This is a genomic window from Lysinibacillus sp. FJAT-14222 (genome assembly GCF_001278875.1).
Taxonomy (GTDB): Bacteria; Bacillota; Bacilli; order Bacillales_A; family Planococcaceae; genus Lysinibacillus; species Lysinibacillus agricola.
This window is the reverse complement of sequence record NZ_LIYL01000050.1, coordinates 169,403-284,745: the sequence shown is the minus strand read 5'-3', so window position 1 is coordinate 284,745 and position 115,343 is coordinate 169,403. Positions and strand designations below refer to the sequence as shown.

Genomic DNA, 115,343 nt, shown 5'->3' with positions numbered 1-115,343 from the left:
TGGCGATTCAATTTTATCAAAATCTGATGAAGATCGTTTTGCGTTCTTCCGTCAGCATGGTTTAGCGTTAGAATTAGACAAGTTAAAAACAGACCTTGCAAACTTCCGCGTAAACTTTGATGTGTGGTATTCTGAAACGTCACTATATGAAAACGGCAAAATTGAAGTAGCATTAGATAAACTAAAAGCGAATGGTCATGTATTTGAAGAAGATGGTGCTACTTGGTTCCGTTCGACAACATTTGGCGACGATAAAGACCGCGTGTTAATTAAAAATGATGGTTCATTCACATACCTGACTCCGGATATCGCATACCATGAGGACAAAATTGTACGTGGCTTCGATAAATTAATTAATATTTGGGGAGCTGATCACCACGGCTATATCCCACGTATGAAAGCTGCTATTCAGGCGCTTGGTTACGACCGTGATACGCTTGAAGTAGAGATTATCCAAATGGTTCAGCTTTATAAAAACGGTGAAAAATTCAAAATGTCTAAACGTACAGGCAACGCTGTTACAATGCGTGAGCTTGTAGAAGAGGTTGGCTTAGATGCAGTACGTTATTTCTTCGTGAAAACTGCAGGCGATTCTCACATGGACTTTGACCTTGACCTTGCCGTATCTCAATCAAATGAAAACCCAGTGTATTATGCACAATATGCGCATGCACGTATTTCTTCTATTTTACGTTCAGCGAATGAGCAAGGCTTTGCTGCTACAACAGATCATTTAACTCTGTTAACAGCTGAAAAAGAAATTGATTTACTGAAAAAAGTGGGCGACTTCCCGAAAGTGGTAGCAGATGCTGCGAAGCACCGTACACCACACCGTATCGCTAACTATATCCAAGAAACAGCAGCTACATTCCACAGCTTCTATAACGCTGAAAAAGTGTTAGACCCTTCAAATAAAGAGCTAACAGAGGCTCGTTTAGCGCTTATTACGGCTGTGCGTACAACAATTGCCAACGCACTACGCTTAATCGGCGTATCTGCACCAGAAAAAATGTAATAATAGTCTTTCCAGCCCCCGGCACGACAATGTGCCGGGGGTTTTTTGTGTTGACATGGCTTAGATGGATAGAGCTGTTGAAGTGGCAGATAGAATCAAAGCGACGGAAAGAACCGCCAGAGTGACGGAAAGAATTCGAAGCGACGGAAAGAACCGCCAGAGCGACGGATAGAATTCGAAGCGACGGATAAGAACCAGCAAAGCGGCGGAAAGAACCGCCAGAGCGACGGAAAGAACCAGCAAAGCGGCGGAAAAAACCGCCAGAGCGACGGAAAGGATTCGAAGCGACGGAAAGAACCAGCAAAGCGACGGAAAGAACCGCCAGAGCGACGGATAGAATCATCGAAGTGCCGGATAAAATCCCTGAACTGATCAATTCATCTTCTTTAAACAATATTTTTCTGTAAACTTCAAATATTTCGTTGCAGTTTACGTTAACGTCAATGATATACTGATGGAAAATGGGAAGGGGGAGATGCTGTTGAAGACGATTCAAGAAGTGGCTAAGCAGTTTAATGTTTCGACACGGACAATTCGTTATTACGAGGAGCTTGGGCTGCTTAATCCTAATCGTTCATCTACTAATCAACGAACCTTTTCAAAAAAAGAGTTGGCGAAGCTTAAGCTTATTTTCCGAGGAAAGCGTTACGGTTTTTCACTTGAGGAGATCAAGGAGATGGTATTGCTGTTTGATTTTGATCGCACGGGCATTCAGCAGTTGGAGCGTACGGTTGAATATGGGGAGCAAAAAATTCAAGAAATTGATAGCAAAATAGCAGAGCTTACGCAAATGAAAAATGAGTTGCAGCAATTACAAGGCGTGTTTACTGAAAAATTATTAACTTTAAAGGGAGAGATGCATGATGAATAGTTCGAGTTTGTTAGCACGTAATGCCCGAAAGTACTCTATGATTGAAGCGGTTGTTTGTCAAGGCAGACGAGTGACCTATCATGATTTAGATGAGCAAGTGACACGTTTTGGTCATGCTTTATTAGAGCAAGGTGTGCGGCAGGGCGATAAAGTTATCATTTTTATGCCGAATGTTGTAGAGTTTGTCGTTAGTTATTTTGCTATTCAGCGCATTGGAGCTATAGTCGTTCCAGTAAATGCGAAATTTACGCTGCAAGAGGTTGAGTATGTAGCGCAGCATGCGGATGCTAAAGCTATTCTAGTACATGAAGTCATTTTTGCAGCAGTCGAAAACATCACGATAGTCCCTTTAAAAATTAAAACAGGTCAAGAGCAGGCTGGTTGGCTAAACTATGAAACGCTTATTCAACAGGCGAGCACTCAAACTATTGATTGCCAGCTTAATGAAGATGATGTCTCAACGATTTTATATACCTCGGGTACAACGGGAAAACCAAAGGGTGTGTTGTTCAGCTATCGCAATATTTTAACTGTAGCGCAAATGATTGCAGTTGAAATGGAAGTAAAGCCTGAAAGCCGAATCCTTCTCATGATGCCGTTGACTCATTCGGCTCCATTACATTTATTTTTAATGGCAGGCGTACTTATAGGCTCAACAAATGTGCTAACACCAACGTTTACACCTGATTTGTTTATTGATTCGATTGAGCAGGAAAGGACAACACATTTCTTTGGTGCACCTGTCGCTTATTTATTAACTGCCCAAATGCCAAGATTGCAAACGGCTGATTTATCATCGATGAAATGGTGGGTTTATGGTGGAGCGCCTTTATCACAAAACGAAGTCCAGCATCTACAAAAAGCTTTCCGCACAGATAATTTAACTTGCGTTTATGGCTTAACAGAGGCTGGTCCGAATGGTTCGTTATTGTTTGGCAGAGAACATGCAACGAAGGCGGGAAGTATTGGCCGGCGTGCACCACTTGGAGCGGAGCTGCGCATTATTAACGACAATGGAGAAGATGTCAGTGTTGGTGAAGTGGGAGAAATTGTGTTACTTGGTGAAGGTAATATGCTGGGCTATTACAAGGATGATATCGCAACAAAGGCTGCATTTATAGATGGCTGGCTGAAAACGGGTGATTTGGCTCGCGTGGATGAGGATGGATATATTTGGATTGTTGATCGTAAAAAGGATGTCATTTTTTCTGGCGGTGTGAATATTTATCCGAAAGAAATTGAAGATCGTATGTTGAGCTATGAGGGAATATTTGAGGTTGCTGTCATAGGTGTACCACATCCAGAGTGGGGAGAAACGGTGAAGGCCGTTTATGCTTCTAAAATAGAAATTAACGAGGACGAACTTAAAGCTTATTTGGAGGAGCATCTTGCTAAATATAAAATTCCACGCATCTTTGAACGTGTAGAAGCGCTACCACGGAATGCATCGGGCAAAATACTAAAACAAACTTTGAAGGGACAAGAGGTGAGATAGCATGAAGGTTTTACAGCAGGAAGAAATGAAAACAACGAATTTTTTTAAGGATAATGATACACTTCATAAAGTTTTAGAAATGATGCTAGATAAAGAGTTTGTGGAATATGCAACACGCGAGTTAACAGATTTTGGTGAGCTTTGTGCTGGAGATATTGATGTGAGAGCCAAACATACGGATAGAGAGGGTGAACCTCGATTACAAAGGTATAATGCCTATGGTGAAGAAGTGTCAGAGATTTGGGTTAATGATGGCTATAAAAAGACAATTGAAGAGACGTACAATACTGGCATTGTTGGCTATGTGCATAAAGATATTCCGCAATTAGGTAGAAAGGGCAACTATGTGTATAGCTTTGCTCAAGGTTATATACTGTCCCATACTGAGCCAGGCTTTTACTGTCCTGTTACTTTAACAATGGCAACTGCTTATCTCCTTGACCATTATGCGAGTGATGAGGTGAAGGAGCGCTTTTTACCACATGTTTGTGCAACAGGAGATACCGAGCTATATGAGGGAGCGACATTTTTAACGGAGCGTCAAGGTGGCTCTGATGTTGGTGCGAATGTTGTAGAGGCAAAACAGGACGGCAATCAGTATCGTTTATATGGTGAGAAATATTTCGCATCAAACGCAGGAATGTGTGGAGTAGCCATGGTATTGGCACGTATGGAAGGGGCTCAGGCAGGCTCAAAGGGCTTAACATTATTTGCGGTTCCATGGCGGAAAGAGGATGGAACAGTTAATAACCTCCGCATTCGACGTTTGAAGGATAAACTTGGCGTTAGAGCCGTACCTTCGGGTGAGGTGGAATTTGATGGTGCACTAGCTTATGTCGTAGGTGAGCCGAATAAAGGAATATATTATATGCTGGAGGCGCTTAATTTATCAAGAATTTGCAATGCTGTTGCATCTATAGGCATTATGCGCCGTGGTTATTTAGAGGCGAAGCACTATGTGACAAATCGTCAGGCATTTGGTAAGCCTTTAACGCAATATCCTATGATTCAGGATACGCTAGGGAAATTCGCTGCCAAGCTTCATGTGGAGGTTGCGACAGTTTTTGATCTTATTCATCAGTACGATAAAGTTACAAGTGGACAGGGGAATGAAGAGGACATCATTTTGAATCGCTTGTATATTGCTATCATGAAAAAAGAAACGGCAGAGCAAGCGGTACATTATGCGAGTGAAGCGATTGAATTACATGGTGGAAATGGCTATATTGAAGACTTTGTAACACCTCGCTTATTAAGAGATGCACAGGTGCTTACTGTGTGGGAGGGAACTGCCAATATTTTAGCTTTAGAGCTCATTCGTTTAGTTGATAAGTTTCATGTCCATGAATTGTTTGTTCGTGTCATGGAGGAACGTCTAGAAAAACTAGCTGACAGTCCATTAGTGGAAATTGTAGTGGAGCAATTAGCAAAATTAGACTCGACTTTGCAAACATTTAGCGGTTTAGATGAAGCGACGAAAACGTTTGAAGCAAAAAAGGTCGCAGAAAAAATGGCACATTTATATGAAAGTGTTGTAGCGGTCGAATGGGCACAAAAATTCGGCGGCAAATATGAAAAGCTAGCAGATATTTATTTAGAGAGCACATGGGCATTGCGAGAAATGGGTGCACCAATGAAAACGGTCCAGTATTTTTCAGATATAGTTTAACTTCTTTCAGCAAATGTTTTGTGTGGCGAAAGTGAAACGTCAGCTACAAATGTTTTGTGTAGCGAAAGTGAAACGTCAGCTACAGGTGTTTTTTGTAGCGAAAGCAAAGTGTCAGCTACAAATGTTTTTGTAACATAAGTGCAACTTTAATTATAGAAGTCTCCCACCTCTATAGGTTGTGAGATGAATGCGGGTTATGTTACTTTTCAGTAGGTGTCCAAATAGAAGTCGTCTCGAATGGAGGCGACTTCTTTTGTTTTCATGTATAATAAAAATCAACTGAATATTATAAAGGTTCTTTACTTATGTAAAGTGAAAAGGGAAATCGGTGTAATTCCGATGCGGTCCCGCCACTGTATGTGTGAGTTTTTTCAATTTGCGCCACTGAAAATTTCGGGAAGGCATGAAAAAGCGAATGGAGCACGAGCCAGGAGACCTGCCTTTATAGAAAACACGTTGCAGCCTACGAGGATAGGGTGGTGGATTTTGTATGCGTATTTTTTGTGCAAATTTGACCCCCTCATCTTTTTGTGATGAGGGGTATTTGTTTTGTAAGATTGATGTCGATAAATTTGAAAAAATGAGCGATAAATCCACAATGTTGAACGATAAACCTGATGTTGGGTGATAAAACAACAAAGTTAGGCGATAAACTCATAATGTTGGGTGATAAACCTAAAATGTTGGGCGATAAATCCACAATGTTGAGCGATAAACCCGATGTTGAGTGATAAAACAACAATGTTAGGCGATAAACTCATAATGTTGGGTGATAAACCCAATGTCGGCTGATAAACCCACAACCTTGTGCGATAAAAGCTAAAATATATCGATAAATCAGAAAAACAAGTCGTTAAAATATACGCACAGATAAACTAAGGAGGATTTTCACATGAAGAAATTTTGGAAAATAGGATTATCAGCATTTTTAGCTATTGGCTTGGTTGCTGGATGTAATGCAAAAGAGGAAACAAATGAAAAGTCACCATCTTCTGAACAGCAGAAGCAACAAGAGACATCAAAAGTTGACGAAGCAGCATTCCCGATGACGATAACGGATGCGACTGGCAAGGATATTACGCTAGAAGCACCACCTGAAAAAATTGTCTCGCTCATTCCAAGTAACACTGAGATTTTATTCGGCCTTGGCTTAAATGATGAAATAATTGGTGTAACAGATAATGATGATTACCCAGCGGAGGCTACTGAAAAAGAAAAGGTTGGGGGCATGGAGTATAATATTGAGCAAATTATTGCTTTAACGCCAGATATCGTTTTTGCGCATGCATCGAGTATGACTTTTTCAGAAGGAGCAATTGAACAGCTTGAGGCTGCAGGCGTGAAGGTATTTGTTGTTGCAAATGCTAAAGACTTTAATGACACATACACATCAATTGAACAGCTAGGTCGTGCAACAGGGAAGCTAGAAGAGGCTCAAAAAATTGTCGCAAATATGAAGGCGAAAGTTGAAGAAGTTCAAACAAAACTTGAGGGTGTTAAACCAAAGAAAGTCTTTGTAGAAACGTCTGATGAGCCAGAAATTTATACAGCTGGTAAAGGTACATTTATGAATGAAATGCTAAATATGATTCATGCCGAAAATGTAGCAGCAGATGCAGATAACTGGTATAAAATTGATGCTGAACAAATTATCGCGAAAAATCCAGATGTCATTGTAGTGACATATAATTATGTACCTGATATTTTAACGAAAATTCCACAACGTGCAGGCTTTGAGACAATTACTGCCGTGAAAAACAAGGACATTGTACAAGTAGATGAAAATACGACGAGTCGTCAAGGTCCGCGTTTAGCAGATGGTCTTGAAGAATTAGCGAAAGCTATCTACCCTGAGGCGTTTCAGTGAGTAGAATATTAATAGCCTATGTAACAGCAATTACGCTTCTGATCATTAGCATCTGGTGTGGCGTAGCGATAGGCTCGGTTCATGTTCCACTAGAAGTATTGTGGAATAAGGCGGCTGATGAAACAGCTGCCAATATTTTATGGAAAATTCGTTTACCTCGAGTCCTGCTGGCAGGGCTTGTCGGGGCGTCTCTTGCCATTGCAGGGGCAGCTTTTCAAGGTTTATTAAAAAATCCATTGGCAGATCCTTATACGTTAGGGGTTTCCTCGGGTGCATCTGTTGGCGCAGTGATGACGATTTTCTTTAGTGTATCAATACCGGTAGTTGGCCATTATACATTGCCAACCTTCAGTATGATAGGTGCAATATTAACGATGGTAGCTGTCATGGGCTTTGCTAGAATAATAGATCGCTCACTGAAAATGGAAACCCTTATTTTAACAGGAGTCATATTTAGTTCGTTTTTAGGCTCCTTAATTTCTTTAATGATTGCATTATCCGGTGAGGAGCTACGGCAAGTTATTGGCTGGCTGCTCGGATCAGTATCGATGCGTGGTTGGCCATACGTTCAAATGATTATTCCGTTTGTAATAATTGGTTCGATCATGCTCTGGACACAAAGACGTGAGTTAAATGTTCTGTTATATGGAGAAGAACGTGCGAAGCATTTAGGTGTCAATGTTAAGCGCAGTAAATATTTAATTTTAGTAGGTGGATCAATGTTGACTGGAGCGGCGGTAGCTGTTTCTGGCACGATTGGCTTTGTTGGCTTAGTTGTACCCCATATGACGCGGATGCTTTGGGGTTCTGATCATCGTCATTTATTGCCATTATCATTTTTAAATGGGGCAACTTTGCTCATTATTTGCGATTTAATAGCACGAACAATTATTATGCCTAGAGAGCTACCGATTGGCGTAATTACTGCCTTTATTGGGGCGCCCGTCTTTTCCTATATTTTTTATAAGCAACGTAGAAGTAAGGGGGTACGGGCATGATTGTTGTTAAACATCTTTCTGGCGGCTATGAAGATGTGCCGATCGTCCATGATATTAGTTTTTCCGTTGAAAAAGGGAAAGTACTTGGGATTTTAGGGCCGAATGGTAGCGGAAAATCGACGCTGTTAAAAGTAATGAGTGGCATATTACCAGCAACTGCAGGCACTATATTAGTAGATGGTAAAAATATCAACTCTTACAATGCCCGTGCATTGGCCAAAAAAATGGCGGTACTACCACAATTACATGCCAATGCCTTTTCCAACAGTGTACGTGAGGCAGTATCACTTGGACGTTATCCACATCAAACTGGCTTCTTTTCAAGCTGGACTGAACGCGATGAACAAGCAGTCCAACATGCAATGATGCAAACCGGTGTGAAACGCTATGAACAGACATCGATGGAATTTTTGTCGGGCGGTGAACAGCAAAGAGTTTTTGTAGCCCAAGCTCTTGCACAAACAGCGGAAATATTACTGTTAGATGAACCAACGAACCATCTAGATATTGCCCATCAACGTCAAATTTTAGATATGGTGCGAAAGGAAGCAATAGAATGTGGTTTAACCGTTATTATGGTGCTACATGATATGAATTTAGCTGCCCTCTATTGTGATGAATTATTACTAATGGAAGGGGGGCGGATGCGAGCATTTGGGGCACCACATGAAGTATTAATTGCCTCGCAAATCGAAGACGTCTATCATGCGCGCGTAGCGACATATGCACATCCTGAAATTCCAAAACCTCAAATTACAATGATGCCAGCTTCAGTTGAACATCAGCAACGTGCTGTCATTCAAAAAGTAAATTTCACTGTTACGGATCATTACATTCAGCTTAAGTCAGAGTTTCCTTTAAAAACGGTTTCCTCAGCTGTCCATAATCCGGGTATCGGTTGGTATGATTGCCTGTTAAATCGCTCTGTACCAATAGATTATGTGATTAGTGATGTAAAGGGAGAGGTCGCTGAATTTTTACAAAAGGAGCTTTTCTCATCTACAAGCACAGTCGTCATGTTAACGGCTGTCCCGACAGAACTTGTAGCTATTAATGAATTTAAAGCTTCCTTTGGTAGCGTCCTTGTTGCTGTAACTGCTGGTATTGGCAATGCTGTTGATGTGTCACGCACACATGAAAGACAGGATGAACCATATATTGGTACTATAAATACGTGGGTCATTGTTAATGGTTGTTTATCAGAAGAAGCGTTTTTCCAAGCGATGATGACAGCTAATGAGGCAAAGACAAAGGCATTGCAATCAGAAGATATTCGTGATGAGCTTAGTGGTACGATTGCAACAGGCACTGCTACAGATAGTTTATTGATTGCGGCGACACAAAAAGGGGAAGAAATGCTGTATGGGGGCCCAATTACTGATGTAGGTAAGATAATCGGTAAAGGTGTTTTTGAAACAACTGTACAGGCAATAAAAAATTATAAAAACAATTTTAGGAGATGAGAGAAATGAAGCTTTACACGAAAACAGGCGATACAGGGAAAACAAGTCTTATCGGAGGTCGCGTTGACAAAGATAGCTTACGCGTAGAGACTTATGGGGCAATCGATGAATTAAATTCTTTTATTGGCAAGGCCGTAAGTGAATTAGATCGTGAGCTATTCAAGGATATTCTAATTGATTTAGAAACGATTCAGCACGAGCTTTTCGATGCAGGTGGCGACCTTGCTAACGTTATGAAGGAGCGTCATTATAAGCTTACAGAGCAGCCAATTGAAGTGTTGGAATCTCGTATTGATGCATTGTCAGATGAAGCACCACCATTACAGCGCTTTATTTTACCAGGTGGTGCACCAGCAGCCGCAACCTTACACATTGCTCGTACAGTAGCGCGTCGAGCAGAACGTCAAATGGTAACGCTTATGAAGGAAATGGATGATGTACCGACGATTGTGCAAAAGTATTTAAATCGTCTATCTGATTATTTATTTGCAGTTGCACGTGTTGTTAATTTCCGTCTGAATGTCGCGGATGTTGAATATATTCGAAGTGGCAATGTTTTTAAAAAATAACAGGTGTGTTGATTAACCATTTTTATACATTCGAATTAATTCGAAGACGCTGATTTCCGCTACGGGCTCATCGGACGCCCCCAGGAAAGCGCCCAGTCGGAACGGAAATCAACTCCACGTTATTGTGATGAATTCATTTTTAGATGAAAACTTTGAAGATTTATCGGAACAAAATCTCATTTTATCGGAACAATTTTAGCATTTATCGGAACAAAATCTCATTTTATCGGAATAATTTCAGTTTTTATCAACTAAGGACGCCCCCAGGAAAATCAATCCTACGTTATGGTGAAAGCTCATATTAGTTTTGAAAAGAAATAGTTATTTTGAATTTTAGGGCACTGAAAAAGTCGGTTTGTCATCAAAAACATGATGCAAGTCGGCTTTTTTGAGTATCTAAATACAGTTAAAGATAGATTTGTAATATAATTGAATGAAAATTTCTTTTGTGTTTTAGTGCCCTCTTTAAATTCAGGGTGGCTTTTTCGCTTGTAAAATGTAAGAATATAAAATTATCAGAAATATTTCCGTTTTATGTTGACTGAATGCTCACTCATTTATTAGAATAGGAATATAATGATGGAATGACGTACATTTACGTATGAACTAGCAAATTTATCACAAAGAGAGAAACTTACGACAAACTAAAGGGGGGACCAACCATGAGTCCATTAGTAATTGCAAACATTGTTCTAACAGTCGTGGTTGTGCTTTATGCAGTAGGATTGTTCTTCTATCTGTTAAAAACACGCTATAAGTTTGTGCAATTGGGGAAAAAGGTTGAGTTTGATGAAAGTGTTAAAGAACGTATAGGTTATCTTATGGTCAATGTACTTGGCCAAAACAAGCTATTAAAAGATCCAAAGAGTGGTTTAATTCACGTCATGTTCTTCTATGGATTTTTGATGGTGCAGCTAGGGGCCATTGATTTAATTTGGAAGGGGTTAGTACCTGGATCACATTTGCCACTTGGCATTTTCTACAGTGTGTTTACATTCTTCCAAGAGCTTGTAGTATTAATGATTTTAGTGGCGGTTGTGTGGGCATTTTACCGTCGTTATGTAGAAAAGCTAGTACGTCTAAAACGAGGCTGGAAAAATGGTCTTGTCTTAATTTTCATTGGTGGGTTAATGGTTTCAACATTACTTGCAAATGGTATGGGATTAATTTGGCATGGTGAAGAACTAAGTTATACAGAGCCAGTTGCATCTGGCATTGCAGCTATTTTTAGCTTCCTACCAGCATCAGCAGCTGCTGTTGTTTTCTATGTGATGTGGTGGGCGCACTTACTAATTCTATTGACATTCTTAGTGTATGTACCACAATCGAAGCATTTCCACTTGATTGTAAGTCCGATTAATGTGTACATGAACCGTTTAGATCGTACAGGTACACTAACACCAATCGATTTTGAAGCATTAGAAAATGCTGAAGATGAAGAGGATATTCCAGCAATTGGTGTCGGACGTATTGAAGACTTCACACAAAAACAAATGCTAGATTTATATTCTTGTGTAGAGTGCGGACGCTGTACAAATATGTGTCCAGCATCAGGAACAGGGAAAATGCTATCACCGATGGATTTAATCGTGAAGCTTCGTGATCATTTAACATTTACAGGTGCTGTTGTGACAAAGCAAAAACCTTGGGTACCTTATCAATTCTTTGCTAATACAAAGGGGAATCAGCTCGCGTTGGCAGCTGGTGCTGAGGGTGCAGTCATTGAAGATATCTATAGCCCTTCTTTAATCGGTGATGTCATTACAGAAGAAGAGATTTGGGCATGTACGACTTGCCGTAACTGTGAGGATCAATGTCCTGTTATGAATGAGCATGTCGATAAAATTATTGACTTGCGCCGTTATTTAACAATGACTGAAGGAAAAGTAAACCCTGATGCACAACGCGCGATGACAAATATCGAGCGTCAAGGCAATCCTTGGGGCTTAAACCGTAAAGAAAAAGAAAATTGGCGTGACCTAGATCCAACCATTCATATTCCAACAGTGAAAGAGCTGAAAAAATCTGGCGAGGAAATGGAATATTTATTATGGGTTGGCTCAATGGGTGCATTTGATAACCGCTCGCAAAAAATTGCATTAGCTTTCTGTCGTTTATTAAACGAGGCAGGCGTGAAGTTTGCGATTTTAGGAAATAAAGAGAAAAACTCAGGGGATACTCCTCGTCGTTTAGGAAATGAGTTTTTATTCCAAGAGCTCGCAACAGCAAATATTGATGAGTTTGAGAAAAACGATGTGAAGAAAATCGTTACGATTGATCCGCATGCCTACAATATCTTTAAAAATGAGTACCAAGACTTTGGCTGGAAGGGCGAGGTCTACCACCATACTGAACTATTGAATCAATTGATTGATGAAAATCGTCTAGCGTTAAATTACGAAGTTCATGAAACGATTGTTTTCCACGATTCTTGTTATTTAGGTCGTTATAACGATGTTTATGATGCACCACGTGAGATTTTACGAGGTATTCCAGGTATTAAGCTTGTGGAAATGGAGCGTAATCGTGAGGAAGCAATGTGCTGTGGCGCAGGTGGCGGCTTAATGTGGATGGAAGAGCATGTCGGCAACCGAATTAACGTAGCAAGAACAGAGCAAGCTTTAGCAACGAATGCTTCAGTTATTTCTTCTGGATGTCCTTACTGCTTAACAATGCTTGAGGATGGCACAAAGGCAAAAGAGGTTGAGGATTCAATCGGTACATTCGATGTTGCAGAACTATTAGAGCGTTCTGTGTTTGGTGAAAAAGTAAAAGCTGTTGAGAATTCTGTTGAAGAAGAAGCAGCAGATGTGATGGTTGAAGAAGTAGTAGCTTCTGTAGAAAATGTCGAACAAGAAAAGAATGCAGAGACTAACGCAGAAAAATGATGGTTATTGCAGAAATATTTTCGTTATCTGAAAAATATAAATTGCACAATAAATAATTGTTTTGTAGAATAAGATTAAATGGAAATGGGAGTTAACTTTAAACTCCCATTTTTCATAGCAAGAGGTCGAGCGAGCGTTCAGTCAACGCAAGTGCTCTGATACTTCTTCTAGAACGTAAAACAAAAGGGGTGTTTTACTTGAATAGAGCTGTAATTTTAGCAGGAACAAGAACTGCATTTGGTAAGTTTGGAGGTTCACTATCAGCATTAAACGCAAGTGATTTAGGGGCAATCGCCATAAAAGGGGCACTTGAGAAAGCGAATATTTCGCCTAATGAAGTGGATGAAGTAATTTTAGGCTCCGTTTTACAAGGGGGACAGGGCCAACTTCCTTCAAGGCAGGCTGCGATCAAAGCTAATTTACCAGTAGTAGTGAAAACAGAAACGATTAACAAAGTTTGTGCGTCAGGGATGCGTGCTGTAACACTAGCGAATCAGCTAATTCGATTAGGGGACGAAGAAGTAATTATCGCTGGTGGTATGGAGTCCATGTCCAATGCACCGTATTATCTTCAAAATGGTCGAACAGGCTTACGCATGGGCGATTCAACAATGGTGGATGGCATGCTATATGATGGCTTAACATGTGCCTTTAATAAGGCAAGGCCGCCTATGGGAAGCTACGGTAATGCAACAGCGAAAGAATATTCGTTAAGCCGTGAGGAGCAGGATGCTTGGTCTGTTCGCAGTCAAGAACGTGCACTTGCAGCAATTGAGAAAGGTTACTTTGCTGAAGAGATCGTGCCTGTGGAAATTCCGCAACGTAAGGGAGAACCGCTTCAAGTCGATACAGATGAGGCACCTAGAGCTGGTACGTCAATGGAGGTACTTGCAAAACTCAAGCCAGCCTTTGACAAGGACGGAACGATTACAGCAGGTAACGCACCTGGCGTTAATGATGGTGCATGTGCCTTAGTAGTTATGAGTGAGGAACGTGCAGCACGTGAAGGTAGAGAGCCACTTGCAGTTATTATTGGCCATGAAGAGCTTGCTATTGAACCGGAGAACTTCCCACAAACACCAGGGCTTGTTATTAACAAATTACTGAAAAAGACAGGGAAAGCATTAGCTGACATTGATTTGATCGAAATCAATGAAGCCTTTGCAGCAGTAGCTCTTGTCAGCAAGCAGCTAGCAGATTTAGACGCTGAAAAGGTCAATGTTAACGGTGGTGCAGTTGCACTAGGTCATCCAATTGGAGCGTCTGGAGCACGCATTATTTTAACACTTGCACATGAATTAAAACGTCGTGGCGGTGGTATCGGAATTGCTGCAATCTGCTCAGGTGGAGGGCAAGGCGATGCGATTATGATTGAAGTACCGAAAACAGGGGGACACGAATGATGGGAATTCAAAAAGTGATGGTTATTGGTGCTGGACAAATGGGCTCCGGCATTGCACAAGTTTGTGCACAAGCTGGTTTTGATGTCAAACTGAACGACATGAAGCAAGAATTTTTCGAACGCGGTTTAGGAGTCATTACGAAAAACCTGACACGTGATGTCGAAAAGGGTCGTAAAACTGAAGATGAGAAGGCGGCTATTTTAGGTCGTATTAGTATGTCACTAGATTTACAGGATGCTAGTGACGTAGATATTATCATCGAGGCAGCTGTGGAAAATATGGAAGTGAAGCAATCCATCTTTAAGCAAATTGATCAGATTGCACCGGCACATGCCATTTTAGCTACGAATACATCATCTTTACCAATTACGGAAATTGCAGCTGTAACAAATCGTCCAGAGCAAGTGATTGGTATGCACTTTATGAATCCTGTACCTGTTATGAAGCTTGTAGAAATTATTAGAGGGTTAGCAACAAGTGATGAAGTCTACAAATCGGTTGAAGACATGACAGTAAAATTATCGAAAACTCCAGTGGAAGTAAATGACTTCCCAGGCTTTATTTCGAATCGTATTTTATTACCAATGATTAATGAAGCGATCTACGCATTGTATGAGGGTGTAGCATCGAAAGAAGCTATTGATGATGTGATGAAGCTCGGAATGAATCATCCGATGGGTCCGTTGACATTAGCAGACTTTATTGGTCTTGATACATGTCTATCCATCATGGAGATCTTACACGAGGGCTTAGGTGATAGTAAATATAGACCTTGTCCATTGCTTCGTAAATATGTGGCGGCGGGCTGGCTAGGTAAAAAATCTGGAAGAGGCTTTTACGTTTATGAATAATCCTATGGGGATGGGGCGATTCAAACGAAATGGGATGCTACGGGACAACATTTAGGGGTGACATTATAGATGCATTTACAATTTACAGATGAACAAATAATGATGCGTGATATGGTTCGGAATTTTGCTCAGGATAAAATTGAACCGTGGGTAGAACGTATGGAGGCAGGAGAGTTTCCACGCGAACTCCTTGCACAAATGGGAGAATTAGGTTTAATGGGGATCACGACGCCTGAGGAATTAGGCGGCTCAGCGATGGATTTTACATCGTACATAATTGCTATCAATGAACTATCGAAGGTTAGTGCAGTAATGGGTGTTATTTTATCTGTGCATACATCGGTTGGAACAAATCCCATTATTTATTTCGGTAACGATGAACAGAAGAAACGTTATGTTCCGAAGCTTGCTGCTGGAGAATATTTAGGGGCATTTTGTTTAACAGAGCCTAGCGCTGGTTCTGATGCTGGCTCTCTACAATCAAAAGCAGTACGAGATGGAGATGAATATGTCATCAACGGCTCCAAGGTGTTTATTACAAACGGTGGAGAAGCAGATGTTTATATTGTCTTTGCATCAACGAATCCTGCGGCAAAAACACGTGGTATTTCAGCATTTATTGTTGAAAAAGGAACACCAGGCTTAATCATAGGGAAAGATGAACATAAAATGGGCTTACACGGTTCACGTACAGTTCAACTAACATTCGACAACTGCCGTATTCCAGCTACAAACCTTCTTGGGGAAGAGGGAGAAGGCTTTAAAATTGCAATGGCCAACTTAGATGTTGGACGTATTGGTATTGCTGCACAAGCTTTAGGCATTGCGGAAGCGGCGTTAGAAGCAGCTACTGCTTATGCCAAAGAGCGTGTTCAATTCGGAAAACCTATTGCAGCACAACAAGGGGTTGGCTTCAAGCTTGCTGATATGGCGACTGCTGTAGAAGCAGCAAAATTATTAGTCTATCGCGCAGCAGATTTACGCTCAAAAGGTTTGCCATGTGGAGCTGAGGCCTCGATGGCGAAACTCTTTGCCTCTCGTACAGCGGTGCAAACAGCGATCGATGCTGTACAAATTTTTGGTGGCTACGGCTATACAACAGACTATCCCGTAGAGCGTTATTTCCGTGATGCAAAGGTAACAGAAATATACGAGGGTACAAGTGAAATTCAAAAACTAGTCATTAGTAAACATTTACTTAAATAAGGTCTGATGTTATGTTGCAAAGTTGATTTTTAACGGATGATGTTGATTGCTAAAAAATCGCTCGGGTAATCTGAATAAATGATCAGGTCGAGCAATAAAACGCTCGGGTTATCCGGAGAACTGCTCAGGTAACCAAGAGATTTGCTCAGTTTCCCGAGGCATACCGCAGAAACATGATCAAATATAGAAATCAACAATATAGCACTAACAGAGTCTAACGAAAAAGGGGAAATGGACAATGAACTTTCAATTAACAGAAGAGCATGAGCAATTACGTGAAATGATTCGTGATTTTGCTATTAATGAAGTGGCACCAACAGCGGCGGAACGTGACGAGAATGAAGAGTTTGATCGTGCAATTTTCGATAAAATGGCGGAGCTAGGTTTAACAGGTATTCCATGGCCAGAAGAATACGGTGGTGCAGGCTTTGATTATCTTGCGTATGTCATTGCAGTGGAAGAATTATCACGTGTATGTGCGTCAACAGGGGTAACTTTATCAGCACATACTTCGCTTGCTGGTTGGCCGATCTTTAAATTCGGTAATGAAGAACAAAAACAAAAATATCTTCGTCCAATGGCAGAAGGTAAACATATCGGTGCATATGGCTTAACAGAGGCAGGCTCAGGTTCTGATGCTGGTGGTATGAAAACATATGCAAAACGTGATGGCGATGATTATATTTTAAACGGCTCGAAGATTTTCATTACGAATGGTGGAGTAGCAGATACATATGTTGTATTTGCAGTAACAGATCCAGAAGCTAAACATGGCACAACTGCTTTTATCGTTGAAGCTGGATTTGAAGGTTTCTCGGTAGGTAAGAAGGAGAAAAAATTAGGGATTCGTTCATCTCCTACAACTGAAATTATTTTTGAAAATTGTCGCGTTCCGAAAGAAAACATGCTTGGAGCTGAGGGAGAAGGCTTCAAAATTGCGATGACAACACTTGATGGAGGACGTAATGGTATTGCAGCTCAAGCTGTAGGGATTGCACAGGGAGCATTAGATGCAGCGGTTGAATATGGAAAAGAACGTGTGCAATTTGGTAAACCGATTACTGCCAACCAAGGTGTTTCCTTTAAATTAGCGGATATGGCAACTCAAATTGAAGCATCTCGACTGCTCACATATCAAGCAGCTTGGTTGGAATCAAATAGTCTATCTTATGGTAAGGCATCTGCAATGGCGAAATTAATGGCTGGCGATACTGCGATGAATGTAACGACTGAGGCGGTTCAAATCTTTGGTGGATATGGTTATACGAAAGATTATCCAGTTGAGCGCTTCATGCGTGATGCGAAAATTACACAAATTTACGAAGGTACACAAGAGATTCAACGTCTTGTTATCTCTCGTATGTTGACAAAATAACATATGACAGAAAGAGATAAAAGACCCCAAGTACAGTCAACGGTAAAAGATGAAAATCTTATCGCCATTCGTCGAGAACAAATGATAGAGGGAGCCATTAAATTATTTAAAGAAAAAGGTTTTCATCGTGCCACAACGAGAGAAATCGCAAAAGCTGCAGGCTTTAGTATCGGTACATTATATGAGTATATACGTACTAAAGAAGATGTCCTTTACCTTGTATGTGATAGTATTTATCACCATGCAATGGAGCGACTTTCAAGTTATGAGATTAAGGCAGGAACTATAGAAGAGTTAAAGGAAATGATTCGAGAGTATTTCTTGCAAATTGATAGTATGGTTGATGAGCTGACAATCATGTATCAAGAAACTAAATCATTGTCAAAAGAAGCACAACGTTATGTATTTAGTAAGGAGTTTGAAATGGTTGGTACTTTTGAGCGATTACTAAAACGCTGTGTGCAGTCAGGTGAGATAACGATGACGGATCAACAAATCCATTTGGCAGCAAATAACTTAGTCGTTTCTGGACAAAGCTGGGCATTCCGTAAATGGGCGCTCCATCGTCAACATTCTATTGATGAATTTATTGAAATGCAAATAACATTGTTTATTTCAGGCATAAAGGGGTTCTAATAAGTTCCGTTAAGGGGTTGTCGGTAATTGCATAAAGCGACATTGCAATTACCGACTTTTTTTATAAATGAAAAGGCTCATCACCAAAAGTAGGGGATAGTATTTGTTAAAAACGTATGCCATGTAAATAAGTTGATTGGAGTGGAGACTGGGCGACTCCTCGGGGATCAGCGTCACAGATGAGACCCTGGAGCGAGCAAAGCGAGTGAAGCGGCTCATCGGACGCCCCCAGGAAAGCGCACAGTCGGAACGGAAATCAACCCCACGTTATGATGATGAGTCGATAAAGAACATTAAGGGGAGAAAGTGGGGATTTCATATGACAAAGGTAGAAGTGTATCGTCCAAAAAATCACGTACGTTTTGTTACAGCATCAAGTCTTTTTGATGGGCATGATGCTTCGGTCAATATTATGCGACGTATTTTACAATCAAGCGGTGTAGAGGTAATCCATTTAGGACATAATCGCTCCGTGGAAGAAGTCGTAAATGCTGCGATTCAAGAGGATGCTCAAGGTATTGCTGTATCTTCTTATCAAGGTGGACATATGGAATACTTTAAATATATGTATGATTTACTGCGTGAAAAGGGAGCGCCGCATATTAAAATTTATGGTGGCGGTGGTGGTGTTATTTTACCACGTGAAATTAAAGAGTTACATGCTTATGGGGTTGCAGGGATTTTCTCACCAGAGGATGGACGTGTCTTAGGATTACAAGGGATGATTAATGAGAAAATTAAGGGGACCGATTTCCAAACGGCAACAGGTAACTATCAAGAAAAGCTTGATGCTCTAACGACAGAAACACCAGAAATTTTAGCGAATTTAATAACTGCTGCAGAGTCGAATGACGATGAAGAAACGAAAAATATGCTAGTAGAAGCTCGCAAACGCTCGAAAGGGACAGCTATATTAGGTATTACAGGAACTGGTGGTGCGGGTAAGTCTTCCTTAACGGATGAATTAATTCGTCGTTTCCTGAAAGAATTCCCAGATAAACGCGTAGCGATTCTTTCTGTCGATCCGACAAAGCAAAAAACAGGTGGGGCTTTACTTGGTGACCGAATTCGTATGAATGCGATTTTCAATAATCGAGTATATATGCGTAGTTTAGCAACCCGTGGATCTCGTACAGAGCTTTCTGCTTCGATTGGGGACGTGCTAGATGTAGTGAAAGTAGCAGGCTATGATTTAATCATTGTAGAAACAAGTGGTATTGGTCAAGGTGATGCGGAAATTACAAACTATACGAATCTATCCATGTACGTTATGACAAGTGAGTTTGGTGCTCCAACGCAGCTTGAGAAAATTGACATGATTGATTTTGCGGATGTTATCGCCATCAATAAATTTGAACGCAAAGGCTCTGAGGATGCATTACGCCAAGTGCAGAAGCAATACCAACGTTCGCGAGAGCTTTGGGATGAATCACTTGATAATATGCCTGTTTACGGTACGATTGCAAGTCAATTTAATGATAAAGGAACGAATGCTTTATTTGCTGCATTAGTAAATATCATTAATAAGAATACAGGAAGTAATTGGGAAACAGGCTATGAGCAATTTGCGAAAACTCAAAAGCAGGATATTATTATTCCAAACGATCGTCGTTATTATTTACGAGAAATTACAGATACTGTGCGTGGCTATCACAAAAAATCAGAGCAACAGGTGGAATTTGCTCGCCGTCTATTCCAATTAGAGGGAGCTATTGCAGCGGTTAAGGAAAAAGCACCAAATGATGCACTTGTTGCTTCTCTTGCTTCTTTAGCGGAAGGTGTCAGAGATGAATTAACGGCTGAATCTAAGCGCATTTTAGATAATTGGCAGACTTTAAAAGAAGCGTATGCTGGGGACGAATTTGTAACGAAAGTTCGTGATAAGGAAATTCGCACGATTTTAAAGACAACAAGCCTTTCTGGTACAAAAATTCCTAAAGTTGCCTTGCCGAAATTTGTAGATTACGGTGAAATTTTACGTTGGGTTTATAGAGAAAATGTACCTGGTGAATTCCCTTATACTGCGGGGGTATTCCAATTTAAACGTGAAGGTGAAGATCCGAAGCGACAATTTGCTGGTGAGGGTACGCCTGAGCGTACAAATAAACGATTCCATTATTTATCGAAGGATGATGATGCAAAACGTTTATCAACAGCATTTGATTCGGTAACGCTATACGGTGAAGATCCAGATTACCGACCAGATATTTATGGCAAGGTTGGAGAGTCGGGTGTATCCATTTGTACGTTAGAGGATATGAAAAAGCTTTATGCAGGCTTTGATTTATGTGCACCATCAACTTCAGTATCGATGACCATTAACGGTCCTGCACCGATTATTTTGGCGATGTTCATGAATACGGCTATTGATCAGCAAGTGAAACTACATGAGAAAGAACTTGGTCGCCCTTTGACAGTTGAAGAATTTACGGAGACACGAGAGAAAACATTACAGGTCGTGCGTGGAACGGTGCAAGCAGATATTTTAAAAGAAGATCAAGGGCAAAATACATGTATTTTCTCAACAGAGTTTGCATTACGTATGATGGGAGATATTCAGCAATACTTTATCGATTATAAAGTTCGTAATTACTACTCAGTATCTATTTCTGGTTATCATATTGCCGAAGCTGGAGCGAACCCAATTTCACAGTTGGCTTTTACATTAGCAAATGGCTTTACGTATGTGGAATATTATTTAAGTCGTGGAATGAATATTAACGATTTTGCACCAAATCTATCATTCTTCTTCTCTAACGGACTTGATCCAGAGTACACAGTTATTGGACGCGTAGCTCGTCGTATTTGGGCAGTTGTGATGCGTGATAAGTACAACGCCAATGAACGTGCGCAAAAGCTTAAATATCATATCCAAACATCTGGACGTAGTTTGCATGCACAGGAGATTGATTTTAATGATATCCGCACAACATTACAGGCATTAATGGCTTTACAGGATAATTGTAATTCATTGCATACAAATGCATATGATGAGGCCATTACAACGCCTACGGAAGAATCTGTACGTCGTGCGATGGCCATTCAAATGATTATTACGAAGGAACATGGCTTAGCGAAAAACGAAAACCCATTACAAGGTGCATTTATTGTGGAAGAATTAACGGACCTTGTAGAAGAAGCGGTATTAGAAGAATTTGATCGTATCAATGATCGTGGTGGCGTGCTAGGTGCAATGGAAACACAATATCAGCGCGGTAAGATCCAAGAGGAATCCATGTACTACGAAATGCTAAAACATTCGGGTGAGTTACCAATCATTGGTGTGAACACATACTTAAATCCGAATCCACCTTCAGCGGATGAAATTGACAATATGGAAATTGCGCGTGCATCGACGGAAGAAAAAGAGACGCAAATTCATAATTTACATGCCTTCTGGAAGCAACATGGAGAAGGGACTGAAGCGGCTATTGCTCGTTTACAACAAGTAGCTGTAAACAATGGCAATATTTTCGCGGAGTTAATGGAAACCGTAAAAGTAGCTAGCTTAGGGCAAATCACGAAGGCTTTATACGAAGTAGGCGGACAATATCGTCGTAATATGTAAATCGTAAACGTGCATAACTTCTTCCTTTTTGGCATTTATTCTATTTGATACAAAATGCTGCTGTATTTTTAAGTGTCTAGTCTTAGGATTAGGCACTTCTTTTTATTTCCGTTATAATAGAATTGTAAAAAAAAGGGGAGGCGCAGTAGAGGATGAAATCAGTTATTCACTACATCATTATTTTAGCTTTAGTGTTAGGAGTTATTTTCCTGTATGATAAGCAGATTGGCGCTGTTCCTTTATTATTATTATCTGTCTATTTGTTTTACTGTGGGATAAAAAAAATGCGTGATATAAAAAACAGTAATTGAAGCTAGCAATGAGGATAAAACTTTGTATATAATGGGTATTATGCTTATGATATGGAAAGTTACTTTTGTGCGGCTTTTTTTGCTGCGCTCCGAAAATAAAGCAATATATAATTTTAAAACGTCCATTGTGATGAGGGAAAGGAAGTGCACGAATGAATTTTCGTGAAATGACAAAGGAACAATTAACGGAAGAATCGTTAATTAACTTAACGTATGCAATTTTAAATGAAAAACGTACCTCAATGTCTTATAATGACTTATTAACAATAATTCAAGAGCTTGTGGGCTATAGTGATGAAGAAATGAAGCCTCGCCTACTACAATTTTACACAGATTTAAATGTAGATGGCCGCTTCTTATTTAATCAGGAGACTGGCTGGGGCTTACGTGAATGGTATAAAGTTGAACAAATTGAAGAAGAAACAGCTCCTTCTGTTAAAACTCATAAGAAAAAATCTAAAGCTACCATTGATGAAGATGATTTGGAAGAAGATTTAGAAGAAGAGATTGACTTTGATGAAGATTATGAAGAATTCGTTGAAGAAGATGAGCTAGACGAGGAAGAAGAAGATAAAGAAGAGATTGATTTTGAAGAAGAAGAAGAAGATATAGAAGAAATCGATGAGGAAATCGACGAAGACTTTGTTGAAGATGAAGATTTTGAAGAAGAAGAAGAAGAGGAAGAAATCTAACTTATTTCAGCAAAGATCCGCTGAAATAAGTTAGAAGCCTCCGGCGGATGTCACGGAAATCGGAAAGGAGTTCACAGAGGATGTTAGCCTAAAATCATCGCATCCATGCGATAACACTGACCTGCATCGGTAAAAACGCCACGTCCTGTGGCATTACCGAAATGACCGACATCGTGTCGGCCCTCGTGCAGGCCTAAGCACAAAGCCGATTCCGGACGCAATTATGCCGAGGCATAATTGATGAAAATTACTCTTTGAATTTTTTTTCTTTTATCCTTGTAGTAAAAAATCTTGACTTCTATCGCGGTTACGTTTAATCTTTTACTTGGGCTCCTTAATTAAAGGAGAAAGACCGTGTATATAATACGCTCCCCCTGCAAACCTATGCAGGAGGAGCGTTTTTTTATTTTTTAACTTTATTCAGTCAAGTTCTCCCATGTTTATAACTACGGAATGAATAGTAATGCTCTTAATTATTTATGATGTATAGTAAGCGGTGATTGAGTATATGTTAAAACATTTTAAAAGGAAAGTAGAAAAGAGATAGAAACGATTACAGCTTCGAATCGACTACATGTGTGTAGGCATTCTCGGCTTTTCTTATTTTAGGGGTGAGAAATACTTATTTTCTTAGCCTGCCGAAACATTTGCATCAATGCTTAGAATCAGCATGTGTCGTGAATGTACTTTTCTTACTAGCAATTTTTAGAACAACATAAGGAGGATTTTTTCATGACAAAGTATATTTTTGTAACAGGTGGGGTTGTGTCTTCACTTGGAAAAGGGATTGTAGCAGCATCTCTAGGTCGTTTATTAAAAAATCGCGGATTAGAAGTAACGATTCAAAAATTTGATCCATATATCAATATTGATCCAGGTACAATGAGTCCTTATCAACATGGCGAGGTTTTCGTAACAGATGATGGCGCAGAAGCTGACTTAGACTTAGGTCACTACGAACGTTTCATTGATATTAACCTAGGAAAACATTCCACTGTAACATCAGGTCGTGTTTATCAGTCTGTATTACAAAAAGAACGCCGTGGTGATTACAACGGTGGAACAGTACAAGTAATTCCTCACATTACAAATGAAATCAAGGATCGTATTCAACGAGCTGGTCGTGAAACGAATGCAGACGTTGTTATTACAGAAGTAGGCGGAACGGTTGGAGATATTGAATCACTGCCATTCCTTGAAGCAATTCGCCAAATGAAAACAAATTTAGGTCATAACAATGTGATGTATGTTCATTGTACGCTTATTCCTTATATTAAAGCTGCGGGCGAGCTAAAAACAAAGCCAACTCAGCATTCTGTAAAAGAATTGCGCTCTTTAGGTATTCAACCAAATATTATCGTTGTGCGCACCGAGCAAGAAGTGCCTGAGGATATGAAAGAAAAATTAGCTTTATTCTGTGATGTTCAGCCACACGAAATTATTGAATCTCGCGATGCAGAACATTTATATGAAGTACCTCTAAACCTTCATGCACAAGATATTGATGATATCGTACTTGACCATTTTGGCATTGATGCACCAGAGGCGGATATGGAAGAATGGCGTGAGCTTGTAGCGAAAGTGAAGAGCTTACCAAATAAACGAAAAATAGCATTAGTAGGTAAGTATGTAGAGCTACAAGATGCTTACATTTCTGTTGTAGAGGCATTAAAGCATGCGGGCTATGCATTTAATTCTGATATTGAGATTGACTGGATTAATGCAGAACATGTAGATGCTGACAATGTTGCTACGCTATTAAAAGGGGCTGACGCAATTTTAGTTCCAGGTGGCTTCGGTGATCGTGGAGTTGAAGGTAAAATTTTAGCGACACAATATGCTCGTGAAAATAATGTACCATTCTTAGGTATTTGTCTAGGTATGCAACTTGCGACAGTGGAATTTGCTCGAAACGTACTTGGTTTACAAGGCGCACATTCTACAGAACTTGATGCAAATACAGAATATCCTATTATTGACTTCTTACCAGATCAAAACGATACTGTAGATATTGGTGGTACATTACGTTTAGGCTTATATCCATGTAAGTTAAAAGATGGTTCAAAGGCAAGCAAAGCCTATGCTCAAGAGCTTGTTTATGAACGCCACCGTCACCGCTATGAATTTAACAATGAATATCGTGAATCAATGGAAGCTGCAGGTCTTGTCTTCTCAGGTACAAGTCCTGACGGTAAATTAGTAGAAATTATCGAGTTACCAGAAAATGATTTCTTCGTAGCATGCCAATTCCACCCTGAGTTAGTATCACGTCCAAATCGTCCACAGCCATTGTTCCGTGATTTTATCGGAGCAACATTCAAATAATGAAAAAAGAGTTGTCTCAAGCGCTGAGACAACTCTTTTTATAGCTCTTCGGCAAAACGAGGGGTTGATTTTTTTGATAAAATGAGCTTGCGATAACAGCNAATGAGATTTTGTTTCGATAAAAGCTCAAATAGTTTCGATAAAGAGCGATTTTGTTTCGATAAATCTTCAAAGTATTCCTATAAAACGAACAAAAGGAGCTTTATAGATTCTTTATAGCTCTTCATCATCAAGAGCAAGCATTTCATCATAAGCAATTTTTACTGCTTCATAAACAAAAAGGGCAGCAATAGAATGTGGCACAACTATGCGCTCTCCTAAATCATTCGGTAATAATCCACCGCGTATGCGTGTAGAAATATACGTATACGCCAAATCTGCCAGTGGGTTTTCAGAATCTGCTACTTCGCTAGCAACCGCTGCAAATGGAATAAAATGATTATTTAATTGATGCGCTAAGGCTAATGCCTCCTCATCATGTGCGCCACGGGTAAAAATACATACACGATCAGCTTCAGTAATAACGGTATCTTTTGTCCAAGGAACTAGCTTAGCAAAACGTTCCACAGCTTGACATGCATTTAATTCGACAACTTGCATTTCACCAAAGCATGCGAAATAAACGTTACCTTCACCAATGCCTGCTTGTGCAAGTAATCGTGCTGTTTCTTCAATAGCTTCCTCTTCATTTTGTGTTATTCTTTGTAATAATCCACTCAGTTGTGTTGTTAGAATTTTTGACATGGTCCCACCTCAATCAATATTATATGTTTGAAAAGAGCATAAAGCAAAATAGATAATTTATAATACTAGAAGGTATTAAGCTGTTGAAGGAGAATAATACATAATATAGGAAGTTTTGGTGCAAGAATAATAACTCAAAAAGGGCGGAATGAAATGTGAAACGATTACTAATTGTCGATGATCAACCAGGAATTCGTTTGCTTTTGAATGAAGTGTTGAAAAAGGAAGGTTATGTTACATATTTAGCTGCAAATGGTACTGAAGCACTACGATATGCAGAGGAGGAGGAAATGGATTGCGTCCTATTAGACATGAAAATCCCAGGAATGGATGGCATAGAAATTTTAAAGCGCTTAAAAGAAAAGTGGCCACAACTTCCGGTATTCATGATGACTGCATATGGTGAACTGGATGTTGTACAGGAAGCATTAGATTTAGGAGCAATCCGATATTTTACTAAGCCTTTTGATATTTTTGAAGTGCGTGATGAGGTTAATAATACGTTAAAAGTTTAGATGAACAGGCAGTGGTCAACACCGCCTGTTTTTTATGGTTATTATTCGATTTGAAGTAATGTTCTATCGTTTCATATTCATTTTGCTTCCGAAATATAAGGCTCATCATAACGTGAGGTTTGATTTCCGCTCCTACTCGGCGCTTTGCTGTCGCTACGCTTTCGCATTGAGGAGGCGTCCGATGAGCTGCAGTTTTGAGATTTATCGAGAACTTTTGATTGTTTATTGACCAACTTTCTCGATTTATCGACCAACTTTTTTAATTTATCGACCAACTTTCTCGATTTATCACCCAACTTTCGAAAAATATCGACATCTACCTTCATGCACCACTATCTGACCGCACTGATAATTTGCGCCTCTTATGACATAAGCATATTTTTTTACGCAAAATTTAACTTCAAAAAAGCACAAGAAATAAACGTTTCTAAATTGATTTTTCGCGCTTTTAAAGGTTTTGACCAGTTTTGTCCCAGCCACTAGAACTTCGTTGGGTTTCACTACACTACGGTTGGCACTGCCGCTCCGTTGCACTGCGCTTTCGTGTAGAAAATAACAGCCCCTGCTTTTCAGGGGCTAACCTTCGTTTCGTTGCACTACACTACGGTTGGGCACTGCCGCTCCGTTGCACTCCGCTTTCGTGCAGAAAAGAAGACGCTGCCGCTGCGTTGCACTCCGCTTTCGCGTAACCTTCGTTCCGTTAACACTACACTACGGTTGGCACTGCCGCTCCGTTACACTTCGCTTACGTGCAGAAAAGAAGACGCTGTCGCTGCGTTGCACTCCGCTTTCGCGTAACCTTCGTTCCGTTAACACTGCACTACGGTTGGCACTGTCGCTTCGTTACACTGCGCTTTCGTGCAGAAAATAACAGCCCCTGCTTTTCAGGGGCTGTTATTTTTGCTATGATTAAATAGCATATCTATGTAGAAAGAATAGTCCTATAGAGGAGGATTTTTAGTATGGCATTAGTATCTATGAAAGAGATGTTAATTAAAGCAAAAGCAGAAGGTTATGCGGTTGGGCAGTTCAACATCAACAACCTTGAGTGGACTCAAGCAATTTTACAAGCAGCAGAAGAAGAAAAATCTCCAGTTATTCTAGGCGTTTCTGAAGGCGCAGGTAAATATATGGGCGGATTCATCTCCGTTGTACACATGGTAAAAGGTTTAATGGAATCTTATGGAACTACAGTACCAGTAGCTATTCATCTTGACCATGGTTCAAGCTTTGAAAAATGTAAAGAGGCAATTGATGCAGGCTTCACTTCTGTTATGATTGATGCATCTCACCACCCATTCGAGGAAAATATTGCAATTACTTCAAAAGTAGTTGAATACGCTCATGCGAAAGGTATTTCTGTTGAAGCTGAGCTTGGCACAGTAGGTGGTGACGAGGATGGCGTAATCGGTGGTATTATGTACGCTGATCCAGAAGAATGCCGTAAAATGGTTGAGCTAACAGATATCGACTGCTTAGCACCAGCACTTGGCTCTGTACATGGTCCTTACAAAGGAGAACCAAACTTAGGCTTTAAAGAAATGGAAGAAATCTCAAACTTAGCAGACCTTCCATTAGTATTACATGGTGGAACTGGTATCCCTACAAAAGATATCCAACGTTCAATTTCATTAGGTACAGCAAAAATTAACGTTAATACTGAAAATCAAATTGCTGCTACAAAAGTAATCCGTGAAGTTCTTGATAATGATAAAGTTGTTTATGATCCTCGTAAATTCCTTGCTCCGGCACGTGAAGCGATTAAAGCAACAGTTATTGGGAAAATCCGCGAATTTGGCAGTGCACAAAAAGCATAAATTCTGCATCTAACATGCTACAAAAGCACAGATGAATACACATAATAAGAGAAGTGTTGATGCAGTTATCGACCTTCTCTTGTTTTTGAAATAAAAAATTTTTGGCAAATATTCAATTATAAGGCTCAGCACCAAGAGTTTGGGATAATATTTGTTAAACGTATGTATAAGTTGATTTCCGTTCCAACTGAATGGCCCTAGGAAAGCGCACAGTCGGAACGGAAATCAACCTCAATTATGGTGATGAACCAAAATAGTGATCAGGAGGAAATATTATGAAATTTTTCATTGATACAGCAAACTTTGAAGAGATTAAAGAAGCACATGCATGGGGTATTTTATCAGGAGTTACAACAAACCCATCATTAGTGGCTAAAGAAGAGAACGTTTCTTTCTATGATCGACTTCGTGAAATTTCAGAGCTTGTAGACGGCTCTGTGAGTGGGGAAGTAATTGCTCTAGATGCAGAAGGTATGATTAAAGAAGGCTTAGAATTAGCTGCTATTGCTCCGAATATTACAGTTAAATTACCAATGACTCCTGCTGGCTTAGAGGCGTGTCGCTTCTTTGCAGACAAAGGTATTAAAACGAACGTAACATTAATTTTTAGTGCAAACCAAGCATTAATGGCTGCTCGTGCGGGTGCTACATATGTATCACCATTTATCGGCCGTTTAGATGATATGGGGCAAAATGGTGTAGAGCTAATTGAAACAATTGCAGATATTTTCACAATTCATAATATCGACACGCAAATTATCGCTGCATCTATCCGTCATCCACAGCATGTAACGGCTGCAGCACTTGCTGGTGCACACATTGCAACTACTCCTTTTAAAGTATTAAAACAACTTTTCAACCATCCATTAACGGAAAAAGGAATTGAAGGATTTTTAGCGGATTGGAATAAGAGAAAAGGCGAATAATAAGATTATATAGTGAGCCAATCGCAAAAAATTACTTTCCAATCATGAGGGAGAACGCAAAATGGATGTTTATAAAATTACAGGCGAAAATCGTCTAAAGGGTACAATTAAAGTTAGTGGTGCAAAAAATAGTGCAGTCGCCTTAATTCCAGCATCAATTTTGGCGAACTCTCCAGTGACAATTGGAGGGATTCCTGAAATTTCTGATGCATGGACATTACAAGCTTTATTAGAGGAAATCGGTGGGGAAGTTTCTTTTGAGGATGGCAAGATGACAATTGACCCAACGAACATGATTGCTTTGCCACTACCAAACGGCAACGTGAAAAAGCTTCGTGCCTCCTATTACTTAATGGGCGCTATGCTTGGTCGCTTTAAAAAAGCTGTGATTGGTTTACCTGGAGGCTGCTTCTTAGGGCCACGTCCTATTGACCAACATATAAAAGGCTTTGAGGCATTAGGTGCGAAAATCACTAATGAGCATGGAGCGATTTATTTACGTGCTGATGAATTAATTGGCGCAAAAATATATTTAGACGTTGCCAGTGTTGGAGCTACAATTAATATTATGTTAGCTGCTGTCCTTGCAAAGGGACGTACGGTTATTGAAAATGCAGCGAAAGAACCAGAAATTATTGATGTGGCAACTCTTCTAACTAACATGGGTGCTAATATTAAAGGTGCAGGTACGAGTGTTATTCGTATTGAAGGTGTTGAAGAGCTTCATGGTACGGAGCATACGATTATTCCAGATCGTATTGAAGCTGCCACGTTTATGATTATGGCTGCCGCTTTAGGTGAAGGCGTTACAATTGATAATGTTATTCCATTACATTTAGAGGCGATTATTGCAAAGCTTCGTGAAATGGGTGTGAAGATTGACATCGGTGAAGAAAGTATTTTTGTGCCAAAAACGGACCTATCCACATTGCATGCAGTTGATGTTAAAACATTAGTGTATCCGGGGTTCCCAACGGATATACAGCAGCCACTTGCTGTATTAATGTCTCAGGCATTTGGTTCCTCAAGGGTAACAGATACAATCTATACAGCTCGGTTTAAGCATATTGATGAACTTCGTCGTATGAATTCCAATGCACGTGTTGAAGGAAATACAGCTATTATTACAGGCCCTAGTAAATTACAGGGTTCAACTGTAACAGCTACTGACCTTCGTGCTGGTGCCGCATTAGTATTAGCAGGCCTTTTAGCTGAAGGTGAAACAGAAATTCATGATATTTATCATATTGAGCGCGGCTATAGCTCACTTATTGAGAAATTACGTGATTTAGGCGCTGATATTCGACGTGAAACAATAATAGCACGCGTAGCAGAGGCAAAGGAATAATGAGAGCTAAAAGTTTTGAACTAACTATGTTACAATAGAGGTAATTTGAATGTTTCGGTGAAGAAGTATGCCGATAACGGGAGGCAAAAAGAACAATGGAACGTAGTTTATCGATGGAAGTAGTACGAGTAACAGAGGCAGCAGCAATCGCATCCGGGAAATGGATGGGTCGCGGTTTGAAAATTGAGGCAGATGATGCAGCAACGACAGCGATGCGCGTAATGTTCGATACAATTCCAATGCATGCTACAGTAGTAATTGGTGAAGGCGAAATGGATGAAGCGCCAATGCTTTATATTGGTGAAGAGCTTGGCTTACGTAATGGAGGTCCTAAAGTAGATATTGCAGTTGACCCTCTAGAAGGTACAAATATTGTGGCGAAGGGTACGAATGGTGCGATGACAGTTCTTGCCATTGCAGATAAGGGGAATCTGTTAAATGCGCCCGATATGTACATGGAGAAAATTGCAGTAGGACCGGAAGCGGCTGGTAAGGTCGATATTAATGCTTCTGTTACGTATAATTTATTACAGGTAGCGAAGGCTAAAAATAAAGATATTTCAGACGTGGTAGCTACTCTTTTAGATCGACCACGTCACCAAGCAATTGTTGATGAAATTCGAGAAGCTGGCGCACGTATTAAATTTATTCAAGATGGCGACGTTGGAGCAGCTATCAATACTGCTTTTGATGAAACCGGCATTGATATTATGTTTGGTACAGGTGGTGCTCCAGAAGGTGTTATTTCGGCAGTTGCATTAAAATGTCTAGGTGGAGACTTCCAAGCGAAACTAGTGCCAGAAGATGAGGAACAGCTAGAGCGCTGCAAAAAAATGGGCGTAGATGTAGAAAAAGTTCTTTATTTAGATGATCTAGTTAAAGGTGACGATGCTATTTTTGCAGCGACAGCTGTAACAGATTGCGAGCTATTAAAAGGTGTTCAGTATAAAGGAGCCTATGCATTAACACATTCAGTTGTAATGCGAGCGAAATCTGGAACTGTGCGTTTTGTAGAAGGTCGCCACGCTCTTGATAAAAAACCTAGCTATTAATTAAATTTTCTTCTAAACTATACCTAGTGCATCTTTTTGCGCTAGGTACCTTCTTCTAAATTTAAACCATCCCATAGTTTTATATGGCTATGTTATACTTCAATGTTTTTGTATGGTTGACTGAAGTACCTATAGCTCTGCTTCACACTGCTAATTTCTGACTTAAAAAAGAAAACGCTAACAGGTACGGAAAGAACAACTTAAAACAGAGCCAATCGTAAAAAAAACTTCTATGATAACCCCAATTTAATTGCATTATATTTTGAAAAAGACTGGAGTTGTGCATATGTCTGCATTGACAATCGCTCAATTAGAAAACATGACGTTAAAAGAGCTTTACGCCCTTGCACGCCAATATAAAATTTCATATTATAGCAAGCTAACGAAAAAAGAATTAATATTTGCTATTTTGAAAACACGTTCAGAGCAAGAGGGCTATTTCTTTATGGAAGGCGTACTAGAAATTGTTTCGCAAGAGGGCTTTGGCTTCCTTCGACCAATTAACTATTCACCAAGTAAAGAGGATATTTATATTTCTGCTTCTCAGATTCGTCGCTTTGACCTACGAAATGGGGACAAGGTGTCTGGTAAAGTACGTCCACCTAAAGAAAACGAACGCTATTATGGACTACTACAAGTGGATGCTGTTAACGGCGAAGACCCAGAAGTGGCAAAGGAACGTGTGCATTTTCCTGCATTAACGCCTTTATACCCTGATCGACAAATTAAGCTTGAAACATCACAACGCAATTTATCGACTCGTATTATGGATTTAGTGGCACCTGTGGGCTTTGGTCAGCGTGGATTGATCGTTGCACCACCAAAGGCAGGGAAAACATCGTTATTAAAAGAAATAGCGAATGCCATTACAACAAATTATCCTGATGCAGAGTTAATTGTCTTACTTATTGATGAACGCCCTGAGGAAGTAACTGATATTGAACGATCTGTGAATGCAGATGTAGTGAGCTCAACTTTCGATGAGGTCCCAGAAAATCATGTGAAAGTGGCAGAGATTGTGTTAGAACGTGCACGTCGCTTAGTTGAGCATAAGCGTGACGTTATTATTTTAATGGACTCTATTACACGTTTAGCACGCGCTTATAACTTAGTTATTCCACCAAGCGGTCGTACGCTTTCAGGTGGTATTGATCCAGCTGCTTTCCATAGACCAAAACGATTCTTCGGTTCTGCACGGAATATTGAAGAAGGTGGTAGCTTAACAATTTTAGCGACAGCTTTAGTGGATACAGGGTCTCGTATGGATGAGGTCATTTATGAGGAATTTAAAGGGACAGGTAATTTAGAGCTGCATCTTGATCGTCAATTAGCAGAGCGTCGTATTTTCCCTGCGCTTGATATCCGTCGTTCAGGTACACGTAAGGAAGAGCTTCTGCTTGAGCCTGAGCAACTTGAAAAGCTGTGGGCGATTCGTAAAACATTCTCGGACGCACCGGATTTCGCGGAGCGCTTCCTGAAAAAAATACGTACGACAAAATCAAATGAAGAATTCTTTGAAAAGTTAAATGAAGATATGAAAAAAGCTACTAAAGGTAAGGGCCTACTATAAACATGAATCACCATTGACTAGTAATAGTTGATGGTGATTTTTTTCATTAAAAAGAGATTGTTCCGATAAAACGAGATAATGTTCCGATAAATGCTGAGATTGTTCCGATAAAACGAGATAATGTTCCGATAAATGCTGAGATTGTTCCGATAAAATGAGGTAATATTCCGATAAAAATGAAATTAGGTGGAGAATAAGCTTGGAAGCGGCTCGTCGTGGAAATCAGAGCCTTCTAATTAATGGAAATGGATAAAAATAGTTAATCGACACATCTGTTTTCTAATACTATTTTCCTGTTGGCGTATATATAAAATTACATGACTTAAATGTATAAAAAATGAAAAAACATGAATAAATCGTAGTAAAACAATCTATTAATTTACAATTTTTTATTGTATAATTTTGTTATAATATATAGGGAATGGTGATTATTAATGGAATTTTGCACAACTTGTGGGGAGCAAAATAGTGAAGAAGCATTGTTTTGTACAAACTGTGGTAAAAGCCTTCAGAATGCTCAACAAAAAACATCTGAGAAAAATGAACCAAAATTAAGTACTCAAGAAATAGCCCCCCGCAAAAAAATGACTAACAAACAGAAATGGATATATTCTATCTCAGGTAGCGTGTTGTTAGTGCTTATTATTGTACATTTTGTTCTAAGCAGTATATACGATCCTACAAAGCAAATTAGTGCAATGAATGAAGCATACAACAATCAAGATAAAGAAGTTTTCTTTCAAGAGTTTTATGTAAAAGAAGGTACTGAAGCTAATGCCAAAAACTTTTACGCAATTGTTAAAGATTATGGTTGGACAAACTTACGAGATCAACTTACAAATGAGGTTGAACGAATAAAGAAAAATGAAAACCCTGACATTATATACAATAATGGTGAGTTTATTTCTGCTAATAGTAAACCTATTTTATTTGGACTATATAACAAAGTTGAATTCACAGTTATTCCAACAGAGGTATATATTCATGCTCCTTTTAAAAATATGACGATAAAATTTGGTGATAAGGAAGTTGTTAGTAAAAGTGAAGGGGAAAAATTAAACCTCGGTAAATATATTCCAGGTGAGTATGCTTGGTCTTATAGCTATGAAGAAGGTTATATGCCTTTAGCAAACAAAGGTAATGTAATACTTAAAGCACAATCTGAAAATATTGCTGAAATTGATATGGATTGGAATTTCCAGACAGTATCTGTGGATTCGGATTTAGAGGATGCCATAGTATATGTAAATGGTAAATCAACTGAAAAAAAAGTAAGTGAATTAAGCGAGCTTTATCCAGCGCAACTAAATAGCAAAATTGAAATTTATGCGCAAAGTCAAGATAAAAATGGTAACGCAGTGAAGTCAGAGGTATTACCATTAGAGAATGATTCAATCTATTTAGCCTTTGAGCATATTCGTACGGAGCAAAAAATGGCCGAACATGAAGATTTAATTAAAAATATTTATAAAAATTACCGTTCAGACTACGCATCAGCTATTCGATATACAAATTTTGATTACATTGAGGAATATTTTAAAGAAGGAAGCAAAATAAAAAAAGATTATGCAAAATTTGTAACAGATCATGATAACATTCCTGGCTACAACTATGATTTTTTATTAAATGATATTACTGCATTTAAAACGTTATCAGATAAGCAATTTGAGTTACAGTCATTCGAAACGTTTAATTATTCTTCAGATAAAGAAGGCTCTACTAATTATGAACGTAAAAAGAAGTATGTCTTTTCGTATGAAAATGGAGAATACTTTATTGATGAAATTGTTGATTTAGATACGAAAAAGACAAAATTTTAACGAGGTGTATTTATGAAAAACTGTTTAACATGTGGCCATACACAGGATGATGGGAAATTCTGTGGAAAATGTGGAACTCCATTTGAAAATGCTGCACTTGAGCAAGCTGCAACAATAAATAGCATGAGTGATGAACAACCACAGTCACAATATGCACAGACTGATCAGGGGACTACGCAAAGTAGTGAGCAAATGGAATTAATTAAAAAGCAATCTAAGTTATACTTTAATTATTTTCTAGAACAAATTAAAATGCCGTCTACCAATTTTAATGTAGAAGCAGCTTGGAAAAATAGTGTTACCAGTATAATTCTCTATGTTTTATTAACAGCGTTATCAGTATTTGTGTTAATAAAAAAATTCCTTTCTGGAGGATTTGGATTCTTTGAAAGCTATGGACCATCCTTCATTCAAGTATTTTTCTATATGTCTTTATTTATTTCTTTACTAATAGCAATAAATGTATTAGCTATATTTTTAACCTCAAAACTATTTTCTGAAAATCTTAGTTTTACAAATGTTATTAGTAAAATAGGAAATTATTACACACTACCCGTTGCCATTACAGTTTTAAGTATTTTATTAGGCTTATTGGGATCATACAAGTATTCAATCATGATGTTATACATTGGATTTGTGTTAGTTCTTGGTTGTATCCCTATTTTTGTAATGATTAAGTTGTTAAGTAATAAATCTAAAAGCATTGATAGTTTTTACGGTTTTATTTTCTATTTAGTAGTAACAGGTATTTTATCTGCAATTATCTTCTCATTTATTATAGATTCAACTATAGGAAACTTTTTAGATTTCCTCTTATAAATACCTAATCGTTAATACATTCAAAACTATTGTCAAATGTATATTTTATATGGTATTATTGCTAAGTATGCAACGTGTACATATGTAGCCGACATATTCGGGCTATGTAAGGTACAGTTCGATTATACTCTGTTCCAGATGGTTCAGGGCGAGAGGAGAAAACGAATATGAAACAAGGAATTCATCCAGATTACAAAGAAGCAACAGTAACTTGCTCTTGTGGTAATACTTTCAAAACTGGTTCAGTAAAAGAAAACATCGTTGTCGAGTTCTGCAACGACTGTCACCCATTCTATACTGGCCGTCAAAAATTCGCGTCTGCTGATGGTCGCGTGGATCGTTTCAACAAAAAATACGGTCTTAAAAACTAATGTTAGTTTAATACCTGCCAAGCATGTGCTTGGCAGGTATTTTTTTCAGTATAACCAATATAAATGAACGTTGATGCGAGTCTTTTCGGTATCCAGATCGACATGAAGAAAGGGAGAAGACAAAATGGCACAGCTATATTTTAAACACGGTGCGATGAATAGTGGTAAATCCATAGAAATTTTAAAAGTTGCGCATAACTATGAAGAACAACAAAAACCTGTAATGATGTTTACACCAGGCATAGATACGCGAGATGAAGTAGGCTTTATCTCAAGTCGAGTAGGCTTACGTCAACAAGCCATTCCTGTTAATGATGATACAAATATTTTTGAGCTAGTAAAAAACAATGCTGTAAAACCATACTGTGTACTCGTTGATGAAGTACAATTTCTAAAAAAAGAACATGTTTTGCAGTTAGCATATATCGTAGATGAGTTAGATATTCCAGTTATGGGCTTCGGTCTAAAAAACGATTTCCAAAATGAGTTATTTGAAGGCAGTCAGTACATGCTTACATATGCAGATAAAATTGAGGAAATGAAAACAATTTGCTGGTTCTGTCATAAAAAGGCGACAATGAATTTGCGTGTTGATGAAAGTGGAAATCCTGTTTATACAGGTGATCAAATTCAAATTGGAGGGAATGATTCCTATTATCCAGTTTGTCGAAAGTGTCATGCGCATCCGCCGCTATAACGCAAAACGGCTCAGAAAAAGTAGCATACATGCGAAAATTTCCTTATACTAAGTAGTGGAAATAAAGAATGTTCATAAAAGTCATTACGCCTTAGCGTAATTCTCAGTAATACAAAAGAGCAAATGTCTTAAAAAATTAAATAGAGGTGAAATCCATGTTCGATCGATTACAAGCAGTGGAGGATCGTTACGAAAGGCTAACAGAGCTTTTAAGTGATCCTGATATTGTGAATGACAGTAAAAAATTACGTGAATATTCCAAGGAACAATCAGATATCCAGGAAACTGTAGATGCTTATCGTGAATATAAAAGTGTAAAAGAGCAATTAGCTGATACACGTGAGATGCTAGATAATGAAAAAGATTCTGAGATGCATGAGATGGTGAAAGAAGAATTCAACCTTCTAAAAGAACAGCAAGAAGAGTTAGAAGAACGTTTACGTATTTTATTAATTCCAAAAGATCCTAATGATAATAAAAACGTTATTATGGAGATTCGTGGTGCGGCTGGTGGAGACGAGGCGAATATTTTTGCGGGAGATTTATTCCGTATGTACTCTCGTTATGCTGAGACACAAGGCTGGAAAATTGACGTGATGGAAGCGACGCCAAATCCAATGGGCGGCTATAAAGAAGTTATTTTTATGATTAACGGTCAAGGCGCATATTCAAAGTTCAAATTTGAAAATGGCGCACACCGTGTACAACGTGTACCTGCAACAGAATCTCAAGGGCGTATTCATACATCGACAGCGACAGTAGCTTGCTTACCTGAAGTTGAAGAAGTAGATGTTGACATCCATGAGAAAGATATCCGAGTGGATACATTTGCATCATCTGGTGCCGGTGGTCAATCCGTAAATACAACGATGTCAGCTGTGCGTATGACTCACTTACCGACAGGTGTTGTTGTATCGATGCAGGATGAACGATCACAAATTAAAAACCGTGAAAAGGCAATGAAAATTCTGCGTGCTCGTGTTGCTGATAAGTATATGCAAGAAGCACAAAAGGAAATCGACGCCACACGTAAATCAGCTGTAGGTTCAGGCGATCGCTCTGAGCGTATTCGCACATACAATTATCCACAAAACCGTGTAACAGACCACCGTATTGGTTTAACGATTCAAAAATTAGACCAAATCGTCGAAGGTAGATTAGACGAAATCATTGATACGCTCATTTTAGAAGAGCAAGCATCAAAGTTAGAGCGATTAAATGATGACCTATAATAATGTAATGGGGGCCCTTCAATGGGCTTCTTCTTTTTTAGTGGATAATGGTCATGAGGAAACAGCAGCACGTATTGTCATGCAGCATATACTTGGCACTAGTTATTCAGAAGTAATGTTACATCTGCAGGACGTATTAACAGCTGAACAAAAAGAGGAATTTAAAGAACTTATCGAAGAGCATGTGAGTGGACGACCTGTACAGTATTGTGTTGGCAGTGAAGAATTTTATGGTCGTTCATTTATTGTCGATGAGTCAGTGCTTATCCCCAGACCTGAGACGGAGGAATTAGTGCTTGGAACAATCAATCGCATGAATAAAATGTTTAATGATCAAGCATTGAAGCTTGCGGATATCGGAACTGGTAGTGGTGCAATTGCTATTTCTATGAAGCTAGAATGTCCAGAGCTAACAGTCATAGCTACTGATTTATCCGAAGCTGCTTTAGCTACAGCACAAAAAAATGCACAAAAGTTAGCGGCGGATATTGATTTTCGTCTAGGGGATTTAACGAAGCCTTTGTCAGGTGAGAAATTTGATATCGTTTTATCGAATCCACCTTATATCGCTTTTGATGAAGCGAAAGAGATGTCAAATACCGTGCTAGAGCATGAACCACATAATGCTCTTTTTGCAGAAGAAGACGGACTTATTTTATATAGAAAATTGGCTGAACAGCTACCAGCCCTTATGAATAAGCCAGCCCTTATTGGTCTTGAAATCGGTTATACACAAGGAGAGCAGGTGGCTCAATTCTTTAAAAATAGTTTTCCACAGGCTACCATTTCAATAGAAAAAGATATTAATGGTAAGCCCCGAATGATTTTTTGTGAAATTCATGTATAAAGTATCTTCTTCTTGCCCACAATGTTGAGCAAGGAGGGGTTTTTATGTTAAATGAATACAAGTTTATTAGATTACCAAAACAAAATGTCTTTCTAGCTTTTGCAAGATTAGTATTAATTGCGATCGCTTTACAATTATGTATTTTATATATTCCATCATTAGTAGGTTTTGCGAAAGAAGCTACGAATTATGAGCAAGAAAATGATTTTCGTATACGCGTTATTGCCAATAGCAATACGACACAGGATCAGCTTGAAAAGGAGCAGCTTGTCAAAGATTTAAAGCCGTATTTTAAGCAAGTAGTAGCTAGTGCTGGAGCAGGAATTATGGATAATGAGCAAATTACTTCATTAAAACAAGAAATTGAAGCAGAAATAAAAGAAAATTATCCACAGCTTGATACACAAATTATACTTGGGGATAACTTATTTCCACCAAAGACACAGAACGCTGTGCTTTATCCACAAAATATGTATCAATCTATTGTCGTGAAAATCGGTGATGCACGTGGTGATAACTGGTGGTGTAGCATATTCCCATCAATTTGTGAACCCGATAAAGAAGAACAAAAAGAAGAAGAGAAGGAACAGGTTACATTCTTTTTATGGGAATGGATTAAAGGTTTTTTTGCATGAATTGTGCACAAATTCAGATAACTTATACACAATTTTTAATAAGTTATAAACATTATGTGGATAATTCAGTGAAAACGAATAATCGAAGGAAGGTATTTATCATGGAAACCGTTTGCAAGAATGTGGATAGTAATGTGAATAGTCAGACAAATTATACACAGGCTGTGGATATCTTAAATGCAGGTGAGGTTGTGGCATTTCCAACAGAAACGGTTTATGGCTTAGGAGCTGTAGCAACAAATGACACAGCAGTCAAAAAGATTTTTGAAGCAAAAGGTCGTCCTTCAGACAATCCGCTAATTGTCCACATTGGCACGAAAGAAGAAGTTGAACTCTATATAGAGCATATTTCAGAAGTAGCCAAAAAATGCATAGATTTATTTTGGCCAGGTCCACTTACGCTTGTTATGCCTGTAAAACCAAATGTGCTAGCAAACAGTGTGACAGCTGGACTAGCTACTGTAGGCATTCGTATGCCAGATCATCCAGTTGCACTCGCATTACTTCGACAATTAAAAAAGCCACTTGCTGCGCCGAGTGCGAATCGTAGTGGGAAGCCAAGTCCTACAGAGGCAATACATGTTCAGGATGATTTGGGAGGGTACATACCTTATATTTTAGATGGAGGTTCTACTGGAATTGGGCTAGAATCCACAGTGTTAGATGTTACACACGAACCTCCAGTTATTTTACGTCCAGGTGGCATCACAAGGGAAATGTTAGAGGCTAAAATTGGTCCAGTTATTCAGCCGACAAAAATAGAGCAAAAATTAGAGGCTACCCCAAAAGCCCCTGGTATGAAATATACGCACTATGCTCCAAACGCTCCTGTGCTATTAATTGAATGTGATTTAGAGAAAGTTCATGAGGCTGTACATCAATTACAAAAACAAGGGCATAAAGTAGCACTACTTGCTCCGGCTAGCTTTGAAGACATCGAGGCAGATTTTTATTTCTCAATTGGAGAAGTTGGAAGTAAAGAAGAAATGGGTGCGACATTGTACCATGCATTAAGGGCCTGCGATAAAACAGCAGCTACAATTATCCTAGCGACTACTACATCAACTGAAGGAGTAGGAGCTGCGATTATGAATCGACTTGAAAAAGCTGCTGGTGGAAAATGGTATACTCCCTAAATAAAATATTAAATGAAAATAGTATGCTAGAAGTTACTTCTGGCATGCTATTTTTTTAATCAGTGGGGATTTTCATCATTCCCACTGATTAATCATGCCTTCTCCCACCTAACTTCTTTGCTGTTGCTGAATTTTGAGGTGGGAGTGACGCTTCGCTTTCGGTACAGATAAATTGCTGCCCGTTAATAAACGGGATAAAAATCTGCTTAGATTCATGTATTCGCGCTATGGTTTGGAAAGCGTAGCGAATTTTTACCATAACATAAGGTAATTGTTATGGTGGGGGGGACTTTTAACATCTTTTTTGTAAGGAAATTGTATTATGATAATACTGTATTTTCGAGCATAAAATGATAAAATATTAGGGAGCGAAGGAGTGCTTTCTTGCAGGGGATTCTTGCAGGTATTATAACGTCTGTTGATGTGATTGGTTTATATGTATTAATACCTAATGTTAGATATCGATTATTTTTGTCGGTGTGGACGGCTGCTTTGCATATGCTTTTCCCGTTACTAGGTTTCGAATTAGGAAACTATTTAGTTCGTTTCTTGTTAGAATGGGGACAATGGATTTCAAGTATTTTATTATTTTGTATCGGCTTGCATTTACTGTTATTCTCGCAAAAAGATGAGAAGGTAACAATTTCACCCATACTTTTAGCTGTGACCGCAAGCCTAGATACCTTTTCAGTAAGTGTTTCTTTTGGTATGCTAAACTTAGAGAAAACAGTATTTATTATTAGTGCAGGTGTGAGTGCTCTTATTTGCTCTTATGGGTCATTAGTCATTGCACGTAGAAGTCAAGTCTTACTGGGTAATAAATTCCAAATAATTACAGGGGCTTTTTTAATCATTATGAGTTTTCTAGCTATTTGGCAATAGAGAAAACAGAGGAGGGTGATAAGTGTGAAAATACTATTTGTTTGTACCGGGAATACTTGTCGCAGTCCGATGGCAGAGGTTATTTTAAAACATAAACAAATTGACAATATTGAGGTCCGTTCAGCGGGTATTTATGCCATGCCTAATGCTGAAATGTCTGCACATGCACAACAAGTATTAAATGAAGCAAATATGACACATCAGCATTCAGCAACACAATTATCAATGACTGAAATAGAGTGGGCTGATTTAATTTTAACTATGACAACAGCCCATAAAGATACCATCATCGCCAATTGTCCAAATGCAGAACAAAAAGTTTTTACTTTTAAAGAATATACAAGCGAAGGTAGCGTAGGAAATGTTGTAGATCCTTACGGTGGTAGTAAAGAAATTTATGAAGTAACTTTTGCAGAATTGAAGGAACTGGTAGAAAGCTTAGTAAAAAAACTTGAAGAGAATTGAGGGGCGCTATGAAAAAACAGTTTGGCTTACGACTTAAACTAGTATTATTTGTCAGTATTCTTGCACTAATTACGTACAGTATTAGTTTTATATTCATCGAATATTTACAACCTACCTTCTTCCCAGAGACCAATCGTAAACTGTTTGAAATTTTTACTTATGTGTCAGGGATTGCGTGGTCAGGCATTTTGGCTGGGATTTTCAGTGTAATCTTAATTAAACCTTTACAGCAGCTTGAAAATTCAGCTTCCCGTGTAGCAGAAGGTAAAATTGGACAGGATGTAGAAATGCCGAAAACAAGTGATGAGATTCGTTCTGTTGCAGAGGCATTCCAACAAATGGTGTTAAATTTACGACAAATGGTGGAAAGTATAGATCATAACTTCCAACAAACAAATCAAACGATAATTCATCTATCTGATGAAGCAGCTGTTGCAACAAAAAAAGCGGAAGGTATTGCCTCTACAGTAAAGCATATTTCTACAGGCGCAGAGGCATCTGCTACGGCAGTACAAGATACAGCTGAAGCAATTGAAGATGTACGAGCTCTTGCTACAGAAGTAAATAGTAGAGCCGAGGCATCAGCAACGCAATCCAAAGAGATTCTACATAATTTAACGACAACAACAAAAGCTATCGAAACGTTAGTGAATAGTATTCAACAAATTGCGACAGGTAATAATGAAGCATTAGAAAGCATTCGTGTATTAGAGGATAATGCTGGACAAGTAGAGCGCATCATTAGCTTAGTTGGCGATATTGCAGCCCAAACAAATTTACTAGCTTTAAATGCTTCGATTGAGGCAGCACGTGCTGGAGAACATGGAAAAGGCTTTGCTGTTGTAGCTGAAGAAGTTCGTGGTTTGGCTGATGAAAGTGCGAAAGCGGTACAAGGCATTACATCTCTTATTCAATCGATGCAACAAAACGTTGAAATTGTTGTAAAACAAATGAATCAGCAAGTAGCATTTGCGACAAAAGAAGCTGCACGTGTATCAGAAACTACGACAGCTGTAGAAGGTATGTCGTCAAGTGTGCATGAAATGGCAACATCAATTGTGGAAATTTCTTCACTGATCGAACAACAAATGCATAATATTGAAACAACTGCTCGTCAATCTCAAGAAGTTGCAGCCATTGCTCAAGAGACATCAGCGGGTGCACAAGAGGTTCGTAGTGCAGCAGAAGAACAAGCATATGCAATTGAGCAAGTTGAGCAACTAACAGAAGGCTTAAAGAAACAATCAGACGAGCTGCATAAAATGATTCAACAATTTGATAGACAAGCATAGATGTAATTTTAGACTGTAGACAAACTCGGGTGGTTAATCGAGTTTGCTACAGTTTTTTTATTTGTCTTATTAAGGCTTCGCGTAGTGCCTGTAGAGATGGAAGTGTCGATAGAAAGAAGTGGCAAAGCGGCGGATAGAACTGTCAAAGCGACGGATAGAATCAAGGAAGTGAAGGATAGAAGAGCTGAAGTGGCGGATAGAACTGTCAAAGCGGCGGATAGAAAACGAAGCGCCGGATAAAAGAGTTAAAGCGATGGATAGAATCAAGGAAACGACGGATAGAAGAGCCAAAGCGAAGGATAGAAAACGAAGCGCCGGATAAAAGAGCCAAAGTGAAGGAAAGAATCAAGGAAGTGACGGATAAAACAGCCAAAGAGAAGGATAGAATCACCGAAACGCTGAATAGAATCACCAAAACCCCGGAAAGAACCATCAAAACCAAGGAGGCCCACCTTGTGCCATACCTAACATTTTGATATAGAACCGTTCTACTGGTAATACCTAGAAAAAATATTGATATAGTATGTCCACTGTAGTTGAAAAACTAAAAAAACTTCAGAAGATGGAATAATACAACAAAAGACCGTTATCCGAATTTATCAACATGATATTCATAGTATCCACAGGTAAACAGGTTTAAAAGTGAATGATTTTGTATGACATTACAAGAAATGTTCGTCTTTTAGGGAAAATCAGCAAAAAAACGCAAGAAAAATCATGTTATTCTTGAGATAGAAGTGGTACACTAGTGTTGACTATAATTTCGAAATGAGGGAACCCAGTGAGAATAGCAATTTCTTCTGATCACGGAGGCAATAACTTACGTCGTGAGATTATGCAGCTGTTAGATGAGCTAAATATTAGCTACGAAGATTTTGGTCCACAATCTGCGGATTCAGTAGACTATCCTGATTATGCAAAACCAGTTTCTGAAGGTGTTGCTAGCGGGGAATTTGATAAAGGTATTTTAATTTGTGGCACAGGTATTGGTATGTCCATTGCTGCAAATAAAGTTAAAGGGATTCGTTGTGCTTTAGTGCATGATGTATTCAGCGCAAAGGCAACGCGTTGCCACAATGATTCAAATGTTTTAGCGATGGGTGAGCGTGTTATTGGGCCAGGCCTTGCATGTGAAATCGTTAAAGTATGGCTTGAAACGGATTTTGAAGGTGGTCGTCATACACGTCGCATTGAAAAAATCGCTGAACTAGAGCAATAAGTAAAGTAATTATGTTTGTTAGCACATGACAAAAGCATGACGGTTTCATCCAGAAAATCTGAGTGCTTTTTAGTGTGTGACATAAATAGATATAAAATTAAAGGGGCTGAGCATAGTGGCTGTACAACAAATACGAGCACATTTGACTCAGTTACTCAGTGAATTTGAAGAGCAGGTAACTTTACGACCAAATACAATTTTTGTCGTAGGCTGCTCGACATCTGAAGTGATTGGTCAGAAAATTGGCACAGCAGGCGCGCTTGAAACCGCAGAGGCGATTTTTGAGCCGTTGCAGGCATTTGCAAAGAAACATCAGTTGCATTTAGCGTTCCAAGGCTGTGAGCATATTAATCGTGCTATAACAATGGAAGCAACAACGGCAGAACAATTTAGCTATGAACCAGTATCAGTTGTACCAGTTCGTACAGCGGGTGGCTCGATGTCTGCTTATGCGTTTACCCACTTTACAAATCCAGTTGTTGTGGAAGCTGTACAGGCAAATGCAGGTATTGATATTGGTCAAACACTCATTGGTATGCATTTAAAGGCAGTTGCTGTTCCAGTTCGTACTTCTGTGCGAATGGTAGGAGAAGCAGTTGTAACAATTGCAACAACACGTCCAAAGCTGATTGGCGGAGAACGTGCAGTATACAAATAAAATTACCTCTGAAATCAGTGGTATACAATTAACGATTATACTTAGGAGGCTTTTTCAAACATGGCATACGAAAAATTAGCAGTACAAGACAAAGCAGTATTAGACGGAATTCTTGCAGAAAAAAAACGTCAACAAGCAAATATCGAGTTAATCGCATCAGAAAACTTTGTATCTGAAGCGGTAATGGAAGCACAAGGTTCTGTTCTAACAAATAAATATGCTGAAGGTTATCCAGGTAAACGCTACTATGGCGGTTGTGAACACGTAGATGTTGTGGAAGATATCGCACGTGATCGTGTGAAAGAAATCTTTGGCGCAGAATATGCAAACGTACAACCACACTCTGGTGCACAAGCAAACATGGCTGTATACCACACAATTTTAGAACCAGGTGATACTGTTCTTGGTATGAATCTTTCTCATGGTGGTCACTTAACACATGGATCTCCTGTAAACTTCTCAGGTATTCTATATAATTTCGTTGAATATGGGGTAACAAAAGATACTCAAGTAATCGATTATGAAGATGTACGCCAAAAAGCATTAGAGCATAAGCCAAAACTAATTGTTGCAGGAGCATCTGCATACCCACGTGAAATCGATTTCGCTAAATTCCGTGAAATCGCTGATGAAGTAGGAGCATACTTCATGGTGGATATGGCACATATCGCTGGTCTTGTAGCTGCTGGCGAACATCAATCACCAGTGCCATACGCTGATTTTGTGACATCTACAACACATAAAACATTACGTGGCCCACGTGGTGGCTTAATCCTTGCTTCAAAAGAATGGGAGCAAAAGCTAAACAAATCTGTATTCCCAGGTATCCAAGGTGGACCATTAATGCACGTGATCGCTGCAAAAGCTGTAGCATTCGGTGAAACATTACAGCCAGAATTCAAAGACTATGCAAAACAAATTAAAGCTAATGCTAAAGCTTTAGCAGAAGTATTAATTGCTGAAGGTGTTGAAATTGTATCTGGTGGTACTGATAACCACTTGTTACTTCTTAATGTGAAATCTCTTGGTTTAACAGGTAAAGTTGCAGAGCACGCACTTGATGAAGTAGGTATTACAACAAATAAAAATACAATCCCTTATGATACAGAATCTCCATTCGTAACTTCTGGTATCCGTATTGGTACACCAGCTGTGACATCTCGTGGCTTCAAAGAGGAGGACATGAAAGAAGTTGGTGCAATTATTGCAGCAGTTCTTAAAAACCCAGAGGATGAAGCGGTCAAAGCTGAAGCAAAAGCTCGCGTAAAAGCTTTAACTGACAACCATCCATTATACGCATAATTAAAATCTATAAGGCTGTGATTAAAGTGATATATTACACTTTAATCGCAGCTTTTTAACTTCAGTGGACGACTTTGGAACAGGCTTTTCCTTATCTATTTATAAAGATTAGAAAATAGATCAAAACTTTATCAATGCTATTAATGATGCCACGATACTCGGTGAATAATCGATCTTACATGCAATAAACATTTTTGAAAAGGAGTTGTCCCAAATTTATTTTTGAGACGACTCCTATTTTCTGTTATACTAGGTGAGATAAAAATGAAATCCGAACGGTTAGGAGAGAATCCCTTTGAGCAAAGTATATGTATTTGATCATCCACTAATCCAACACAAGTTAACTTATATTCGTGACAAGAATACAGGAACAAAAGAATTCCGTGAGCTAGTAGACGAAGTTGCAACATTAATGGCATTTGAAATTACTCGTGATATGCCAGTAGAAGAAATTGAAGTTGAAACACCTGTTACAGTTGCGAAGACAAAAGTACTTTCTGGTAAGAAAATTGCGATTGTACCGATTTTACGTGCAGGTATTGGTATGGTAGATGGCGTATTAAAACTAATTCCAGCTGCAAAGGTTGGTCATATTGGTCTTTATCGTGATCCAGAAACTTTAAAACCTGTAGAGTACTATGCAAAACTTCCTGCAGATGTTGAAGAACGTGATTTCATCATTGTAGACCCGATGCTTGCAACTGGTGGTTCAGCAGTGGAAGCGATCAACTCACTAAAAAAACGTGGTGCGAAAAGCATTAAATTCATGTGCTTAATTGCTGCGCCAGAGGGTGTAAAAGTTATTCAAGAAGAGCATCCGGATGTAGATATTTATATTGCTGCACTTGATGAAAAATTAGATGACCATGGCTATATTGTACCTGGTTTGGGTGATGCAGGAGACCGTCTATTCGGTACGAAATAATACTGAACAGTTTTCAACGGTGATAACAAGGTTCACCACTGAAAGTTAGGATGACATTTTGATAAAACGTATGTCATGTTGATTTGAGTGGAGACTGGGTGACTCCTTGGGGATTAGCGTCACAGATGAGACCCTGGAGCGCAAGCGAAGTGGGTAGGGGAACGAAGGCTAAAGGCATCACGTCCTGTGATAAAGCCTTCGTGACCAACATCCTGCCGCTGACGCTTCGTTAGCACTACGCTTTCGCGCAAAAAACATCTGTTGCCCCGAAGCCCACAGGAAGCTCTGCTCTGCGCGAAAGCGAAGCGTCAGCGGCAAATGTTTTATCTGTGCGAAAGCGAAGCGTCAGCGACAAATGTTTTATCTGTGCGAAAGCGTAGCGGCAGCAACAAAGCGCCCAGTCGGAACGGAAATCAACCCCAGGTTATGATGATAAGCCAATAATAAACAGGTTCAGTATGTAATTTTTAGGCAACTTATAACTTTTGGAAGCGTCCTTCAATATTGAAGGACGTTTCATAGTATGTTTAGGTGAATTACTTCTTTTGAAGTTCGACACTTGCCTCATATGACGCAGATCAACGGGAGTAAATGACTTTTCATACAATATAACAAAGGACGGTGCAGATCGTTTTGATGAAAAAATGGAAAGTAATGACGATTTTCGGTACGAGACCAGAGGCTATTAAGATGGCTCCACTTGTATTGGAATTACAAAAACATCCTGAGCAAATAGAATCGATTGTGACGGTAACAGCCCAACATCGCCAAATGCTCGATCAAGTATTAGAAACATTTAAAATTACACCAGACTACGATTTAAATATTATGAAGGATCGTCAAACATTAATTGACGTGACAACTAATGCATTACAAGGCTTAGACAAAGTCATGAAAGAAGCAAAGCCAGATATTGTTTTAGTACATGGCGATACAGCAACAACTTTCATTGCAAGCTTAGCTGCCTTTTATAATCAAATTGCTATCGGACATGTGGAAGCAGGTCTTCGTACGTGGAATAAGTATTCCCCATACCCAGAGGAAATGAATCGCCAGTTAACAGGTGTCATGGCCGACCTTCATTTCGCACCGACAGAAGTATCAAAGAAAAATCTTTTAGATGAAAATAAAAACCCTGGAACTATTTTTGTAACTGGTAATACAGCTATTGACGCATTAGCTACAACAGTAAGTGAACATTATTCACATCCTGTATTAGAAAAAATAGGTACAGATCGTATGATTTTATTAACAGCGCATCGTCGTGAAAATCTAGGTGAACCAATGCGTCATATGTTCCGAGCGATTACTAGAATTTTAGCAGAGCATGAGGATGTGCAAGTTGTTTACCCAGTGCATATGAACCCAGCAGTACGAGAAATTGCTAATGAAATTTTAGGAGATCACAAGCGTGTACATTTAATTGAACCCCTTGAAGTCTTCGATTTCCATAACTTTGCGGCAAATTCCTATATGATTTTAACTGATTCTGGTGGCGTTCAAGAAGAGGCACCTTCATTAGGCAAACCAGTTCTAGTGCTTAGAGATACAACAGAGCGTCCTGAAGGTATTGCGGCAGGGACTTTAAAGTTGGCAGGGACGGAAGAAGAAACTATCTATTCTCTAGCAAAACAATTAATAGAAGATAAAAATGCCTATGAAGCAATGGCGAAAGCATCAAATCCTTATGGTGATGGGCATGCTTCTGAGCGTATTGTAAAGGCACTTCTAGAATTTTTACAAAAAAGCAAGTAATGTACTATTTTTGGAACTAAAAAATAAGTCTAATGTACCTATTGTTATGGGTAAGCTAATTTACGAGCATAAATGTGTCGTAAATTAGCTTTTTTTTGCATAATTGTGCAATTTAATTTTAAAACTATGAAATTTCATACACAAATTTGTCAACAATTTGACAAGAGTATAGTGGCTGTGAAGTTTTTCTCCTTTACTAATTGACTTCAAATATCTCCTATTGTATGCTTACAAAGGGTAAGAATGATAAGGGTTTCTATTCGTTAATAGAGGTTGAAACACTTGTTATATCAAGTTTCTACTAAATTGACAGTTCAAAACAAAACTGTCGATTTGCAACGTTTTGTGCGTTTCGGGGTGTAAGGCATTTTTTTGAATTTACACCTGTAATTTCAAAATGACTCTCCCGTTACTATTCCGCTGTGAGTAGTGTTTTTCACTGCTCTTTTCTGATTTCACATAGTGGTCAGCAAACGTTTTCTTTACTCGAAAAAATGATTCAGGAGATTATAAACCAATGCTAGATTTGCATCACATTTTTGCTGTGCAGAAAAGAGCGTTATTTTTTTTGCTCGCACTCTGTGCATTAGGCTGGGGATTTACGCCCTATCAGACGGTTTTTGCGGGCATCGCAATCGGTGCATTCTTTGGTACGTATAATTTTTGGATTTTAGTTCGCCGTATGGAGAAGTTTGATCGATCCATTAGTGAAGGGAAGAAGATAGGCTCGCTTGGTACAGCGCTTCGCTTTGCATCAGGTGTAGCGGCAGTCGCTCTAGCCATTTCGTTGCCAAACTATTTTCACTTAATTAGCACGGTCATAGGGCTAATGCTTCCGTACGTTTTTCTCTTTGTCGAGAGAATTGTGTCACATGTAAGGAACCACTAATGTGCTTTAAATTAGAAAGAGAGGTGAAAAATAACAATGAATCATGAAGCTCCATTAAAAGAGGTTGATTTTGGTTTGTTTACACTAACGTTCAACCTTTCAACTGTTATGATGTTACTAGTTGCGGCCTTAATCGTTTTCTTAATCGCATTTATCTCAACTAGAAGTCTAAAGTTGAAACCTACTGGTATGCAAAACTTTATGGAATGGATTATGGATTTCGTAAAGAACATCATCAAAAGCAACATGGACTGGAAAACTGGTGGACGATTCCACATTTTAGGTATCACGCTTATTATGTTCATCGCTGTATCTAACTTATTAGGTCTTCCATTCTCTATCGTCTATGACCACACACTTTGGTGGAAATCTCCTACAGCTGACCCAACTGTTACAATGACGCTTGCAGCAATGATTTTAGTCTTAACTCAATACTATGGTATTAAAATGAAGGGTACAGGCCATTATGTTGGTACATTCTTCAAGCCAATGTCATTCATGTTCCCACTAAAAATCGTAGAAGAGTTTGCCAACACTTTAACATTAGGTCTTCGTCTTTACGGTAACATTTATGCGGGTGAGATTTTACTTGGCTTACTTGCAGGTTTAGCATCATCTGGTGCTATTGGATTCATCGGAGCAATTGTTCCTACGATGGCATGGCAAGGTTTCTCTATGTTCATCGGCTTTATCCAAGCCTTTATCTTCACAATGTTAACAATGGTTTACATGGCTCATAAAGTGAGCGATGACCATTAATATAAAGCATACACCATATGCTTGAATTAAAAAAAACAAACAATTCCAAGGAGGAAATTTTCAAATGACAGGTTCATTAGGTTTATTAGCAGCAGCAATCGCAATCGGTTTAGGTGCACTTGGTGCAGGTATTGGTAACGGTCTTATCGTTTCAAAAACAGTAGAAGGTATCGCTCGCCAACCAGAAGCTCGTGGCGTTCTTCAAACTACAATGTTCATCGGGGTTGCATTAGTTGAAGCCCTACCGATCATCGCAGTAGTAGTAGCATTCATCGTAATGAACAAATAATTCAGTTGTACACTGAATTTTACTAGTGGCGAAGCAGGATTCTCCAGATGAAACTTCGCCCTTCATTTTGGGACTGATAAAAGCTATGTGTAAATATAGCTTTTTAAAATAGGTAGTTTTTCAAGTAATTAAATTATTATGTTGAAGTCAAAGCTCTTGAAGGGAGTGAAACAATCGTGTTTTTAGATTATCTTGTACTAGGTGCAGGCACTGGTGAAGGTTTCAATAATGGTGATATCGCCTCAACATTAATCATTTTCTTAGTGTTAATGTTTTTACTTAAAAAGTTCGCTTGGGGTCCACTTATGGGCATCATGCAACAACGTGAAGAATTAGTAGCTAGTGAAATCGAAGCAGCTGAAAAAGCGCGCAAAGATTCGCACAAATTTTTAGAAGAACAAAAGAGCCTTCTTAAAGAAGCTCGTACGGAAGCACAATCGATTGTTGAAGGCGCTAAGAAGCAAGGCGAAGTGCAAAAAGAAGAAATTCTTACTGCAGCTCGCAATGAAGCGAACCGCTTAAAAGAATCGGCTTTACGTGAAATTGAGTCTGAAAAAGAAAAAGCTATTGCAGCTGTACGTGATGAAGTCGTTTCATTATCAGTACTTGCAGCATCTAAAGTCCTTAGCAAAGAGATTTCTGAGGCAGACAACCGTGCTCTAATTGAAGAGACGATTGCGAAGGCAGGGGAAGCTCGATGAGTAATTCAACTGTAGCAAAACGTTACGCACAAGCGCTTTTTGAACTAGCGCAACAAAAAAACATTCTTGCTGAAGTTGGAGCAGACTTAAACGAGCTAACAAAAGTAGTCAAAGAATCTCCTGATTTTTTAACACTTTTAAATGCTCCTAAGTTCTCTATCGAACGTAAGAAACAAATGGTAGCTGAAATCTTTGCAAGTGCAACTCCAGATGTTTTACACACAGTTCAACTACTTGTTGAGAAAAAACGTGTAAACGAAGTGAAGCTTATTGCGAACGCATATGCTGAGCTTGCTGCACAGGCACAAGGTACTGCAGATGCAACAGTATTCTCTACTCGTGCACTTTCTGCTGAAGAAAGCGCTAATATTTCTACAACATTTGCGAAACTTGTAGGGAAACAATCATTAAACATTACAAACGAAATTGATCCATCACTTCTTGGTGGTATTCGTGTTCAAATCGGTAATCATATTTATGATAGCTCAGTAGCGAACAAGCTTGAGCGCCTAAAACGTGAATTAATCGGTTAATAATTTAGAAATGTGAGAGGTGACATACATGGGCATCAAGGCTGAAGAAATCAGCAGTCTGATTAAACAACAGATTGAGAATTATGAGTCTGAACTTAAAGTAAGCGAAGTTGGTACAGTTATCCGTATTGGTGACGGTATCGCACTTGCTCATGGCCTCGACAACGCCATGGCTGGAGAGCTTCTAGAGTTCTCTAACGGTGTTATGGGTATGGCTCAAAACCTAGAAGAAGGTAACGTTGGTATCGTAATCTTAGGTCCATACGCTGACATCAAAGAAGGCGATGAAGTTCGTCGTACAGGTCGTATCATGGAAGTACCAGTTGGTGAAGAACTAATTGGCCGTGTTGTAAACCCACTTGGTCAACCAGTGGATGGACAAGGTCCAATCAACACAACAAAATCTCGTCCAATCGAAAGTCCAGCTTTCGGTGTAATGGCTCGTAAATCAGTACACGAACCACTACAAACTGGTATCAAAGCGATTGACGCTTTAGTACCAATCGGTCGTGGTCAACGTGAGTTAATCATTGGTGACCGTCAAACTGGTAAAACATCTGTAGCAATCGATACAATCTTAAACCAAACTGGTGAAAATATGATTTGTATCTATGTTGCTATCGGTCAAAAAGAATCAACTGTACGTGGTGTAGTTGAAACGTTACGTAAGCACGGTGCACTAGATTATACAATCGTTGTAACTGCTGCTGCGTCTCAACCAGCTCCATTACTATATTTAGCACCATTTGCTGGTGTTTCTATGGCAGAAGAATTCATGTTACAAGGTAAGCACGTATTAATCGTGTATGATGATCTTTCTAAACAAGCATCAGCTTACCGTGAACTTTCACTTCTTCTACGCCGTCCTCCAGGTCGTGAAGCATACCCTGGTGACGTTTTCTACTTACACAGCCGCTTACTTGAACGTGCTGCGAAGTTGAATGAAACATATCAAAATGGTTCTATTACAGCTCTTCCATTCGTTGAGACACAAGCTGGGGATATCTCTGCATACATCCCAACTAACGTAATCTCAATTACGGATGGTCAAATATTCTTACAATCTGACTTATTCAACTCAGGTGTACGTCCAGCGATTAACGCGGGTCTTTCTGTATCACGTGTAGGTGGATCTGCTCAAATTAAAGCGATGAAAAAAGTTGCGGGTACACTACGTCTTGACTTAGCTGCATTCCGTGAACTTGAATCATTTGCTCAATTCGGTTCTGATTTAGATAAAATCACACTGGCTAAACTTGAGCGTGGTAAACGTACGGTTGAAGTTCTTAAACAAGACCTAAACAAACCACTTAAAGTTGAAAAACAAGTTGCCATCCTTTATGCATTAACTAAAGGTCACTTAGATGATATTCCAGTACAAGATATCGTTCGCTTTGAAGGTGAATTCTTAAGCTGGTTAGAAACAAACCACACAAACGTTTTAGATCACGTTCGTACTACAAAAGAGCTTGCTCCTGATGCGGATTACGTAGCAGCTTTAACTGAGTTCAAAAAAACTTTCGCTAAATCAGAATAAGTTCGAGCTAGTCACTTGATTAAAAAACAAAAGGTGGTGAAATACCAGTGGTAAACTTACGCGAAATAAAAGGTCGTATTAATTCTACAAAGAGTACGAAACAAATTACGAAAGCGATGCAGATGGTTTCTTCTTCAAAGTTACGTCGTGCAGAGCAAAACGCTAAAGCGTACGTTCCTTACATGGAAAAAATTCAGGACGTAGTAGGCGCGATCGCTTCAGGTACAAAAGACAGTGGACACCCAATGTTAACTGCTCGTCCTGTTAAGAAAACAGCTTACTTAGTCATTGGTTCTGACCGTGGTCTTGCAGGTGCTTACAACTCAAGTATCCTTCGTCAAGTACAACGTACAATTGATGAGCGTCATAAATCTAAAGACGAATACGTGATTTTAGCAGTAGGTCGTGTTGTTCGTGACTACTTTGTGAAACGTGATCATAATGTCATCAGCGATGTTGTCGGTCTACCGGATCAACCTACATTTGCTGATATTAAAGAAATCGCTCGTAATGCTGTTGGTATGTTCATTGACGGTACGTATGATGAACTTTATATGTACTACAATCACTTTGTCAGCGCTATTGCTAGCGAAGTGACAGAGAAAAAACTTCTTCCATTAACGGATCTTGCACCTGTTAGCAGTAATGCTTCTTACGAATTCGAGCCATCTGGTGAAGCAATTCTTGAAGTGTTACTTCCACAATACGCGGAAAGCTTAGTTTACGGCGCATTATTAGATGGAAAAGCAAGTGAACATGCTTCTCGTATGACGGCTATGAAAAATGCAACTGATAACGCATCTGATCTTATTTCAGACCTTTCATTGCAATATAACCGTGCGCGTCAAGCGGCGATTACACAAGAAATTACAGAAATCGTTGGTGGAGCTGCAGCCTTAGAATAGGCCCAGCTTCCCAATGTCGTATAAGAATACGATAGGAGGATACACAGTAATGAATAAAGGACATGTTATTCAAGTAATGGGTCCAGTTGTTGACGTAAAATTTAACAATGGCCAATTACCAGCAATCTATAACTCACTAACAGTTAAGATTGAACGTCCTAATGAAGAACCAACAATTCTTGCATTAGAAGTTGCTCTTCATTTAGGTGATGATTCTGTTCGTACAATTGCAATGTCATCTACTGATGGCTTACAACGTGGAGCAGAAGTAACAGACTCAGGAAAAGCTATCTCAGTACCAGTTGGTGAAGTTACTTTAGGTCGTGTATTCAACGTACTTGGAGAAGTAATCGACTTAGGTGAAGAGATTCCAGCTGACGTTCGTCGTGATTCTATTCACCGCGAAGCACCATCTTTCGATGAACTTTCAACTACAGTTGAAATTCTTGAAACAGGTATCAAAGTTGTAGACTTATTAGCACCATATATCAAAGGTGGTAAAATCGGTCTATTCGGTGGTGCCGGTGTAGGTAAAACAGTATTAATCCAAGAATTAATCAATAACATCGCACAAGAGCACTCAGGTATCTCTGTATTCGCTGGTGTAGGTGAGCGTACTCGTGAAGGGAACGACTTATTCTTCGAGATGAGCGATTCAGGCGTTATCAAGCAAACAGCGATGGTATTCGGTCAAATGAACGAACCACCAGGTGCACGTATGCGTGTAGCTTTAACTGGTCTTACAATGGCAGAATACTTCCGTGATGAGCAAGGTGCTGACGTACTTTTATTCATCGACAATATCTTCCGTTTCACACAAGCAGGTTCTGAGGTTTCTGCCCTATTAGGTCGTATGCCTTCTGCGGTAGGTTACCAACCAACACTTGCAACTGAAATGGGTAAATTACAAGAACGTATCACATCTACTAACAAAGGTTCTGTAACTTCTATTCAAGCGATCTATGTACCAGCCGATGACTATACTGACCCGGCTCCGGCTACAACTTTCGCCCATTTAGATGCAACTACTAACCTTGAGCGTAAATTATCAGAAATGGGTATCTACCCTGCGGTTGACCCATTAGCTTCGACTTCTCGTGCTTTATCACCAGAAATCGTAGGCGCTGAACACTACGCAATCGCTACTGGTGTACAACGTACAATCCAACGTTACCGTGAATTACAAGATATCATTGCTATCTTAGGTATGGATGAATTATCTGATGATGATAAACAAACAGTAGAACGTGCTCGTCGTATTCAATTCTTCTTATCTCAAAACTTCCACGTTGCGGAACAATTTACTGGTCAAAAAGGTTCTTATGTACCTGTTAAAGAAACTGTTCGCTCATTCAAGGAAATCCTTGATGGCAAATGGGATCACCTACCAGAAGATGCTTTCCGTCTAGTTGGTTCTATTGATGAAGTAGTTGAAAAAGCGAAAAGCATGGGCGTAGAGGTTTAATACTAGGGACGAGGAGGAAAAAATATGAAGACAGTTCTAGTCAATATTGTCACTCCCGACGGCCCAGTATACGATTCTGAAGTATCAATGGTTATCGCAAAGACAACTTCAGGTGAAATCGGTGTTCTTGCAGGCCATATTCCTATGGTTGCTCCACTTGCAATTGGTGCAGTGAAGCTTAAAAAAGAAGACGGTTCAACTGAACTTGTTGCCTTAAGCGGTGGTTTCATTGAAGTTCGCCCTGAAAAAATCTCAATTTTAGCGCCATCTGCTGAAATTGCTGAAAGCATCGATGTTAAACGTGCTAAAGAAGCCGTTAAACGTGCTGAAGGTCGTCTTCAAGGTAAACAAGATAACATTGATTTCAAACGTGCTGACCTAGCATTAAAACGTGCGTTGAATCGTATCAACGTTCATGAGGGTAATATCTAATTCAAATTTTAACGGGCAGATTCAACATCTGTCCGTTTTTTAACATTACCTAGATGCAACCGTCTAAGTGACCGATACGATTATTATGGAGGAACCAACATGGAAATATATGGGGCGATAGGACAAGAAGCTTTAATAGGGATTTTATCGCATATATTTTTTATCGCAATTACTTTTTACGCGCTACAAGCTTTTATGCTAGAAAAAATCTTTAAGCAGAATAAGGTTTTTCAAATCCAGTTAATTTATATTTTATTAAGTATAACGATAGGATCAGCCGTTTCAAATTTCTTTCTTCAAATTTCAAGCTGGTCAGGGAAGCTTCCGTATTTATTTTAGTAGCTCCTTATTACTTTTTTTATGTGCGAAATTGACTTTACATATTTCACAGGGCTTTATAAGATAATTTATGTGGTCCTTTGAAATATGTAAAAATAAGTTTAAGAAATCCATTAGATTTTGTTTTTTGTTCATAATTCTTTGGGTATGTATTAGAAATAATAGCTTTTCTCCCATGTTATTGGTCATTCACAAAAAAAAAAATCATGCGTACAATAAATTAATAGCAAAATATCAATAAATGCCTTAAAATAGTGATTTGGATACTTGAACGAGCGTAAGAAAAGTTGTACTATAGAGTTGTTTGTTTACTGATTATGACATTATACTTCTTTTTAAAATAAAAATTCGATAGATTAATAGATTGAATTCGGAGGGACATAGGGTGGAAAAAATAATAGTGACTGGCGGCCAACAACTACAGGGAAAAGTACGCGTAGAGGGCGCAAAAAATGCAGTGTTACCAATCCTGGCGGCGGCTTTACTTGCCTCTAAAGGAGAAAATGTAATTAAAGAAGTCCCTAACTTAGCAGATGTTTATACAATTAACGAAGTACTTAAAAGTCTAAACGCGGCTGTTACATATATACCAGAGGATAATACAGTATATATAGATACAACAAAAGAACTTTCTAGTGAAGCTCAGTTTGAATATGTCAGTAAAATGCGTGCATCTATTTTAGTGATGGGTTCTTTACTTGCTCGAAATGGCTATGCTCGTGTTGCTTTACCAGGGGGCTGTGCAATTGGTTCCCGTCCAATTGAGTTACATTTAAAGGGCTTTGAGGCTATGGGAGCAAAAATCTCTTTTGGTCATGGATATGTAGAGGCGAAAGCGGAAGGGCGTTTAAAAGGTGCAAATGTGTATTTGGACTTCCCTAGCGTTGGAGCAACAGAAAATATTATGACAGCTGCAGCTTTAGCTCAAGGAACTACTGTGATTGAAAATGCAGCGAAAGAGCCTGAAATTGTAGATCTTGCAAACTTTATTAATAGTATGGGTGGTCGTGTCATCGGCGCAGGTACGAATACAATTCGTATCGAAGGAGTCGATACATTATATGGAACAGAACATCATATTATTCCTGACCGTATTGAAGCTGGCACATTTATGGTTGCAGCAGCAATTACAAAAGGGGATGTAACGATTGTAAACGCTGTTCCTGAGCATATGACAGCATTAATTGCAAAGATGCGTGAAATGGGTGTAGAAATTACTGAGCTAGATGAGGGCATCCGTATACGTGTTTCTAAAACATTAAAAGCTGTCGATATTAAAACAATGCCACATCCAGGCTTCCCGACAGATATGCAATCCCAAATGATGGCCTTGATGTTAACGGCTGAAGGTACGAGTATTATTACGGAAACGGTTTTTGAAAATCGTTTTATGCATGTTGAGGAGTTCCGTCGTATGAATGCCGGTGCTAAAATAGAAGGACGTTCTGTGTTTATCGAAGGGCCAGTAAACCTTCAGGGTGCTGAAGTAATGGCGACTGATTTACGAGCTGCGGCTGCACTAATTTTAGCAGGTCTTGTATCTGAAGGTGTGACTAGAGTTACAAAACTTCATCACTTAGATCGTGGTTACGTCGATTTCCACGGCAAGCTAGCTGCACTTGGCGCAAATATTGAACGTGTACCAGCTGAGGATATTGTCATCAAAGAGAAAACAACTGTTGAATTACCAACAAACTAAATAGATTTCCAAACCCTTTGCTTACAAGCAGAGGGTTTTTTCTTCATATTATGTGAAAGTGAAGCGACAGCCACGTAAAAGGCAAGAACGGCACCATGTAAGAGGATGTTAGTTTCTATTTGGCGTTTTTTAGAGTTCATCATCAAAAGTTGGGGATGCCCTATGTTAAAACGTATGCCATTTATATAAGTTGATTGGAGTGAAGGCTGGGCGACACAATAAAGTAAAAAGATTCACACACAGTTTTATGTGTGAATCTTTTTTTGCTCTTTGGAAGGCGTATGTCGATAAAATTCAAAAGTTGGGTGATAAAACACGAAAGTTTGTCGATAAAATTCAAAAGTTGGGCGATAAAACGTAAAAGTGTTCCGATAAAACTAAAAAGTTGGGGAGGAACGAAGGCTAAAAACATCACTTCCTGTGATAACGCCTTCGTGACCAATATCATGCTGTTGCTACACACAGATAAAACCATTTTGCTGCAGTGCGCTTTCGCCCAAAAGATATCTGTTGCTGCCGGTGCGCTTTCGCCCAAAAGCCATCTGTTGCTGCCGCAGCGCTTTCGCACAAAAAACACTTGTTGCCATAAGCGGCTCATCGAACGCCCCTAGGAAAGCGCTCAGTCGGCCTCACGTTATGGTGATGAGCCATTTTCATACAGCCCTCCTAATCATGTTTTCCTATGCATACCGAAGCTTCCTTCGTCAACGTCAAACATATTTTGAAGAGCTCTAGCATATTATTCCTTATGAAAAAATGGATAATGAGTATAGGCATAATTTGTTTGATTGGAGCATTATATATGCTTCCTATGGCGTTTAGTGAGAGACGTACCGCTGAGGATTCATCTTCAACAACAGAGAAGGCTTGCGAAATATTCATAGAAGTGGAGGGACAACAGGAGAAAATCCCTTTAGAAACTTATGTGACAGGTGTAGTAGCTGCTGAAATGCCTGTTGCATTTAAAAAAGAGGCATTAAAAGCGCAGGCTATTGCAGCAAGAACATATGCGTTGGAATCGACAAATTACGGTAAAATAGCTATCGCTCCTACTGTTGCTAGACAAGTTTTTTACAATAAGGAGCAAAGAAAAGAGAATTGGACTAGCAATTTCCCGGGGAATGAAAAGAAAATTGTCGAGGCCATTAACGAAACGAAAGGACAAGTTCTTCTATATAATAATGAATTAATTACGGCAATGTTTCACTCTACTAGCAATGGTAAAACAGAAAGTGCCTACGGTTATAGTGGCAATGATCTACCATATTTACAAAGCGTTGCTAGTATATCTGATCAGTCATCACCAAAGTTTTCAGCAATAAAAGAATGGACATTAGCTGAATGGAATGCATTGTGGCCTGTTAAATGGCAGACAAGTGATTTCAACCGTGTACAGTTTTTTTTAAATGATTCAGGACGTGTTGAGCGCATGCAGCTAGGTAAGAATGTATGGTCAGGGAGAGAAATTCGAACACTTTTACAAATACCATCAACTGATTTTAAGATTTCATATGATGCTACTACTAAAAATGTACAGGTTAGCACGAAAGGATACGGGCATGGGGTAGGAATGAGTCAATATGGTGCAGAGGCTATGGCAAGTGATGGAAAAACTGCTGCCGAAATTTTACACTATTATTATCAAGATATTGAGATAAAAACGATAGATGCATGTTTAAAATAACTTCTAGTTGTTCACACTGCAACTAGAGGTGATGAAAATGAGAGAGGATAAAAATAGTAAAACTTCTCAAAATCAAAATGAAAAAGGTCAATTACAGAAGAAACCATGGTTTTGGCCAGCTGTTTACGGTGGTGGTGCTTTAATGCTAGCAGGGATGCTATTTGGTTACAATAGTCTCGTATCAAAAGTAGAAGAGGCTCCGTTACCAGAGTTAGCAGAAGTAGATTCAGGTCCTGTAGTTGAAACAAATGCACGCGCAGAAAATATGAAGTACCCATTCAAGGAAGCAGATCATAGTAAAGTCCAAGTTTCACAAGAGTTTTATGAAGTAGAGGCGAATGCAGAGTCACGTGAAAATGCACTAATGGTATTTAATCAAACATTTACGACATCTTCCGGTATTTCTCTTTCTATGAATGGTGAAGAATTCGAAGTACTTGCTGCTATGAGTGGTAAAGTACTAGAAGTTAAACTAGATGCATTTACAGGCAATAAAATTGTCATTGAGCATGCAGATGGTAAGCAAACACATTATAGCTCTGTAAAGGACATTGTTGTGAAGGAAGGCGATGAGGTAACACAAGGTCAAGCACTTGGAAAAGCGACTGAAAATGAGTGGAACCAATCAGCTGGCGTTCACTTGCATTTTGAAGTACTTGAAAACGGAAAATATATTAATCCGAAAAAATTACTAGCCTTTTAAGAAAGTTCGTAGATCTCCAATGACAGTAAATGATAACTTTCAAGTGAGAGAAACGAATACTAAAAAATGCATAAAAAATCAGTTTTTATCGTGAAAATGTAAAACGTGTTCTGAATAGCTTTGTCCTCACATAAGGTGAAGAAATGCGCAGACGTGCATCTGATGCCAAAAGCCATTTTGTGAAATTGTGTGGAAAGGACGAAGAACGTGCACGAGCACATTCGGAAGCGCTGCATACGCCTCGGTGAATTATTGATTGAGACGCGTGAAACTGTGCGTGTCCTCGCGAAAATGACAGGTTATTCAAAAAGTACGGTGCACAAGGATTTAACAGAGCGATTGCCAACAATTCATGAAGGATTAGCTGAGCAAGTGAAGGAAATTCTCGCCTACCATAAGGCCGTACGTCATATTCGTGGAGGAGAGGCAACGAAAAACAAGTGGAAAGAAAGAGCGAGTCAAGAATGATTCGTTCTTTTTTTATTGTAAAGGACAAGTTAGATAATTATTTCCTACATATTAAGAATTCTAAAAAAACAGCCATCTTAAAAGGCTACTCACCATAACGTAGAATTGATTTCCGTTGCGACTTGGCGCTTTGTTGTTGCTGACGCTTCGCTTTCGCACAGATAAAACATTGTTGCTGACGCTTCGCTTTCGCACAGAGCAAAGCTTCCAGGGGGCGTTCGATGAGCCGCTTCACTCGCGTTGCTCGCTCCAGGGTCTCATCTGTGACGCTAATCCCCAAGGAGTCGCCCAGTCGAAACGAAGATCAACTTATTCATATAACATATGTTTAAAAAATGTCATCTCAAGCTTTCGATGATGAACCATATAAAAAAATGTTTAAACGATTTCTTCTTTTCTAGAACTGTTCATATAATTGAAAGAAAACAAGTTCTATTCACTAAAATTAGGTGAAATTACCAATAGAATATGATAAAATATTCTAGATAAACAGATAAAATGAACGTTATGTAGTTGGAACTGGCGGGAAGGAGAAATTATAAAATGTTTTCGAAAGATATTGGCATTGACTTAGGAACTGCGAACGTATTAATACACGTTAAAGGTAAAGGAATCGTCCTAAATGAACCATCTGTTGTGGCGATTGATAAAAAGACAAATAAAGTATTAGCGGTAGGGGAAGAGGCCCGCCAAATGGTAGGACGCACGCCAGGGAATATAACTGCAATTCGTCCATTACGAGATGGTGTCATTGCAGATTTTGACGTGACAGAAGCCATGCTAAAACATTTCATCAATAAATTAAATGTAAAAGGATTTTTAGCTAAGCCACGTATTTTAATTTGCTGTCCAACGAACATTACTAGTGTTGAGCAAAAAGCTATCCGTGAAGCTGCAGAAAAATCAGGTGGAAAAAAAGTATACTTAGAAGAAGAACCAAAAGTAGCTGCAATTGGTGCAGGCATGGATATCTTCCAACCTAGCGGCAATATGGTAGTCGATATTGGCGGCGGAACAACAGATGTTGCAGTCCTATCAATGGGTGATATTGTAACAAGTGAGTCCATTAAGGTAGCAGGAGACATTTTTGATAATGATATTTTGCAATATATTAAAAAAGAATATAAATTGCTAATTGGTGAACGTACTGCTGAAGCGATAAAAATAACAGTTGGTACAGTCTTTAAGGGCAGCCGAGACGATTCAATGGACATTCGTGGTCGTGATATGGTGACAGGTCTACCACGTACAATAACAATTCACTCTGAGGAAATTGAACGTGCATTACATGAATCGGTTGCAATGATTGTCCAAGCTGCAAAAAATGTTTTAGAAAAAACACCACCAGAGCTATCAGCTGATATAATTGATCGTGGGGTAATTATTACTGGCGGCGGTGCATTACTACATGGTATGGACCAGCTATTAATCGAAGAATTAAAGGTACCTGTGTTCATTGCAGAGCAACCTATGGATTGTGTAGCAATTGGTACAGGCATTATGCTTGAAAATATTGATCGAGTGCCCGCATCCTTATAAAAATTTAATGAGGTGATTCCTTTGTTTAAAGGGTTTTATACAGTTGCAACTGGTATGATTGCACAACAAAGACGTACAGAATTACTAACCAATAATTTATCAAATGCGAATACACCAGGGTTTAAGGCAGACCAATCAACAATTCGCTCATTTCCCGACATGCTCATGTCAAGTGTAGGAAAAACAAATGCATCTGCTAAGGAGCAAGCAGGCTCTCAATATATGAGTCAAGTTGGCGCATTAAATACAGGGATTTATATGCAAGAAACATTACCAAATTACATACAAGGCCAAATCTATAGCACTGATTTCACGACAGATATGGCTTTGATCGATGGAAACTTACCGCAAAATGAAGACGGCACTGCTGGATCTATTTTCTTCCGTTTAGCACATCCAGATGGTGGCGAGGCATATACACGCAACGGGAATTTTACATTAGATGGTCAAGGCTACTTAGTAAACCCAGAAGGACTGTATGTGCTATCAGACAGAGGTCAACGCATCCAGCTACAGAATGATGATTTTCGTCTAGATGAGAACGGGGCAATTTATGTTAATAATCAACAAGTAGCACGTGTTGGAGTATCATTTGCAACGAATCCGAACATGCTACGTAAACAGGATAATGGCTTAATTCGTACAGAAAACGGTGAGAACTTACCGACTGCTTACGGTGCCAATGGCGTATCCTTTACACTGCGTCAAAATTATCTAGAGGGCTCAAACGTAGATTCTAGTCGCACAATGACAGATTTAATGACAGCGTATCGTGCTTTCGAAGCTAACCAAAAAGTGTTACAGGCTTATGATCGCAGCATGGAAAAGGCTGTCAATGAAATCGGAAAAGTATAATAGGCGAACAGGAGGCGTTTGATCAATGCTACGTACAATGATTACTGCCACAAACACAATGGGGCAATTACAAAATAGACTAGATACAATTAGTAATAACATTGCCAATAGCAATACACACGGCTTTAAATCACAAGAAGCTACATTCAATGAACTGCTTTATCAACAATTCAATAATGATAAGCAAGACCGTGCTGACCGACAATCACCTATTGGCATTCGTTATGGTTCAGGTGCAATGCTTGGACAAATCCAATCAAATCAAAAGCAAGGCTCCCTACAAACAACAAATCGCGACCTTGATTTCGCTTTCACAAAATCCAAGCAATATTTCAATATTTTAATGCCAGAAGGTGAAAATGGCACAAAAACAGTGTATACTCGTCAAGGTGACTTTTATTTATCACCAATAAATAATGGAACAGTAATGGTTGTAACTGCAGATGGATATCCATTAGCAGATTCAAATGGACAAGCTATTACATTACCGGATAATGTAAAAAGTTTCGCGGTCCGTGATGGGGGCGTATTAGAGGCATCCTATCCAAATGGAGATATTATTCGTACTGATTTAGCAGTGACAGAGTTTCAAAAGCCACAGCTAATGGAGCATATTTCTGGCTCCTATGTTGGATTGCCAAATAACCTCGCTCAGCTTGGCTATACACAAGCTGAAGTTGTCACTGAATTACGAGGAGCAAATCGTCAGCAAATTGGCTTGCAAAGCGGTGCGCTCGAAATGTCGAATGTAGACCTTTCAAAGGAAATGACGGATTTAATCCAGACACAGCGCTCTTACCAATTCAATGCAAGAGCGGTAACTTTAGCAGACCAAATGCTTGGGCTCATTAATGGTATTCGATAGTAAATCCATTATTACTGTTTAAGGAATGAAGAGGAGTACAATCTATGACAAACGATTCAAGTCGACGTTCTGTGCAAACAAAAGAAACCGATACGCCACCAGAAGAGAAAGAACAGGGCTCCAATGGAGTGCAACGAGAGGTTCGATGGGTGCAAATACGGCTGATTCCGATTTGGCTACGCGTTGTACTTATTATCGTCTTAGTTGTTGTTGCCGCAATTTTAGGTGCAATGTTTGGCTACAGTGTTATTGGACAAGGTAAGGCCATGGACGTATTCAAACCAGAAACATGGCGGCATATATTTGATATTATGAATGGTAAAGAATAATATTATTCTTTACCATACTTTGTGTTTATATAATTATTTATCTTCATTCAGCAAATTTTTTCTGTAGCGAAAGCGAAGCGACAGCTACAAATGTTTTCTGTGCGAAAGCGAAGCGACAGCTACAATTACGCCAAGGCGAAATTGATATTAAGGGGGAAAAGAAATGTTAACAGCAGAACAAATTCAAGAAATTTTACCACATCGTTATCCTTTTTTATTTGTAGATCGTATCGTTGAATTAGAAGAAGGGAAGCGTGCTGTCGGTTTAAAAAATGTCTCCATCAACGAAGACTTTTTTAATGGGCATTTCCCAGGCTATCCAGTAATGCCAGGCGTTTTAATTGTAGAGGCGCTAGCACAAGTTGGTGGAGTAGCATTACTAAATGCAGATGAATTCAAAGGTCGTCTAGCTTTCTTGACGGGTGTTGATAATTGTCGTTTCAAACGCCAAGTAGTACCAGGAGATCAACTCCGATTAGAAGTAGAGTTCGTGAAACTACGTGGAGCAATGGGCAAAGGTCACGGTGTGGCGACAGTCGATGGGGAGCTAGTATGTGAAGCCGATATTCTATTTGCTATTGGACCCGTGCAACCAAAATAAGCTAATTTGCAATTAAAGGCAGAAAGATATAAAATAATTTATGTCGAATAGTATCTTTGCTGTTAATCTTTTTAACAGTTTATTTGTTTCTATAAAATGCAATGGCATATAGAGATTGTGAATTGAATACATGTAATTTTAGTTTTTTTTTTAAACATAGGAGGATTATATAGATGTATAAGGAATTGTCTTCAGGTGTTAAAATTAGCATTACGCGTTCGATTTCAACATCTTTTGAATCATACTTAGCAAGTATTGATTGGAAAGAAGAGCGTTTTTCTATGGAAGACTTTATTGCTAGCTGGCAGACTTATTTTCAAGAAAATGCCGCATGGATCGAAAAAATCCCAGCAGATGTTTTAATGAGTACTGAATTCCATGAAGAAATGGCGCAAAAAATCGATGAAGTAATTGCAAAAATTTTAAATGAAGAACCAACAGCAAAGCAAATCGAAACAATCGAGGCCTTGCAAAAAGAGCTAGGTACAAATTATAGCTACGACTGTAAAGCAGAAGCAGCATACATTGAACAGTTGTTAAAAGAAAAACAAAAATAGTTTGTACAAAAATCGGATAGTTCCCTCCTTTCCCGGGCAATCTATGTAGGATCACAAATGCACACGTTGTATTTGATGACATAGCACCCATGAAAGGAGGTTTTTTCTATGTGGAAAATGTCATTTTTGGCCATCATTCTTGCTACTCTATTCCTTGGCGGTTGTAACTGGGGAAACAGAGCGGTTGAAACAAGACCAGTGGAGAATGTTAAGCACGACGTTCGCCGAGGTGTTGATAAAGTAGAAGACGTTGTAGAGCCAACTAGACGACATGACGTTTACAATCGTGACGTGAACGGTGTCAACCGTAACACAGTCATTCCAGAAGCCGCAGCACCAGGAACTACAGTACCTAGAACTGGAACTGGAACTACAGTACCTGGAACAACAACAGTACCAGGAACAAACGCTGATTTAAATGGTACAAATGGCTACAACAACGTTCCAAATGCTAACGGCGTGATTAAAGAAAAGGTTGTCGAAGAAAAAGTAGATGTCCGTAAAAACAACATGACTACACGATAATATAAAAAAGAGTGTTTCCAACAACGGGAACACTCTTTTTTGAATCGCGGAAGGGAGGTGTAACCTTTGGGCGAGGGAGAATGCTTGCGCGAGCGTGTAAGGGAAGTGTAACCCCGGGCGAGGGAGAATGCATGCTTGCGGAAGAGAAGCGAAACCTCGCGTGAAGGTGAATACCCGCGGAAGGAGGATGAATACCCGCGGAAGGGAAGGAAATACCCGCGGAAGGGAGGAAAATACCCGCGGAAGAGAGGGAAATATCCGCGGAAGGGAGGTGAATACCCGCGGAAGAGAGGTAAATACCCGCGGAAGAGAGGTAAATACCCGCGGAAGGTGGAAATACCCGCGCGAAGAGGGTGAATACCCGCGGAAGGGAGGTAAATACCCGCGGAAGAAAGGTGGAAATACCCGCGGAAGGGAGGAAAATACCCGCGGAAGGGAGGAAAATACCCGCGGAAGAGAGGTAAATACCCGCGGAAGGGAGGTAAATACCCGCGGAAGAGAGGTAAATACCCGCGGAAGGTGGAAATACCCGCGGAAGAGAGGAAAATACCCGCGGAAGGTGGAAATACCCGCGCGAAGAGGGTGAATACCCGCGGAAGAGAGGTAAATACCCGTGGAAGGGGGAAATACCCGCGGAAGAGAGGGAAATACCCGCAGAAGAGAGGAAAATACCCGCGGAAGAGAGGTAAATACCCGCGGAAGAGAGGGAAATACCAGCGGAAGAGAAGGAAATACCCGCGGAAGGTGGAAATACCCGCGGAAGGGAGGAAAATACCCGCGGAAGAGAGGTAAATACCCGCGCAAAGAGGGAAATACCCGCAAAAGGAAAGCGTAACCCCACACACATAGGATGAATACCCACAAAAGCAAAGAAACTCCTCATGAAGAGCGGAAAAAAGGCCTCATATATTCCACTAAATTTTCAGGTAAATGGTAAACACGATTTTTATAAGATCCTGTAAAGGGAAATTGGAATTTTTTAAGTATGCGATTTGCAGCATCACTGGAATGAATATTGAAAAATTCACGTAACTGTTTGTTGGTAATTGTTGATCTAACTAAGTATCGATAATCTTGTAAGGCCTCAGCAAAAATTTCTTCGCTTGCATAGTGACAGCGCGAGCAGATCCAAATACCTCGAGCATAATGCATTTGAGACTTATATTGGCAATTAGGACAAAGCACGCCTTGACGAAATCGTGAAGGATCAAGAGGAGCCGGAGTTTTCGATGGCTGATGCCTATTAAGAAGTTGTTGAACAAATTGAGTTAACTGTTTATCGCTTAAAATAGCTTGTGAATATTTTTTGAAAAGGGAATGAAGATGTTTTTGAAGTCCTGAAACATGGAAAATCGGAATTGTCTTTGGGTGACCTGCAATGATAGTAGAGGGATTAGAAATGATGACTGCACCCTCAATGGGGAGAGAATAGTTTTGAGAAATAACTTTAAGAAATTGCAAATGTCTTAGGGTCTGAGTAATGGCATTCGGAAATCCTTCAACTGTTCCGTCTGGCTTCGTACGAATACATTGATGAGTAATATCGTCAAAATCAAGACGTCCGCTGATATTTTTGATCTCAATTACTAGCATAAAATTAGTGCAAATGAAAAGTGTATCTAGTTGATGTGAATGCTGTGCGGAATTCATTAAAATCAAATTATGCATTACGAAAAAAGTATAGGGGGATACTAATTCAAGCCATTCACGATCAACTTTCCTTTCACCAGCAAAGCCTGCATCGACTCTTCGCAATCGTTCATGATAATAGCTAAAGTCTGGATCCTCTTCTGACAACCTCCTTTTTAAAGCCTCAAGCCACAATAATTTTAAGGGCCTGTCCCTAATAGCAATATTCAAGTGTTTTTTCCTCCTCTAATTTTTAAATCGTATTTTACATTAAAATCTCTACCTGTCCAATAAAAAAGAGGAAACAAGGGCACTGAAAAACTAAAGAAATTCATTTTTATAAATCTGTCTTTTGTTGGATTTAAAAATTCAAAAAAGTCGATTTGCATCACATTTTTTGTGGCAAATCGACTTTTTCAGTGCGCTTGGTCAAAACTGATTAAAATCTTAAAAAGCGCGAGAAATCAATTTTAGAAACGTTGATTTCTCGCGCTTTTCTGATATGAAATTTTTTAAGTTTGCTTTGAAAATATACTTATGTCCCTGCCCAAATCAATCTCAATCATTTTTCAGCTTCGGTCGTTCCTTCATATCATGTGAGAAGCGGTCTAATAGCTTATCTAAAGTAACGCCCTCAGCTAGTAGCTCGGCTAATAATTGCTCGGCATATTTGGAGCGTTTTATCTTTAGTGTCCCTTTTAAAAGTACAGAGATGTGCTCGCCAATTTCTTGAACTGTATGTACGACAACCTGGAAAGGAGCAGGCTCATTATCTGGAAATGAAATAACTGCACGTACATTAAAGACAGTAGCATTCGCTAAAAGTTCATCAAAAGTTGAACGATATTGTCGGTCCATAAACAGTTCGAGAATCCAAGATTGATGGCTGTTTTCCTGGTTAATAATAATACCATCGACTAAAGGAAATGGTTGCATGCCATCTTTTGTGACAATGTCAAAGGAAAGCATTTTAAATGTTTTCATTATGTAATATCCTCCTAAGTCGGTCATCTTTTTTAGTATAACATATTCAAATAGCCCTTGTTTACGATAGGGTCAATGCTGTTTGTGTTCGCAAATTCTACAAAAAGATAAAAACAGCGAAAATGCATATTTCAACAATTAGCATTTGCTATTACAGCCAAAAGCATTCAGTTCGAGAAATGATTAAATTATTGAAAAGTAAAAATCTCAATATAACCAATTTATGATTTAAAACTGAAGGAAATGATAAAAATCGACTTTTGCCAATGCTGGATTCATTCTTGTAAGATGAGAGCAATCAAAAGCAAAGGAGGTGAATCAATGAACCAAGTCGGGCTAGTCGGAAGGTTAACGAAGGATCCTGTATTACGACACTTATCTGGAAATCGCGTGCAAACACATTTTTCTCTAGCCATAAATCGCAATTTCAAAAACAGTCGTGGGGAAGTGGATGCTGACTTTATTCTTTGTACAGTATGGGGAAAGCTTGCAGAGCATATCGTCAAATATTGCGGAAAAGGCTCATTAGTTGGGGCAAATGGCCGTATTCAATCAAGGTCATTTTTAAATGAAGAAAGCACAAAGGTTTTTATAACAGAAGTAGTCGTAGAAGATGTCCGATTTTATCAGCTTAAGCCAAGGGATAGTGACGAGGCTATTGTGCCGCCAAAGCCACCTGATGAGCAGGACGGCTTAAAGGATTTTGTACTACCTGAGGAAGAAGTACAATTACCAGTAGTATAGCATTCTAAACGTACATACGGAGCAAGTGACAAGTTGTCTGATCCGCCATTCTCCTTTTATTACTTGCACCGTAATTTAATTTAGAAAGGAATGATGTATACCCTTTATTAATGTTGTTCATTGCTGAAGACCGCACAGCAATGATCAATTCTGACACAACTAAATATTATATGAAGTAAGTAGGGAAGAAGTAACAACATTACGCCACTGAAATTCATGAAACTAAAAAGAGCGCCAAGAACATTTCTGCTCTTGGCGCATAGAGAAATTTTTACAAATCGAGCATCATTAAATCACGAAGTTCATGATCTTCTAACTCAGTTAACCACTGGCTTGATTGAATTAGTTCTTCTGATAAAGCAGATTTCTGCGTCAGCATTTTATCGATTTTCTCTTCAATGGTACCGATTGTAACAAACTTATGCACTTGCACAAATTGTGTTTGCCCAATACGATATGCACGGTCTGTTGCTTGATTTTCAACGGCTGGATTCCACCAGCGATCTGCGTGTAATACATGATTTGCAGCTGTCAAATTTAACCCTGTTCCACCTGCTTTTAAGGAAAGGATAAATATTGGAAAATCTCCTGCCTGAAAAGCCTCTACTAAGCGGTCACGCTGCTGCTTAGGCATTGCACCTGTTAAGAACGGTGCATCTACATTATATAGTTCACTAAAACAATGCTGTAGTAATTGCCCCATGCCAATATATTGTGTAAAGATGAGGCACTGCTCGCCATTGTCCACGATCTCTGCTGCCATTTGAACGATACTTTCTAATTTCGTAGAACGAGTTAGCATTGTTTCGGCATCCTCGAAAGGTTCTTTTAAATACAAGGCAGGATGATTACATAATTGTTTTAACTTACTAAGCATCTTTAAGACGCGTCCCTTTTTTTGAAAGCCTGTTAATTGCTCAAGCTGATCGAGCGTCTCTAATATATATCCTTCATATAGAGATGCTTGCTCAGCCGTTAATGGGCAATACTCATGAGACTCTTGTTTATCTGGTAAGTTAAGCTGTAAGTGTGGGTCACGCTTTGTGCGACGAAGTAAAAATGGTTGAATTTTTGCACGCAGCTTCTGTTTATGTGACTCCGACTCATCTCGTTCTATCGGTAAAATAAATTCTTCATTAAAGCGACCGAAGCTACCTAAATAGCCCTTATGGATAAAGTCAAAAATGGCCCATAGTTCCGATAAACGGTTTTCAACTGGTGTACCAGTCAAAGCAATATGATGCATTCCCTGTAATTTACGAATTGACCTTGACTGTAGTGTTTGCATGTTTTTAATATTTTGAGCTTCATCTAGTACAACTGCTGCCCATTCCACTTCCTGTAAAAACTCAGCATCCTGTGATACCGTGCCATAGGTAGATAAAATTACATGTGGTTTTTCTCTTTCTACTAGCTGTTTAAAAACATCTTCCTTTGCTCGATTTGCCTGATAATGCGTATGCACAATTAAGGAAGGAGCAAAACGAGCCAGTTCCTTTTGCCAGTTGCCTAGCACTGACGTAGGACAAATGATTATGGATGGCTTTGTATCCTCAGCTGTTTCATAATGATGAAGTAAATATGAGATAAGCTGAACCGTTTTACCAAGGCCCATATCATCAGCAAGACATGCACCGAAGCCCTGTTCACGCATGAAGATAAGCCATTCAAAGCCCTCGTGCTGATAAGGACGTAATTCAGCTTGCAAAGATGTAGGGATCGGTACTGTTGGAAGCCCTTTTTTCTCGTGTAGCTGCTGCAGATAGGATTTAAGTGATTGCTGCAATTCGAATGCAAAAATCGGGTCATCTCGCATTGCATCATCGGCATCTTCTTCGTCAAGAGGTAAGGATAAATCCTCTGGTAGCTCACGAAATAGCAATTCACGAACGGTCCAGCTCTCATCTTCTGCTTGCTGCATCAATTCACGCATTTCATGCATCCAGTTTGCATCGACTCGAAACCATTCAGTACCAATACGAATGAATTCACGTTTCTCATCTACAAGCTTTTTAAATTGCTCAGGTGAAATGGACTGTCCATTCATAGAAAACTGCCATTTAAACGTTAAAATATCATCTAGCCCAGCAACCTTCTTTGTCGCTACATTGCCAGTACTTACACGAACACGAAGTTTTGATTGTTTTAAATCCTTTAGCCAAGCAGGTAGTACAACGTCAAAGCCGAGTGCCTGTAATCTTGCTAAATCCTCACGTAAAAATGTTCGTACTTGCAAATCCTCGAGCATAATACGGATGAAAATATCGCTACGTAAATCTTCAATAGAAAGAAGATCTACAATTTGCGCTTGTTGTTGTTCAATAGCATCAGCATACATTTGCCATTTTACTGGCAGAGCTTCAACAATTGGTAGAGACTGCTTTCGAATAGCAGGCGTCCAGTAGTTTTTGGCTGTAGCCGTACTAAGTACAGTTTCTAAAAGCCAAACATCTGAATCTTCCTCAGGTTCACTTAAGCGTAGGGAGACAGTAACTGCTCCTGTCTGTCGTTCCTGCTCCAATGGCCAGCCACCACGCGAGAAAAATGGCATAAGCTTTGGTAAATCAGACAGTAAAAGACCTGCCTGAGCAAGTTTTTGCTGCACTGCCATTTCTAATAAGGCTGTATCTATTCCGTCTATAGGGAATGTTAGCGAGGAAAAATCATCTGCAATACTAGTGTATGACCAGAGCGAGGGCTCTTGCCAATACGTTTGTAAAGCCGAAGCTTTTTCTAGCCATACCTGACTTTCTGCGTTCACCCCTTGCCACCCAATAAAAGGATGTAGATGACGCGGTGAAAAAATATCAAGAAACTCAGCGCTTGAAACTTCAACGGTATGATCCGTACGATTGGTTAATAGTCCATAGATATTCGCTTCATAGTTAAAGAATAATGAAGAAATGAGTGAGTCTGCTTCCATTGCTGAACCATCAGCAGTAAAGCCTTGTAGTGTAAAATATCCTTCCTGAACTGTTTCAATACGAAGCTGTAGCTTTTTTGAAAATGGGGAAGGAGCATTTATAGTCATCATACTAAGTTTCCTTTCTCAATTTCTTCCTGTAATGCACGAAGTCGTTTAAACTCTGCACGAATTGTTTGTATATATGTTTCAAAATAAGCAGTTTTGCCAGCACGTTTTGCTGCACTGCGCATACCTTTCCAGATTCGTACAGCCTGCTTATAGTTCATGCGTGATTTTTGTGTAATTTCAGCCATGGCATATAGATGATATAAGGGCAATACCGTTGCAGGAGCAACCTGAAGCACATCCTTTAATCCACACATTTCTAAATAAGAAAGGGAGGAGGGATTTAACTGATGGAGGGCTGCCCATTCACGAAAACGTCCTTTTTTAATAAGAAAGAATGAAAACGGTTGAAGCCCATAAACGCCAAAGGCACTATATAAAATTGTTTCCTCTTCCTCTGTAAGCTGTATATCTTCGTACAAAAACTGAAATTGCCGTACGTATTGAGCTCGTTGTACAACTGGCACAGTTTGCTGTAAAAAGACTTCAGTAAAAGGTAGCATCGCACGTAAAATGATTGACTGTGCAAGTGATTCTCCAGCACGTTTTGCAAAAGTAGCCAGTTCAAATAGGTCCTGCATATGATTTACATCAATATGTGCAATGCTTTCCTGTAATAAACTCTCTTTTTGTAGCAGTACATAAAATAGCAGCTTTAATGACTCCAAGGTAATCTCAGCTGGAGGATTCTCAAGATTGTTTATGAGTGCTAATTCCTGTTCCCGTCGCGGCCTCTCATAAAAAAGTACAGCCCAAAGCAGCATATAAATTTGTAGTCGATTAGCAAACAATCCTTGTCGTTCCAATAAAAATTCTCTGACTAATTCCTGAATCGCATTATAAAATGGGTCAGTGGCAAAAAGGCGTGATCGACCAGTTAGCTCCGTCAGTATACTCTCGAAGGATTGAACACTTTGATCGATAAAATATTTCATATAAGGAGAATCCAATGAATGTCCTTGTGTTTCATTTAAATGACGCCATATTGTATTAAAGATGGATAGCTCCATAAAAAGCTTATAAAGTGGCTGCCACTCACGCTCGAAGGGCATATGTCGTTGAAGTCTCTCCAATGCATCAGTCCGTACAGCGGAAAGACCATAACCCTCCAGAATACGGCCAGGAGGCAATGAACGTCTCATGACTTCATTGACCATCAATTGCCAGCTTTCTGGACTCCGCTCATCTGCTAATGATTTTAATTGCACCGATTTTTGCGCACGCCAAGCACTTGACCAATTTTGCACTGAATCAAAATACTGATAGAGGGCAAGCAATGCGCCAACCTGATGTCTACACCATTTCAGCTGAGGACAGTTACAGTTCAACTCCTCTTTGGCAAAATCAATTTCTACAGAAGCAGGTCTGACATCCTGTACGCTTGCATATAATATAGAACTTGCTCCATTAAAACGTTCAAAGACAACTGATTTGTTTCGTACTGAAAAAACAGCACGACGCACTAGCTCTTCGTCTTCAGTAGAGGAAGGATGTAACGCCTGTTCAGCTTCCTTTAATTTGGTAAGGACAAAATCTTGGTGTTCCTTAGCTAATTGGGCAATAGACAATGCCATAACCTCACTCCTTTCAAAATGTATAGCTAGTGGGCACTTAAATATGAATAAAAAAGACTGTCCTTCCATTATACGATTAAAATACGGACATGATAAGCTGAATGATTTGAAAGAAAAAAATCAAGGAGAAGATAGTTAACAAGATAATTAATATGTGTTAAAATCTGAATAATCAGATAAATAGGAGGGGTGAAGGATGATGCAAGTTCAATATATGAAGCCATTTTACACAAAAATCACTGGAGATAAACTGCGTCTCGTGTTTGCTTATCAATATTTCTCTATATTAAAAGAGAATGAGATTTTCCATTTCATTCCCATTGAAGGTAAAGAGATGATTATCAACTTGAATACACAGCAAATTGAAAATTTATCTGAGGTATTTGTTTTCCAAAAAGGGAATCGTTTTATCCGACTACCACTATATCAATTATTATTAATTACAAATGTTCATGAGCATCTGGCACCGATTCTTGAAAGCGCTACGCCAAAGCCACAGTTACCGCTTGTTTCTTCAGTGACTGTTGGCGAAGTAGATCAGCTTATTGCAGAATTAGAGCAGAAAAACATTGATTATTTAATAGACCAGGCATTATTAGATAACAATAAAGCACTATTTTTTGAACTGCTACAACAAAAGAACCATCAACTCGGAGGTTTCGAAAATTGAATACACGGTATTTTATTTAAGCACCCTTTTCATATATGAGAAGCGGGTGCTTTTGTATAGGTCTAAAGTTTAAAATAAAAAAACGGGTTAGAAGTTATTACTATATAGAACCTACTAAAATAGAATACATTACCAAAATATACTTAAGAGAATTAAACGTAGACCGATATAAACACTAACAAAGGTGGTGAAATCATGCTTGGGAAATGGTCAGCGACAGGGATGTCGATCTTAAACAATATGAATAGCCATTACGGTGCAATGAGCAAGGCAATGCTTCGAATTTCTTCAGGTTACCGCATCAATAGTGCAGCAGATGATCCAGCGGGACTCGCAATTTCCGAAAAAATGCGTGCGCAAATTCGAGGGCTGAATATGGCAGCGAAAAATATTCAGGATGGTATTTCCCTTGTTCAAACAGCTGAGGGTGCTTTAAATGAAACGCATGCAATGATTCAGCGCATGCGCGAGCTTGCAATTGAGGCGGCTAACGATACATTAACAGATAGTGATCGGGAGAAGCTCGATTTGGAATTTCAGGAGTTGAAAAAGGAAATTCAGCGCACCTCAAAGGACACTGAATTTAATACAAAGACATTACTGGATGGGGATTATGCTACAAACGGTATTAAAATTCAGGTGGGTGCCAACTCAGGTCAAAGCATCGAGCTGTTCATTAACGATATGGGAGCTGGAGCACTTGGCTTGGATGATACGACTTCCATTGCAACTCGTGAGGATGCCGATAAAGCCATTTCTACAATGGACGAGGCTTTAAAGCGTGTGTCAAACGAGCGCTCAAGATTAGGTGCCTATCAAAATCGTCTAGAGCATGCGTATAATGCGAACGTAAACACGGCGGAAAACTTACAAGATGCGGAGTCTCGCATTCGTGATGCAGATATCGCCAAAGAAATGATGAATATGGTGAAGGCACAAATTTTGATGCAGGCAAGTCAATATATACTGGCAATGCATATGCAGCAGGCACAATCGATTTTAAAATTATTAGAGTTTGGAAAAAAATGATGAATTTCAATTTTTATTGAAATTCATCATTTTTATTTTTTATATACCTTCTATGCCTTTGTGAAAACCTCTAATGCTAATTTTGCTGTCGTCGTTGCTGCATCTTGGAGCGCTTGAACTTTGTGACGCATATTTTCTTGAACGGTCGTTAATTGTTCAAGCACTTTTACAGATTGTTCAAACAATAAAGTTCCGTTCCAATTATCCATTTCAACATGTCCGATAATTGGTTGGTCTACGATGTCAGCAAATGCATCGATTTTCGGGTCATAAGAAATCGCAATAAATGGGGTAGAGTAGATGGCTGAAAAAATTAATGAATGCAATCTCATACCAATTAACAATTTAGAGTGACCGATTACTGCAATTTTTTCTTCGATCGATAAATCAGCGGGGGCTATGATACTCTTTTCCTGCATAAGTGCTGTTACATCTTGTGAAGACTTTGCATCATGCTCACCATGCATAGGCAAGAAGACAATCTGCTCACCATGACGTACTAATTGATCGAGGCTACTCGCTATTTTTTGCTTGTAATCTACCGTTGAAGGCCAATCACGAACACTTATAGCAATATAAGTGTTTGTTGATAAGGACTCATCTGCTAACCATTTACTATGAAAGACGCTACCATTAAGTCCAATAACTGGATCTGGCACCACTAAAGCCTCGTTTTTGACGCCAATCTCTGTTAAAAGAGATTGTGAGGCTTTATCTCTTACCGTTATTTTTTCTACCTTATTAAAGGTTTTGCGGACAATAAATTTACTTAAAGGATGATTGATTGGGCCCATGCCTTGAGCGTAAACAAATACAGGTTTTTTCAACCATTTTGCTATTTGAATAACGCCCGCATAGTAAGGAATCGTCTTCATTCCTGTTTGGTCTTGCATGAGGCTACCGCCACCACTAATGAGTCCGTCTGCTGTTTTCAGTACTTGTCTGATTTCGTTCATTTTCCAACGATTCACGGCCTTAACACCATATGTTTTTTCAGTGGCCGCTGGATTATTCGATAATACGGTAATGTCTATATCACTCTGACATTTTCGTAGAGCCTGGATAATGGAAAGAAGTATCGCATCATCGCCAACATTATCGAATCCGTAGTAGCCAGATAATACAACATGCATTATGACCACCTCGCGACTGCTTTAGAAATAAAACGGTAACCGATCTTGAAGATAAAGATAAATACTAGTCCTACGACAAAACCAAGTATAACGCTATAAAATGTACGTAATGCCGACACTTCAACAGGGATGTGTAAATGTGTAAAAGTATTAACGATAGACAAGAATCCAATAACGCCTGGTACTAGAAGGATACTGCCCCATTTTCGATTAATGCCCATCACATATAACGATAAAACAAAGAATGGGAAACCAATTAAAAATTCCTTCGTTCTTGGTCGAACATATAGGATATTCTCAAGCCATTGTCTAAATGCCAGTTCTGCATTACTAACGGAACCAGAGTTACCAGTTCGACTAATATAGAATAAACCTATACCTGCAACGACAATTACCAGTAAAACATGCCAATATTTTAAATCTCTATTTAATAATGTAACGGTATTCGAAAGTGTTTTCTTTAGATCTTTATCAACTAGACGGTTGAGTTCTAGCAGCACAAATACTAATACACCTGCGATTGGAATAATATAAACAAGCTTAACGCCTTTAAATACTTCAAAGCCTGTCATAAATGCATTGCCATTTAATAACCCAATGACAATAACGATACCAATGATGCTAATACCTACTGCTTTTAAATATTGTAGTAAGATCGAAGCAATATTTTTAGAGCCCTTAGCTGCTTTAATGACTGCATACGTTGGGGCCATAACTGCAATAATTAACGCGAAAGCTTGTAAGAAAAGTGTACTTTTCAGAAGGAAGTACGCGATGGCTAAAGCACTCATAAATAGAACAGCTGCTATACGAAGTGGCATCCATTTCACTAGTTCTGAGATAAGGAAAGTAAATACGATACCTGCTAATAAGACAAGTGCCGTTACCCATGTTGGTACCGTAACAACATCAAATAATTTTGGAGCGCCAGGCTTGAAATGATCTGGCATATTCTTATGAACACCAGTTAAATAATCAATTGTTTCCGCCAGATTTTTCTCAGCATTACCTTTTGTTTTAATATGATAGAAGATAGATCGAATATTTCGCTCTTTCACCGCTCTCGTTGTACGATCAATGCTTGCATTAAGCTTCAACTTTGTCTCTCTGTTTACATTGATGCTGTGCAATCGAATCATATTATAATCTGTATTTTTGGCAATTTTGTCTTCACCCTTAAGGGGATTGCTTTCAATTGTGTAGAAATAATAGCCTGCATTACTTAGCTGTTCAATGAATGCATCACCTGATTTTTGACCAAATCCGATTGCCTCATCCCCTGAACCAAGTAAACGGCCTGCTGATGAATCTTTTAATTCAAGCAATTGCTTAACGGTCTTTTCGTTGGCTACTTTATTTTCTGCATTTTCTACTTTAAAAATGAGGGACAGATCATGCTTGTTGATCATCTCTACTGCAAGCTTATCGTAACCGATTGGTGTTTTTAAACCATAACGGTGGTTTGAGCTCGGAAGAAAATAGAAAGACTCATCGCCTATTTGTACTTCTTCAGGCTGAATGCTGTCTTTAATAAGCTGTTGATAGCTTGTATTTTCAGGAACGCTAATATAATATCCACTATTATTGACATCTATAGCACCTTTATAAGGTGTGAAACGTAGTTGTGCCGCTAATTCATTTTCATCGTAAATGGAAATCAGGCTTTGATGTTCCATTTCCTTTAATGTTAAAGGCTCAAGGCTAACTGTTGTAAGCCCTGCATTTTTTAAAGAGGAAAGGATTTTATCCATTGTTAAATCGCTTTCCTTGTTTACTACTTGAATTTCATCATAAGGAATCACTATTTCATAGGCATCATTCGATTGCTCAGCATTCCACCTCATCATGATTCCAGGTGAAGACACGACGAGCAATAGGATGACAATTCCCCAAAGCCATTTCTGTTTCGACATAAATTTTCTACCTCTCTTATTTATGACAACCTTTTTCCCGATAATCGGGATTTTCTTTAAATCTTGTTCATGAATGGCATTCATTAGCCATAATAATAGGAAATAAATAACACATCCAATTGCAATTGCAACCGCTAGATAACCCATTGCCCACGTTCTTGACCACTTTTCAATATCAAACCAAAGTGTAGGTAAACCGACTGCAGCTCCCATTAGGACAGAAGATAGGATAATTTTGATTGTATCTTTCCCTAATACAGTGAAGCGAATTGCACGATAAATAAAAATAGAATTTACAATAAATAAAACAAAGTAAACAAATAATGTTGCATAGGCAGCCCCATCTAATCCGAACGCTTGGATAAAGAAGATATTTGAAAATATCTTTAGTACAACGCCACCAAGAATGATGATGGCTCCTGTTTTGGCAGCATTCATCCCTTGTAAAATACCTGTACCAAGTAGTGTCAGAGATGTAAATACAGAGCTAAGGTTAATAATCGCTAACATTAAGCTTCCCTCTAAGTCTGTGAAAAGAGCGAGGTTTAAAGGTAAGGTTAATGCTAGTAACCCTAAAGCAGCTGGCCAGGAAATAAGATGGGTAATACGGTGTGTTTGCTCAATAATCCCACGTGTTTCATCTAATTTACGTTCTGCTAGTTTTGTCGTAATTAGTGGAACTAGCGGTAATATGATAGAGGACGCAAAAACAGTTGTAATTTGAACAAGCGTTAAGCCTCGACCATAAATCCCATAAAGGAAATTAATTTCACTTGAGTCAGCACCAGCACTTCTTAAGCCGTACGTTACTGTAAAGGAGTCAACAAAGTTAAAGAGTGCCATTGTGACAGAACCGATGGCAATCGGAATCGATATTTTTAAAATTGTCTTACCCCAGAGTGAGAAATCGTTAAATTTATATTTCTCCTTGCTGGTTACTTTTACAGATGAGCGGAAATATTTAAAGCGTAAATAGAAGAGGGATGCAACAGCCCCAAGTACTGAGCCTGCCATAATACCCCCAGCGACAATGTCATTGGAATAATCCATTGCAACTAGGAAATAGGCAACAATTAAAATTAGAGCAACACGCACTAACTGTTCAATTACCTGAGAAATCGCAGTTGGACGCATATCCCCATAGCCTTGGAAAAATCCTCGATAGACAGCCATATAAGGAGCAACGAGCAATGTAAGAGCAACAACAATTAACGCAATTTTTGTTGACGGGCCCCCTAAAGCATTTGCGATTTCAGTTGAAAAGCCAAAAATGATTGCAAAACTTAAGACGCCAAAGCATATCGCTAGGATGCTTGCTGTAACATAAATTTTCTTCACTTGATCGGTGTCTTTTTTTGCATTGGCCTCCGCAATAAGCTTCGAAATGGCAATAGGGATTCCAGCTACCGATAAATAGAGTGCTACCATATAGACTGGATACACTAAACTGAATATACCAAGTACCTCATCGCCCGCTATATTTTGTAGCGGAATTCTGAAAATACTACCGATGACTTTAGAAAGTAACATAGCAACTGTTAGGACGAGTGTGCTTTTGACAAATGTGGACTGACTCATTTTGGTGCTCCCTGACCTTTAAATTTTAATGCGAAAACCTTTAAAGCAAATCGAGGAAGGACAAGCATTCTTCCAAAACGACTTGGCTGACGAAGCAGTCGGTAGAGCCATTCGAGATTTAATTTTTGCCAGATCATAGGAGCACGTTTGACTGTTCCTGCAATGACATCAAAGGAACCACCAACGCCAATAAATACACCTTTGCTAAATTGATCCAGATTTTCGGTAATCCATTTCTCTTGTCTTGGCACACCTAATGCAACAAATACAAGGTCAGGCTTTAATGCAGCAATTTCACTCGCAATATCATTCTTGTTCCAATCAAAAAACCCATCATGATAGCCTACTACGTCAACATTTGGATACGTTTGATTGATATTTTTCACAGTCTTTTCAAGCGTTTCATTTTGCGCGCCTAATAGATAGATCTTAAAGCGCTTTGTATTGCCGACTTCTAAAAGTCGTACCATCGTGTCGTAACCAGTGACACGCTCAGGAAGCGAATCACCAAGTATTTGTGCAGCCTTCACAACGCCAATACCATCTGCACAGACGTAAGTAGCTTTCTTCAGATAATTCATGACAGTAGGATTTTCATTTGCCTGCATCACGACTTCTGGATTTGCTGTAATAACGAATGTCTTTTCTTCATGTTCAATACGATTGACGAGTAAATCAACAAACCCTTGCTGATTAATATGTAAAAAGGGTACGCCCATAATCGTTACATGCTTCATATAGTGTTCAAACCTTTCTTTAACCTTTTTCACTGCAATCTATCATACCACAAAAGCAATATTGACAGGAAATTTTCGATGATGGTTTGACCTTGCCGTCAGGAGAATAATATTGGATGAATTGTGAAGAAGAAGGGGAAGAGAAGCGCACTGAAATAACTACAGCATATTCGCCTTATATTAGGTTTAGCACTAGAACGGAGGCGTTATCACAGGGCATGATGGTTTTAGCTTCGTTCCTCTATTGCTGATCTCAAGGAGTCCTCCAATCAACTTTTTGCACGAGCTTATATTATTACCAAATTGTATGTTCAATTTTACATTGATCAAACTATTACCATTACCTTTCAAAAGACGGTAAAAGCGATAAGATAATATGAGAACATAAGCCTAAAAATTTGAGTTTCTTCTATTATATATAGCATATAAATGTTATAAGGAAATGAGCGTATCATCATGGGGGGGATTTGAGTTTTTTACGGATTTAAATAATTGAGTGAGCATAAAGAAAGAGTGCGAACAAAAATTATTCGCACTCTACTATTCTAAAAACCTATTTTGAATCAAGTGATTTGTTATTTACAATATAATCACCAAAAACCCATCCTGTTTTGCCATTAAAGATAACCTGATACCAGTTACCGTTTTTCACAAAATCACCATTGTCATCTACAACACCAATGATAAAGCTCTTTGGTTTTACTGTACCTAAAATGGAAGACGTAGTAGATGGCTCGCTTCTTACATTCAGCGTAATGTTCATATCGACAATCTGCAATCCATTTTTCAGATTTACATAATCTTTAAATAGCCAACCTTCTTGTCCATTCACTTTGACTTTGTACCAACCACCATTTTCACCGAGTACAGTGAACGATGTATCCTTTGGTAATTTCGTGATGATGGAAGAAGGATCCGCTGTATTCGGATAAGTTCTCATATTTAGGTCGTCAACCGTAGCCTGTCCAGTGGCCCCAGCTAAAGCTGTATCTACCGCATATTGCTTTGCAGGAGTAGGTAACGAAGCAGGGGAAGACTGGTTTTGATAGACAGGAACGTCAAATACTAAGTTAGTCGTAGTATTGGCACCAGTTAATTCATAAATGTCATAAATCTTTTGCGCTTGGAGCACTGCCCACATAACATGAGTTGCATACTGATGGACCGTTGGGTTTTCAGGATTCCAACGTATTTTATACAATGTGTCCTGCCCTTTACTAATATATTTATCTGTCACGAATTGTGCCCCACCAATAATAGCATCATTGATCGTAAACCATCCGTTCGTATAAGCACGTTCAGCACCATATTTATTGGCGTTTCCATCACTGGCACCAATGCCATATACATTGTAGGTTTTCTTAATAGCAGTCAGGCTACCTCGATTTTCAGCCGTTACCATTACTGGTTTGCCATCCTTATCCAATCCAACTTCAATACCCTTTGCCAGTGTAGAAGCTCCATTGCCTGTTTCATGTAATGCATGTGATACCAAATAGATGGCATTCACATCATGAGTAACACCTGCCTGTATAAAGGCATCAGCTGTACCGACTAAGCTTCCTTTATTAGAGAGAACTTTTTCGTTAATCACTTTTGCATTTAAATTATTAACAGCCGTCGATAATTTTAAAAATTGATAATAGGAAGGACTATCCTGCATAAAACTTTTAGGGTGTACATAGTATGACACTAGTGCGTCGCTAGCTGTGAAAACACCAGCACCATCTACTTTTGGGTTATTCTTTGCCTGTTTATCCACCACTGCCGTGTAGTTCTGTGAGTAGTTGGTAGTGGTATATTGCTTGCCACCAACTTCAGGCGCTTCAGGTTCATTAGGCTCATCTAAATGTATTAATCGATAGAGTACAGTAGCTGACTCAGCACGTGTTGCTTGGGCAAGTGGCGCAAATGTATTATTCGGCTTACCAACTATCAGCCCTAATGACACCACGGCTTGTACATCGTTATAGGCCCATTTAGCAATACTAGCATTGTCATTAAACTTAAGAGGGGAGGTATTCGTCTTAATGTTTAGGTAATCGAGAGCCCCTTTTAGCATGGAAGCCATTTGCTGACGATCAATGTTATCCTTTGGATTAAACTTTCCTTTGTCATCGCCTTTAACTAATTGATAGTAACTGGCTTGCTGTATGACATCGTAATACCAATCACCTTCACGTACATCCGAGAATTTAGGCTTAGTAGATACTTCTGGTAAGTCAAGTGCTCTTACGAGAAATGCAGTGAATTCAGCACGAGTGACGGAATCATTCGGGCGATAATTGCCTGAATCATCACCTTTCATTAAATCGTGTGTAATAAGATAGTTCATTTCATAGTAGGCCCAGTGCTTAGAAATATCTTCTGCTGCTACATTTGTAGGTGCTAAATATAACATTGCAATAAGCATGGCCCCGAAAATAGAGAATTTACCTTTCATTCTTTCAGCTCCTTTTAATAGTTGATAAGATCCTATCAAACTATCCAAAGTTTAGCATAAAAATAGGCAATTTATTGTTACAACATGGGAACAGATGCATTTTTACAGTATTAATAATGAAGAAAGTCATAAATCTTGAGGGAGAATACATTCTTCCTATGAGAATCACGGTATATATTTCTGTTTCTTTACAATTATGACTAATTAATTACGGAAGTCTTTAATATTTGACAATTTCGTATCTATTCCAGAAAATGCTTGGATAATGATGAGAGTCAGGTATAATAGGAAATGGGACTATATGTTACCAACCTAAATAAGGCAAAATTATTGGATCATAATAGATACCATAATATGCACGGTAAAAAAGTCTTCTATATCTAAATTTATGGTAGAATGCTTGAATTTAGATAAAGATAGTGTTATTCTATTGTAGAAAGTGAATAATTTTACTAGAATGGTATTCTAATACTCTTTTTCTAGTGAATTTACTAAAAAAATTTGCTTGTAGGTTTTTTTATTATTCAAGGAAGCTATACATACAGTCTATAGTTTTCAGGATAATACCAATTTTAAGGAAATGTTAGGGAGGAATACAATAATGGCAAAGCAAAACAAAGGCCGTAAGTTTTTCGCGGCATCAGCAACAGCAGCACTTGTTGCAGCAGCAATCGTTCCTGCAGCATCAGCAGCAACATCAACAATCAAGGACTTCGATAAAGTAGCACCTTACGCTAAAGAAGCAGTTCAAGCTTTAGTTGACGCTGGAGTAATCACAGGGGACGAAAAAGGAAACTTCAACCCAACTAACTCAATTACTCGTGCAGAAGCAGCTAAAATCTTCACAGGCGCTTTAGAATTAGAAGCTGAAGGCGATGTAGATTTCAAAGACGTTAAAAAAGACGCTTGGTACTATGATTCAATCGCAGCTACTGTAGAATACGGAATTTTCGAAGGTGTAAGTGCAACTGAATTCGCACCAAACAAAAACTTAACTCGTTCAGAAGCAGCTAAAATTCTTGTAGAAGCTTTCGAATTAGAAGGTGAAGCAGATCTTAAAGATTTCGCTGACGCTTCAACTGTTAAACCATGGGCTAAATCTTACCTAGAAATCGCAGTTGCAAACGGCGTTATCAAAGGTTCTGAAGTAAATGGTAAAACAAACCTAAACCCAAATGCATCAATCACTCGTCAAGAATTTGCAGTTGTATTCGACCGTACTCTTGAACTTGTAGATGCAACTCCAACAGTTGACAAAATCGAAGTAGTTGACGCTAAAACGTTAAACGTAACTTTATCAGACGGTACTAAAGAAACTATCACTTTAGAAAAAGCTTTAGAACCTAACAAAGAAACTGAAGTTACTTTCACAATCAACGATGTAGAATACAAAGAAAAAGTTACTTTCGTTGTAACAACAGCTACAGCTGTTAAATCTGTATCTGCAACTAACCTTAAACAAGTAGTAGTAGAATTTGACGGTAAAGTTGATCCTGCTACAGCTTCTGAAGAAGGCAACTATGCTCTTACAGGTTCTGGCTCTCCTGAAGTTGATTCAGTAATCGTTGCAGAAGATGGTCGCTCTGTAACATTAAACGTTGTTGATAAACTTGAGAACCAAGTTGAATATAAATTAGCTGTAAACAACATTAAAGCTGGCGATAAAGTTATCAATGCTAAAGATTTAAAATTCAAGCCTCTTGACAATACAGTACCAACTGTATCTAAAGTAGAAGCTTTAGGTAACAAAACTATTCGCGTACACTTCAGCGAACCAGTAAAACCAGCTCAAACATCACAATTCAAAATTGATGGTAAAACAGTTGCAGGTAATATCCAAACAAACTTAAACACTGTAATTATTAAATTATCTTCTGCTTTAACAGATGGAGAGCATACTCTAACTACTGAAGGTACTCAAGATTACAACAACTTTAAAACAGTTCAAGCTGACACTAAATTCAACGTTGTTGAAGATAAAACTGCTCCAACTGTAACTTCTGTTGTAAGTGCTTCATTTGAGAAAGTAGTTCTTAAATTCTCTGAGCCTGTAGAGCAAGTATTTGCTTCTAACATCTACTGGATGCAAGGTGGAACTAAAAAACAAGCTTCATCTGTAAAACAACTTACTGATGATACTTTTGAATTCACATTTGCTGGTACAAATAAACTTGTTTACACAACAGATTTATATGTTACTAATGTAAAAGATTACTCTGGTAACGTAATTGATAAAGATACAAAAGTTCAAGTAACTCCTGTAGTCGATCAAACTCGTCCAGAAGTAATTAGTGCAAACATTAATAAAGATAACAGCAAACAAATTGTTATCAAATTTACAAAAACACTAGATGATAAAACAGCTACTAAAGCTGCTAACTATGTGATTAAAGATAAAGATGGTAAAGTACAACCGATTTCTAATACTGTTACTGTAAAAGATAAAAAAGAAGTAACTATCACAGTATTAACACCATTAAAAGATAATGCTGATTACACATTAAGTGTAACTGGTGTAGCTGATGACACTACATTAACAAATGTAATGCTTCCATACACAACAACTTTAACAATTAAAGATGTTACTGCACCAGAACTTACGAAGGTTGTACGTTTAAATGACAAACAACTTTACGTTCAGTTCAATGAAGCAATGGCTACAAGTGGTGATGGATCAGTAGTAGAGGCTGAAAAGTATACTATTAAAGATAAATCTGATAACAACAAAGCTTTAAAACCAACTTCATTTGATATCACTGCAGATTCAAAAGGTGTAATCTTAGGCTTTAATGATAAGCTTCCAGATGCTAATAAAATTGATTTTACAGTTCAATTAGTAAAAGATTTAGCTGGAAACTACTTAGATGGTTATAAAGCTTCTCCTGCTGAAGTGAAAGATCAAGTTGCTACAAAAATTACTAATGTAACTGCAGTAGAAACAAAGAAAGTAGAAGTTGAATTTGATAATGCAATTCAATCTCTAAACCAAAATGACTTCACGATCAGTGGTGGTTATGGAATTTCTTATGCTGAACTTTCTACTGATGGAAAAACTGCTACATTCACTTTAAAAGATGAATTACCAGAAGATCTTAAAAAAGAATCATTAAAACTAGAAGTTGCTCAAAAACCTAATACTGTTGATATTTTAGGCGAAAAACTTGCTGAAAAAATTCAACCTACTAAGATTTACGATGAAATCAAACCAACTGTAAAAGGTGATATTGTTGCAGCGGACACTACAGGCAAAAAAATTAAAATTACATTTAACGAAGATGTTAAAATTACACCTACTGAACATGTAGTTTCAGACTTCGTAGTAAAAGAAAACACTGGTAGCGAAACAAAAAATGTAACAGTTAAAAGTGTTACTCCTGGTGATAACGCTAGTGAAATAATTGTTACTTTAGAAAACCCAGTTGTAGCTGCAACTATTTCTGCTAAAGATGTTCGTTTTGTAACTGACCTTGCAGAAAAGGCAAATACAATTAAGGATATCGCTGAGACTGCTGTAGAATTAGGTGGAGCAGATACTGTTGCTCCAACAGTTACGGGTCAAGCATTATCTACTGACAAAACGACTTATACATTCACGTTTTCAGAAAAAATTAACAATGCAACAGCTAATGAAACTGCTTTAAAAGCTGCTGTTAAATTTGCTGTAGATGGTACTACATTTGCTGCATTAGAAGATGCTGATACTGTTACTATTTCAGGAAATACTTTAGAAGTAAAATTTGCTACAGCTCTAACTGGTAAAGTTAGCAAAATTCAAATTGCTGCAGCTGCTTTAAAAGATGAATCTGATAACAAAACAGTAGAAATTAATTCTAATGCAATTGTAGCTGAATAAAATTAAACGAAACGTTACTCTAAAAACTGATTAGATCAGTGAAATGAGTGGAAATAGAAACCCCATGTATTGCATTTTGCAAATTCATGGGGTTTTCTTTCTAACTGCAATTTCCAAAAACAGGTGAAAATTCCTGTTCCTTCAAAAAGAGTTTATTGTACGAGTATCTAATCCTTCTGAATCGCTGCTGTGATGAATTACACAAAAGGTATGAAGTTAGGTGAAGCCGTATTCGGTGGTTTCGGTGCGGGGTTCTTTAAAAGATATCTATAGTTAAGTTAGACGAATCCAAGTAGACATGCTAGTGTATGGTTGCGGAATTAAGATAGGAACTCACTATACATCCCTATAGACGAAATGCTATAGTGGCGATCAATGAATTAGATGTTAAATCAGTTGTTCGTATTCCTGGATAGTAGAAACCTAAGGAAATTAAAAAGAGGGATGGAAGTAGTGGAACGTTTGATGTCTTGTTAGAAGAGGTCTGTTGTACCAGTGAGGCTAATAAGGCAGTGGATTCGTAAGTGGTGTAGTTAGCTAGCCATCCGTTTGGACTTGTATGATAATATACTAGAAGGATAAAATTAGTAGTAGCGAAGGAATCCACTTAGTAGTATTCAATGAGAAATTTATTTCTTTCCATAGTTAAATCCAGAGGCAATCATATATGTGATTGCCTCATTTTCATAATCGTAATTTTTATACCGTCTTATTTAATTAGCTCTATTTAAATTGATAGTTGTTTTTATCAAATTTAAAAGCTATTAGAATTATTAAAAACCCTATAATTTATTTTTTATTATTTTGAAAAGGATAGAATGACGTAGAATAGAATAAAAAAAGCCTCTATCAGTCCAAGTAAGAACTAATAGAGGCACTAACTAAGAAGTAAAGCCGATACTACAACCTGAATACCGATTAAGCTGAATCATCATCGGTTTCTTAAAAATTTTGAAGTTCAAAAATAAAAAGAGCGTAAGGAACTGCCTCACCTTCAGCAAGGACTAGGCAAAGATTAACGATTTCATGGGTACAGTAAATTTTATAAGGAACGAAACCATAGTCCAAAAATATTGTGTTTTTCAACCAGCGTTGTTAGAGTATTTTTATTTATTAAAACTCAGCAAAAATCAAATCATAAGCCATTTACATTCATTTTAAGAATTTACGGTTTATGTTCATTTTCGTAGGTATTATTTTAAATGATTTTTATTGATTATTTCCTGTACTGTAGTTTTAATATTGCGATCATATTTTATACCTTTAAAAGTACCCTTATATGTCTTTTTTAAAGATCCGCTATTTATATCGTATAGTACGATCGTATAATCATCTGAAGCCTTATCATTAGTAACAGTTCCATCTAAAAGCATATAGGCATCGTGCGCATTAGCAAATCCTGTACCACCGTTTGATACTCGAACGGTATGTTGAGAAAAGAAGTCTTGAGTATTATCTAGGTATGAAGTAAAGACAAAATCACTTACAACTTCATGTGAGGAATGGGGTTGATCAAGTTTCTGATAATAACGGTCTTCCGAAATAAGTTCCAAATTTAGAGTTTGTAGACTCACATAATAGTATCTTTCAGCAAGTTCATATGTAGTAATATAAACTGTTTTTGTTTGACTATTCCAGTCAACCTTTGCACCAAGTGTTTCACTAATAAAACGAAGAGGTACAAGGGTTCTACCATTAATACAAGTGAGTGAGTTCTTTGCCGTTCTTTAACACCTTGCAATTATTTCATCCAATCCTTCATTTATGTATCTCAGCCTTTCTATAACGCTTATTGTATTTATTATATAAGTGTTCCTCAAGTATGGTTATTTTCCTCTGTTAGTACAATTTACCCCCACGATGCTGTAAAAAGCACTACCACCCTTCATCGTTTGTTCTTTGCACACTATACTGATATTAATATCGAAGAAGGAAAGGGTTCGTCTATAACTGCTCTTTAGCTTTCATGTCCTACTAATTGCTTATCCAAGCAATTCAATTGAACCTAGATCCTAAGATTTAGATGTCATAATTTGAGTTATAGTGCTTGACGCTTAGTGTTTATGTAATAAATAACACAATTCTGAACAAAGAGAAGTGAAAAAAGTCTTGTAATATAATTGCAAATAGTTTTAAAATAGTATGGTAAGGAAAACATTACTATTTATGTGAAGGAGGACGATTAAATATGTTTAAATTATTTAATCGTGATAAAACAAAAGGTTTTATCATGGGCGTTGTATTTGTACTAGTATTAACAGCTAGTCTTGGTACAGCATTAGCAGCAGGCAAAATAGCCAAAATTACGGTTTCAATTGGTGGCATCTCACTGTATGTTGATGAGAAGTTAACAATATTAAAAGATGCAAAAGGTAATGTTGTTGAACCTATTGTTTATGATGGTACAACTTATTTACCAATACGCGGAATTTCAAGTGTTTTTGGTAAGGATATTAAATGGGACAGTAAAAAATCAGCTATTTATATAGGTAAAGAACCATCAGTAGGGCAAATAGATATTGCGAAAGTGCCAATGTACGATGGAGGAAGCTTATTGGTAGGGGAAAATGCTACATTTGATTTATTAGATAAAAAAATTCAACCATTCAATCGCTTTGCCTCGTATTCGAATTTCACCTATATGCTTAATTCAAAATACAGTGCATTGCAAGGAGATCTAGTTGTTCCTTACACATATCTGGGTAGTAAGGATGCAGGAGCAGTAAGATTTTATAGTGTTGACCAAAAAGGCAATGAAACATTAATCGAAGAATATTCCCTTGAAGCTGGTGATGAAGCCATTAAAGTAAATGTTAATTTAACGGGTGTGAATATTTTGAAAATCTATACTAATAACAATGGTGCCTATCGCGGTGCCCTATACAACGTAACTTTATCAGGGATTTGATATAAGGTGCCGGGCACACCTAATTGGTGAGATGCTACGAGAATGTTTAATAGTGCTAAGTGAGAGAAGTTTGTCGGTGAGAAATCTTCGGCAGGCTTTTCTTTTTTTATGTTATAAAAAAAACTAGGACATTTATAACTTCCTGGCGCATAACCACACGTTGTGGTTATGGGCCATATTACTATATAAATGAAATTATTTTTTGCTCATCACTAAAAGATAGAATTATTTTTATTAAAAAGTAGCTATGGTAAGTAAGTTGATTGTAGTGGAGACTGGGCGACTCCTCGGGATCAGCGATAGAGGAACGAAGGTTAAAACCATCACGTCCTGTGATAACGCCTTCGTGACCAACATCGGTGCTGCTGCCGCTTCGCTTTCGCGCAAAAAACATCTGTTGGCCCGAGACCCTGCAGCGCAGCGGATGTTTTCTGTGCGAAAGCGTAGTGCTAACGTAGCGGCAGCAAATGTTTTATCTGTGCGAAAGCGTAGCGACAGCAACAACAAAAGCGGCTCATCGGACGCCCCCAGGAAGCTTTGCTCTGTGCGACAGCGGCAATGTTTTATCTGTGCGAAAGCGAAGCGAACAATGTTTTATCTGTGCGAAAGCGAAGCGACAGCAACAATGTTTTATCTGTGCGAAAGCGAAGCGACAGCAACAATGCGCCCAGTCGCAACGGAAATCAACCACACGTTGGGGTCTAGGCTTACAGTACCTAATTCTACTTTTTTCGATAAGAATGGCACATTTTGGGCTTTTTTCATGTTAAGATGGTTAATAGAATAATTTAGAAAATTAAAGTAGAAAAAGGAGATAGGGATGTTAAACAAATTAAAAGCTTTATGTATTGTGGCAGCTGTTTTTCTTGCTTTCATATTGTCTGGACAAACCTCTGCGTCAGCTGCTAGTAACCAAGGAATTCAAATACGAAATAATGTTACGATTAATATCAATGGAGAAACTATTCAAATCAATGATCCAATTTTAAATAAAGCTGATTTTCTTCTTTTGCCAATGAGAGCTTTGTATGAGGCGATTGGTGCGAGTGTTGACTGGAACAAGGAAACACTCACTGCGTCATCTTATCGAGATGGCAAGGTTGTTGATTTAACAATTGATTCAATGACAGCCTTAGTAGATGGACAAGAGGTTGCAATGGATGTTGCACCACTCATGTATAAGGATAGAACATACATGCCATTGCGCTTTGTTAGTGAAAACTTTGATGGAATTGTCAATTGGGACCCTACTACACAAACTGTTGATATCACATTATCAGGGGAGTCCCCAGAGATTCCTCAAGAAGATCCATATATCTTACATGTAAATAATAAGCGTATTGTAATGGATGATCCAATTATTACGAAACAATCTAGAGCCTATATTCCAGCGGATTATTTATCTGATTATTTAGCGGATTCCGCAGGTAATTGGCTGCCAGATAAATCATTTGAATTACAAATTGCTGGCATGAGTCTTGTCTTCAAGGACGGTAGTAATAACGTTTTGATCAACAATGAATCTGTAACAATAGAAGAACAGCCGTTTATTCAAAAAGGAAAAATGTACGTTCCTATTACTTTTGTTGTCAATACATTGGGCGGAAACCTACGTTATATTAGCGAAAAAAGAGAAATGTATATTTATGTTTATCGCTATATGTATACAAGTGACTTCCTAGAAAAATCTTTTGGTGCTACATCATATCCTCAACCTGTTCCTTCTGCTCGTTTAGAAGGAGATCGTGATTTGATGGTCAGTGATAATCCAGAAAATTTAACGCACAGTCTACTACCTAAATCAAATGCTACGCTTGCACAATATGAAGTTAAATCTACTTCACCTACTAATAAGCATCGAGTATTTGGCTGGCATTTAAATAAACTTGGAGCAGAAGTAAAGATTGGTATTACGATCGAGAATACTTCAAGCTCTGAAAGTATTAAAGTAAGCAGTTCTAAAGGTATTACTCAAATGTCAGGAAATAACTGGATAGGTCATGATATTGGGTTATCGATTGCAGATGCAACTTTAAATGGGAAACTACAAAAATCTGATAGTACAGGTATTGTTATCGCACCAGGAGAAACAAAGGTTATTGAAACATTCGAGTTGTTCCCTGATTATGTCATTGGATTTTTACATGATATAGATATCCAAGCTGTTAATGGTGGAAGTGCAGATTATATGATTCGAACAGTATTAACGAAGAGTAATAGTGATTTAACAAAGATCAAAACGGACGCTGTAGCAATTGATGAATATGCGAAGCATCCACGAGGTGCTTGGCCGAGTGCTACTATTCTAGCAGAACTTCCAGAATATACAGTAGATACACAAGAGGTAGGTTATAACCTCTCAAATGGAAGAACAGATCATTTGCTAACGACAGAAAATTCTCTGTCACAAATCAATGGTGCATTGGGGAATCCAGGTCACTTCGGTATGAACTATAAGGTATCAATTCCACTTGTAAATGATACAGGAAAGAAAAAAACGATCAAGCTTAAGTTAACTGGTCGAGGTGGCTTATACAGTGGTGCATTGAAGATCAATGGCAAAGTGTACTTAGTGCCTTCGTTACGAAATAGCTCAGAATATGTTGAATTGGAATACAAGATGAAGGGTTCATCAGAAAAGCTTGAGTTAGAATTAATGCATGCAGGTGGAGTAAATCTGCCAGTAGCTATTTATGTAGAAACAAAATAAATGAAGTCTCTGGCACGAATGTGTTTCACAACATCTTCGTGCCAAACTTTTAAATCAAGAAATTTCGTATTAATCAAAAGCCTTATCTAACATCTCCGAAACAAGCGAATACATTGGGCGAGAACCAACCGTATACGTAATGATTTCACCGATCAATTATGCCGAAGCATAATTGATATACCCCGTAATGTCCGTATACCATTTTTCGTTTGGTGCTTCTGCTTTAAATTGGCGATCTAAATGAATTCAATGCGATTTTATCGACTGTTCCTTTGTAAGATTACTATTTTTTTATATGTACAAGGCATTTGCCAGTTTCTAAGATGAGCGCCGAGGTCGAATGATTGTTAATTCTATGCTTCCATTTCAATGATTCGTATATGGTGAAAACTATAAGAAAAGAATTAATAGACATTCAAGAGATTAAAGAAGAAGCTCATAGGGTCTTGGAAAATCCTAAGATTTCTATGCATCTTTTGCAGGGATAGAGTTTAGGTTCCAGTACCTAATTCGACTTTTTTCGATACTAATCCCACTTTCTGGTCTTTTTCATGTTAAGATGGTCTGTAGATTAATGATGGAAAAAGGGGTTTAAGATGTTTAGTAAATTTAAGGCTTCATGTATGATTACCGCAGTTGCTTTGGCTTCAATATTGCCTGGACAAGCCTCTGCATCTGCTGCTAGTGACAAGATTCACGTGAAAAATAATGTTTCTATTAATATCAATGGTGAGACTCTCAAAGTGAATGATCCAATTTTAAATAAATCCGATTATCTTTTTTTACCTATGAGAGCTTTGTATGAGGCGGTTGGTGCCAGTGTGGACTGGAAGAAAGAAACACTTACTGCGTCAGCCATTCGAAATGACAAGTCAGTTAATTTAACAATAAATTCAAAGACAGCCTTAGTGGATGGACAAAAGGTGCCAATGGTTGTTGCACCATTTATGTATAAGGATCGCACTTACATGCCATTGCGTTTCGTCAGTGAAAATTTTGGCGGTAACGTGAACTGGAATCCTACTACACAAACTGTTGATATTTCCTTATCAGGTGAGACGCCAGGGAAACCTCAAGGGGACCCATATATTTTACATATTAATAATCAACGCATTGTGATGGAGGATCCAATTATCGTAAAGCAATCGAGATCCTATATTCCGGCTAATTATATATATGAAAATTTAGAAGATTCTTCTGGCATGTTGTTACCTGATCAATCGTTTGAATTGCAAATTGCGGGAACGAGCTTTCTTTTCAAGGAAAATAGTAACCAAGTTCTAGTAAATGATGAAGTTGTAATAATGGAAGAAAAACCATTTATGCAAAATGGGAAAATGTATGTTCCTATTAGTTTTGTAGTCAACGCATTAGGTGGAAATTTACGTTATATCGAAGATAAAAGAGAATTGTACCTTTATGTCTATCAATATATGTATACAAGCTCCTTCCTTGAAAAATCTTATGGTTCTACGTCAAAGCCTGGGATTGTCCCTTCTGCTCGTTTAGAAGGAGATCGTGATTTGTTGATTAGTGATAATCCAGAAACGTTAACGCGCAAGCTGATTCCTAAATCTAATGCTACGCTTGCCCAATATCAAGTGAAGGCCACATCAGCTACAAATAAACATCGAATATTTGGCTGGCATTACAATACGTTAGGGACAGATGTGCAAATCGGTATTACAGTTCAAAATACTTCTAGTACTGAAAGCATCGAAGTAATCGACTCCAAAGGTACTAGCCAAGAAACGGGAAATAGCTGGGTTGGCCATGATATTGGTTTAACCATTGCTGATGCAACGTTAAATGATAAGTTTAAAAAATCTAGTAGTAAAGGGATTGTGATCGCACCAGGAGAAACAAAGGTGATCGAATCATATGATTTGCTCAATGACTATATCATTGGATTTTTACATGATCTAGATATTCAAGCTGTCAATGGTGGGACTCCAGCGTATACGATTCGCACAGTATTAACAAAGGATAATAGTAATTTAACAAGCATTTTATCAGATGCTGTTCCGATTGATGCATCTGCAAAGCATCCACGAGGTGCCTGGACGAGCTCTACTATTCTAGCAGATCTTCCTGCTTATACAGTAGATTCACCAGAAGTAGGCTATAACATTTCAAATGGTAGTACAGACCATTTGCTAACAACAGAAAATTCACTTTCACAAATCAATGGTGCAATAGGGAATCCTGGTCATTTCGGAATGAACTATAAGGTGTCGCTTCCACTTGTTAATCAAACTGGAAAGGCAAAAACGATCAAGCTTAAATTGGCTGGCCGAGGTGGCATATATAGTGGTGCAGTAAAGGTCAATGGCAAAGTGTATCTAGTGCCTACATTGAGAGTAGGTACAGAATATGTTGAATTACCAGATTACAAGATGCAGGGTTCGTCAGAAACGCTTGAATTAGAATTCATGCATGCAGGCGGAGTAAATCTTCCAGTAGCAATTTATGTAGAAACAAAATAAAAGAAGTCCCTGGCACGAATGTGTTTCACAACATGACTTCGTGCCATACTTTTTGATTCGGAGTGAAGAAATTGGCAAAAAAACTAGTAACAGTTGTTGTAGTATTTTTCGTTTTGATGCTATCAGTAAATCCAAGTTATGCAAACGCAGCCGTTTTTGACAATAAAATAAAAGAAGAAAAGAAAGAAATATCGCCACAAGTAACTCACATACAGCAAACCTATAATTCTAATTCTATTCGTGAGTTTGTAAATGTTTTAGATGTTAATTTAACTAATACATATACAAAACTTGAAGTCGGTGTTCCGAAACCTATTAACTCACTTCAAACAACGACGAATATGGCAAAGCAAAACACATATGATGGACATCGTGTTGTTGGGGCTGTCAATGCTTCATATTTCTTAGGAAATGGTATGCCCGCCAACTTGTTAGCAGAAAAAAATGAAATTATTAACTATGGTATTTTAGGAGATACATTTGAAAGTCCAACACAAAAGCCTGTTGCTTTTGGTCTATCAAAAACAGGGAAAGCGATCGCAGACTATTATTCTACGAATCTATCCTTTCAAGTAAATGGTAAAAGTTATCCGATCGATCTTATTAATAGTGAAAGAACGACTGATAAAACAGTATTATACACACCTGATAAACGAACAACAGGGTCAAATAATTGGGGTGTAGAAATAGTTGTCTCAAATGCTAGTCAAGATATGAAAGTATTACATTTCGGAGATAGTTTCTCAGGGACGGTTTCAAAAGTAACGACTTATGGTGCAGAAGGGAATTCAACAATACCATCAGATGGCTTTGTAATTTCGGTGCAAAATAAAGAGCTGGCAGCTGAATTAAGCCAATTAGGTGCAGGAACAAACATTGACGTGAATCTATCTATTGATGAAAAATGGATGGATGCTCAATTTATTTTAGCGGCAGGACCTATGTTGGTTAAAAATGGTAAGGTAGACATCTCTATGCCAACGAATTCTGGATTTGCTTCAGCGCGCAGTCCTCGTACTGCGGTGGCAGTAGATGCAACTGGCACAAAAGTGTCTATTGTTACAGTAGATGGTAGATTAAGTGGTCATAGTAATGGCGCTAGTTTAATAGATTTAGCTTCGTATTTAATCTCAATGGGTGCTTCTTCGGCCATCAACCTTGATGGAGGCGGCTCTACAGCGATGGTTGCTCGAAATCCAGGCGGCTATTTTGCGAACCTTGTGAACGTCCCTTCAGATGGTGGTGAGCGTCGTGTATCAGCCATTTTACAGGTTGTCAATACAGCGCCACCAGGAAAAGCAAAATCCATTACATTAAACAATGTGAACCAAGTCATGGTAGGTTCATCCGTTGACATGAAAGTGGCTAGTGCCTACGACCAGTACCTAAATCCTATGACAATCAACCCGTCAAAAATGAATTGGACAGTTGAAGGTAATATCGGTAAGATGGACGGTGCAACCTTTACAGCTACACAAAAAGGGGAAGGCAAAATTATCGGTGAGTATGACGGTGTGCGAACGTCTACAACTGTGAAAGTTGCTGATTTAGCAGAAAAACCTATTTTACTAGATAGCTTTGATAATGCTTCATCATGGACAGTGGAAGTTGCAAAAGCAAATGCTTCCATCACAAATGCTAAAGACTATGCTAGACAGGGAACTGCTAGCTTAAAGTTAAATTATGATTTTACAACATCAGGAACAGACACGAAAGCAGCCTATATGGTAGCTAAAACACCGATTCCTATTAATGGAAAACCAAATAACATAGGCGTTTGGGTATTTGGTGATGCTGGAAAGCAATGGCTTCGTGGGGTGCTTGTAGATGGTTCAGGAGCAAAGCAGACAATTGATTTCACTAGCCAAAGCGGTATGGACTGGAATGGCTGGAAGTATGTCACAGCGAACATCCCAAATGATGTTACACTACCGTTGAAATTCGAACGATTATACGTTGCACAGCCTACAGCCTCTCTCCAAAAGAAAGGACAACTGTATTTCGATCAATTACAGGCTGTGTATAAAGACAACCATGAGGAATTAGCCTATACAGATATGGCGAAAGGTCATTGGGCTTTTTCAGATATCCAAAGTTTGTATAATAAATCTCTTATTAAAGGGTACTCGAATGGAACATTTAAACCAGAAGCGTCCATTACGCGTGCAGAGGCAGCTACCATTATTGCACGGGAGCTCAATTTAACAACAACGAAGGATTCAAGCTTTAAAGATGTCAGTAAGAGCCATTATGCTTACAGTGCCATTGCGGCAGTGGAGCAAGCTGGTATTATAAAAGGGCAAGAAGCAGGGAAGTTCAATCCTAACGGACAGCTTTCACGTGCAGAAATGGCGGCCATTTTAACAAGAGCCTACAACTTAACAGGAACAAGTAAAGTATCCTTTACAGATGTTAAATCGACTCACTGGGCGTATAGCGATATTCAAACGCTTGTAGCGAATGACTTAGTAGGAGGCTTCCCAGATAATACATTTAGACCAAACACACAAATTACTCGTGCACAATTTGCAAGCTTCTTGAATAGATGCTTAGCATTAAAATAATAAAAGCACACATGACAAAACCCTGTAGGATTTGAACTACAGGGTTTTGTCATGTTTTGATAATTCTAGCATTTTTATGTCTTTGGCAGATGGATGTCGATAAAAATTAAAAGTTGGGTGATAAATCGTGAAAGTTAGTCGATAAAAATTAAAAGTTAGGTGATAAAACGTGAAAGTTAGTCGATAAAATTCAAAAGTTAGTCGATAAAACGTAAAAGTGTTCCGATAAAACTCAAAAGTTGCTGACGCCCTCAGTCGGAGCGGAAATCAACCCCTCCTTTTGCCGAAAAGTCATACTTTATTTAATATGTCTCTTATTCGTTTTATAATCACTAATAAAAAAGTCCGCGTAGATTTCTGTGAGAAGAGCAAACCGTTGCTGCTCTTTTCTTGCTCACAGAAATTGAAGCGGATTTTTATTATACGTCGTATGCTAACTAGCAATACTTATTTAAAAAATAATATATTTAATATAGTGTTTCCAATCTAATTTCTTGAAATGTTGCCATTGGATTTTCTCGACAGGCATTGTACGGAAGGAATAGGCAGAAAGATTACGTTTTTTATCGGATAGCATAGGTGTTCCTTCATTTAAATTGTCAGTAAAAATAGCTGACTGTGCAGTTTTAAAATCAATATGAATATCCTTTAGCTCAATTTTCCCATCCTGTCCAATAATGTATATTTTTTTACCTTTCTTTTTAGCAGCATGCACCCACGATTTATCTACTTTATAAGAATCAGATGCTTCGTTGACAATAATGGAGGCTTTGCCAGTTGTCGAAAATGGAATGTCCTCTAATTCATCCCCTTGTTGCAACGCTACTTCATAATTTGTTGGTTGAGGTAAAGCTGCTGATTTTGCAAGTTCATTTCCCCAAATAGAATCATCGGTAGTAGCAATCATTTGTTTTTCTAGGACAATGCCAGATAAGGAATCTTTCAAATGATTTACTTTAAAATCAACGGTTTGTCCTGCCGACACTTTTTGCCATTCATCCTCTGATAAATAGGCAAGCATTGTTTTTTCAGTAGAATAGATTTCAAATGTAACTGTCCCAGCTTCCTCTTTAATGGATGCAATAATGCCGTCCACTGGGCTAATCAAACCTTGGCGAGACTGTATTTGTTCAATTTGCGCATCCATTAGCGCAATTTGACGATTTGCCTCGGCAATATGTCCATTCAAAATGGCCACTGCTGTCGATGCTGAATTTTGCTGTGCTAGCTCCAATTTTAGTGTGACAGATAATTTTTCGTTTATTTGGTCCGTATTGATGGAACTTTTCGGGTCTGTATCATCATAATCATTCTCGATTTGAGAGAGCGCATCTTCTAAATCACTTAGTTCATTTTCATAGGCAGTACGTTCTGCCTCAAGCTTTGTTAACTCATCATCAACTTCTTCTGTTTTATAGGTAGCAAGTAAATCATTTAGCGTTACTTCTTGGCCACGCTTTACATTCACTGTTGATAAGCTTGTCGCATCGGCTGTGATCGTGTATGTTTCAGCTGGTGCAACAATCGTTTCCTTATTGACACGCTCTGTATTTGTACCTATATAGGCTTTTTGAAATTCATCGATAAAGTAGGATCGTGAAATTTTGCTATCGTCTTTAAAGACAAAATAAGCATTTACGCTGACTAATAGCATTGTCAACACGATGGCCAAGCTTGTCCAAGGTTTTGATTTGAAAAATGCCATTATCCTAACCCCCTAGTAATCCACTCTTTAATTGGTAAAACACTGATCATACCAACAAATAAGGCCATAAATAATTGTATGCCAATAATTTTTACTACTAATATTTTTCTACTCGCCTCTTCATCCCATTTAGAGAGGAATGTGAACTGTACAACAATTGTTAGCATAGTTGCCACTGTTATTTGATTGATCGTGAATAAGACGTAATCGGTATTCATCACCTGCAGTGCAAGGGGCGCTAAAGAAAAGAATGAAAAGAGTGTTGTATAGCCAGTTGCATAGAAAACAGCAAATAATATTGTTTTTTCGATTAATAAAAATGTGACAACATATAATTGGACTTTTTTAATCCATGTATAAGGAATGTCCGTTAAAAGATGTAAAAGGTAGGTAACACCGTAATAATGGAAGCAAAAATAGACAATAGCCCACAAAATGGCACCAAGCATCGAAAGTAAACGAGCTACGTAGTATTCATTATGTAAATCCATTGCGAACAATGTCGTTAAATTTTCAGTACCCATCCCCCAAAACTCACGTGCAGTGAATAACAGAATGAATAAGATGAAAACCGTCAACGAACGTTTTTTGTATCCGATAATCTCACCTTCTTCTACAATTTTAGTAAAGTAGGTAGGATTTTTTAAGCTATGCCAAAATTTATAATGGTAAAACATATACAGCTTCCTTTCTTCCAAAATAGTAAATATCAAAGTTGTAGTATACACCTTGTTAAACGATATTGACATATAAAAATAGCTGTTTTTTTCCAATAATTCCGTGAAAAAAACATTTTAAAGTACATGTCGATTGATGAAAAACATCCTATAAAACTATTGTATAGTATAATTGAAATAACTTCCTGTTTTTCTAGCTAGTTATTTTGAAAAATTACTTTTGATGTGCTTAATTTTGTAAATGTATTAGTATGGCTTGAAATCACATGAATTACACCGATACAAAAGTAATGAATCGAAATGAAAATGAACACAATCATTTTCCTATACATAAAAAATGAAAGGGTGGTTCGATTGAATCGAAAATTGACGGCGGGAGTCATAACGAGTCTATTACTAGCACCTACGGCTATAGCGAATGCACAGGAAAATGATGCACAATCTCGCGTATCAACTCAAACAGAGCAGGTTGCCAACGTTAACGGGGTAGCTGCCGCAACGACAAGAGAACAAATGATAGCGCAATTTGCGAAGCTTTCTGAGAATTCGACAGCAGATGAAATGGTTATTGCAAAGGGTGATGTAGCAATCCTAAGTAAGACAGATTTTACTAACGAGGAGATTGCATTTATTCAAGCGAAGTATGACTATGTTGTCGAGCAACGTAATTTAATAAGCGAACTAACAAAAATCGGGAAAAGTATTAGTGCGGTAACCTATACAAATAAGACATTTATAGATGATGTCGCAGCTGTTGGAAAAACCTATGAAACATTTTTAGGTTCATATCTAGATGTCCAAAAAGAATTCGAAACAGCTGTCAACTTAGCACTTAAAAATGGAGCTAGTAATATTGCTTCAACTATTCGTGGCACATCTTTACAATATGGCTATGATGAAGCTGCACGCAATGCCTACTTTAAAGCAAAGGGAGCAGATATTGCGAAGCTGCTTAAATTAGAGGAAGATGCAGGTGCGGCATCTACAGCCACTGTCAAACTAGATGCTTTCGTAGATATATTAAAGCAAAATCCAAATGACTATGCAGCCATTTCAGCAGCGTTGGAAAATGTTACGACAGCTTATAATGCACTAACAGCGGATCAAAAGAAAGTGGTCGTAGCCTATAATCCAAATAATGATTCTGAAACACCCTATAAAAAGTATACTGATGCATTAACAAATATGTCTTCGGTTAATAAAGTGGCGCTGAGTATAACACAGTTAAAGGCAAAGCAGCCAGCAGACTTTACTTCGGCAACGAATTTCATCAGTGCAGTGACGGCTATTGAAACAGCTTATACTAAACTGGGTGTAGATTCACAGAAATTAGTGACGAATTATCAAGATTTACAGCCTTTTAAAGAGGCTGCAGATATTTCTAAACAAATTACAGCTCTGCGCATTTCAAGTGATGATTCCTATCGTACTGCGGTAGATACATTAAAAGCCTCTTACGATAATTTATCTATTAATAAAGGGTATGTAAAGAATGGAGCGGATCTTGAAATAGCCGCCGCTAATATTGCTTCTGCAAGAGAAATTGAAGGGCTTATTACTAAAATTAAAGGTGAAACAGACAAAGTGGCGGCCATTAATGCTGCACGTGCTGCATATAATACACCACCTGCCTCAAATGGATCAACGATTAATGCGGCAAATGTGAAAAAAATCGTCAATAATCTAGCAGAGCTAACAAATTGGGAAAAGATTTATAGTGCTTCCTTAAGTGTGGATAAATTAATCGACAGCTTAGACCCTAAATCTTCTACTTTTGAAAGTAAAACACTTGCTGCCCAGGCTGCCTTTGACAAGCTTGGAGAGAGTGAAAAGGCATTAGTGCAAAAAAAAGATAAATTAGATTTATTTTTCCAATATGCTGATTTATCGAAAAAAGTAAATGCACTAAATTCATCTATGAAGGATTACAAAGCACAAATAGTGGAATTACAAACTAAAGTTACTGAGTTAGATGCTGGGAGTAGTAGCGATGCAACAGCGCTAAAAGAAATTAAAAACAAGCTTGAGACAAAATTGTCGCAACTTGCAGATGAAGAAACAGCAGTAGAAGCTGTTAGGAATCAAATTGATAATTTAAGTAAGTCTAATAATCTAGTGGTTGATATGCTAAAAGCACGCTCCGACTATAATGCGCTTCCAGCAGCTGCTAAAAAACATGTGACAAATATCAAAATCCTAACAGATTTAGAGAAATCACATAGGGCTGTCATCAATGTTATTGATCAATTTGAAAAGTTAGATCCAGCATCTAAAAATTATATTTCAAAAGCGAAATCTGCTTATACAGCTTACGCAAAACTTGACGAGACAAATCGAGAGTATGTCAGAAATTATAAAGAGTTAAATGATGTGGTCGCTGTAACAGAAGTGATTGTGCAAATAAATGCCTTAAATCCATCCCAAAAGACATACAAAGACAATGTAGCGAAAGCAAATGAAGCGTTTAATACATTAGCTAAATCCCTTCAAGAGAAGGTCGTCAATGCTGGAGAATTAAAAAAAGCACAGGGTTATATCGATACAGCTAAGGCATTTGATGATCGTGTCTTAGCATTAGCGAATGAACACCCAGATACTTTTGTGGCGAAGGTAGCTGCATTATCTGTAGAGTACAAAACAATGGATAAAAATGCGAAGAAACTAGTGGAGCAGGCAAAAACCTTAACCAATTACGAAAAAAATAATAAAGCGGTTGTCAAGGTTATTCAAATGATCGATGCCTTAAATCCAACAAGTAAGGATTATACAAAAAAAGTACTTGCTGCACGTAAAGCCTATAATGCACTAGATGAAGTATCGCAAAAACGTGTGACGAACTATGCGAATCTAACTGCAGTAGAAGATGTGGCTTCATTGATTGGCCTAATTTCATCATTAAAGCCATCAAGCAAGACATTCTACCAAGATATGAAAACAGCACGTGAGATGTATGATGCACTACCTCCAGAGAAGCAACAAGTGATCATTAATTACGATGCGCTTGTAGCGGCAGAAAATGAGCAGGGAGTAGCACATAAGGTTGTTGAGCTTATTGATTTAACTAAAGAACAGGGTGCAGACTATTTAACGAAGCTTATGAATGCACGTGTTGCGTATGATGAGCTAACTGCTAATCAAAAGAAATTAGTGACAAATATTAAAGATTTGACAGCACGTGAAAAAGCGGTAAAACCTATTTTAAATGTGATGGTGCAAATTAATAATTTGGATCCAGAATCAAATAATTTTGTCAGCAAGGTCAATTCTGCGCGTAAGGCGTATGATAATTTAAATAAAGATCAGAAAAAATATGTCAATAATTTTGATATTCTACAAACCTATGAGCCCGTTTCAAAGGTGATTGAATTAATTAGTAAACTGAAATCTTCAAGTAGTACATACCTTGAGGATACAACTCGTGCACGTTCGCTTTATGATGCGCTACCAGCAGATATGAAGCAATATGTAACAAACTATTACTTATTACAAGCAGCAGAAACAAGCATTTTAGGTGCCGGTAATGTTATGCAGATGATTAATGATTTACCGTCTGTAGATCCGAAGCAGTATGTGAAACGTATCCAGGAAATTCGTGCGGCTTACAACGCTTTACCAAAGGATCAACAAAGAGCCGTACAAAATTACAAAGTGTTACAAGATCAAGAGAAGCTTCTGAAGCCTGTCATTAGTGTTGTAGAGGATATAGATAGACTACTTACTGCCAAAGACATGAATAGTCAATATCAAAAGATCTTAAAAGCCTATGATAAGCTAAATGCCGAACAAAGACGATACGTCTATAATGACGACCTATTATTATCATTAGATAACGTAATAAAAGTATATAAGAACATTGCTAGTTTAAATCCAAAGGACAAATTTTACTTTGGTATGGTTGAAGCAGTTCGAAAAGAGTACGATAGCTTAAATACGACAGATAAGCAAAGGATTACTAATTATTCGATCTTGTTAGAAGCGGAGAAAAGTATGGCCGATGTAAAGAAAGTCGTTGAATTAATTGCTGGTCTCTCTCCAACCTCTTCAACATATATAGAAGATGTAGCGAATGCAGTCGCAGCTTATAAAGCTTTAGATTCAAAACTAAGAGGGCAAGTCATCAATGAGGATGTATTAAAGAAAGCTGAAAAGGATGTACAGGCTGTCCTAAAAGTAGTTGAAGCTATCGCTGTTATTGATCCAGACAACTCGTCATTTGAGAAAAAGGTGTTAGCTGCTCAAAAACTTTATAGCTCACTTACGCTAGAGCAGCAGGATTTAGTATATAACTACCGCATTCTAGAAGAATATCTAAAAATGCTTGAATAGTATTAGAAAGGAGGAGTTTTCCCAACGTGTATTATGGGAAAACTCCTTCTATCACTATATAAAAAATTTTATCTCGCATAAACTGGTAGTAATTTATCTGTAGCGAAAGCGAAGCGACAGCAACAAATGTTTTTCTGTAGCGAAAGCGAAGCGGCAGCTACAAATGCTTTTCTGTGCGAAAGCGAAGCGGCAGCAACAAATGTTTTTCTATAGCGATAGCGACAAATGTTTTTCTGTGAGAAAGCGAAGCGGCAGCAACAAATGTTTTTCTGTAGAAAGCGAAGCGGCAGCGACAAATGTTTTTCTGTGAGAAAGCGAAGCGACAGCAACAAATTTTTCTGTGAGAAAGCGAAGCGGCAGCAACAAATGTTTTTCTGTAGCGAAAGCGAAGCGGCAGCAACAAATGTTTTTCTGTGCGAAAGCGAAGCGGCAGGATGTTAATCACACAAGCGTTTTCATAGGATGTGAAGGTTTAAGCTTGTATTCCTCTATTCATTTTTGGGGATGAGGAAACCCCCACTGATTGAGGTTTCACTATATAAATTTATAGCCTGTGAAATTTCCAAAATAGTGAAACTTTATCAATCAAGAAATCGTATGTAATAGAGAGTTTTACTACACCGTTTGATGGATTTATTTAAACAATTTAAATATAGGAGGTAGCCATGTTTAAAAGGATTATAAGTATATTGGTACTTTCAATTGTTTTACAAGCTACAACTATGGGGGATTTTTCTGGGATTAGTAAGGCAGACGCGGCATTCTCCAAAGCTGTTGATGTGCCTAGTTCATACTGGGCAAATTCGTCGATTCAACACATGCTATCGAAGCAATATATGACTACATATACAGACAATACATTTAAGCCAGAGCAAGCTATTACGAGGGGAGAGGCAGCATCGGCTATCGCTCGGTCCATTCAGCCGAATTTAGATACTTCGATTTCAGTAAATTTTAAAGATGTTACGATTTCTCATCCATATTACAAGGAAATTTGTCAGCTTGTAGAATTAGGTGTTATACAAAATAGTGATGCCTTTCATCCAAATGAGCCTTTAAAGCGTATGGAAGTTGCAAAAATGCTAGCACTAGCCTACCAGTTTAAAGTGGATGGTAAAAATAAAAGTAAATTTGATGATGTTCCTCGAACACATTGGGCAAAAGACTATATCGAATCACTAACAGACATAGGAATTATTGGCGGAATAGATTCAAAGCATTTTGCACCCGATAAATTAGTGACACGGGCGCAATTAGCTGTTTTTGTTGACCGTAGCATAAATTTCCAAAAAAAAATCATGAAGCTTGAAGTAGCTTATGATTATTTAGCAAAGGATTATATACCAACATTAAATCTTTCGACAGCTTGGTCAAAAGAGGTCATTCGGTTAATCAATGTGGAAAGGGAAAAGAATAATCTGGCGTCTGTTGTCTATGATTCGAACCTGACACAAATCGCTATTATAAAAGCGCAGGACATGGTTAAACGTAATTATTTTGAGCACGTTTCTCCTTATTATGGTGCCCCTTGGGATTTAGCGACATTATTTGATTATTCCTACACGAGCTTTGGGGAGAATATTGCAAGATATTTCAAATCGCCCGAAACAGTTGTAAAAGGATGGATGGTTTCTCCTGACCATCGAGATAATATTATGAAGGAGCATTATACAAATACCGGTGTAGCGATCGCACAGGATAGCAAAGGCAATTATTATTGGGTTCAAATGTTTTCGAGTCAATAATTGGTTATGTAACAAAGAGTTGCTAATGTTACATTTATGTTACGAAGGAAAGAAATAACGACTAAATTGTCCCATTTTTAACGCTGATGAAGCCAAGAAACGTTGGTATATCAGCGTTTTTATTCATTCTAAAATCGTTACACAATTGAAAAATTAAAATACCACCTTTTATGATAGTCTATTTATAGGCAAAAAAGTTAAGAGAGGGGTATAACAAAAGTATGAATAAAAAATGGTTATTACCGATTTTTGCATCTTTCATGTTATTTTCGACAACTCATATAGATTCAGCTGAAGCAGCGACTAAATCTGAAGTTACTGACACAGCTTCTAAATATTTAGGTATTCCATATAAATACGGTGGGACAACGACAAGCGGTTTTGATTGCTCTGGCTTTACTTCTCAAGTATTTGCAGATTTAGGCATCAAATTAAACCGTACATCAGGCGCACAATACCAACAAGGGACAGCAGTTGCTAAAAGTGATCTTCAAGTTGGAGATTTACTATTTTTCAATACAAGTGGTAGTGGTATCTCACATGTATCTATTTACATAGGTGATGGTAAAATGGTCCACTCTCAAACAAATCAAGGTGTTAGTTATTCGAACGTAAACGATCCATATTATTGGGGTTCTCGTTACGTAGGTGCAAAACGTGTTGCTACATTTGATGCAGAACAACAAGCTGAAGTAAAGCAAGCAGCAATTGATTTTACAGTATATGCTTCACGTGCGGAAGTTGCTTCACAAATTGCAAAAGCTATCAACTTAGATACATCTGACAAAAATAGTGGTTTTATCGATGTAAAACCAACAAATGAGCATGCAGGTGCTATTGCAGCTGTTGCAAAATTAGGTATTTTTGAAGCTGATGCGAATGGTAAATTCAATCCGTCTTCACCAATTAACCGTGCACAAATTGCGAAAGTACTAGTTATCGCATTCGGACTTGAGAATGATAGTCAAGAAGTATCATTTAATGATGTACCACAGGATAACTGGGCTAATGAATATATTTCTATTCTTGCATCTAACGGTGTTACAAATGGAGATGGCAATGGCAACTTTGGTATGGATGAGTTACTAAAAATCAAAGAACTAAAAATGTTTATTGAAAGATTACAATCTAGATAATATTTTCATAGATGCATTGATTGCAAGAAAAGATCTTTTAAATAGCTTATAATTAGAGGAGAGTTTGCAATTGCAGACTCTTCTATTTTTATGATAATTTCACTAAAAAGGAAGTGGTTGGAAAAAAAGTACTAAAAAGTGCTATCGTAGGATGATTTATTTAGTTAATTTTGTTAAAATGAATACGTTAAGAGAACAGGAAGGGAGGAAATAAGACATTGAATCTTAAAAAAATTAGTCTTATTTTGTGCGTCTTATTCATTTCAGCTTCTATGTTTACTATACATAGTGAAAGTGTAATGGCAGATACAACTACAAATGTAACATTTGCAGATATCTCCAAAAATCATGAAGCTTATGAAGAAATCAATTATTTAGTAAATTTGGGTGTTATCCAAGGATATTTTGTAAATGGGAAAAGAGTCTTTGGCCCAAATGAGTCTGTAACACGCGAACAAGTGGCAAAAATGGTTGTCGTTGCCTCTGGCAATAAACCATTAGTTGTAAACAAATCAAGTTTTTCGGATGTAACAGTAGGTACTGAAATGTCAGGCTATATCGAACGTGCCATCCAATTAGGATTCTTTTCAACGAATACACAAGGCAAGTTCTTACCAAAAAAGGCTATAACTCGTGATGAAATGAGTTATGTATTAACGAAGGCATTTAACTTGGACACAAGTGAATATGAAAACATAGATTCACCATTTGCTGACGTAGGTATTACACACCCTTACGTTAAATATGTAAATACAATTTACTATAATGGTATCACAAATGGTAGTGGTGAAAAGTATTTACCAAATAATACAGTTACACGTGCACACTTTTCATTATTTGTAGCACGTGCAAAAAACGAGAAATATCGTTTAGAGCTACCTGTTAAAGGGACATCTGTACCTGATACAAAAGAGGTTATTGGGCTAGTCAAAGTGACGACAGATGGTCTAAATATCCGCAAAACACCAGATAGTTCATCAAATACTAACATTGTTGGTACAGTCAATAAAGGTGGCAAACTATCAGTATATGAAGTTGAGGGTAAATGGCTAAAAGTATCATATAAAGGTGCATTTGCTTATCTTTATAAAGATTATGCACAATATTTAGATACAGATGGCAATGAATTAGGGTCTGTCCAAAAAGAAGTGACATCAAAAGGCGCTATTAACTTATACGTTAAACCAACTTCTTCATCAAAAATCATTCAAACTATTAAAGCGAATGAAAAATTACCAGTTTACAAAACTGTTGGCGGTTATCATTTAACGCAAGTAAATGGTTTACCAGGTTACATTGTAGCGAACAGCACAACAGAAACGAATACAGAAGAGAAACCTGATCCAACTCCAACTCCACCTACAGCTTCAGGAGATGTAATAGGACGAGCAACTGTTGGAAACCTAAATGTCCGTAGTGAAGCAAATGCAACTTCTACAGTGCTATTTAAGCTTAACAAAGGCGACTCTGTTAAAGTTAACGAAATTAAAGGTTATTGGGCAAAAATCGAATACAATGGTAAAGCAGGTTATGTTCATAAATCTTATTTAAAATTATTAAATCAAAACGGCAAACCGTTGCAAAATCGTATTATTATCCTAGATCCAGGTCATGGTGGCAAGGATCCAGGCACAGTACTAGGTTCTAACAATGAAAAAAGCATTACATTAAAAGTGAGCACACTTGTTAAGCAAAAGCTTGAGAATGCTGGCGCAAAAGTGTACATGACTCGTACTGGTGATACGTTCCCTACTTTACAAGGTCGAGTAGATTTTACAAATGCAAACTATGGTGAGATTTTCGTGAGTGTGCATGTAAACTCTGCTTCCAATGTCTCAGCATCAGGTACTGAAACATATTATGCTATTTCACCAGGCGATATGTATCAGGAGGATATTGATTTAGGCACTTTTGTAAATAATCAAATTGTAAACAATTTAAATATGAAGAATCGTGGCGTTAAACAATTTCCATACTATGTAATTAATAATATGAGCATTCCATCAATTTTAGTGGAACTCGGCTTTTTAACAAATGATGGGGATCGCCAAAAATTGACAAATGATGAATCCGTAAATAAATTTGCAGATTCTATCTATAACGGAATTGAGCAATACTACAAAAAGCAATAATTGATCAACATAGAAACTGTCCCAAGGTGATTAACTCACTTTTGGGATAGTTTTTTTATTGTTAAGGAAAAGAAGGGCGTGCTATGAAGATAGTCTTTATCCTGGCATAGTTGATATATAATAGATATATTTTATCCACTGATTATTTTTATGTTTGCATGTAGGTTTTTATGTATAGATAAATAAATTTTGTTTGGGGCTAAGAAGAGGGGTGTTTTCAAAGGCTCGAGTAGGTTAGGGAAGTGTTCGGCTAGTCGTGAGAGCTGATCAGATAGGAGAAAGAAGTTATAGCCTCCGACAGATGTCATAGAATCGGAAAGGAGCTCGTATTCGATGTTAGCCTCAAATCGCCGTGTTCATGCGGTAACGGCTAACTAACCAAAACGATGTCCTGTGGCATTACCGAAAGGAGAGACATCGTGACGGCCCTCATACAGGCCTAAGCACAATGTCGATTCAGGATGAAATTATATCGAGACATAATTGATAGAATCATTCAATTTGCCATCGGTTTTGGTAAAGATATTAAACTATCGAAAAAGGCTGCTCCGAAAATAATCGGAGACAGCCTCTAATTGCTACTTCACGGTATTAATGAATTTAACATAGTCTTTATTGATATAGGCTGGTTCCGGGTGGAGTTTATCAGAAAGTACCTGATACCAACCATTAACATTTGTATCGGTTACAATAACGGGCATACCGCTTTTATTAAATGTGTAAAGTGGACTTTGACTTGTTGATGCATCTGGACGAACATTTAGACCTGCTGTTGTCGTAAGGCCAATTTTGTATGGATTTTTTGCATCTTTAAAGCCTAAAGCTTTTTCAGTACGGTAGTAGTGTCCAGCGATTTTAGCACCCCAAAATGGATCAGATGCATACTTCACGTTAAAACCGACTTCCTTAGAGCCAACTACTGCACCATTTGTGTAAGGACCGCCTGGTGTAATGTAATTTGGCTGCAAGAACTTATCAACAAGCTCATTAATATTGGCTGCAACACTATCAAACTTTTTATTTAGTGGATTCGTGTCATATACATATAAACCAAACAAGTTGTTGAGATCTTGAGCATGGGGACTCATACCATATGCGCTCTCATGCTGGGCAAGCGATAAAATAAGCATGGCATTAATGTGATCATTTGCTTCGACTTCTTTTAAAACTTTCCCTAAACCGATTAACTTACTTTTCTTTGTCGCATTCTTATAAAGACTAGCCCCAGAACTTTCAAGCTCAGCTAACTTTTGCATAATGTAATTATCTAGTTCTGCTGCTGAATATTGAGTTTCCGCACGTGCAGGTAAAAATTGATAGTAATTATAGGCTTCACCTTTCGATGAGCCACTAGCATTTGTGAAATTAATGCCATTCCAGCTAAAGTACTTTTCGCCTTGCTTCATGAAGTCTGGTGCTTTTCCGTACACATAGCTAGAAGAATATTTATTTGATTTATAATCATATAAAGTATGTTTAATCTCACCATTCTCGTTTGTATAGTAAGAACGGCCTTTACTTAAAGCAGATGGGATTAAAGTGACATCGGCATGTTTTAAATACCCAACATGACCTGCTAAACTAACTTTTACTTGTGTCGCATCACTGCTTAAATACTGCATTTCTGTATTAGCAGCAACAGAGATTTGATCTTTAATTGTTTCTGATTTAAGTGCTACATAATCATTAGTTACAACATAACCAGATGACATTTTCATAATTTTATCATTTTGCGTAATGACAAGTGTATTTTTTGTCAAAGCTTTTTCGGCAGTATCAAAGCTAGAAAAGCCTTGGTTCCCAACAAGACTGCCATTTGAAATTTCTTTTACGATGAACTTAATAGAGTTGCCATTACCAGTTTCACCGTTATTCCCTGTATTTCCGTTATTGCCGTTATTCCCTGTATTGCCAGTATTTCCGTTGTTACCATTATTACTAGTATTGCCACCATTATTTTTAACATCGTCCGCTAGACGTATCAAGCGTAGTACAAATGTAGATGCCTCGCCAATTGTGGCATTATCTTTTGGTAAAAATAAGCCGTTCGAGCTACCTTTAATAAGCCCTAATTCTGCTCCAATCGCAACGTCTTGGCGGAAGTCTTTAAAAATAGCTGCATTATCCTTAAAAGTAGTGGATGGCGTACCTTTAGGGATTTTTAGATAATCAACAGCTCTAATCAGCATAACTGCCATATGCTCTCTTGAAATACGTGCATTTGGCTTAAATGAACCATCTGTATAACCTGTGATAATCCCAGCAGTAGCGGCAAGTTTAATATCTGTTGCAAACAAATATGTATCTGGGACATCTGTAAACGTAATGTTACCTTTTGTCTCAAGGTCTAAAGACTTTGCTATGTAAGTAGCAAATTCACCGCGTGTGACAGTGTCATTTGGACGATAGCTTCCATTTGCATCTTGCTTTAATGCATCTTTGGAAATTAAATAGCGTAGACCATCTTGATGCATATGCCCTGATAGTTCATCAGCATATGCCATTTGGGGTTGCCAAATGAGCAAGCTAACAAGTGTCATTAGCATCATTAAAATTGATAGTTTTTTCATAGTTTGAACCCTCCTAAGCTTCTATCATTTTAACAAAGTTAGAGAATTAAAATAAGGGTCTAATGTTAGAAATTACATAAAATATGCCAAAAAAATTGAACATTGACTATACTTTTGAGCTATGTAAATTGAAATCGATAGTTTGGCATAGGAGGTGGAAGAATTAGAGGCTTTATAAAACAATGAATTAGTTCGGAAGATGAAGGCATTTAAAATAATAAGTGAGGTGTTAGAGTGTATATTTTCAGCCCATAGATAGTTAAAAGTGCAAAGAATTCATGTTTGCGACGACGAATAATCGCTACTGCTTTGAATAATACATCCGCACGAATAGCTGGATCTACTTTTTTAGTTTTTCTAAAAAAACCTCTCACCGACATTGAACTTAAATGGTGAGAGGAGTTTTTTAATTTTTCATTGTTATATGCAGATAAAAACCTTTCTGCACTTTGTTAGCTTTTTGTGTCTTTGGATGGACAAGGAGCATATATTCTTGCCCTGGAGATAAAGGTTTTGATGGGGTTACAATTAATGAACGACCATCTACTTTAGCTGTAATAGGCACTTCATTAGCGCCTAAAGCAATTAGCTGAACCTTATCCTCAGACAGTTGTGAAGGAAGTGCAAAAGGGATTTTCACAGTTAATTTTTTAGGATCCGAAACATTTTTCAAGCTTGTAAGCTCTTTATAATTTGTATATTGTGTTTTGAGTGCATCATAATGAGCTTGAAAAATAGGTGGCGTTTTTGTTTCAATATTTGGTTTCACGCCTACTTCATGAATTGTATGACCAGAAGGACCTGTAAATTTACCGACAGTCAGCTTTAAGTAGCTTCCATCACGTAGTTCATAAAAGCCTTGCATGGCACCCTTACCATATGTTGTTTCACCATATAAAATGGCAGAATGCTGATCCTGAAGAGAGGCAGATAACATTTCAGATGCACTTGCACTATATCGATTGACGAGAATACGTGTATCTAATGGGAATTTTACATCTTGAGAGATTACACGAACTTTATAAGAGGCATGGGCTTCTTCTAGTAAATAGGCGATTTTAGCATTTGGGAATAGACCAGCAAGTTCCTCCATGGTTGCGACATAACCTCCACCATTATTCTGTAAATCAAAAATAAATGATGTAGCGCCACGCTGTTGTAATTGAATAAGCTCTTTCTTCACGAGTTGTGCACCATCTTCAGAGAAAGATGACATCGATATATAACCTACATTCCCAAAAAGTAATTCAGATTGTACATTTGGTAAGGTGAATTTTTTGCGTGTAATGGCTTTAGTAGAAGTTGTGCCATTTTCATGTTGTAATGTAAGGGTAACTTGAGTACCTTCATCACCAATCAATAGGGAAGAAGTTTCCTGTGTTGAACGCCCGACGATGGTTTCCCCATTAATTGCAATAATAATGTCTCCAGCCACGACACCACCATCAAAGGCTCCACTATTCTCGATTACTTGTAAAATATGAATGCCATCTTCATGTTCTTCGATAACTACACCAATCCCAATTGTTGATAGATTAATGCTATTCATAAATTCCTCAAATTCTTGTTGCGTAAAATATGTTGAATATGGGTCTAGCATATCAATGATTTCGTCAATAGTTTTAGCTTTTTGCAAATTACCATTGATAGTCCCAACATAATTTTCCGTAATAATTTCCTTGATTTCCTTTACAAGCTGTTGTTCATTGCTTGCAGCAGAAGCGTTTGTAAATGGAAAGATGAAAAAGCTTAGAACAAATACGAAAGACCACAATACTTTTTTCATAGGACACCTCTTTTCAATTTACTTTTAGTATACATGATTTTCCATATAACCGTGAATAGGAAAAGAGGAGATTTACTAGAATCCGCATGCCTTTTACCGAAAAATGTAAATCTATGCAAGATTCGTAGACAGTCGTTCTCTAAAAGAAGCTTGAGGCTTACTTGCCAAAAGCAAGCAGATTCTATTTATCTAATAAATGTAGAAATTAGAAAAATATCATTTATCTTCATTCAGAAAATATTTTTTGTAGCGAAAGCAAAGCGCCAGCTACAGATGTTTTTTGTAGCGAAAGCAAAGCGCCAGCTACAGATGTTTTTTGTAACGAAGGCAAACCGTCAGCTACAGATGTTTTTTGTAGCGAAAGCAACAGTTACAGA

General features: G+C 38.3%; 97 protein-coding genes, 4 pseudogenes and 1 riboswitch (1 of these 102 cut by a window edge). Of the genes and pseudogenes, 80 read left to right on the top strand and 21 right to left on the bottom strand.

What is annotated here, in order from left to right:
* Nucleotides 1–1,015 carry the 3' portion of an arginine--tRNA ligase gene (gene argS / locus AN161_RS22125; RefSeq protein WP_053596489.1) on the top strand. 653 nt of this gene lie to the left of the window's left edge, so 1,015 of the gene's 1,668 nt are visible here — the last part of the coding sequence; its start codon lies beyond the left edge, outside the window; the stop codon is at nucleotides 1,013–1,015.
* Here argS and AN161_RS29120 read toward each other — a convergent pair.
* Nucleotides 945–1,409 carry a hypothetical protein gene (locus AN161_RS29120; RefSeq protein ID WP_143115015.1) on the bottom strand — a complete coding sequence of 155 codons (465 nt, stop codon included), beginning with the start codon at nucleotides 1,407–1,409 and terminating at the stop codon, nucleotides 945–947. The two genes, argS and AN161_RS29120, sit on opposite strands and share 71 nt — an antisense overlap.
* 87 nt (nucleotides 1,410–1,496) lie before the next feature.
* On the opposite strand from AN161_RS29120, the gene AN161_RS22120 reads away from it, so the two are divergent.
* The 17 genes from AN161_RS22120 to AN161_RS22040 all read left to right on the top strand — a co-directional run bounded on the left by AN161_RS22120 (nucleotide 1,497) and on the right by AN161_RS22040 (nucleotide 25,202).
* Nucleotides 1,497–1,886 (top strand): MerR family transcriptional regulator, encoded by a 390-nt coding sequence (locus AN161_RS22120; RefSeq protein WP_053596488.1) that lies wholly within the window; start codon nucleotides 1,497–1,499, stop codon nucleotides 1,884–1,886.
* The gene (locus AN161_RS22115; RefSeq protein ID WP_053596487.1) at nucleotides 1,879–3,381 is read left to right on the top strand and encodes a long-chain-fatty-acid--CoA ligase; all 1,503 of its coding nucleotides are present in this window, start codon (nucleotides 1,879–1,881) and stop codon (nucleotides 3,379–3,381) included. Before AN161_RS22120 ends, AN161_RS22115 begins: the two co-directional genes overlap by 8 nt.
* A gap of 1 nt (nucleotide 3,382) precedes the next feature.
* Nucleotides 3,383–5,050 (top strand): acyl-CoA dehydrogenase family protein, encoded by a 1,668-nt coding sequence (locus tag AN161_RS22110; protein WP_053596486.1) that lies wholly within the window; start codon nucleotides 3,383–3,385, stop codon nucleotides 5,048–5,050.
* A gap of 275 nt (nucleotides 5,051–5,325) precedes the next feature.
* Nucleotides 5,326–5,509: riboswitch (cobalamin riboswitch) on the top strand.
* Nucleotides 5,510–5,942: 433 nt separating this feature from the next.
* Nucleotides 5,943–6,917 carry an ABC transporter substrate-binding protein gene (locus AN161_RS22100; RefSeq protein WP_053596484.1) on the top strand — a complete coding sequence of 325 codons (975 nt, stop codon included), beginning with the start codon at nucleotides 5,943–5,945 and terminating at the stop codon, nucleotides 6,915–6,917.
* Nucleotides 6,914–7,915, top strand: a complete 1,002-nt coding sequence (locus AN161_RS22095; protein ID WP_053596483.1) for an iron ABC transporter permease — start codon at nucleotides 6,914–6,916, stop codon at nucleotides 7,913–7,915. The genes AN161_RS22100 and AN161_RS22095 overlap by 4 nt, the downstream gene beginning before the upstream one ends.
* A complete protein-coding gene (locus tag AN161_RS22090) occupies nucleotides 7,912–9,378 on the top strand; it encodes an adenosylcobinamide amidohydrolase (protein WP_053596482.1) in 1,467 nt (488 codons plus the stop codon). The genes AN161_RS22095 and AN161_RS22090 overlap by 4 nt, the downstream gene beginning before the upstream one ends.
* Nucleotides 9,379–9,383: 5 nt before the next feature.
* Complete coding sequence (locus tag AN161_RS22085; protein ID WP_053596481.1) at nucleotides 9,384–9,947, top strand: cob(I)yrinic acid a,c-diamide adenosyltransferase; 564 nt, start codon at nucleotides 9,384–9,386, stop codon at nucleotides 9,945–9,947.
* 662 nt (nucleotides 9,948–10,609) lie between these two features.
* The gene (locus AN161_RS22080) at nucleotides 10,610–12,835 is read left to right on the top strand and encodes a heterodisulfide reductase-related iron-sulfur binding cluster (protein ID WP_053596480.1); all 2,226 of its coding nucleotides are present in this window, start codon (nucleotides 10,610–10,612) and stop codon (nucleotides 12,833–12,835) included.
* Between the two features lie 197 nt (nucleotides 12,836–13,032).
* Complete coding sequence (locus tag AN161_RS22075) at nucleotides 13,033–14,238, top strand: acetyl-CoA C-acetyltransferase (protein WP_053596479.1); 1,206 nt, start codon at nucleotides 13,033–13,035, stop codon at nucleotides 14,236–14,238.
* On the top strand, nucleotides 14,238–15,089 hold the full coding sequence (locus tag AN161_RS22070) for a 3-hydroxybutyryl-CoA dehydrogenase (protein ID WP_053596478.1): 852 nt from the start codon (nucleotides 14,238–14,240) through the stop codon (nucleotides 15,087–15,089). Before AN161_RS22075 ends, AN161_RS22070 begins: the two co-directional genes overlap by 1 nt.
* A gap of 69 nt (nucleotides 15,090–15,158) precedes the next feature.
* Entirely contained in the window at nucleotides 15,159–16,295 is a 1,137-nt protein-coding gene (locus AN161_RS22065) for an acyl-CoA dehydrogenase (protein ID WP_053596477.1), read from the top strand.
* Between the two features lie 238 nt (nucleotides 16,296–16,533).
* Nucleotides 16,534–17,670 (top strand): acyl-CoA dehydrogenase, encoded by a 1,137-nt coding sequence (locus tag AN161_RS22060; RefSeq protein WP_053596476.1) that lies wholly within the window; start codon nucleotides 16,534–16,536, stop codon nucleotides 17,668–17,670.
* A 3-nt stretch (nucleotides 17,671–17,673) separates the two neighbouring features.
* Nucleotides 17,674–18,306, top strand: coding sequence for a TetR/AcrR family transcriptional regulator (locus AN161_RS22055; RefSeq protein WP_053596475.1), 633 nt, complete (start codon nucleotides 17,674–17,676; stop codon nucleotides 18,304–18,306).
* A gap of 319 nt (nucleotides 18,307–18,625) precedes the next feature.
* On the top strand, nucleotides 18,626–21,874 hold the full coding sequence (gene icmF / locus AN161_RS22050) for a fused isobutyryl-CoA mutase/GTPase IcmF (protein ID WP_053596474.1): 3,249 nt from the start codon (nucleotides 18,626–18,628) through the stop codon (nucleotides 21,872–21,874).
* Nucleotides 21,875–22,026: 152 nt separating this feature from the next.
* Nucleotides 22,027–22,185 (top strand): hypothetical protein, encoded by a 159-nt coding sequence (locus tag AN161_RS30225; RefSeq protein WP_198926923.1) that lies wholly within the window; start codon nucleotides 22,027–22,029, stop codon nucleotides 22,183–22,185.
* A gap of 152 nt (nucleotides 22,186–22,337) precedes the next feature.
* The gene (rpoE, locus tag AN161_RS22045; RefSeq protein ID WP_053596473.1) at nucleotides 22,338–22,877 is read left to right on the top strand and encodes a DNA-directed RNA polymerase subunit delta; all 540 of its coding nucleotides are present in this window, start codon (nucleotides 22,338–22,340) and stop codon (nucleotides 22,875–22,877) included.
* A gap of 732 nt (nucleotides 22,878–23,609) precedes the next feature.
* Entirely contained in the window at nucleotides 23,610–25,202 is a 1,593-nt protein-coding gene (locus tag AN161_RS22040) for a CTP synthase (protein WP_053596472.1), read from the top strand.
* A 213-nt stretch (nucleotides 25,203–25,415) separates the two neighbouring features.
* On the opposite strand, the gene AN161_RS22035 is transcribed toward AN161_RS22040, so the two are convergent.
* Nucleotides 25,416–25,946 carry a DUF2529 family protein gene (locus tag AN161_RS22035; RefSeq protein ID WP_053596471.1) on the bottom strand — a complete coding sequence of 177 codons (531 nt, stop codon included), beginning with the start codon at nucleotides 25,944–25,946 and terminating at the stop codon, nucleotides 25,416–25,418.
* Nucleotides 25,947–26,101: 155 nt separating this feature from the next.
* Here AN161_RS22035 and AN161_RS22030 point away from each other — a divergent pair, with 155 nt between their 5' ends.
* The 17 genes from AN161_RS22030 (at nucleotide 26,102) to AN161_RS21945 (ending at nucleotide 43,370) form a co-directional block, all read left to right on the top strand.
* Nucleotides 26,102–26,461 carry a response regulator gene (locus tag AN161_RS22030; RefSeq protein WP_053596470.1) on the top strand — a complete coding sequence of 120 codons (360 nt, stop codon included), beginning with the start codon at nucleotides 26,102–26,104 and terminating at the stop codon, nucleotides 26,459–26,461.
* Nucleotides 26,462–27,423: 962 nt separating this feature from the next.
* Nucleotides 27,424–28,278: a class II fructose-bisphosphate aldolase gene (locus tag AN161_RS22020; protein ID WP_053596468.1), complete on the top strand. Its 855-nt coding sequence runs from the start codon at nucleotides 27,424–27,426 to the stop codon at nucleotides 28,276–28,278.
* Nucleotides 28,279–28,553: 275 nt separating this feature from the next.
* A complete protein-coding gene (fsa, locus tag AN161_RS22015) occupies nucleotides 28,554–29,204 on the top strand; it encodes a fructose-6-phosphate aldolase (RefSeq protein ID WP_053596467.1) in 651 nt (216 codons plus the stop codon).
* A gap of 61 nt (nucleotides 29,205–29,265) precedes the next feature.
* The gene (locus AN161_RS22010; RefSeq protein WP_053596466.1) at nucleotides 29,266–30,552 is read left to right on the top strand and encodes a UDP-N-acetylglucosamine 1-carboxyvinyltransferase; all 1,287 of its coding nucleotides are present in this window, start codon (nucleotides 29,266–29,268) and stop codon (nucleotides 30,550–30,552) included.
* A 95-nt stretch (nucleotides 30,553–30,647) separates the two neighbouring features.
* Nucleotides 30,648–31,604 carry a class II fructose-bisphosphatase gene (gene glpX / locus AN161_RS22005; protein WP_053596465.1) on the top strand — a complete coding sequence of 319 codons (957 nt, stop codon included), beginning with the start codon at nucleotides 30,648–30,650 and terminating at the stop codon, nucleotides 31,602–31,604.
* A gap of 286 nt (nucleotides 31,605–31,890) precedes the next feature.
* Nucleotides 31,891–33,174: a transcription termination factor Rho gene (gene rho, locus AN161_RS22000; RefSeq protein ID WP_053596464.1), complete on the top strand. Its 1,284-nt coding sequence runs from the start codon at nucleotides 31,891–31,893 to the stop codon at nucleotides 33,172–33,174.
* 434 nt (nucleotides 33,175–33,608) lie between these two features.
* Nucleotides 33,609–34,994, top strand: coding sequence for a zinc-ribbon domain-containing protein (locus AN161_RS21995; protein WP_053596463.1), 1,386 nt, complete (start codon nucleotides 33,609–33,611; stop codon nucleotides 34,992–34,994).
* 12 nt (nucleotides 34,995–35,006) lie between these two features.
* Nucleotides 35,007–35,813, top strand: a complete 807-nt coding sequence (locus AN161_RS21990; RefSeq protein WP_053596462.1) for a DUF6574 domain-containing protein — start codon at nucleotides 35,007–35,009, stop codon at nucleotides 35,811–35,813.
* Between the two features lie 167 nt (nucleotides 35,814–35,980).
* The gene (rpmE, locus tag AN161_RS21985) at nucleotides 35,981–36,184 is read left to right on the top strand and encodes a 50S ribosomal protein L31 (protein ID WP_010857976.1); all 204 of its coding nucleotides are present in this window, start codon (nucleotides 35,981–35,983) and stop codon (nucleotides 36,182–36,184) included.
* Nucleotides 36,185–36,308: 124 nt separating this feature from the next.
* A complete protein-coding gene (locus AN161_RS21980; protein ID WP_053596461.1) occupies nucleotides 36,309–36,881 on the top strand; it encodes a thymidine kinase in 573 nt (190 codons plus the stop codon).
* 155 nt (nucleotides 36,882–37,036) lie between these two features.
* Nucleotides 37,037–38,113 (top strand): peptide chain release factor 1, encoded by a 1,077-nt coding sequence (gene prfA, locus AN161_RS21975; RefSeq protein WP_053596460.1) that lies wholly within the window; start codon nucleotides 37,037–37,039, stop codon nucleotides 38,111–38,113.
* Nucleotides 38,100–38,960 (top strand): peptide chain release factor N(5)-glutamine methyltransferase, encoded by an 861-nt coding sequence (gene prmC, locus AN161_RS21970; RefSeq protein ID WP_053596459.1) that lies wholly within the window; start codon nucleotides 38,100–38,102, stop codon nucleotides 38,958–38,960. Before prfA ends, prmC begins: the two co-directional genes overlap by 14 nt.
* Nucleotides 38,961–39,004: 44 nt before the next feature.
* Nucleotides 39,005–39,595 carry a stage II sporulation protein R gene (locus tag AN161_RS21965; RefSeq protein ID WP_053596458.1) on the top strand — a complete coding sequence of 197 codons (591 nt, stop codon included), beginning with the start codon at nucleotides 39,005–39,007 and terminating at the stop codon, nucleotides 39,593–39,595.
* Between the two features lie 101 nt (nucleotides 39,596–39,696).
* Nucleotides 39,697–40,731 (top strand): L-threonylcarbamoyladenylate synthase, encoded by a 1,035-nt coding sequence (locus AN161_RS21960; RefSeq protein ID WP_053596457.1) that lies wholly within the window; start codon nucleotides 39,697–39,699, stop codon nucleotides 40,729–40,731.
* Nucleotides 40,732–41,115: 384 nt separating this feature from the next.
* The gene (locus AN161_RS21955; RefSeq protein ID WP_053596456.1) at nucleotides 41,116–41,613 is read left to right on the top strand and encodes a manganese efflux pump; all 498 of its coding nucleotides are present in this window, start codon (nucleotides 41,116–41,118) and stop codon (nucleotides 41,611–41,613) included.
* 24 nt (nucleotides 41,614–41,637) lie between these two features.
* Nucleotides 41,638–42,078, top strand: a complete 441-nt coding sequence (locus tag AN161_RS21950) for a low molecular weight protein arginine phosphatase (protein WP_053596455.1) — start codon at nucleotides 41,638–41,640, stop codon at nucleotides 42,076–42,078.
* Nucleotides 42,079–42,086: 8 nt separating this feature from the next.
* Nucleotides 42,087–43,370: a HAMP domain-containing methyl-accepting chemotaxis protein gene (locus tag AN161_RS21945; RefSeq protein ID WP_053596454.1), complete on the top strand. Its 1,284-nt coding sequence runs from the start codon at nucleotides 42,087–42,089 to the stop codon at nucleotides 43,368–43,370.
* Nucleotides 43,371–43,575: 205 nt separating this feature from the next.
* Here the strand turns inward: AN161_RS21945 and AN161_RS29935 are convergent, their stop codons facing one another.
* The gene (locus AN161_RS29935; RefSeq protein WP_158003084.1) at nucleotides 43,576–43,812 is read right to left on the bottom strand and encodes a hypothetical protein; all 237 of its coding nucleotides are present in this window, start codon (nucleotides 43,810–43,812) and stop codon (nucleotides 43,576–43,578) included.
* Between the two features lie 339 nt (nucleotides 43,813–44,151).
* Here AN161_RS29935 and rpiB point away from each other — a divergent pair, with 339 nt between their 5' ends.
* The 17 genes from rpiB (at nucleotide 44,152) to murA (ending at nucleotide 58,777) form a co-directional block, all read left to right on the top strand.
* Nucleotides 44,152–44,589: a ribose 5-phosphate isomerase B gene (gene rpiB / locus AN161_RS21940; RefSeq protein WP_053596453.1), complete on the top strand. Its 438-nt coding sequence runs from the start codon at nucleotides 44,152–44,154 to the stop codon at nucleotides 44,587–44,589.
* A gap of 115 nt (nucleotides 44,590–44,704) precedes the next feature.
* Nucleotides 44,705–45,247, top strand: a complete 543-nt coding sequence (locus AN161_RS21935; protein WP_053596452.1) for a TIGR01440 family protein — start codon at nucleotides 44,705–44,707, stop codon at nucleotides 45,245–45,247.
* Nucleotides 45,248–45,307: 60 nt separating this feature from the next.
* Nucleotides 45,308–46,549: a serine hydroxymethyltransferase gene (glyA, locus tag AN161_RS21930; RefSeq protein ID WP_053596451.1), complete on the top strand. Its 1,242-nt coding sequence runs from the start codon at nucleotides 45,308–45,310 to the stop codon at nucleotides 46,547–46,549.
* 295 nt (nucleotides 46,550–46,844) lie between these two features.
* Nucleotides 46,845–47,474, top strand: coding sequence for a uracil phosphoribosyltransferase (upp, locus tag AN161_RS21925; protein ID WP_053596450.1), 630 nt, complete (start codon nucleotides 46,845–46,847; stop codon nucleotides 47,472–47,474).
* 261 nt (nucleotides 47,475–47,735) lie between these two features.
* Nucleotides 47,736–47,918, top strand: a complete 183-nt coding sequence (locus AN161_RS29115; protein WP_143115009.1) for a hypothetical protein — start codon at nucleotides 47,736–47,738, stop codon at nucleotides 47,916–47,918.
* A gap of 189 nt (nucleotides 47,919–48,107) precedes the next feature.
* Nucleotides 48,108–49,229 (top strand): UDP-N-acetylglucosamine 2-epimerase (non-hydrolyzing), encoded by a 1,122-nt coding sequence (wecB, locus tag AN161_RS21920; RefSeq protein ID WP_053596449.1) that lies wholly within the window; start codon nucleotides 48,108–48,110, stop codon nucleotides 49,227–49,229.
* 517 nt (nucleotides 49,230–49,746) lie between these two features.
* A complete protein-coding gene (locus tag AN161_RS21915) occupies nucleotides 49,747–50,118 on the top strand; it encodes an ATP synthase subunit I (RefSeq protein WP_053596448.1) in 372 nt (123 codons plus the stop codon).
* A 36-nt stretch (nucleotides 50,119–50,154) separates the two neighbouring features.
* The gene (atpB, locus tag AN161_RS21910; RefSeq protein WP_053596447.1) at nucleotides 50,155–50,877 is read left to right on the top strand and encodes a F0F1 ATP synthase subunit A; all 723 of its coding nucleotides are present in this window, start codon (nucleotides 50,155–50,157) and stop codon (nucleotides 50,875–50,877) included.
* Nucleotides 50,878–50,941: 64 nt separating this feature from the next.
* On the top strand, nucleotides 50,942–51,166 hold the full coding sequence (atpE, locus tag AN161_RS21905) for a F0F1 ATP synthase subunit C (RefSeq protein WP_004269474.1): 225 nt from the start codon (nucleotides 50,942–50,944) through the stop codon (nucleotides 51,164–51,166).
* Nucleotides 51,167–51,342: 176 nt separating this feature from the next.
* The gene (gene atpF, locus AN161_RS21900; protein ID WP_053596446.1) at nucleotides 51,343–51,867 is read left to right on the top strand and encodes a F0F1 ATP synthase subunit B; all 525 of its coding nucleotides are present in this window, start codon (nucleotides 51,343–51,345) and stop codon (nucleotides 51,865–51,867) included.
* A complete protein-coding gene (locus AN161_RS21895; RefSeq protein ID WP_053596445.1) occupies nucleotides 51,864–52,400 on the top strand; it encodes a F0F1 ATP synthase subunit delta in 537 nt (178 codons plus the stop codon). The genes atpF and AN161_RS21895 overlap by 4 nt, the downstream gene beginning before the upstream one ends.
* 28 nt (nucleotides 52,401–52,428) lie before the next feature.
* Nucleotides 52,429–53,937, top strand: coding sequence for a F0F1 ATP synthase subunit alpha (gene atpA, locus AN161_RS21890; protein ID WP_053596444.1), 1,509 nt, complete (start codon nucleotides 52,429–52,431; stop codon nucleotides 53,935–53,937).
* A 47-nt stretch (nucleotides 53,938–53,984) separates the two neighbouring features.
* On the top strand, nucleotides 53,985–54,842 hold the full coding sequence (atpG, locus tag AN161_RS21885; protein ID WP_053596443.1) for an ATP synthase F1 subunit gamma: 858 nt from the start codon (nucleotides 53,985–53,987) through the stop codon (nucleotides 54,840–54,842).
* A 49-nt stretch (nucleotides 54,843–54,891) separates the two neighbouring features.
* Nucleotides 54,892–56,307, top strand: a complete 1,416-nt coding sequence (gene atpD, locus AN161_RS21880; protein WP_053596442.1) for a F0F1 ATP synthase subunit beta — start codon at nucleotides 54,892–54,894, stop codon at nucleotides 56,305–56,307.
* A gap of 24 nt (nucleotides 56,308–56,331) precedes the next feature.
* Nucleotides 56,332–56,739, top strand: coding sequence for a F0F1 ATP synthase subunit epsilon (locus AN161_RS21875; RefSeq protein ID WP_053596441.1), 408 nt, complete (start codon nucleotides 56,332–56,334; stop codon nucleotides 56,737–56,739).
* Between the two features lie 99 nt (nucleotides 56,740–56,838).
* Nucleotides 56,839–57,078, top strand: a complete 240-nt coding sequence (locus AN161_RS21870; protein ID WP_053596440.1) for a DUF1146 family protein — start codon at nucleotides 56,839–56,841, stop codon at nucleotides 57,076–57,078.
* Between the two features lie 385 nt (nucleotides 57,079–57,463).
* A complete protein-coding gene (gene murA / locus AN161_RS21860; RefSeq protein WP_053596438.1) occupies nucleotides 57,464–58,777 on the top strand; it encodes a UDP-N-acetylglucosamine 1-carboxyvinyltransferase in 1,314 nt (437 codons plus the stop codon).
* Between the two features lie 181 nt (nucleotides 58,778–58,958).
* Here murA and AN161_RS29110 read toward each other — a convergent pair whose 3' ends face one another.
* Entirely contained in the window at nucleotides 58,959–59,375 is a 417-nt protein-coding gene (locus AN161_RS29110) for a hypothetical protein (RefSeq protein WP_143115004.1), read from the bottom strand.
* 204 nt (nucleotides 59,376–59,579) lie between these two features.
* On the opposite strand from AN161_RS29110, the gene spoIID reads away from it, so the two are divergent.
* The 3 genes from spoIID to AN161_RS21840 all read left to right on the top strand — a co-directional run bounded on the left by spoIID (nucleotide 59,580) and on the right by AN161_RS21840 (nucleotide 61,632).
* A complete protein-coding gene (gene spoIID / locus AN161_RS21850) occupies nucleotides 59,580–60,461 on the top strand; it encodes a stage II sporulation protein D (RefSeq protein WP_241774620.1) in 882 nt (293 codons plus the stop codon).
* 37 nt (nucleotides 60,462–60,498) lie between these two features.
* The gene (locus tag AN161_RS21845) at nucleotides 60,499–61,164 is read left to right on the top strand and encodes a M23 family metallopeptidase (RefSeq protein WP_053596435.1); all 666 of its coding nucleotides are present in this window, start codon (nucleotides 60,499–60,501) and stop codon (nucleotides 61,162–61,164) included.
* 207 nt (nucleotides 61,165–61,371) lie between these two features.
* The gene (locus AN161_RS21840) at nucleotides 61,372–61,632 is read left to right on the top strand and encodes a sporulation transcriptional regulator SpoIIID (protein ID WP_010858004.1); all 261 of its coding nucleotides are present in this window, start codon (nucleotides 61,372–61,374) and stop codon (nucleotides 61,630–61,632) included.
* Nucleotides 61,633–61,717: 85 nt separating this feature from the next.
* Here the strand turns inward: AN161_RS21840 and AN161_RS29105 are convergent, their stop codons facing one another.
* Complete coding sequence (locus AN161_RS29105; RefSeq protein ID WP_143115001.1) at nucleotides 61,718–61,912, bottom strand: hypothetical protein; 195 nt, start codon at nucleotides 61,910–61,912, stop codon at nucleotides 61,718–61,720.
* A gap of 263 nt (nucleotides 61,913–62,175) precedes the next feature.
* Here AN161_RS29105 and AN161_RS21835 point away from each other — a divergent pair, with 263 nt between their 5' ends.
* The 10 genes from AN161_RS21835 (at nucleotide 62,176) to AN161_RS21795 (ending at nucleotide 67,738) form a co-directional block, all read left to right on the top strand.
* Nucleotides 62,176–63,171, top strand: coding sequence for a rod shape-determining protein (locus tag AN161_RS21835; RefSeq protein ID WP_053596434.1), 996 nt, complete (start codon nucleotides 62,176–62,178; stop codon nucleotides 63,169–63,171).
* A 21-nt stretch (nucleotides 63,172–63,192) separates the two neighbouring features.
* The gene (locus AN161_RS21830; protein ID WP_053596433.1) at nucleotides 63,193–64,026 is read left to right on the top strand and encodes a flagellar hook-basal body protein; all 834 of its coding nucleotides are present in this window, start codon (nucleotides 63,193–63,195) and stop codon (nucleotides 64,024–64,026) included.
* A 25-nt stretch (nucleotides 64,027–64,051) separates the two neighbouring features.
* Nucleotides 64,052–64,891 carry a flagellar hook-basal body protein gene (locus AN161_RS21825; RefSeq protein WP_053596432.1) on the top strand — a complete coding sequence of 280 codons (840 nt, stop codon included), beginning with the start codon at nucleotides 64,052–64,054 and terminating at the stop codon, nucleotides 64,889–64,891.
* A gap of 44 nt (nucleotides 64,892–64,935) precedes the next feature.
* Nucleotides 64,936–65,220: a DNA-directed RNA polymerase subunit beta gene (locus AN161_RS21820; protein ID WP_053596431.1), complete on the top strand. Its 285-nt coding sequence runs from the start codon at nucleotides 64,936–64,938 to the stop codon at nucleotides 65,218–65,220.
* Nucleotides 65,221–65,383: 163 nt separating this feature from the next.
* Nucleotides 65,384–65,821, top strand: a complete 438-nt coding sequence (gene fabZ / locus AN161_RS21815; RefSeq protein ID WP_053596430.1) for a 3-hydroxyacyl-ACP dehydratase FabZ — start codon at nucleotides 65,384–65,386, stop codon at nucleotides 65,819–65,821.
* A gap of 173 nt (nucleotides 65,822–65,994) precedes the next feature.
* Nucleotides 65,995–66,378 (top strand): hypothetical protein, encoded by a 384-nt coding sequence (locus tag AN161_RS21810; RefSeq protein WP_053596429.1) that lies wholly within the window; start codon nucleotides 65,995–65,997, stop codon nucleotides 66,376–66,378.
* 108 nt (nucleotides 66,379–66,486) lie between these two features.
* Nucleotides 66,487–66,903, top strand: a complete 417-nt coding sequence (locus AN161_RS21805) for a hypothetical protein (protein ID WP_053596428.1) — start codon at nucleotides 66,487–66,489, stop codon at nucleotides 66,901–66,903.
* 135 nt (nucleotides 66,904–67,038) lie between these two features.
* A complete protein-coding gene (locus AN161_RS29100; protein ID WP_143114998.1) occupies nucleotides 67,039–67,260 on the top strand; it encodes a hypothetical protein in 222 nt (73 codons plus the stop codon).
* A complete protein-coding gene (locus AN161_RS21800) occupies nucleotides 67,175–67,489 on the top strand; it encodes a hypothetical protein (protein WP_143114995.1) in 315 nt (104 codons plus the stop codon). The genes AN161_RS29100 and AN161_RS21800 overlap by 86 nt, the downstream gene beginning before the upstream one ends.
* A gap of 27 nt (nucleotides 67,490–67,516) precedes the next feature.
* Nucleotides 67,517–67,738: a hypothetical protein gene (locus tag AN161_RS21795; RefSeq protein ID WP_053596426.1), complete on the top strand. Its 222-nt coding sequence runs from the start codon at nucleotides 67,517–67,519 to the stop codon at nucleotides 67,736–67,738.
* Between the two features lie 44 nt (nucleotides 67,739–67,782).
* Here the strand turns inward: AN161_RS21795 and AN161_RS27805 are convergent, their stop codons facing one another.
* A complete protein-coding gene (locus AN161_RS27805) occupies nucleotides 67,783–68,763 on the bottom strand; it encodes a nuclease-related domain-containing protein (RefSeq protein WP_075807317.1) in 981 nt (326 codons plus the stop codon).
* A 327-nt stretch (nucleotides 68,764–69,090) separates the two neighbouring features.
* A complete protein-coding gene (locus tag AN161_RS21785) occupies nucleotides 69,091–69,516 on the bottom strand; it encodes a YwpF family protein (RefSeq protein ID WP_053596425.1) in 426 nt (141 codons plus the stop codon).
* A gap of 321 nt (nucleotides 69,517–69,837) precedes the next feature.
* Here AN161_RS21785 and ssb point away from each other — a divergent pair, with 321 nt between their 5' ends.
* Entirely contained in the window at nucleotides 69,838–70,260 is a 423-nt protein-coding gene (ssb, locus tag AN161_RS21780; RefSeq protein ID WP_053596424.1) for a single-stranded DNA-binding protein, read from the top strand.
* Nucleotides 70,261–70,531: 271 nt separating this feature from the next.
* Here the strand turns inward: ssb and AN161_RS21775 are convergent, their stop codons facing one another.
* Nucleotides 70,532–73,294 (bottom strand): DEAD/DEAH box helicase, encoded by a 2,763-nt coding sequence (locus AN161_RS21775; protein WP_082340291.1) that lies wholly within the window; start codon nucleotides 73,292–73,294, stop codon nucleotides 70,532–70,534.
* Nucleotides 73,291–74,865: a hypothetical protein gene (locus AN161_RS21770; RefSeq protein ID WP_053596423.1), complete on the bottom strand. Its 1,575-nt coding sequence runs from the start codon at nucleotides 74,863–74,865 to the stop codon at nucleotides 73,291–73,293. Before AN161_RS21770 ends, AN161_RS21775 begins: the two co-directional genes overlap by 4 nt.
* Nucleotides 74,866–75,061: 196 nt before the next feature.
* Here AN161_RS21770 and AN161_RS21765 point away from each other — a divergent pair, with 196 nt between their 5' ends.
* The gene (locus tag AN161_RS21765) at nucleotides 75,062–75,535 is read left to right on the top strand and encodes a hypothetical protein (protein WP_053596422.1); all 474 of its coding nucleotides are present in this window, start codon (nucleotides 75,062–75,064) and stop codon (nucleotides 75,533–75,535) included.
* Between the two features lie 195 nt (nucleotides 75,536–75,730).
* Nucleotides 75,731–76,564 carry a flagellin gene (locus AN161_RS21760; RefSeq protein ID WP_053596421.1) on the top strand — a complete coding sequence of 278 codons (834 nt, stop codon included), beginning with the start codon at nucleotides 75,731–75,733 and terminating at the stop codon, nucleotides 76,562–76,564.
* Nucleotides 76,565–76,614: 50 nt separating this feature from the next.
* On the opposite strand, the gene csaB is transcribed toward AN161_RS21760, so the two are convergent.
* The 5 genes and pseudogenes from csaB to AN161_RS21735 all read right to left on the bottom strand — a co-directional run bounded on the left by csaB (nucleotide 76,615) and on the right by AN161_RS21735 (nucleotide 84,368).
* Entirely contained in the window at nucleotides 76,615–77,697 is a 1,083-nt protein-coding gene (gene csaB / locus AN161_RS21755) for a polysaccharide pyruvyl transferase CsaB (RefSeq protein ID WP_053596420.1), read from the bottom strand.
* Nucleotides 77,697–79,499, bottom strand: a pseudogene (locus AN161_RS21750) (DUF5693 family protein); the annotation flags it as partial. The gene csaB and the pseudogene AN161_RS21750, both read right to left, overlap by 1 nt.
* A gap of 141 nt (nucleotides 79,500–79,640) precedes the next feature.
* Nucleotides 79,641–81,188: pseudogene (locus AN161_RS21745) on the bottom strand (polysaccharide biosynthesis protein); the annotation flags it as partial.
* Nucleotides 81,185–81,907, bottom strand: coding sequence for a WecB/TagA/CpsF family glycosyltransferase (locus AN161_RS21740; protein ID WP_053596500.1), 723 nt, complete (start codon nucleotides 81,905–81,907; stop codon nucleotides 81,185–81,187). The pseudogene AN161_RS21745 and the gene AN161_RS21740, both read right to left, overlap by 4 nt.
* A gap of 571 nt (nucleotides 81,908–82,478) precedes the next feature.
* Nucleotides 82,479–84,368, bottom strand: a complete 1,890-nt coding sequence (locus AN161_RS21735; protein ID WP_053596419.1) for an S-layer homology domain-containing protein — start codon at nucleotides 84,366–84,368, stop codon at nucleotides 82,479–82,481.
* A gap of 601 nt (nucleotides 84,369–84,969) precedes the next feature.
* Here AN161_RS21735 and AN161_RS21730 point away from each other — a divergent pair.
* Nucleotides 84,970–88,221, top strand: a complete 3,252-nt coding sequence (locus tag AN161_RS21730; protein WP_053596418.1) for an S-layer homology domain-containing protein — start codon at nucleotides 84,970–84,972, stop codon at nucleotides 88,219–88,221.
* 1,193 nt (nucleotides 88,222–89,414) lie between these two features.
* Here the strand turns inward: AN161_RS21730 and AN161_RS21725 are convergent.
* Nucleotides 89,415–89,795: a hypothetical protein gene (locus AN161_RS21725; protein WP_053596417.1), complete on the bottom strand. Its 381-nt coding sequence runs from the start codon at nucleotides 89,793–89,795 to the stop codon at nucleotides 89,415–89,417.
* A gap of 39 nt (nucleotides 89,796–89,834) precedes the next feature.
* A pseudogene (locus AN161_RS31155) lies at nucleotides 89,835–89,921 on the bottom strand (copper amine oxidase N-terminal domain-containing protein); the annotation flags it as partial.
* 488 nt (nucleotides 89,922–90,409) lie between these two features.
* Here AN161_RS31155 and AN161_RS21720 point away from each other — a divergent pair.
* From AN161_RS21720 to AN161_RS21710, 3 genes are all read left to right on the top strand, one after another.
* Nucleotides 90,410–91,129 (top strand): stalk domain-containing protein, encoded by a 720-nt coding sequence (locus tag AN161_RS21720; protein ID WP_053596416.1) that lies wholly within the window; start codon nucleotides 90,410–90,412, stop codon nucleotides 91,127–91,129.
* 346 nt (nucleotides 91,130–91,475) lie between these two features.
* A complete protein-coding gene (locus tag AN161_RS21715) occupies nucleotides 91,476–91,916 on the top strand; it encodes a hypothetical protein (protein WP_143114992.1) in 441 nt (146 codons plus the stop codon).
* Nucleotides 91,917–91,949: 33 nt separating this feature from the next.
* Nucleotides 91,950–93,839, top strand: a complete 1,890-nt coding sequence (locus tag AN161_RS21710; RefSeq protein ID WP_053596414.1) for a stalk domain-containing protein — start codon at nucleotides 91,950–91,952, stop codon at nucleotides 93,837–93,839.
* A gap of 75 nt (nucleotides 93,840–93,914) precedes the next feature.
* On the opposite strand, the pseudogene AN161_RS30730 reads toward AN161_RS21710, so the two are convergent.
* Nucleotides 93,915–94,167 (bottom strand): annotated as a pseudogene (locus AN161_RS30730) (IS3 family transposase); the annotation flags it as partial.
* Between the two features lie 268 nt (nucleotides 94,168–94,435).
* Between AN161_RS30730 and AN161_RS21705 the strand changes: the two are divergent.
* Both AN161_RS21705 and AN161_RS21700 read left to right on the top strand, forming a co-directional pair.
* Complete coding sequence (locus AN161_RS21705) at nucleotides 94,436–96,325, top strand: copper amine oxidase N-terminal domain-containing protein (protein WP_053596413.1); 1,890 nt, start codon at nucleotides 94,436–94,438, stop codon at nucleotides 96,323–96,325.
* A gap of 71 nt (nucleotides 96,326–96,396) precedes the next feature.
* Nucleotides 96,397–98,889, top strand: a complete 2,493-nt coding sequence (locus tag AN161_RS21700) for an S-layer homology domain-containing protein (protein WP_053596412.1) — start codon at nucleotides 96,397–96,399, stop codon at nucleotides 98,887–98,889.
* A gap of 451 nt (nucleotides 98,890–99,340) precedes the next feature.
* On the opposite strand, the gene AN161_RS21695 is transcribed toward AN161_RS21700, so the two are convergent.
* Nucleotides 99,341–100,594, bottom strand: a complete 1,254-nt coding sequence (locus tag AN161_RS21695) for an efflux RND transporter periplasmic adaptor subunit (protein WP_053596411.1) — start codon at nucleotides 100,592–100,594, stop codon at nucleotides 99,341–99,343.
* Entirely contained in the window at nucleotides 100,594–101,271 is a 678-nt protein-coding gene (locus tag AN161_RS21690; RefSeq protein WP_053596410.1) for a hypothetical protein, read from the bottom strand. The genes AN161_RS21695 and AN161_RS21690 overlap by 1 nt, the downstream gene beginning before the upstream one ends.
* Before the next feature lie 345 nt (nucleotides 101,272–101,616).
* On the opposite strand from AN161_RS21690, the gene AN161_RS21685 reads away from it, so the two are divergent.
* The 5 genes from AN161_RS21685 (at nucleotide 101,617) to AN161_RS21670 (ending at nucleotide 110,610) form a co-directional block, all read left to right on the top strand.
* Nucleotides 101,617–105,597, top strand: coding sequence for a cell wall-binding protein (locus tag AN161_RS21685; protein ID WP_241774623.1), 3,981 nt, complete (start codon nucleotides 101,617–101,619; stop codon nucleotides 105,595–105,597).
* A 225-nt stretch (nucleotides 105,598–105,822) separates the two neighbouring features.
* A complete protein-coding gene (locus tag AN161_RS29095; protein WP_143114990.1) occupies nucleotides 105,823–106,038 on the top strand; it encodes a hypothetical protein in 216 nt (71 codons plus the stop codon).
* 224 nt (nucleotides 106,039–106,262) lie between these two features.
* Nucleotides 106,263–107,342: an S-layer homology domain-containing protein gene (locus AN161_RS21680; protein ID WP_053596408.1), complete on the top strand. Its 1,080-nt coding sequence runs from the start codon at nucleotides 106,263–106,265 to the stop codon at nucleotides 107,340–107,342.
* Nucleotides 107,343–107,563: 221 nt separating this feature from the next.
* Entirely contained in the window at nucleotides 107,564–108,478 is a 915-nt protein-coding gene (locus AN161_RS21675; RefSeq protein WP_053596407.1) for a C40 family peptidase, read from the top strand.
* Between the two features lie 218 nt (nucleotides 108,479–108,696).
* Complete coding sequence (locus AN161_RS21670; RefSeq protein ID WP_053596406.1) at nucleotides 108,697–110,610, top strand: N-acetylmuramoyl-L-alanine amidase; 1,914 nt, start codon at nucleotides 108,697–108,699, stop codon at nucleotides 110,608–110,610.
* Nucleotides 110,611–111,188: 578 nt separating this feature from the next.
* Here AN161_RS21670 and AN161_RS21665 read toward each other — a convergent pair.
* Complete coding sequence (locus tag AN161_RS21665; protein ID WP_053596405.1) at nucleotides 111,189–113,180, bottom strand: S-layer homology domain-containing protein; 1,992 nt, start codon at nucleotides 113,178–113,180, stop codon at nucleotides 111,189–111,191.
* Nucleotides 113,181–113,586: 406 nt separating this feature from the next.
* Complete coding sequence (locus tag AN161_RS21660) at nucleotides 113,587–114,966, bottom strand: S41 family peptidase (protein WP_053596404.1); 1,380 nt, start codon at nucleotides 114,964–114,966, stop codon at nucleotides 113,587–113,589.
* Between the two features lie 150 nt (nucleotides 114,967–115,116).
* Between AN161_RS21660 and AN161_RS29925 the strand changes: the two genes are divergently transcribed.
* A partial coding sequence (locus AN161_RS29925; RefSeq protein ID WP_158003082.1) for a hypothetical protein occupies nucleotides 115,117–115,343 on the top strand: 227 nt, incomplete at its 3' end.

Bases quoted from the DNA above. Each gene is read 5' to 3' on its own strand.
- AN161_RS22055 (WP_053596475.1), top strand. From the start codon at position 17,674: ATGACAGAAAGAGATAAAAGACCCCAAGTACAGTCAACGGTAAAAGAT.
- AN161_RS21720 (WP_053596416.1), top strand. From the start codon at position 90,410: ATGTTTAAATTATTTAATCGTGATAAAACAAAAGGTTTTATCATGGGC.
- AN161_RS21690 (WP_053596410.1), bottom strand. From the start codon at position 101,271: ATGTTTTACCATTATAAATTTTGGCATAGCTTAAAAAATCCTACCTAC.
- rho (WP_053596464.1), top strand. From the start codon at position 31,891: ATGTCTGCATTGACAATCGCTCAATTAGAAAACATGACGTTAAAAGAG.
- AN161_RS21770 (WP_053596423.1), bottom strand. From the start codon at position 74,865: ATGGCATTGTCTATTGCCCAATTAGCTAAGGAACACCAAGATTTTGTC.
- fsa (WP_053596467.1), top strand. From the start codon at position 28,554: ATGAAATTTTTCATTGATACAGCAAACTTTGAAGAGATTAAAGAAGCA.
- AN161_RS21915 (WP_053596448.1), top strand. From the start codon at position 49,747: ATGCTAGATTTGCATCACATTTTTGCTGTGCAGAAAAGAGCGTTATTT.
- AN161_RS22020 (WP_053596468.1), top strand. From the start codon at position 27,424: ATGGCATTAGTATCTATGAAAGAGATGTTAATTAAAGCAAAAGCAGAA.
- AN161_RS21660 (WP_053596404.1), bottom strand. From the start codon at position 114,966: ATGAAAAAAGTATTGTGGTCTTTCGTATTTGTTCTAAGCTTTTTCATC.
- AN161_RS22115 (WP_053596487.1), top strand. From the start codon at position 1,879: ATGAATAGTTCGAGTTTGTTAGCACGTAATGCCCGAAAGTACTCTATG.
- atpE (WP_004269474.1), top strand. From the start codon at position 50,942: ATGACAGGTTCATTAGGTTTATTAGCAGCAGCAATCGCAATCGGTTTA.
- AN161_RS21705 (WP_053596413.1), top strand. From the start codon at position 94,436: ATGTTTAGTAAATTTAAGGCTTCATGTATGATTACCGCAGTTGCTTTG.
- AN161_RS22070 (WP_053596478.1), top strand. From the start codon at position 14,238: ATGGGAATTCAAAAAGTGATGGTTATTGGTGCTGGACAAATGGGCTCC.
- AN161_RS22060 (WP_053596476.1), top strand. From the start codon at position 16,534: ATGAACTTTCAATTAACAGAAGAGCATGAGCAATTACGTGAAATGATT.
- AN161_RS21735 (WP_053596419.1), bottom strand. From the start codon at position 84,368: ATGAAAGGTAAATTCTCTATTTTCGGGGCCATGCTTATTGCAATGTTA.
- AN161_RS29110 (WP_143115004.1), bottom strand. From the start codon at position 59,375: ATGAGCCGCTTATGGCAACAAGTGTTTTTTGTGCGAAAGCGCTGCGGC.
- ssb (WP_053596424.1), top strand. From the start codon at position 69,838: ATGAACCAAGTCGGGCTAGTCGGAAGGTTAACGAAGGATCCTGTATTA.
- atpD (WP_053596442.1), top strand. From the start codon at position 54,892: ATGAATAAAGGACATGTTATTCAAGTAATGGGTCCAGTTGTTGACGTA.
- AN161_RS21960 (WP_053596457.1), top strand. From the start codon at position 39,697: ATGGAAACCGTTTGCAAGAATGTGGATAGTAATGTGAATAGTCAGACA.
- AN161_RS22035 (WP_053596471.1), bottom strand. From the start codon at position 25,946: ATGTCAAAAATTCTAACAACACAACTGAGTGGATTATTACAAAGAATA.
- AN161_RS22100 (WP_053596484.1), top strand. From the start codon at position 5,943: ATGAAGAAATTTTGGAAAATAGGATTATCAGCATTTTTAGCTATTGGC.
- AN161_RS21825 (WP_053596432.1), top strand. From the start codon at position 64,052: ATGCTACGTACAATGATTACTGCCACAAACACAATGGGGCAATTACAA.
- AN161_RS22085 (WP_053596481.1), top strand. From the start codon at position 9,384: ATGAAGCTTTACACGAAAACAGGCGATACAGGGAAAACAAGTCTTATC.
- fabZ (WP_053596430.1), top strand. From the start codon at position 65,384: ATGTTAACAGCAGAACAAATTCAAGAAATTTTACCACATCGTTATCCT.
- AN161_RS21675 (WP_053596407.1), top strand. From the start codon at position 107,564: ATGAATAAAAAATGGTTATTACCGATTTTTGCATCTTTCATGTTATTT.
- AN161_RS21820 (WP_053596431.1), top strand. From the start codon at position 64,936: ATGACAAACGATTCAAGTCGACGTTCTGTGCAAACAAAAGAAACCGAT.
- AN161_RS21995 (WP_053596463.1), top strand. From the start codon at position 33,609: ATGGAATTTTGCACAACTTGTGGGGAGCAAAATAGTGAAGAAGCATTG.
- csaB (WP_053596420.1), bottom strand. From the start codon at position 77,697: ATGCATGTTGTATTATCTGGCTACTACGGATTCGATAATGTTGGCGAT.
- AN161_RS21805 (WP_053596428.1), top strand. From the start codon at position 66,487: ATGTGGAAAATGTCATTTTTGGCCATCATTCTTGCTACTCTATTCCTT.
- AN161_RS21845 (WP_053596435.1), top strand. From the start codon at position 60,499: ATGAGAGAGGATAAAAATAGTAAAACTTCTCAAAATCAAAATGAAAAA.
- AN161_RS21785 (WP_053596425.1), bottom strand. From the start codon at position 69,516: ATGAAAACATTTAAAATGCTTTCCTTTGACATTGTCACAAAAGATGGC.
- rpoE (WP_053596473.1), top strand. From the start codon at position 22,338: ATGAATTTTCGTGAAATGACAAAGGAACAATTAACGGAAGAATCGTTA.
- glpX (WP_053596465.1), top strand. From the start codon at position 30,648: ATGGAACGTAGTTTATCGATGGAAGTAGTACGAGTAACAGAGGCAGCA.
- prfA (WP_053596460.1), top strand. From the start codon at position 37,037: ATGTTCGATCGATTACAAGCAGTGGAGGATCGTTACGAAAGGCTAACA.
- AN161_RS21760 (WP_053596421.1), top strand. From the start codon at position 75,731: ATGCTTGGGAAATGGTCAGCGACAGGGATGTCGATCTTAAACAATATG.
- AN161_RS21980 (WP_053596461.1), top strand. From the start codon at position 36,309: ATGGCACAGCTATATTTTAAACACGGTGCGATGAATAGTGGTAAATCC.
- AN161_RS21765 (WP_053596422.1), top strand. From the start codon at position 75,062: ATGATGCAAGTTCAATATATGAAGCCATTTTACACAAAAATCACTGGA.
- AN161_RS21695 (WP_053596411.1), bottom strand. From the start codon at position 100,594: ATGGCATTTTTCAAATCAAAACCTTGGACAAGCTTGGCCATCGTGTTG.
- atpA (WP_053596444.1), top strand. From the start codon at position 52,429: ATGGGCATCAAGGCTGAAGAAATCAGCAGTCTGATTAAACAACAGATT.
- AN161_RS21730 (WP_053596418.1), top strand. From the start codon at position 84,970: ATGGCAAAGCAAAACAAAGGCCGTAAGTTTTTCGCGGCATCAGCAACA.
- AN161_RS21775 (WP_082340291.1), bottom strand. From the start codon at position 73,294: ATGATGACTATAAATGCTCCTTCCCCATTTTCAAAAAAGCTACAGCTT.
- AN161_RS21740 (WP_053596500.1), bottom strand. From the start codon at position 81,907: ATGGGCGTACCCTTTTTACATATTAATCAGCAAGGGTTTGTTGATTTA.
- AN161_RS22065 (WP_053596477.1), top strand. From the start codon at position 15,159: ATGCATTTACAATTTACAGATGAACAAATAATGATGCGTGATATGGTT.
- AN161_RS21895 (WP_053596445.1), top strand. From the start codon at position 51,864: ATGAGTAATTCAACTGTAGCAAAACGTTACGCACAAGCGCTTTTTGAA.
- AN161_RS21870 (WP_053596440.1), top strand. From the start codon at position 56,839: ATGGAAATATATGGGGCGATAGGACAAGAAGCTTTAATAGGGATTTTA.
- AN161_RS21990 (WP_053596462.1), top strand. From the start codon at position 35,007: ATGAAAAACTGTTTAACATGTGGCCATACACAGGATGATGGGAAATTC.
- AN161_RS30225 (WP_198926923.1), top strand. From the start codon at position 22,027: ATGAAATCAGTTATTCACTACATCATTATTTTAGCTTTAGTGTTAGGA.
- AN161_RS21945 (WP_053596454.1), top strand. From the start codon at position 42,087: ATGAAAAAACAGTTTGGCTTACGACTTAAACTAGTATTATTTGTCAGT.
- atpB (WP_053596447.1), top strand. From the start codon at position 50,155: ATGAATCATGAAGCTCCATTAAAAGAGGTTGATTTTGGTTTGTTTACA.
- AN161_RS21665 (WP_053596405.1), bottom strand. From the start codon at position 113,180: ATGAAAAAACTATCAATTTTAATGATGCTAATGACACTTGTTAGCTTG.
- AN161_RS21810 (WP_053596429.1), top strand. From the start codon at position 65,995: ATGTATAAGGAATTGTCTTCAGGTGTTAAAATTAGCATTACGCGTTCG.
- AN161_RS21965 (WP_053596458.1), top strand. From the start codon at position 39,005: ATGTTAAATGAATACAAGTTTATTAGATTACCAAAACAAAATGTCTTT.
- AN161_RS29095 (WP_143114990.1), top strand. From the start codon at position 105,823: ATGTTTTTCTGTGAGAAAGCGAAGCGGCAGCAACAAATGTTTTTCTGT.
- AN161_RS21835 (WP_053596434.1), top strand. From the start codon at position 62,176: ATGTTTTCGAAAGATATTGGCATTGACTTAGGAACTGCGAACGTATTA.
- rpmE (WP_010857976.1), top strand. From the start codon at position 35,981: ATGAAACAAGGAATTCATCCAGATTACAAAGAAGCAACAGTAACTTGC.
- AN161_RS22080 (WP_053596480.1), top strand. From the start codon at position 10,610: ATGAGTCCATTAGTAATTGCAAACATTGTTCTAACAGTCGTGGTTGTG.
- glyA (WP_053596451.1), top strand. From the start codon at position 45,308: ATGGCATACGAAAAATTAGCAGTACAAGACAAAGCAGTATTAGACGGA.
- prmC (WP_053596459.1), top strand. From the start codon at position 38,100: ATGATGACCTATAATAATGTAATGGGGGCCCTTCAATGGGCTTCTTCT.
- AN161_RS21710 (WP_053596414.1), top strand. From the start codon at position 91,950: ATGTTAAACAAATTAAAAGCTTTATGTATTGTGGCAGCTGTTTTTCTT.
- AN161_RS22040 (WP_053596472.1), top strand. From the start codon at position 23,610: ATGACAAAGTATATTTTTGTAACAGGTGGGGTTGTGTCTTCACTTGGA.
- AN161_RS22110 (WP_053596486.1), top strand. From the start codon at position 3,383: ATGAAGGTTTTACAGCAGGAAGAAATGAAAACAACGAATTTTTTTAAG.
- AN161_RS22010 (WP_053596466.1), top strand. From the start codon at position 29,266: ATGGATGTTTATAAAATTACAGGCGAAAATCGTCTAAAGGGTACAATT.
- AN161_RS22090 (WP_053596482.1), top strand. From the start codon at position 7,912: ATGATTGTTGTTAAACATCTTTCTGGCGGCTATGAAGATGTGCCGATC.
- AN161_RS21680 (WP_053596408.1), top strand. From the start codon at position 106,263: ATGTTTAAAAGGATTATAAGTATATTGGTACTTTCAATTGTTTTACAA.
- spoIID (WP_241774620.1), top strand. From the start codon at position 59,580: ATGCTTCCTATGGCGTTTAGTGAGAGACGTACCGCTGAGGATTCATCT.
- icmF (WP_053596474.1), top strand. From the start codon at position 18,626: ATGACAAAGGTAGAAGTGTATCGTCCAAAAAATCACGTACGTTTTGTT.
- AN161_RS21875 (WP_053596441.1), top strand. From the start codon at position 56,332: ATGAAGACAGTTCTAGTCAATATTGTCACTCCCGACGGCCCAGTATAC.